The sequence below is a fragment of the Spirosoma horti genome (assembly GCF_054776595.1).
The window spans coordinates 576,714-692,056 of sequence record NZ_BAAHBQ010000004.1 but is presented as its reverse complement, the minus strand read 5'-3'; the positions used below and the strand labels follow the sequence as shown (position 1 = coordinate 692,056).

Here is a 115,343-nt window from a genome sequence, read left to right as displayed (position 1 = left end):
CCCGTAGGGTGCAAGCATTCAGATAAGATTGTTTATTCTGAATATTTTGTGAACAATCCGGATGCGCACGATGAACGCTATAATACCAAATATGGTGTTTATGAGCCTAACTGCGGGCTGCGTAATGTGCATATGTCGTGGGGGCACGATGAATATCTGTACCAGATCATGAAAAATTATATGCCCGAACCGGCCTTATACATGATGCGGTATCACTCGTTTTACTCGCAGCATCGGGAGGGCGCCTATGACCACCTCATGGATGCGCATGATCATGAGATGTTCAAATGGGTCAATAAATTTAACCCATATGACTTGTACTCAAAAAGCCCGAAACCGCCGGTTGTCAGTGAGTTAAAACCTTATTATGAGGATTTGATCGCTAAATATTTACCAGCCACACTGCGGTTGTAACTAGAATTAGTATAATTGCTGCTCAAAAATTTTCCACCATAAGTAACTTAGTATGTATCTGGAAGAACGCATTGAGCAAGTTGAACGACAGAATGCAACGACTACCCGGGCCGTTGCTGATTTAACAGTTGATGTACGTGCTATTCGCCGTGACCAAACGGAAGGATTTAAGCAAGTCAATTCGCGTCTGAGTAGACTGGAAACGGACGTAAGCGGGCTAAAGCAAGATGTCATTGAGCTGAAACAAGACGTGAGCGGGTTAAAGCAAGACGTTACTGAACTCAAGCAAGATGTAAGCGGGCTAAAGCAAGACGTTACTGAACTGAAGCAAGACGTAAGTGAGCTAAAGCAAGATGTGAGTGAATTGAAACAAGACGTAGGTACAATTAAACAAACTCTACAACTCGTTCTTGCCTATTTACATGAGAAGCTACCTTAAGTAGCCATAGCGACCTGAATGAAGGCACAAAATATACAGATACCATTTGTATATTTTGTGCCTTTGTGTGTAACCCTCTGCCCATGCTTCTGCTCCTCATCTCCCTATACTTACTATCAAACGTTGCAGTTGGCGCATGGGCTGCCCGACGTGTAACAACCTCACAGGATTTCGTGCTGGCAGGGCGTCGGTTGCCGCTGATGCTGGCCGCATCGGTGACGTTTGCTACCTGGTTTGGCTCTGAGACAATCATGGGAGCGCCCGCTATGTTCGTTGAGGGTGGTTTCCTGGCCGTTATCGAGGAGCCGTTTGGGTCGTCTCTGTGCCTGTTTCTGGTGGGCGCATTCTTCGCCCGGCCGCTCTATCGGCTTAACATCACGACCTTCTCCGATTATTTTCGGATACGCTTTGGTCGGTCAGCGGAATTGCTATCGGCCCTTATGGTTATCCCATCGTACTTTAGTTGGATAGCTGCCCAACTCGTGGCCATTGGCATTGTATTAAGTGTCGTTACGGATGTTCCCCGGGAATATTGCATTATTGCCAGCGCGGCAGTGGTTATGATTTACACGCTGCTGGGGGGGATGTGGTCTATTTCGGTTACCGATTTTTTCCACAACCTCATTATCATTCTGGCCCTAGCGGTATTGGGTGTAATGCTCTGGCGCGAGGTTGGCGGACTGGAAACCATTCAAAAACGAACGCCCGAGGGCTTTTTTCGATTCGTACCTCAATCAACGACTAAAGACTGGCTGTCTTACATAGCCGCCTGGATAACCATCGGACTCGGTTCCATTCCCCAGCAGGATGTTTTTCAGCGAGTCATGGCTGCCAAAACCGAGAAGACGGCTGTTCGGGCTTCGTTCCTGGCATCGGGTATGTATTTGACCATAGCGATGTTACCCTTGTTTATTGCGCTCAGCGCCAAGATACTTCATCCCGACTTGCCGAAAGACAATCAGTTGATCATTCCAAATATGGTTATGCGGCACGGAAGTCTGCCGTTGCAAGTCTTATTTTTCGGCGCGGTCACCTCAGCCATTTTAAGCGTGTCGAGTGGGGCGATACTGGCACCGGCAACTGTTTTTGGGGAGAATGTGATGAAGTTTTTCCGACCTGACATTAGTGATCAGGGGTTACTGAAAACCATCCGATGGGTGGTCGTAATCATTACCATCATTTGCGTGGGGATGAGCATCACACGCGACGCTAACATTTTTGACCTCGTTGGTGAATCCTCTGCCTTTAGTCTGGTGTCGTTATTTATTCCGTTGACGGCGGGTATTTACTGGAAACGTGCTAACCTGACAGGGTGCCTATGGTCCATGCTGATTGGCTTTGGCGTTTGGCTTATCTGTCTATGGCTGGATACTGCTTATTCGCCAATGCTGTGGGGTTTACTGGCTAGCACGGTAGGCATGATTGGGGGCAGCTTACTAAGCCGTTCTACTCCAATTACACATCCAGCAACCGCCGGTGGTAATTGATCTGGCCAAGGTGATACGTCAAGTGTGTAGTTAAATGGACCAGCAAATAGCCGGTCGAGGTTTTCTCGTCAAAAACCAGCATCGGATATTCCTCGTCAAGCTGGGCGTCAGTCAGCACGTTTAGCGCATCATCGACGACGGCCATTGTATCGTCGATTTTCGTTAGAAGCTCTACTTTGGGAATGCCCTTGAGTGAAAATTCAAGTTCTCGGTTCCGCACGTAGCCGGTTTTGCCAATCTCCGCACCCAGGTACGTATTCAGATTGCCAACCAGATGCAGACAGAGATTTCCTGCTGAGTTGGCAATCCCCCGCTCCGTATGCCAGATCACTTCCTCGTTTTTGTACTGGTCAATCTCTCGTTTTAATTTTTCGAGATCTCGATGGAACAGCATTTTTAGCGTCTCAATAAGCATATCTGATGATGACGGTTTCTACGCCCTGGTTCTGGCTGGTATTAACCAAAATACTGTTGTTCAATTCGGCCAACATAACCCAGGTAAGTCGCGCTGCTAAACCAGGGTTGAAGTTTAGCGCCGATATTTGGATAGAGATTGAGTTTGTCTAAGTCCGTAACGGGTATCCAGACCAAATTGAGAGCGGTTGTCTCGACAGAGTTTAGAGCGGGTTCACCCTGGAGGTTACGAGCCGCAAAAACCACATGCAATACATCGTCGTTGCGTTGCGACAGGAGCATTTCACCGGCCAGAACCATCTCACCAAGCTCAACGGATACGCCCAACTCTTCCCGAATTTCGCGGATAACGGTTTCTGTCAGAATTTCGCCCCGGTCAGGGTTACCACCAGGAAGTGCAAAAACGTCCTGCCCACCGTAGCAGTAACGCATGAGCAATACTTGGGTCTGACCCTCAGATTGACGCCAGATCAGCGCAGACGGACGAACTTTCATAAAAACTGGTTAAGTAGCAAATCTCCGCCAAATTAACAATCGCAGGAGTAATTACCATAACCAGGGTAGCGGGGCGACAATTTACCCGAAACACTAACTACACGGTCGAGGGGGACGAGGTCGCCCGTGGCTAGTTCCAGCACATCGGCACCATCCTGACGGAGAAGCTGCTTAATGGCTACGTCAGCTTTTATAAACTCATTGAGATCGGTCAGGTATTCGAGCCGCACAAATTTGCCGGGAATAATAGCTGATCGGAAGGCGGCTTCGTCAACAATAAGATCGGGGTTATTCAGATTTGTTTCCATATTGGTAGAACAAACCCACTAAATGAAACGTGCCCCGGTTAAAACCGAGGCACGTTTTTGTCCTGCTAACGATAGGAAGCATAGCGAAAGGAAAATCAATAACCCGCTGTTTCCAGCTCCTTTTGTAGTTCGCGCAGGATCGTTTCCTTCATGGCGATCTTCCGTTTCTGGGTGTTGATCTTATTCAGAATCTGTTTGTCTTCATCCTTGTTGGGGTCGAGTCCGTCGGCGTCCTGCAAAGCGAACTGTAGATCGTTCTTTTCGCGCTTAACGAGATACTCCATCTCCCGAATTTTCGTCCGGATCTGCTCCGACTTACTCTTAAGCTCAAATGCCGGGTATTTCCGGGTCAGTACACGACCGAGGTAGCTCAATTCAAAAATCTTATCGCAGGCGGCCCGGAACCGTTCATTGACTACTTTATCCTGAAGCTTGAATGGCACACGAATCTCTTTCCAGCTATTAAGCAATACTTTGGCCCGTTCGGCAGCCGCGAAAATATCCTGCTGTTTCGAGAGCTTTTCCACTTCATCGGCCATTTTCATCTGGGCCTCAATGCGTGGGTCGATTTTTGGAACGATAACAATGCCCTTCGCGTCGTTGTACTTGGCGTAGAACATGGTGGTCGCTTTCTTAAACTGTTTATACAGTTTACCGCTCTTCTTGATCGGTACTTCCCCAACCACTTTCCAGGCATTATTGAGTTTCCGTACTTCCTGAAAGGCCGCATCCAGATCACCCAGGCGATTCGCGCGGAAGGCCAGACGGATAAGCTCATCGTATTTATCGAGCCGCTCCTGAATAACTTTGTTCTGCTCGTTGAAAAACTCGCGTCGGCGGGTAAAGAAGCCGTCCAGAAGCGCCTGGAAGCGCCCTTCAACTTCCGTTTCAGCCGCTTTATCGACTGGTCCCGTTTTGATCCATTTTGTTTTTATTTCCTGCAGCACATCCGCCGTTTCGCGCCACTCGGTGCTATCGACAACGGCTTCGGCTTCGGCAATCAGTGCCCGTTTGATCTCAAGATTTTTCAGCTGATTGACCGTAATCAAATCGGCTAGTAATTTCTCCTGAGCATCCAAACGGTCGAGTAAGGGCGGGAAATCGCCAAGTGCATCGAAGCCAAGCAGCTTCTTGCGAAGTTGTACCAATTTGGTCAGATAGGAGCCTTTGTTCTGGGCTTCTTCGATATCTTTCTCTAACTGGCTTACTTTGTTTTCGGCGATAATGAAGCGGTTTTTGAAATAATCGAGCGCTTCCTGCTCGGTTCGTTTGACTTCGCCGATCTGGCGGTCTTCGTAATTCAGGTAGCCTTTTAAAAATACCTTTCCGTCTTTGACGTAACCGTATTCATCTACCAGTGAAGCGTTTTCCATTACTGTGCTTGGTTAAGGCTGCGCTGTGGGTTAAATTTGAGGGTAATTGCCAACACAAATCTATCAGAAATTAATGAGTCAGGAAACCATAATTTTCTCAATGGCGGGCGTGAGTAAAAATATTCCGCCTAACCGACAAATCCTAAAGAACATATACCTTTCCTTCTTTTACGGCGCTAAAATTGGCGTTTTAGGGTTGAACGGTTCCGGTAAATCTACTTTATTACGCATCATTGCTGGTATCGACAAAAATTACACGGGCGAAGTAGTCTTCTCGCCGGGCTACTCGGTGGGTATGCTTGAGCAGGAGCCGCAGTTCACGCCGGGCCGTACTGTTCGGGAAATTGTTGAGGAAGGAGCCCAGGAAGTTGTCAATCTGCTGAAGGAGTTTGAGGAAATCAATGAAGCCTTCGGCGACCCCGATGCCGACTTCGATAAGCTGATTGCCCGACAGGGAGAAGTTCAGGAAAAGATCGACCATTTCAATGGCTGGGAACTTGACCAAAAGCTCGAACGGGCGATGGATGCCCTGCGTTGCCCACCTTCCGATGCCCTGATCGATACCCTCTCCGGGGGCGAAAAGCGCCGGGTGGCGCTGTGTCGTTTGCTGCTTCAGCAACCCGATGTGCTGCTGCTCGACGAGCCAACCAACCACCTGGATGCCGAATCAGTTTTGTGGCTCGAAGAACATTTACGCCAGTATACGGGCACCGTCATTGCTGTAACCCACGATCGTTACTTCCTGGACAACGTAGCGGGCTGGATTCTCGAACTGGATCGCGGAGAAGGAATTCCCTGGAAAGGAAATTATTCGTCCTGGCTGGAGCAAAAGCAAAACCGTTTAGCGAAAGAAGAAAAAACGGAATCGAAGCGTCAGAAAACCCTTCAGCGTGAACTGGAATGGGTAAAAATGGCTCCTAAAGCCCGTCAGGCTAAATCGAAAGCGCGTTTGGGTGCTTATGAAAAACTCCTGAACGAAGATGCCAAACAGCGGGACGATAAGCTCGAAATATTTATACCCGCCGGGCCGCGTCTGGGCTCAAAAGTGATTGAAGCGGAGGATGTTGCCAAAGCCTTTGGCGATCGGCTACTGTTCGAGCATTTGGGTTTCCGGCTGCCACAGGGCGGTATTGTTGGTATTATCGGGCCAAATGGCGCCGGTAAAACAACCCTGTTTAAACTCATTACGGGACGCGAAAAGCCCGATGCTGGTACGTTTGACGTAGGCGAGACGGTTAAAGTCGCTTATGTTGACCAGGAACACGATGGACTCGATCCGAACAAGACCGTATTTGAAACGATCTCAGGCGGAAGTGAGTGGATCATGATGGGCGGCAAACAGTCGAATGCCCGTGCCTATGTGAGTCGTTTCAACTTTGCCGGAGCCGATCAGGAAAAGAAAATCGGAACATTATCAGGTGGGGAACGCAATCGGGTTCATTTAGCCATGATCCTTAAAGAAGGCGCAAACCTGTTGCTGCTCGATGAGCCCACCAACGATCTTGACGTGAACACATTACGGGCCCTGGAGGAAGGACTGGAAAATTTCGCGGGCTGTGCCGTCGTCATCAGTCACGATCGCTGGTTCCTGGACCGAATTGCCACCCACATTCTGGCCTTTGAAGGCGACTCACAAGCCTATTGGTTTGAAGGTAACTTCTCGGAATATGAAGAAAACAGGCGTAAGCGGTTAGGTACCGACGCCACGCCAACCCGGATTAAGTACAAGAAGCTGGCATAGACAAACAAAAACGGGACAGATGCTACATCTGTCCCGTTTTTGTTAAAACCCATACTAAAACTTGGGGCAGGGTAATTTCTTATCCCGTCGTTTTACGCCTGCTCGTCGGCCTTCGGGTTTCTCGAAAATGTAAGATAACGACAATTCATGTGAGCCACCGCTGTTTCCGAGGGTCGAAACGGTAACGTCGTAACTGTAGCCGATCGAGAATTTCTCCATACGCCAGCCAACCAGTGCCGCAACGGCATCGTGGTTATTCAATGTCTGATTGTATTTTTTGAACGGAATTCCCCGGTAATAAGCGCCAATCGTCAACGGGGAATACGTCAGGTAAGCCCCTATGTCTAACTGGTCATATTTGCCCTGGTGTTTATACATGATCACTGGCGAGAGACTAATTTCACGATCTTCTTCATCGGCCAGGCCGGTGAAGCCCCCCAGTGGAATACGAAGGCCCGCCTGAATACTGGTTTTCATGGGTAGTCGCTCCCGGTTGCCGGCAAAGAATCCCTGATCAGGCCTGTTAATATGGTGCGCTGATGCGCCAACCCAGAACCAGTCAGAGTAGAACAGACCTCCTGTTGAAAAATCTGCGTATTTTACTGCTGGCAAGCCACCTTGCAGGGTAGGGTCGCCGGAAACGCTGCCGGTAATAAAGCCCCGGTCGGTAAACTGATCGCCCGTTGTCAAACCAAAATAGTTAATACTTCGGTTTACGTAAGACCCCTGCAATCCTAATCGTACGAAGGAAGATTCACTTACCTGAAATTGGTATGCATATTGCAACCCTATGTCTGTTGATTGAATCCTTCCCTGACCCTGATTGTCACTCTGGATCATCAGGCCAATACCACTATTGTATTTTTCAATGAAGTGGTCGACCGCTACCATCGTTGTTACATAGTTGGTAATGGCAGGCCACTGGTTCCGGTAGTTGGCCGTAACGCGTGGAGCCAGAGCCGATCCCGCAAAGGCTGGGTTCAGGTACATAGGGGCCGCGTAAAATTGAGTGAACTGAGGGTCCTGAGCGAATGCAGTTCGGCCCAGTGTCAGTGTCAAAATTAGTAGTATGTATTTATTGAGCATAATAGCAAAACAAGGCAAAGACTGGGCCAATATTATTGTTGCAACGCTGGTAGGTCAAACGAAGTATTTAGGAGGACAACAACCTCTAAAATTAGTTGGATTTTAAGGGCTTTTGTGGCTGTAAGACGATAAAATTTTAATTGAACACCATCGTTTATACTAACGTAATGCCCCGGTTGTTGTTATGTTGAGAATCGAATTTGCGTAGGTGGGCTTTATTCAGCGTTTCTTCATGTTAACTTTTAATAAGCATATTCGGGTAGTTGGACTTTTGGCCATGCTGTTCCTGCTGGCCGGGCCAATTACAGCCTGGGCGCAAACAAGCGCGGGCATTAAGATCAGTGGAAAAGCCTGTGTTCCCGACCAGGAATGTAAAGCCGACTCGCTTACATTCACAGACAGCGTAATGACCGGCGTAACGAGCCGCGTCTGGAATTTTGGCGACGGTACTACGGTCACCAAACAACGTGACTCGACAGCCAAGCATGTGTACCAGCAAGCGGGGGCTTATACCGTTACGCTCACTCGAACGATCAATGGCGTATCGTTGACGTCAGAACGGAAAATAAATATTGGTAATCGTCCCCAGTCTTTTTCGAACTGGCGGACAGACACGACCATCTGTAAGGGGGAGAAAATCACGCTTGACCCGTATGCTGGTAATACGCAATCAGGATACAGGTATCTGTGGTATCCTAAGGGAGATACGACACAAAGTATACAGGTCGACAGTTCGGGTTGTTATTCTGTCGAAGCCATTAGTCCAAACGGTTGCTCGTATCAGGATCGCATCAATGTCGATGTGTGTGGTGAAAAGAAAGAGTCGCAGGGGGTAAAATGGTATTTCGGACAAAATGCGGGCCTGGATTTTAGTGGTGGAGGTACACCAAAACCCATTACAGACGGTAAGCTGAATACTATTGAGGGCTCCTCTTCCATTGCGAATACAAAAGGGATTCTGCTCTTTTATTCCGACGGGATTACCATTTACGATAAAGATGGTAAACCCATGAAGTCGCTCGTGCCAGGCGACACCCTGGCGACGCAGAAACCGCTGGAAGGAAGCAAAAACTCAACGCAATCGGCGCTGATCGTGCCGAAACCCACTTGTCGGGGATGCGAATACCTGTATTATGTCTATACGACGTCCGAAATACGTGGGCAGAAGACACTGACGTATAGCGTAGTGGACATGCGCCAGAATGGGGGTAAAGGGGCCGTTGTTGAAAAAAACATTCCATTGTCCGGGCAGGGTACGGAGCAGTCGGCGTCGGTGGCCAATACCCGCGACTCTACGTATTGGGTTATTACCAGAAAATATGGAACGAATGAATTTGAAGTTCGTCACTTAACGCGCAGTGAGAACGTCGATCCTGTTACTTACACAGGTGGTCAGGTAATTGATTCGCTGACAAACGCAGAAGGCTATATTAAAATTGGTCCGGCGGATACTACAGGAGGAAACGAAGGCAATCGTCCAATGGCCGTTGTGATTCCCGGCCCGCCCAAAAATTCGGTCGACCTATATACCTTCAATGACTCGACTGGAGTCCTGAAATTTGATCGAACCCTCGATCTGGGACCAGCGCCCCCCAAAGCATACGGTGTCGAATTTTCGCCCGATGGTAAGAGTTTGTACGTGACGATGCTGGCCGATACTAATGCCGATGGAAGTCAGAAAGGATCATCCTACATTTTAAAGTACGATCTGAATCAACGAGACTCCCTTCTCACACTGTCGAAGACGGTGGTTGACAGTAGTACAACCAGGCAATATGGCTCAATCCAGATTGGGCCCGATGGTCGCCTTTACGTTGCCATCAAAGGTAGCAACTCACTCGGAACCATCGAAAACCCAAATGGTGGCTTACTAGATAGCCTGATCTACAATCCGGCAGGGCAATCGCTTGGCGGACAGACGAGCCAGTTGGGCTTGCCGAACCTGGTCGCCAACTTTAATGATAATTCGAGTGGCCCAGGATTAACGTACGGCGATACCTGCGTGAATGCACCAACGGTATTCCAGATAAGTCCGAATTGTCCTAAGCTAAAAGAAGCCTATACACTGGACTTCGGCGATGGAAGTAGGCCTGCGTCAACCACTGCAACCACGCCTATTACGCACGCTTATAAAACGCCCGGCCAATACTTTGTGAGTCTTCGAATCATTACAAAAACCAGTGCCGGGGGCATTTGTAAAGACACGTTGATCAAAGACACGCTGACGATTGTCGAACTTCCACCCGATATAAAGCTGGGTGCTGATACGGCCATTTGTAATAAGCGGGGCATTACACTCGATATAAAAGTGCAGGCCAAAATGTACGTCTGGCTGGTAAATGGAGCCCTGGTCAGTAGGCAACGAACGTTAACACTGACCAGGCCGGGCTATTACATCGCTGTGGCCTTAGCCGCTAATGGCGAGTGTTTTAAAAGTGACACAATTCAGGTCCAAATCAAGCCCGTGCCATCACTTGACCTGGGGCCTGATACCTTGTTCTGTTACCGATCAAAAGTCGATCTGACGGTGCCTCAACGAACTTGGACGCAATTCCAGTGGAGCAATGGGGAAACGACAAAAACAATTACTGTAGCAACGGCCGGAGTGTATTCCGTAACAGCACAGTCAGCCGTTATTGATGGCACTAGCTGTGTCAATTCAGACACCATTCGGGTAAGCGAACTACCCAAAATTAGCCTACAGGCCGCCCTAACCGGTCCCAAGGCGTGTACGTCGGCTGATGGCTCCATCGTCCTGACGGCCCGCCCTGCCGGTACTTATCAGTACGTATGGACAGGCACTGATGGGACGCCATTGAAGGATAGCTCGAATCAGCAGACGGGCCTTGTCGAAGGAGGGTATAAAGTCGCTGTGACTGATACACTTCATGAATGTAAAGTCGATAGTGCTTTCATTCTGAAATCACCGGCCAACCAACTTCGTTTAACGCCCAACGTGAAGGATGCTTTATGTAGTATACCCAACAGTGGTACCATCACCTTGACTGTTTCGGGAGGAACAGCCGCGACGTATTCATGGCTGGATCAGAACAATAATGTCGTTTCGACAACGGCCGTATTCGGACAGGCTGCACCGGGACTATACACGGTTCAGGTTGTCGATATTAATGGTTGCAAAGCCCTGTCGGATAGTATCAAAGTAGGGCTCGATAGCACTGGATTCGCCCGACTTGGGCCGGATACCCTCAAGTGCAATGGCCTTGCCGTAGCTTTACAACCCTTGGTGGGCAACGTTCCTGGTAATGTATATCAATGGAGTACGGGAGCCAGTACACCCACAATCAACGTGACACAGCCGGGAACATACAGCCTTGTATTACGCAATACGCAATCGGGATGTGTGGGGCGTAGTAGTATCCGGGTCGGCGACCGGCCACCACCAGCTTTCTCCTATACCCAACAGGCCGCCCTTTGCGAAGGAGATCAGGGGACAACGATACTATCGGCCAACGGCGCTACCGGCTTAAAATACCTGTGGGTGAATCGAAACGATACGACCAAAACCATAACGGTTCAGCGCGCTGGCGATTACCCCATTCAGGTGACAGATCCATTGGGCTGCACGGCAACGGGTGTGGCCCGCGTATTGAATCTGTGCGAACCACGGGTCAATGTGCCGGACGCGTTCACGCCCAATGGCGACGGTACTAATGACCTGTTGCAAGTGTTTACGGCTTATATAACCGATTACGAATTCCGGATCTATAATCGCTGGGGAGAGGTCATTTTTGCCAGTAATAATCCCGAGCAGAAATGGGACGGTACCTACAAAGGATCGATCTATCCGGCCATGATCTATCCCTATGTGGTGATCTTCAAAAGCGAGTATTTTCCCGAGCGTGAACGGGTTGTAAAACGCGGATCTGTACTCCTGATTCGGTAGTATTTGTCCTCTTTTTTGCGTAAATTTGAGGTAAACGACTTCGCCGAAATCGCCTGTTTTTCGGGTGTATCTAAAGCGGGTTTGCACCAATCAAAACCATGCGAAACGACTTTTTGAAAGGTTCAGGAGACGGGATGACCACTACCGACAAAGAGATCGAACGGGCGCTCCGGCCGCTTTCGTTCGAGGACTTTACGGGGCAGGCTAAAATTCTCGATAACCTGGAAGTGTTTGTGAAAGCGGCTATGCAACGGGGTGATGCGCTCGACCATGTGCTGCTCCATGGCCCGCCAGGTTTGGGTAAAACGACGCTATCGCACATTATTGCGAACGAACTTAATGCGGGTATCAAAATGACCTCTGGTCCGGTGCTCGACAAGCCTAGTGATCTGGCTGGCCTGCTAACGAATCTACAGCCTAATGATGTTCTCTTCATCGACGAGATCCACCGGCTCAATCCCATTGTGGAAGAGTATCTGTACTCGGCAATGGAGGATTACAAGATCGACATTATGCTCGACTCCGGGCCAAACGCCCGAACCGTCCAGATTAAGCTGAATCCGTTCACGTTGATCGGCGCAACCACTCGGGCTGGTATGCTCACCTCGCCGTTGCGGGCTCGGTTTGGCATCAGTGCCCGGCTGGAGTATTATGATGCTAAACTGTTAACCAGCATTGTGCAGCGTTCGGCGGCTATTTTAGGAACGCCAATCGATGAAACAGGGGCTTATGAAATAGCACGCCGGAGCCGGGGAACACCCCGTATTGCCAATAATCTGCTCCGCCGGACCCGCGACTTTGCGCAGGTGAAGGGCAATGGATACATCAATGTAGAAATAGCTGAAATAGCTCTCAGCGCGCTGGAGGTCGACCAGAACGGGCTCGACGATATGGATATCCGTATTCTGACGACTATCATCGAGAAGTTTAAAGGTGGCCCGGTTGGCCTTTCCACCATTGCTACCGCTTGTGGAGAAGAGTCTGAAACAATTGAAGAAGTGTACGAGCCTTTTTTAATTCAGGAAGGCTTTTTGAAGCGGACCTCGCGTGGCCGCGAAACAACGGAACGAGCTTACATTCATCTCGGCCTGACACCACCTTACAGACCGGGCGAATTATTTACGTAATTGACTGATACAATTCTGTAAAAAGGGTACGAAGTGGCTATTGAGAATAGCTCCTTTAGTACCCTTTTTTTATGGACGTATAAGGCGCAAATTAATTCAGAATCTTGCTCTTATAGATACATTCGATTACTTCAGCCACGGCCGAATCCACCAGAAAATAGTAAATGTTCTTCCCGCTCCGTCGAATATCGAGTATGCCTTTATCGCGCATATTGATCAGGTGATGGGAGATAAGCGACTGCTCTGCGTTCAGGTTTTTGTAAATCGCGGATACATTCAATTCTGTGTTTTCATTCAGCATTTGAATGATCCTGATACGTAAAGGATGCGCTACCGCTTTGAGTACATACGCGGCTTTATCAATCCGCTTTTCATCATCAACTACTTTGTCAGTTGCCATAAGAACGTTGTTTCTTTTAATAGGTATAGTGAATGAAAGGTAAGGTATAATACTCACTAAGACGCTGAACGTGAGGTGTAATTTATTTAGTGGTTGTTTTTTTAATCCTATAGTACAATGATAATGTTTTTATGTGTCCGATTGGTAACTTTTTGGTAAGAAATAGATAAATTGTTTTAAGTGTTTATACTCATTTAATAGACAGCTGTTTAGCGCTTATTTTCCACGCCAGCCAATGAGAAAGACACCCGCTAACACCAGAAATGTGCCGGCTATCTGGGCATAGCTGATTGTCTCGTGGAGAACCGTTGTGGACAGGATAATGGTAAAGATGGGACCAACGCTGGCAATGATTGATGCGTTGCCGGAACCGACTCGTTTAATGCCTTCGGCGATCATGAACGTTGGGATCACGGTCACAAAAATAGCCATCCCAAGTCCCAGAAAATAAACGGGTGCGGGGTAGCCTGTTAATTGTAAGCCATTCTGTAAGGCGCAGTGTAGAACGGTTGGAACCGTGGCCGCCATCATGGCATAACAAGTGTATCGCTGCGAGCCGACCCAACTGATTACCCGGTCGCTGCCAACTAAATAAACAGCATATACCAGCCCACTCAAAACAACCCAGAATGCACCTAAGACAACATTTTTTTGAACAGAGCTTTCAACGTTTCCCCAGAAGGCCAATAAAATGCCGATATAGGTTAGCGCCAGCGCCAGAAGCTGCAAACGCGTTACCCGTCGACCAAAGCCGACGGCATTCATCAACAACACAAACGTTGGGTAAACAAACAGTAGAATTCGCTCCAGGCTGGCGGTGATATACACCAATCCCAAAAAATTGAAAAAACTGGCAAAATAATAGCCCGTTATCCCCAGCATACATAGTGTTACCCATTGCTTAACGGTTAGGTTGACAGGCGGGTACTTACGCGCCAGATAAATGGAAATCGCGATATAAAATGGCAGGGCGAAAAGCATCCGCAACGTCAGTAGCGAAATGGCATCAATGGGATACTGATAGGCGAGCTTGATCAAAATGCCCTTCAAAGCGAAACAGAAAGCCGCTAAAAAGACCAGACCGGCGCCAAGCCAATAGCGGGAGCGGGCAGGTGGCAAGACCATAAAGAATCAGGGATTGGTTGGATATAGAAAAAGGTCAGGAAGTAATTGACGTATGGTTATGCATGCGCCAACTCCCTGACCTTTTCTGTTGACAGAAGCCAACAGGCTGTAGACTCGTCAGAATCTAACCTTACTTCTGCCGGAAAAAGACGGTGATCGGCACACCTGTAAAATCGAAGTGGTCCCGAAGCCTGTTTTCCAGAAACCGCTGGTATGATTCCTGAACGTACTGGGGCAGGTTACAGAAAAATATGAACGTTGGTGAAGGCGTAGGAACCTGTACCATGTACTTGATCTTCACAAACTTGCCTTTCATGCTTGGCGGAGGAAATTTCTCAATTTCGGCCTGCATAGCCTCATTTAATTTTGAGGTAGCAATTTTCTTGGTCTTGTTTTCATACACTTCCATCGCCTTTTCCATGACCTGGAAAATCCGCTGTTTCTCATGAACCGAGGCAAAGATGATGGGCACGTAATCGATTGGCATCATCCGCTGGATCATCTCTTTGCGTAGCACATCGGCCGTGCGGTGATCCTTTTCAACAGCATCCCACTTATTGACCATGATCACCACGCCTTTTTTGGCTTTTACGGCCTGGCCAATGATATTCAGGTCCTGAGCTTCCAGACCCCTTGTAGCATCGAGCATAATGATACAAACGTCCGAGTCTTCCATGGCCTTGATGGAACGCAGAACCGAGTAGAACTCAATGTTGGAGTCAATTCTGGCTTTACGCCGAATACCGGCCGTATCGGTCAGAATGAAGTCTTTTCCGTAAGCTTTGTAGCGGGTATTGATCGCATCGCGGGTGGTTCCGGCAATGTCCGTGACGATACTGCGCTCCTGTCCGGTCAGGACGTTGAGGAAAGACGATTTCCCAACGTTTGGCCGCCCCAGAATCGCAATGCGTGGAATACCAGCATCGGGATCTTCGACCCCGTCGCTTTGAAAGTGTTTAACGACTTCATCCAGCAAGTCGCCCGTGCCGGTTCCGGTTTGCGACGAAATCGCGTAGGGGTCACCCAGGCCCAGGCCGTAAAACTCAGCAGAAGCATGCGCTCGTTCGGCGGTTTCAGCCTTATTGGCTACGACATAGACCGGTTTTTTGGACCGTCGTAACACGTCGGCGAAGTCTTCGTCCAGGCCCGTGATGCCCGTCTGCGTATCTACAACAAACAGCAAAACAGTGGATTCCTGAATCGCCATTTCGACCTGTTCCCGGATAGATTCTTCGAAGACATCTTCTGAGCCAACGACATAGCCACCGGTATCGATGACGGTAAAATACTTGTCATTCCACTCGGCCGTACCATAATGTCGGTCGCGTGTAACGCCACTTTGGTTGTCCATGATGGCCTGTCGCTGTTCCGTCAAGCGGTTAAACAGCGTGGACTTGCCCACGTTTGGGCGGCCAACGATTGCAACGATGTTTGCCATGATTGTTTTTAGTGGTTACTGATTCGTGCCAGACCGCCCTTGCGGTTAGCGGCTGGTGAAGCGTTCGTGCCAACACCAGCTAGTGATTACCAGCCACTATTCGTCATACCCCAGGCGCTTGAGCATACGCTCTTTTTGCCGCCAATCGGGTTCTACCTTAACGAATTGTTCCAGATATACTTTTTTACCAAAGAAGCGTTCGAGTTCTTCGCGAGCCATAATGCCCGTCTTCTTTATCATTCGACCACCTTCGCCAAGCAAAATTGCCCGCTGGGTAGCCCGTTCAACCAGGATTTCGGCCTGAATGACGATAATATCGTCTTTCTCGTTAAATCCTGTGACAACAACTTCACTACTATAGGGTACTTCCTTCTTGTAATTCAGAAAAATTTTCTCCCGAATAATTTCTGAAGCAAAGAACCGCTCAGGTTTGTCGGTCAGTTCGTCTTTGGGGAAATAGGGAGGATGCTGGGGCAGTCGACTCATAACGGCTTCAAAGACGCGGTCGGTATTGAACGCATTGAGGGCCGAAATCGGAATGATTTCCTGAGCATTAAAGTGCTCCTGCCAGTAATCGATCTTCTCATTGACCTGTGCCTGCGTAGCCTGGTCGATTTTATTGATGATCAGCACGACAGGAACTTCTGATTTCTGAAGCCGTTCGATGACATCATTTTCATCGTGCTGCTCAAAAATGTCGGTTACAAACAAAACCACGTCGGCGTCTTCAATAGAACCGCGAACAAAACTCATCATGGATTCATGAAGTTTGTATAACGGTTTAATGATACCGGGGGTGTCCGAATAAACGAGTTGGAATTCCTGGCCGTTGTGGGTTCCGTTGAGGATACCCATGATGCGGTGGCGGGTGGTCTGTGCCTTGGCGGTGATAATCGACAACCGCTCCCCGACAAGTTGATTCATCAGGGTTGATTTGCCTACGTTTGGCTTACCGACTATACTGACGAAGCCAGCCTTATGATCGGCTGGAAAATTGGCAATAATTTCTGTATTCATTCTTAGGTGATCCCGCTGGCTGATTACCAGTGGCTTTAGGAAACAACTCTCTCCGGAAAGAAAACGTTTCGGTTGTGCTAAAAACTTTTTTTACAAAGGTAGTTGGATTTTTAGAGAGTTGTTGTACTTTTGCAGACCAAACACCGCGGGATGGAGCAGTTGGTAGCTCGTTGGGCTCATAACCCAAAGGTCGCTGGTTCGAGTCCAGCTCCCGCTACTAAGCAAACCCTTGATTAACTTTATGAAGTTAATCAAGGGTTTTTGCTTTTTAGAGCACTCAAAACAAGTAAAGTTAGTTCTATGGTTACCTATTTTGTGTATATGTTAACCACAGGTTTATTAATACTCTATTTTGGATTATTTATTTACATAATCAATAAAGGCATAACTGCATACTAATAGGTAGGCCCACTGGATAAGGTAAACGCTCCATTTAACAGAGAAACTAATAAGTGAAGCGTTTTATTGGGTATGTTTACAGTTGCTCCTTTTATGCATTAATAGCAGATACTGTCCTTTTACTTTAGTTTATGCCTGTTCACTCTTCGCCTGTTGTTTGGATTGTAGACGACGATGAAGACGATCAATATCTTTTTGAGATCGCCTTCAAAACCTTAAAGCCACCAGTCAATGTCAGGCGATTGAATGACGGTGAGGAATTGTTGCCTGCCCTTCGTGAAAGTGATATTAAGCCCAGTCTTATTCTACTGGATTTAAATATGCCTTATCTAAATGGATTTGAAGTCCTGCAACAGTTACGAGCCGAGCCAGCCTATAAAAGTCTTCCTGTAGTAGTTTTAACGACGTCAAATCATTCTGAAGATGAAGCAAAGGCAATGGAGTTAGGCGCCAATGCATTTTTAACCAAGCCTGGCTCATCCGGAAAATTATTAATGCTGTTTGGTCAGTTAGTTCAGCAGTGGAAAATCAGCTAATTGAGCTGTTCCGTATTTTTCCAGCAATAAGTTCTGACGCGAAATAGGTAGCCAATCATGGGTTCACTCATGGCGATTTAGGACGACTTTACAAACTACACAAGCAGAGCGCCGAACCCTGTGTAACGTATATTCGTATGTGTTTATAACATATTTCGTATCACTGTAGTTTATTCCATTTGACTTTCACAGTAGTTGTCAAGTGGCCACCATCGATAAAATAATTACGAGACATTGCCAGATAGGTTGTTTGATGATGTTCGCAGCATCGACTGCAATGGCACAGGCAACAAACCCCTGGCCCGCACAACCGAGTATTTACTTTCCACAATCACCGCCGGCCGCCAAATGGCGACGATCTATTGGGGCCGTTTTTACGACCACACCACCCGAATTAACCGAAGAGGTGCGTGTCAGCGTACCCGCTGTTGATTTTAATATTCAGCGAGCCCTGGGCCGACACTTGTACGCCGTGGGCCGAATACAAACGCAACTCGTACAAAGTAATCTGGGCGTAGGCCTGCGCTGGGCTACGCCCATCACCAATCGGCTGTCGGCATCCGTAGGTTACGATATACACGGCTGGTTCGGGGCGCTGCTTATCAAGGATGTATTTAACAGTCAGGCGTATGGTATCGAGACGTTTCCGAACCTCTCAGTGGGTTATCGACTAACCAGAGACCTGCAACTGACGGTTCGATCGGAAGCGATTATCGACCTGTATTACAAATCGCAGGTAGGTTCACTGGCGGTTGAATACAACAAAAGACAAATTAACGGAGTCGCCTTTACGGCCGTTTTAGAACAGCCTTTTTATAACAAAACTCACGTTTCGGTTGGCATACGGGCCGCTTACTCCAATTTTAACTGGCAGTTGTGGTCGCTCTATGACACGTTTGATCGAGACCTGTTCTATCCTCAACTTATTTTTGGCTTTATCCTATGAAACTGCCCCATTTTATTGGCCTGGCCTTAGTCCTCATAGGCTTCAATAGCTGTAGAAAAGATTACGAATCGCCCGTTCCGTATACCTTCAGCAATACACCGGGCTCTGGCCAGTTTGTGCCTTCGGTCAGGCAGGCCATGGAAGGCGTATATACCGTTACGGCCGGATCCACCCAGTTTGGTGATCAGGTTGCGCTGAAGTGGACGTATCTTCTTAATGGCTCTGACACAACCCATTACTTATCCATTTTTACGGGTCTCGATGCCGGATTCTTTAATTTGGAAGCTGGTTCTCAGAAAGATAGCTTAGTGGTAAATGGCTATTGGCGTAAGCTGGTCAATACAGCTACCGGACTGACCAGCCTGACAGTTAAAGCCAGGCACAATGGGCAGTTAAAGCCCTATACGGGCCAGTTAGCTGCGGGCGATACGCTGGTATTGACGGGTGTCTACGGCGAAAAAACAGCTCAGCCTGCCACGCCCCTGACCCTTACCTATAAGCGGCCTCTAAACCAGCGCCCTTTTTCCATTATGGCCCACCGGAGTGGCGGGCGCACGTCAGATCTGCTACCAGCCTCAGAAAATTCAGTTGAGATTATAAAGCTGGCATCGCGTCTGGGAGCAACCGGAATCGAAATTGATGTGCGTTATACGAAAGACGGCGTTCCGATTTTGTATCACGATAATACGCTCAACCTGCGACTTATTCAAAAAAGTGGCTTAACCGGTCCCGTGGAAAACTATACTTACCAGCAGTTGAGCACCCTCGTCCGTCTGGTCAATGGAGAGAAAATCCCAACTCTGGAAGAAGCCTTGGAAACAGTTGTCAGTAATACGTCTTTGAGTTTTGTCTGGCTCGATACCAAATACATTGGGCCCATGGACAAGGTGCAGGTTATTCAACAAAAGTATCGGCAAAAAGCGTTAATGGCCGGTCGAAACCTGCGCATTGTGATTGGGCTGCCAAGCACCGATGCGGTAAAATCCTATGAGGCTCTGGCCGATAAAGAAAATACACCGATCCTGTGCGAATTAGACACGGCCATCACACGCAGTTTGGGGGCTCGAATCTGGGCGCCCCGCTGGACCCTTGGGCCACAAACGGACGAAGTGGCCGCCATGAAAGCCGAAGGGCGAACTGTATTCGTCTGGACACTCGACGAAACCGAGTTTATTCGTGAATTTATCAGCCAGAATAATTTCGATGGCATCCTGTCCAACTACTCGCCAGTCGTTGCTTACTATCACTATGTTGAACAGCAGTAAACCCATGCGAGTTTATCTACCAATCATTACGCTAGTTGTCTATCTGTATGTTGGTTCCCTATCGACCAATGGTCAGCCGGTTTACATGCCCGACTCAATGGCTACCCAACGTGGGCCGTACACCATTGTGGTGACCGCAGGGGGCGGCTTGTCTTATTATGCAACGCACCTGGGTGTTCCCAATACGATCGAGCAGAAGCACTTAAGTCGGTTCGGGGCACCTGGATCATTGCGGGTTATGTGGTATCCGGATCACCGTTTGCGAGTGGGTCTGGAAACGGGCTGGACAACGATGTACAGTTATCGGGGGCACGTGGCCAACGATCCGGTGCATGTTTACGTGTCGGCAGTTCCGGTTTTGCTGGTGTTTTCAATGCCGCTGGCCTGGCTGAAGGGGACAGATCGGACATTAACCCGGCGACTGGCGGTAACGGCTGGAACAGGCGCTTACTTTAACTATTCCCGGCTGGATTATGTCGGTACAGCTACGGCCAACACAACCAGTTTGGGCTGGATGGCGGCCGCTTCATATACATATCCCATTGGTCGTCGTTTTAGAGTAGCCGGTGAATTGAAATGGTTTGACGCCGTAGCCGCCGAAAATGCGGCATTTACGGCCGAAGTTCAGCTCGTTTGGCGTGCGTTTTCGTGGTAAGTTGTAAGTAGAACGTTATGGAACAGGAAGTTAATCAACGAGAGATATTATTTTTAAGCGATACGCAGGCGCCCATGTGGGTGGAACGACTCGTGCTGCGTACGCACCAGAATACCAAAGCAACAACCACCATTTTTAATGAGATTGTGCGTCTGAAACCGGCCGTACTCTATTGGCTGGGCGATATTGTTTCGCTGGGTTACCGGTCGAATAAATGGCGGATTATCGATCAGTTTCTGGCGAACTGCACTGCCGTAGGAACCGCCGTTTATGCCATCATGGGCAATCATGATGTGATGGGTCGACCGCGCAAAGGCGCTAAAAATTTTCAGCTCCGTTTTCCGGAACATAGCCCCACGGGGTATGTAAAAATAACCGACTCGATTGCGGTCGTTATGCTGAATTCTAATTTCAGCATCCTCTCCGTCGCTGATTTAGTTAAACAGCAAACCTGGTATGAGCAAACGCTGAAAGACCTGGATCAAGACCCGTCAGTGAAGGTCGTTATCGTAACCTGCCACCACGCGCCTTATTCAAATAGTAAACTGGTTGGCTCGTCCAAGTTGGTACAGCAACGGTTTGTTCCGGCCTATATAAAGTCGCAGAAAGGGCGGTTGTTCATCACGGGACATTCCCACGCGTTTGAGCGCTATGAGTTTGAGGGGAAAACGTTTCTGGTTATTGGTGGGGGCGGAGGGCTGAAACAACCCCTGGACGTATCACCCAGTCGATTGCCTGATCTGGCGACAGATTATAAACCGCTGTTCCATTACCTGTCTGTTCGGCGAGATGGGGCGGGCTTGTCATTAACCTCGCATTGTTTGAAAAACGATTTTTCTGGCTTTTCAGTAGGGTATCAGTTCGAGATTCCGGCTACGGCACTGGTTACGGAATAACGTTATTGCTCCTCTACTGTACCCGCGCCTAAGTTCGAAAACAGTGTTTGCCAGTACTGGGTTACGGCCGGGTTGTTCTGCTTAACAGATGCATTCGGTTCAAATGGCAGAATCATCGTAATGGTGGGGCTGCCGATCGTGTAGCGTTTCAACTGGCCCGCGTCGGCTTTGGCCCATTCATCAGCTTGGGCGTTGTCCTTAGGAGGTTTCACCTGAAAATCGCGTCGGGTGGGGCCTTTTACGCTTTCGATCATGTCGCTCAGGTAATATACATTTACCGTAGCTCCTGATTCGTTTGCTTTGGCAATAACGGGCAGGCTAGCCCAGATATCGGTTTCCTGATTGGACGCGCCCGCATTCTGCGCGCCTAATTGTTGAAAAACCCGCTGGCGAATCTGGGCTTTTTCGCGACTGAGAGCGAGATCGAATTCCGTTTCGGCTGCTTCGCGATCAGTGGCGCTGGCCGCTGATACGTCCTCCATCTCTGTGCGGGTTGTTAGGGCCAGGGCTCGCGCTTTCGAGGTATTTTCATGAATGAAATAGACCTCGAGTTTGTCGCCCTTCTGCCGGATATTCTGCTCAATGATGTCATTCAGTGCCTGCTGGTATTTTCGGGCAACGAAGGCATTATTGACGTTGACACTGCGAGTTTTATCTAAAAAGATGAGCGTATAAATTGGCTCGGTGGCACTGGTTTTGGCCTTATCTCCATCGCTGGAACAGGCTGATAAAAGGAACAATAGAAAAAGGGCAATGTATTTAGTCATGAGCGTTTCGGGGCCTAACCCGTCGATACGTTAATTATTGATTCCGTATGGTAAAGTGTGGTTAGCGGGGCAAAAGTTCGGCAGTTTCGCTTATCTTACAACTGTTTACCCGAACGATCTTCCTCAATATGGCCAAAATTTATACCCGGCTGCTCCTTTCAGTTAGCGCTGTATTCTTCATCGTTTACACTTCATTCGCCCAGGTCGAAAAGTCACCTGCCCGTCATGAGGGCGACGGCCCGTTCGGAAAGCTCATCATTCGGGACGTCACGCTGGTCAACAGTACGGGTGCTCCGCCCTACGGCCCCGTCGATATTGTGGTGGAGAAAAACCGCATCGTACAGATTAAGCAAGTTGGCTATCCGGGTGTTCCCATCGACCCAAAAGGTCGCCCGCAAGCTGCCCCCGGCGATAAAGAACTGCATTGCGAAGGAATGTACTTGCTGCCCGGCTTTGTGGATATGCACGGCCACATTGGTGGTCAGGCGCAGGGTGCCAATGCCGAATATGTATTTAAGCTCTGGCTCAGTCATGGAATCACCACCATCCGCGACCCATCTTGTGGCAACGGCCTCGATTGGGTACTGGAGCATCGGGCCAAGAGCGACCGCAACGAAATCACGGCCCCACGCATTAAAGCCTATACCGTGTTTGGGCAGGGAGCCAAAGAACCTATTAGTACGCCCGAACAGGCGCGCGCCTGGGTGCAACAGAACGCCAAACGTGGCGCTGACGGAATCAAGTTTTTTGGCGCTGAACCGTCCATATTCAAAGCAGCTCTGGAAGAAAACAAGAAGCTTGGTCTGCGGTCGGCCTGCCACCACGCCCAACTGGAAGTGGCCCGTATGAACGCACTGGCAACGGCTAAAGCGGGCCTGACCTCGCTCGAACACTGGTACGGTCTTCCCGAAGCCCTTTTCGATGATAAAACCGTTCAGAACTACCCCGCCGATTATAATTACAATAATGAACAAAACCGATTCGAGGAAGCGGGAAATCTTTGGCAGCAGGCAGCTAAACCCGGCACCGATCGCTGGAATAAGGTGATGGACGAGCTGATCGCTCTTGATTTCACCCTCGATCCTACCTTTAACATCTACGAAGCGAACCGCGAACTAATGCTGGCCCGGCGCGCCGAATGGCACGAGGAGTATACGATGCCGAGCTTATGGCGTTTTTATGGCCCGAGCCGGATTTCGCACGGGTCGTACTGGCATTCGTGGGGAACGGAGCAGGAAGTGGCCTGGAAGAAGAATTACCAGCTTTGGATGGCCTTCATCAATGAATACAAAAATCGGGGTGGTCGCGTCACGGCGGGGTCTGATTCCGGGTTCATCTATCAGCTTTACGGATTCGCCTATATCCGGGAGCTCGAACTCTTGCGCGAAGCTGGTTTTCACCCACTCGAAGTAATCCGGGCCGCCACGCTGAAAGGGGCCGAGGCCCTGGGTATGTCTGACCAGATTGGATCCGTGGAGGTTGGTAAACTTGCTGATTTCGTCATTGTCGATCAGAATCCACTTGCCAACCTGAAAGTTCTTTATGGAACAGGGGCCATCCACCTGACGGAGAAAAATGAAGTAGAACGCGTTGGTGGCGTTACATATACGGTGAAAGACGGCGTTATCTATGACGCAAAGAAACTACTAGCCGACGTTCGGAAAATGGTGGCCGATGCCAAGCAGAAAGAGAACTTTGAGATTACCCAACCGGGCGTCCCGGCCCGAGCCGGGAAAGTGTCAAGCGGTAAGAATTAACGGCAAATGGCCTATCACGATGACGTGTGTTCTGGTTGGGAGACGGGCTTTCGCTGGTAATCAGCCTGACGAGACTGAACTCCTGGTTGCGCTAACGAGAACATACGTGAATAATCTAATTACCAAAGCCTGCGTATAATTGCCCTATTCATGTAGGGAAATTAGGTATTATGCGAAAGACAACACAGAGCTGTGGTAAATTTGGCATGGTATTAGTAAGTTTGATTAGGTATTGACAAATGCCAGTCCAAGCCCATACTATCGATCTCCGTAATCGACCTCATGTCAAAAAAAAGAAAAGGCTCGTCCTCACTTCCTGCCACCAACCAGGTTGTAAGGCCCACCAATTTGCCGCCTAAAAATGATCAGTACTCATCTATCAGTACACCAAAGCCTGCTGAAATCGAGCCAACCAAAAGGCCGTTTGAACTAATTCGGTTCGACAAGCGAGTAAAATGGTTTCTAGGAATTTGTGTAGGCGTATTGATTTTACTCACCTTAAGTAAGATTCACCCGGTTTCGATCGCTATCTGGAATCAGCTCCTGCCCGATGGAGGTGATCAACGGCGCGGGCTGATCTCGGGTCAGCCGAGGGGTATACGCATGGACGACTATGCGGTGGGTACACCCTGGCTGCTCTCGCAGGCCAATAAAGGCTACCCGGTTGAAAATGAGGTGATCGGCGGGTACAAAAGCCCGGCGCTCATGTTGCCCAGTAAAGACTTCATCGAGATATTTAAACCCTATAACTGGGGGTTCTTCGTGCTGGATGTGGAGCGTGGTTACGCCTGGCAATATGCTTATCGAGACATCATGGCGTTGATAGGCGTTACGCTTATGCTCCTGCTGATTACAAAAAATAATTTCTGGCTTTCGCTGTTTGGCGCTGTCTGGCTGTTTTTATCATCAGGAACGCAATCCTGGGTGTCGCTCCCGGTACTGCTGATCGCTTACTTCAGTTTGCTCTTTGTGGGAACGGTATATATGCTCTTCAGCACGAACTGGAAAACGATTCTGGTGAGTTCAGCCCTTGTTGCCTGGCTGCTGATGGGGTATATTTTACTACTCTACCCGCCCTATCAGGTGCCACTGGGATACCTATTACTGGCCTTGCTGATCGGGTACATTGTCAATAATTTCGACCGAAAGATCCTGTTCGATCAATGGCTGTTTAAGGTTGGCGGAGCCGTTCTGCTGGCCGCGATCCTGGGTGTATCGGTTTATTTCTTTTACAAAGATCTCAAGCCAACACTCGATGCCGTTTTGAACACCGTGTATCCGGGCCGACGGAGTGAGTCGGGGGGGACGGGCTTCATCGCCAACTGGTTTTCGGAATATTTCAGCTGGCAATACACGGACACCAACATTCCTAAAAGCTGGCTCAACCATTGCGAACTCTCGCATTACATCACCTTTGCCCCCCTGATCATTCCGCTGGCACTCATTAGTTTCGCTCTCCAGAAGCGTATCGACTGGGGCGTTTTGCTGCTCATTATCTTTGTTGTCATCGGCTACATATGGATTGAAGTCGGCTTCTCGACACCGCTCGCAAAGGCAACGCTTTGGGACATGAGCCCCACCCGCCGAACCCAGATTCCGTTTGGTATTGGCAATGTGCTCCTTACAATCGTCTACCTGAATTACCTGACCACCTTACCCAGGCAGCAGAATACTCTTTATACGGTTATTGGTGTCGTTGCCGCGCTGGCGTATGTAATTTATGCGGCCAATGTCAACGTAGACGATGCTGGCGGTTTCTTTAGAATGTCGCAGCTCATTGGGCCAATCATTTTCTTTGCTGCCATATCGTCTCTGCTTCTGTTTACATGGTCTCCGCCTTATCGGAACGGTATTTTTGGGTTGGCCATATGCCTGTTTTTACTCCCGAATCTGAAACTGAACCCTGTTTCCAAAGGGTTATCGCCTATCCTTGAGCACCCACTTTACCGAACGGTTCAGGATTTACACCGGCAGGAACCAAATGGGCGTTGGGTTGTATTCGGCAGCCAGTACCTATCCTACCTGGTTACGGCAACGGGTGTTGACCTGATGAGTGGTGTCAAATATGTGCCGGTTCGCAAGATTATGAATGTACTTGATCCCGGTATGAAGCGGGATTCGGCTTACAACCGATATGCCCATACGGTGTATGGCTCATTTATCAACGGCCGCGATTCGGTCGTTATCCAGAACAACTACGAAGACGGCTATCAGGTGTATATGGACCCCTGTTCTCCCCGGTTTAAACAACTAAACGTCAGGTATATCATCTTCGACAAGCAACCGCAGCCAGTAGAAACGAGGTGCATGAAACAGGTCGCCACGCTGGGTACCATTCAAATTTACCGCATCAATGAGTAACCCTCCTCCACGTGTTCTGGTCGTTATTCCCTGCTATAACGAAAAGGAGTCCATCAGAGCGGTGGTTGAGTCGATTAACGGTGTTGCCATACCGGGCAATGCGCCAGTTGATGTGTTGGTAGTAAATGACTGTTCGACCGATAATACACTCACTATTCTTAAAGAGTTAAATTGTCAATACCTCGATCTACCGGTCAATTTGGGTATTGGTGGAGCCATGCAGGCTGGTTATAAGTATGCCTACCAGCACGGGTACACGGTAGCCGTGCAGATGGATGGCGATGGCCAGCACCCGGCGCGTGAACTACACAAAATTCTGGCACCCATTTTTGCGGATGAAGCAGACGTTGTGATTGGCTCCCGGTTTCTGGTGAAGGAGGGCTTTCAGTCGTCGGTCGTCCGCCGGATTGGTATCAAGTACTTTCGTTGGCTGAATCAGTTTCTTATTGGCGTAACAGTTCATGATAGCACATCAGGCTTTCGAGCCTTTAATGCCCGGGCGCTGCAACTGGCTAATGATTATTATCCCGACGAGTACCCGGAACCTGAATCCATTGTGCAGTTTGGGTTATCCAATCTGCGAATTAAGGAAGTGGCCGTCACAATGCAGGAACGGCAGGGTGGCGTGTCGTCAATCGATACAAGCCGTGCCCTTTATTATATGTTAAAAGTAACGCTCGGTATCTTATTTATTTACATCAGACTTAGTAGAAAACGAGCTCATTAACCGGAAATAACCATGGGTAATTTGCCAATTACGATTCAGCTAATCAGTGCCATTGGAGCTGCCTTATTTATGCTGATTATCTTCCGGTTTATTGCGAAAGGAAAATTGCGGGAAGAGTATTCCATCATTTGGATTTTTTGCACAGTCCTGCTAATTATTTTTTCTTTATGGAGAAGCGGACTGGAAAAGATTTCATTGATGCTGGGCGTGTATTATGCGCCTTCGTTAATATTTTTAGCTGCTATTTTTGCCATCACCGTCTTTCTGGTCCATTTATCGTTAGTCAACTCAAAATTGCAGAATCAGATAAAAAGCCTGACGCACGAAGTTGCCTTTCTAAAACATGAGATAGAAGCCCAGAAAAAAGAACGCCAACCGAATGCCTAAAATACACCTGATCAATCAGTATATATGGCCTGACGGGTCGCCAATTTGCCTCATCTGCGAACAGCTGGCGGAGTACCTGACGCAACAAAAAGTCGATATTGTTCTCGTTGGCGGAGGAGGTGAATATCGCCCATCAACCCGACCAAAACCGGCTGTAAATCTGCTGAATCTGCAAACCAAAGGATTCGAACGCAATACATACCTGCAAATAATAGCGGAGTATTTTGTTGTTTTTAAATCAGTCTGGCAGTACGTCAGGAAAAACGTAAACGACGGGGATACATTAGTTATCACCAATTCTCCTTTTCTCAATATTCTGCTGCGGTATGCCGTGGCAAAGCGGAAGGTAAAAACATTTTTTATTCTATTCGATTATTTTCCGGCCTCTATTATCTCGCTCAACATTCCGGGTTTTATCCATAAGCTAATAAAAAAATGGTGGGACAATGAGTTACGAAAGTTCGACCATGTTATAAAGGTATCATCCAACGTAGGTTATTCTGGTCCCAATGCGGTTATTAAACGGTTATGGCCGATGATCGATATCGCGCCGAACCCGGCTATTGTTCCTGATAAAGCGGCACTGTACACCGGTAATTTAGGCATAACGCACGATGTAAATGCATTAGTAAACGAATGTGAGCAGCTGCAAAAATCCGGGTATCAAATTAACTTTCATGCCGACGGGCCCGGTATGGAAAAACTGTCCGATTCCCTGAAAAAGTTTTCGAAAGGTGTCTTTAAAGATACACCGTCATTGATACAGGCCTTGCATAACCACGAGATTCACCTGATTACAGGAACAGTAGGCACGGATGAATCCAGTTTTCCCTCCAAAATCTGGAATAGCCTGGCCTCTGGCCGACGCGTGATTGCCTGTGGTTTCTCGGGAAAAATGAAAGAAGAGTTTGACTATATAATGGCTTCCGATTACAAAACGCACCTGCCTGATTTTGCCGGATTCATACGCGAGAAATCGCAAGAAACGCATGTATAACCGCAACAGCCCTGCCTTACTAAGCCGAATTCATTCTCGCCTAAACTACTGAATCCATGCCTACTGTCACTGATATCATCGACGTTGTCAAGTCCAATCCTATTACAAAAAAATGGGTGTACGATCCTATTTTAAAGGCTATTCCGGCTAGCTTTTTTAAATTCTACGAGCATAGGCTGGTCAACTGGGACAGCCGGGCAGCCATAACGGCGTCGTCCACCGACAATGCCTTTATCAATAAAGTACCCAACGCGGGGACGATTGAAGACGGTCTGCTGGTCATGCACAATGGGCTCAAAGTGCTCACGTCCGGGCTGGGTGGTGGCCTGAAGACCTTAACGAAAAATAAAGGGATACACGAGCCGCAAGAGGAACGGGTGTTTCAGGAAGTGCTGAAACATATGCCGAAAAAAGCGACGATGATCGAACTCGGTTCCAACTGGGCTTTCTACTCCATGTGGTTCTATTCAAAAGTAGCAGAGCCCACCTGCTTCATGATCGAGCCGGAAAAAGAGTTACTGGAACTAGGGAAAAATAATTTCGCGCTGAATAACATGACGGGAGATTTCTCCAACTATTTCATCGGCAGCCAATCTCAGAATGGCCAGCCAACCCCGACAACAAATATTGACGATTTTATCGCCCGGAAATCCATTGAGTTCGTTGATATACTCCATAGCGATATTCAGGGGTTTGAACTGGAGATGCTAAAGGGCGCACAAACGCTCATCAATGCCAGAAAAGTAGGCTATTTCTTTATCTCGACGCACTCAGGGCAATTGCACCGGGACTGTGAAGCGTTTTTGCTGGAACACGATTTTGAGATAATCGCTTCTGCCGATGTGGCGCACAGCTATTCCATTGATGGCATTCTGATTGCAAAATCGATTCACTACCCCGGAATTGGCCCCATCGCCATTTCGCAACGGTAATACTTAAGACGTTTACACAAGCAACAGCAGCGTAAACGTCTTGAGTTGTTGAGTGATTGGATTTTGGTGGTAAAAGGTGGCTATGTCACTTATACCTCGCACCCAATTCACCGAATAGTAATTGTCCCATAAACGCCCAGGTCGACTTGGCAAAGAAATAGTTTGCCGGACTTTTATATACGTCTTCATGAAGCAGGCAGGCATCGTAGATGTTTTCGACGCCATAAACCGACCCGTCCAGTAACAGGAATGGATGCGCGTATCGTTTGAGGTCGTAGCCAATGATGTTAATTTTTCGCTCTTCGCCCTGCTTTATCAGTCTCTCGACGGCTTCCCGATCCAGATTATTTTTCTCTGCTATATACCGGGTGGTGGCAATGATCTCATCATGTTTCGCCCTGAACTTCGAGTTTGCTTCCTTGATCGCCGTTTTTATGAACGGAATGAAGTTAAATGACTTTTGTTTGTCGGCGTTTAACCCCGCATCGAACGATTGTAAGAAGCTCTCGGCTATAATGTAACTGATAGACGCTGTCGACTCTGTTGGTTTGATCTTCTCGTGAAAGGGAATGTTCGACTCGCTGTTAAACTGAGCCATAGGGCCTGCATTGTCGTGGTTGAATAAACCCGAGGTACCGGTACTCTTTGCCGAAATGCCCGCCAGCCGAAGCCGTTTATTCGATTTTACGTATTTGTCCAGCACATGGGTAATTGCAATGCCGGAATACACATCGGGACACTGGGACCGAAAGAATTGATTCGTGATTGCCTTTATTTTATTGATGGCATTTATGCTGACAAATGAACTGTAAATCATTGGCAAACGCAGGTAATCTACGTCACAGTTCAGGGCTTTGCCGATTTCCCGCCTGGTTTCCAGAATTTCATACCCTTTTTCGAAACTTACTTTAAGCATATTGGCCTGCCGCTTGACGGGATGGTTGGGCCAAAAATAAAAATCGTGGTAATAATTCATATTAATGGCCTCCAGCCCGGTCTCGTTCAGTAATTGATTGGAGGTCTCAACGGCACCTGGCAAAAAGCCATCATCATCACCCAGAATAGTCGCGAACCCTTCCTGAACGTTCGACAAGGCAAACTCGTAATGGTGCGCCATACTTAGCCGCTTTCCCGGATTTATGTACCTGATACGCGGGTCCTGAAGCGAATCGACCACCGCCCTGGTATCGTCCTGACTGTAGTTATCCGAAACGAGGATCGACAGCCGGTCGTAGTCCTGCATGGTGCAGGTCCGCAGCGTATGAATCAGGATATCCGCTCGTTCACGGGTCGGGACAATAATGGTGAAAGGCTTTTGTTCCATTTTGTACTAAACAGGTAAGGGATTTTATGCAGGACACCTCTTGCAGGATCATGCGCTTCGGGAAAACTGATGAGGGTTCTCCTGGGCTGATTGACCGATACAAGTAAGCAGTATAATCAGATGATATAAGAAAAGTATCAGAAGTGATTGTTACGGCAGGTTTAGCAATTATCAGACCACAATATTCGCACGTTTTGACGTAAATTTGAGTTTCCATTCAAACGAAAAGGTGGGTGATCCCGGCATGAAACTAAAGCTTCAACAGACAGACCTATTTGAAGACCGACATCACGGTCAAACCGACGCGGCCCTGGCCGAGATACTCCAGACAGTTGGCGTGGAATCAATCGACGAATTGATTAGCCAGACAGTACCCGATGCCATTCGACTGGCAAGGCCACTGAACCTCCCCGCACCCAAGTCGGAAACAGCCTTTCTGACGGATTTTAAAAAGGTGGCCGGGCAGAACAAAATCTTTAAATCATACATCGGTACGGGTTATTACGATACCCTGACGCCAAACGTTATTCTTCGCAATATCCTCGAAAATCCAGCCTGGTACACGGCCTATACGCCTTATCAGGCTGAAATTGCCCAGGGACGGCTCGAAGCACTGCTCAATTTCCAGACGGTGGTATCGGACCTGACGGGTATGGATCTGGCCAATGCCTCTCTGCTCGACGAAGCTACGGCGGCTGCCGAAGCCATGCACATGCTGTTTGCCATGCATCCGGCGCAAAAAAAATCAGCGACGACATTTTTTGTTTCAGACCGCTGCCATCCGCAAACCATCGACGTTTTGCTGACGCGGGCTACGCCCATTGGTGTTACCGTCCTGATTGGCGACCACCGCACGGTCGACCTGACCAGTGGTCAGATCTTCGGTATGCTACTGCAATACCCGGCCTCGGATGGGGAAGTGTTCGACTATACGGATCTGATTGCCTCCGCGCATGAACTGGGCATTACGGTGGCTGTTGCCGCCGACTTGCTGGCGCTGACGTTGCTAACAGCACCCGGTGAAATGGGTGCCGATGTTGTGATTGGCTCGTCGCAGCGGTTTGGTGTGCCCATGGGCTATGGCGGACCGCACGCGGCTTTCTTTGCTACCCGCGATGCGTTCAAACGGCAGATTCCAGGCCGGATTATCGGTGTCTCGCAGGATGCGGAAGGCAAACCAGCATTACGCATGGCCCTTCAGACGCGCGAGCAACACATTCGTCGCGAAAAAGCGACGTCAAATATTTGCACAGCCCAGGTGCTGTTGGCCGTTATGGCCGGAAGTTATGCGGTTTATCATGGCCCGCAACGGCTTCGCGCCATTGCCGAACAGGTGCATACACTCACCAAAATATTCGCCACAGCACTGCGCTGGAATGGGTACGAGGTGAACACCGAAAACTATTTCGACACGGTTACCGTAACCGTATCAGATACCGAATCGCTGAAAAAATCGGCGAAGGCCGCTCAGATCAACCTGCGTTATTTTGACGATGAGGAGCACGTAGGCGTTTCCTTCGATGAAGCGAAATCCTTGCATGACGTAACCGAATTGCTGACCGTTTTCGGTATCAAAGCCGATATGGATGCTATTCTGGAAACGTTGGAAATTACCTGGCCCGACCAACTTATCCGGCAATCGGACTACCTGACGCATCCAGTATTTAATACCCATCATACGGAGCACGAAATGCTGCGTTATCTAAAATCGCTGGAAGAGAAAGACCTCTCGCTGGTTCATTCCATGATTTCGCTTGGTAGCTGCACCATGAAATTGAACGCGACGGCTGAAATGATTCCGGTTACCTGGCCTGAACTGGGTAAACTACACCCGTTTGCGCCAAAAGACCAGACCACGGGCTATCAGCAAATGTTTGCCGACCTGAACGCCTGGCTTTGCGAGATTACAGGTTTTGCTGCCATGTCACTGCAACCGAACTCGGGTGCCCAGGGCGAATATGCCGGGTTGATGGTCATTCGGGCCTACCACGAAAGCCGGGGCGATTTTCACCGGACTATTTCGCTCATCCCACAGTCGGCGCACGGGACCAACCCCGCCAGTGCCGTCATGGCCGGTATGAAAGTCGTTATCGTCAAATGCGATGAGCGCGGCAATATCGACGTAGCCGACCTAAAGGCGAAAGCCGAGCAATACAGCAATGACCTGTCGTGTTTGATGGTAACGTATCCATCGACACACGGTGTATTTGAAGAAAGTATCAAGGAAATTTGCTCCATCATTCACGAACACGGTGGGCAGGTATACATGGATGGTGCGAACATGAACGCACAGGTTGGCCTGACGTCACCAGCTACGATTGGTGCCGATGTTTGCCACCTGAACCTCCATAAAACATTCTGTATTCCGCACGGCGGGGGCGGGCCAGGCATGGGGCCAATCGGTGTCGCTCCGCAGTTAGTGCCGTTCCTGCCCGGTCATGCCATGGTGCATATTGGGAGTGATCAGGCCATTCATGCTGTTTCGGCAGCACCTTATGGCTCGGCCAGTATACTCACCATTTCGTATGCCTACATTGCGATGATGGGGGGCGAAGGTCTAACGAACGCCACAAAACGGGCTATTCTGAACGCCAATTACATTAAAGCTCGTCTGGAAGGTCATTACGATACCTTGTATACAGGCACCAATGGTCGTTGCGCTCACGAAATGATCCTCGACTGCCGTCCGTTCAAAGCGACGTCCGGCGTTGAAGTTGAAGACATCGCCAAGCGATTGATGGATTATGGTTTCCATGCGCCAACGGTCTCGTTCCCGGTAGCGGGTACGCTGATGATCGAGCCAACCGAATCCGAGTCGAAAGCCGAACTGGATCGGTTCTGCGAGGCTATGATCGCCATCCGGAACGAAATTCGTGAAATTGAAGCGGGCGAAGTAGACCGGACCAGCAACGTGCTGAAACACGCGCCACACACAGCTACAGTTGCCCTGAGCGATAACTGGACGCGTCCTTATAGCCGCGAAAAAGCAGTTTATCCATTGCCACAGGTACGGGCGCGTAAGTTCTGGCCAAGTGTGAGCCGAATCGATTCGGCCTATGGTGACCGGAACCTGGTTTGTTCCTGCATTCCAACGGATGCCTACGCAACGGAAGTGGCTGAGGAAGCGGGTGTAGCCCAACAGGCATAAGGAAATTGTTTATATAACGCGGGTGAAAACCCGTGCTTTGTAATCATCGAAACAGATGCATACAAAGCGCGGATTTTCACCCGTTTTTACTATGAAACAATCCTCAATAAAAACCGATTGTAATCGTTAAAAGTAAGACCCGCCCAAATTTGCATTATCTTGGGCGAGAATCAGCGATTTGCTTTTTTAGCCCTATGAAAACCAATACGTTATCTGTACTGCTCGTGGTGTTAGGTCTGGCCAGCGGACTAACGGGCTGCAATTCGGCCATGCAGGCGTATAAAAAAGGTGTGCGTCATTACGATGCTGGCGAATATAATCTGGCACTGAACCAGTTCCAGAAAGCAGCAAAGGGTACTATCGACCCGGCCCGCCTGAATTATTACACCGCCGAATCATACCGCTTATCGAACCGATTTGGGGAGGCTGTTCCCTTTTATCAGAAAGCCATTGAAGCCGGCACCAAAGAGCCCGATGCCCACTTCAATTACGCTTACGCCCTGAAATCGCAGGGGAACTATGCTGGGGCCCTGGAGCAATTACAGCAGTACGTAGCGAATGCGCCTAAAACAACCGCAAAAGCTACGCTCGACAAGGCCAAACGGGAAGTAGAAACGCTGAAGGCAATTGATGCCATTGCCCAGAATAAATCGCTCATTACGCTCCGCAATATGGGTAACCTGAACTCGCCGGGTGCTGAATTCGCGCCAGTCGTTCGGGGTGAGGAGCTTGTGTTTACGGCCTCCCGCAAGGAAACCGTGTATAAGAACAATGGTCAGCCGATGCTGGGTTTGTATAAAACCAAACTGAATCAAAAGCCCGATGAAACCGGAAATCCGGGTGGCGCATCGGGTGCTCCTGAAGTATTCAGCACCAATGTCTTTCAGGGCGATGTGAACGAAGGAACACCGGCTTTCTCGAAAGATGGAAAAACCATGATTCTGGCGCGGGGCAACAACGGCAAACGGAAAGGGGGCCTCGACGTCGACTTATACATCAGCCGCCTGGGCGATAACAATGCCTGGAGCCAGCCACTGCGTTTGCCAATCAGTGATTCGCTGGCCTGGGATGGTTCGCCCGCGTTTTCGGCTGATGGTAAAACACTTTACTTTGCTTCGAACCGGGCCGGTGGTGCCGGTGGCATTGACCTGTATCGCACCAGCATTGATGCATCCGGTCGTTTTAGTCGACCCGTCAACATGGGGCGTGATATCAATACGCCCGGCGATGAGATGTTTCCGTATGTTGGGGCCAACGCCAAATTGTACTTTGCCTCAGACGGCCATCCGGGTTTGGGAAAACTGGATGTGTTTGTGGCAACGCGTTCGGGGGGTGTTACGCGGGTCGAGAACATGGGCCAGCCCATCAACTCCCCTGCCGATGACTTCGGCCTGATTTATACCGAAGCCACCAAAGGGTATATGGCCTCAAACCGGGGTGGGGGAAAAGGGGATGATGACATTTACTTCTTCCAGGAGGGACCGCCAACCGATACCACGACCATTATCGTGCAAACGCCACCACCGGCCAACGCGCCTAAAATCGTGCGCTACTTTATTGCCGGAACGGTATTGGCAAACGAGACTCCCGCTGCCCCCCTCGATTCGGCACGGGTTCGGATTCTGGACGATGCAACGGGCCAGCCCATTGCCGAAGTCGTAACGGGGCAGCCCGGAACGTTTGGGAAGTATCCATTAACAGAAGGGAAAGACTATACGCTTCTGGCCGAGCGGAAAGGCTACCTGACCCGTCGGGAGCCGTTTACGATGCAGGGCAAAAGCATTCCTGCCGTCTTCCTGACTAAGCCACAGACGGATACAACGTTCAACGTCGATCTGCTGCTCGACCGGTCGCTGCTGAACAAGACCTTTGTGCTTGAAAACATTTACTACGATCTGGATAAATACAATATCCGGTCGGATGCTGCGCCGGAACTTGATAAGATCGTTGTGATTTTGAAAGATAACCCGACGCTCAAACTTGAACTTAGCTCTCATACGGACGTTCGGGCGCCTGATGCCTACAACATGAAGTTATCACAGAATCGGGCCAAAGCGGCCGTGGATTACATCGTATCGCAGGGTATTTCGGCCGATAGGCTGGTGGCAAAGGGATATGGCGAAACGCGGTTAGTCGTTAAAAATGCCAAGACCGAAGAGGAGCACCAGCGCAACCGCCGAACAGAAATTAAGATCCTGGAATTGTAAATTATTCCTTTTAATTAAACAGGCCACTCTTTAACAAAAGGAGTGGCCTGTTTAATTAAAAACCAATGGTCTATTTATTTGATAAGCAGTTTAGCCGAATGCTGTTCTCCATTCAGGTTTACTAATACAGAATATAAGCCTGTCGATAAGGCAATTTGTGGTTGAACGGCTACTTCCTTATTATTGACCCGCCACTGCTTTGTCGGCACGTCGAATCCAAGTAAATCAACAAGTCGTATGTCGGCCGATGCGCCTTCCTGAATCGTTAGCCGGAATGGTTCATTGGCTGCCAGCGGGTTAGGGTAAGTAATGAGTTGATTAAGCTGATCACTGGTACCACGACGAACGGAGATGATACGCGATGTTTCGCTTCGTCCATCCAGGTCAACTTGTATTAAACGATAGTAATTATACCCAACTACCGGAGTTTCATCAGTAAAGGTATAGGTTTGTTTTTCAGAGGTATTTCCAAATGATTTCACTTGGCCAAGCTGTTCGAAATTCTTAACATCTGTGCTGCGCTCTATTAAAAAATAACGGGCATCTTTTTCCCAAGCAGTTCTCCACTCGAGTGCAACGGTATTTTGTTCAAGTCGCCCTGCCCAGTATGTTAAGCTAACGGGTAAAGGCGTATTTTCAACAGCAAATGTACAAGCGGCATTTGCGCTCGGATCGGCAATATTCAAAACAACAATTCGGGGCGCGTTTGCTCCGCAGGCTGTATAACTTCCGGGAGCGCCGGTGGTTACGCCAATGCCCATGAAGCCCTCATTGCCAACTGGCGACCGGTCGTCATTATAGCCGGTGTTGCCGCTGGCGTCGACATTTTGAATCAATATAGCTTCCCGATGGCCCCACGATGCGCCGGTGTCCCGATATAGCCAGTTGAAAATAGCCTGTTCGACTGCAAACGTTGCTCCACCACCGCAGGAGTAATAAATATTCTCAGAACGGCCCATTGTGTACTGTCCCAAACCGTTTCGCTGAAGGCAATTAGTTGGGTAGGTCGCTTCAATGCGCTGGGTAGATGTGGTGCCTCCTGCTCCGGTATGAGTGAATAAATTATTGGCTAATAGATAATCTGAATGTACTTGGGCTGTATTGTCTAACGCCGTTTCAACGCCTTCCAGCGGTTTTCCTAACACGGCCCCGGCTCCATAATTTATGCCTGATCTTGCCTGGCGTTCAGCATTTATTAAATATAACGCTCGTTGATTATCCGACGAAGTGGCATAGTTCGCTGGAAGCGTAAGATTTCCCAGCGAATTAACGGGTAATCCTAATTGAATTTCCTCCGTACGCCGACCCTTATTAAAGGCGGCTACTATCTGAGCAGTTGTAGAAAAAAAAGCAGAGGGTGCAAAATCCGTTTCAACTGAGGCCGTCAGGGCTACGTTGGTTGTTAAGTTGGCAGGTGCCTGAGCATGAACGCCAGTTGAACACAAGTGCAGCCACAGCAACAGGCTAGCAAATGATATGAGATGTAAATAATGCTTCATACTTTTTGAATTAGTTATTCCTACAAATAATATTTACTTATAAGTATTGTAAAAATAGATGAATTTATAAATAACTAAGATAATTTATATACAAATATTATATTTTTGCTTACTTATAGATATATCAAAATATATAATTTCTGTTCACGAGCGCTTAACTAGTCTTATCTTTACCCATTCTCGTTTAAGTCGAATACAGAGATTCACTTGTTTACGAAAACTAGCCTTCTCTATCGTTAGCGAAGGTATAAGGGTTGGTAGCTGAGTAGAAACATTCATGCTAACCCATTGGTTAATAGCAGTATCAATCACCGTATTTTGATTCTTTATGCAATCTGATAGATTACGTCAATTTCTTGTCATGTTCAGTATCATCACGTTAATTGTGATGAACTACCTCTCCAACACTGGAGCCTTTGGGGGGCAAACAAATAGGGTGATTTCCGATAAGTACCATACGCTGATAACCCCGGCGGGCTATGCCTTTTCAATCTGGGGAGTCATTTTTCTGGGCCTGCTGGCCTTTGCCATCTACCAGGGTCTGAATTCCCAGCGGGAAAACCCACGGTTTCGGGCCATTGGGTGGTGGGTAGTCATTAACGCATTTGGCAATGCTGCCTGGAGTCCGCTTTTTAATAACGAACGCATTGGCGTTGCTTTACTGGTTATTCTGGTGATGCTGTTCTCGCTGGTGATCATTGAGCAGCAGTTGCTCGTTCGTCGGGGCGTACGCGGAGTAACGACGCCCCTAATCGATGCGGACCCGGATGCGACATTACCCGAATCGCCAGCTTCACTAGCGGAAACGTGGCTGGCCCGCATTCCCTTTTCGATTTATTTCGGCTGGCTTACTGTAGCGACCATCCTCAACGTAACGGTCTATTTAAAATCGACCGATTTCAGTCTGATGGGCCTTAGCGAACAAGCGTGGGCAATGGCACTGCTCATTGTTGGGCTGGTTGTGGGAGCAATTGTTTTCAATCGATATCGGAGTGTAGCATACATTCTGGTTTTCACCTGGGCTTATGTGGCCATTGCGGCCGAGCAGAAAGGCTATAGCCAGATTCAGCTAATTGCCGGAGCCGGAGCAATTGCTGCAGTTGGTCTGGCCATTTCGGGACTTATTTCAAAGAAGACGCCCGCTTATAGTTGAAACGAACAGGCCTTAAAGTGGCAAAGCCGATATGAATAGTTCTATTCATATCGGCTTTGCCACTTTAAGGCTGTCTACTTACTGAGTATCCTACTCTTCCAGTACCGTGATGCTGTTGATTTTATCGCCCTGCTGAATTTGGTCGATAATGTCCAAACCGTCGACTACTTTACCAAAAACCGTATGATTTCGGTCGAGGTGGGCGGTATTCTGGCGATTATGGCAGATGAAAAATTGTGAACCGCCGGTATTCCGTCCCCGGTGAGCCATGGATAGAACGCCCCGGTCGTGGTACTGGTTTTCGCCAGTAAGTTCACAATCAATGGTATAACCTGGTCCGCCTGCGCCAGTACCCGTTGGGTCGCCCCCCTGAATCATGAAATTGGGAATAACACGGTGGAATTTAACCCCGTCATAGAAACCCTTCTTGGCTAACGTAATAAAGTTATCGACCGCTTTAGGAGCATCTTTCTCGAAAAACTCAATGAGCATTGTGCCCTTGTCGGTATTCATCTGTGCCTTTGGCATAACTGACATCAATTTTGTTTAACACAAAATTACGACGATTTATGCTTCAACCTTACTATTAAATGCTGCCACTGTACACGTACCGCAAGCTTTTTAACCTAAATGAGTAGTAGGTTTTTGAGTATGTATAAATGAATACTATAATTTGCCGAATAATTAATTATGTAAATACTTTGTTATGGAAAAGGTAAAATATATTAAATTGTTGACTGATTACACTGCACTAAAAAGTTAGGGTTATACGAATGCTTCCTCTATTTACAATTTATACTATTTTTCCCAGCGTCTGTATTCATACAGATACACGAGTTTAACCTCAAGCAAATCTATATAGGGTAAGCGAGCCAGTCTATCACGTTCAGACGGCTATACAATCATAAATATCAGCTTAAGAAGAATTATTCATTAAACTATGCTGGCTCACCCGCCAGGTACCTTGATCATGAATCAACGCAATGGGAGTATAGATGTTTTTCGGTTTCTGGGAGCTTGTTTAGTTTTTTTATGTCACAGTATTTACCTGGATTGTACCCCGATACTAGACTTGTTGGGCTTATCGGGGCGATGGGTCGTTCCCTTCTTCTTCGTTGTTGCTGGCTATTATTTTCAGAAAAGCTATGCTGCACGACCGGCCCAGGCTTTTCCCAAAACGGTTAAAAATCTGTTGTTTGTCACCTTCTTCGTTAACGTAATTTATCTTCTATTTACGCTGCTTACCGAAGGCACGATTAAGCCGTTGCTTACCTACTTTACCTTACTAACGGGAGTTTATTTTCATCTTTGGTTTCTAACCTCCATGGTGCTGGGGTATCTTGTGCTTTGGTTCCTGCTACAGTTTAAGTTAGATAAGTTACTGCCGCTGGTGGTCGTCGTTAGTTTACTAATAATTTTGATTTTCATCCCCTACAATTATTTGCTGGGCCTGCGACCTCATCCAATATATGCCCGTTCTTTCTTGTCAGTTCCTTTCTTGTCCCTTGGTTTTTTAATTTCAAAGCATGCGCTGGACAAACGTGTGTCCAAACTGACTGCCTACCTGTTGATTATCATTGGCATTGGCGCTCAGCTGGTGGAGGTGTGGTTCTTCTCAAGCCTTATGACCGACGCCGTCAGGGTGAATTTTTTGGCAGGAACCTTACCGCTTGCGGTCGGTATTTTTCTGTTATCTCTACGGTTGTCTATCTCTCCTGATTCACTGCTTAGCTACTATGGAAGACGATATTCCCTGCCGCTTTATCTGTATCATCCTGTTGTCAACCTTATTTTTTACCGGATCTTCGCCAACGCAATGGTAACGGGTGGATTCATTTATTGGGTTAGTCCATTTGTTGGCTTAGGCATTTGCCTGATGATCCTGATAAGCCTCGATAAGTTTGCTCCGGCCGTATTTCGGGGTTTATGTGGTGATTTTAGTCGACCTAAGTATAAAGTCGATGAAAAAGCCGCTAGCGTATCGGCATCACAATAAAGTAAAAAGCAAAATCGCTTGAATAAGGCGCGATCAGGTCAGACTGAAACACCAAAGTTGTATCGATCCCAGCACGACGGCAGTCTGCTGCCGAAGACGATTCCCCATACTTCTTTACTGCATCCCGTATTCCTGCGGAGAAGAGTAATTTATTCTTTGAATAAGTCAATTTATTCAATTCGATTTCTGGAATAATACAACTAAATTGCCTGTCGTTAAACGGGTTGTGGTAGCGCACGAAGAGTGTCTCCCCATTTTTCTGTAACCAGCGTCGAGAGAATTGCCGTTTTAGAAAGTAGTACGCTCGACTGGTGTTGCCGCAATAAATGCCTTTGTCTAGCCTATCTCTTTTGCCAGCGTGGAAACTCAATCGATACCCTACTACGACAACTTGCCGGATTTTTTGAAGGCCGTAAAGTCTATTGACTCCACGAACCGCTGTTTTGGGATCTTTCCGTTCGAACAGTTTGGCGGGCCGGGCGAAATAATCCCGCCTTTTCGCAGCAGCACCTACGTAGCCGCTCTGGTAACGGAAGGCAGCGGGACAATTCATCTCGATGGGGTGCCTTACCGCGTTCAGCCAGGTACGCTGTATTTCCTTCGGCCCTGGACGGTTCGGTCAATTCACAAAGAAGATCAATGGCATGGCTCCGTGCTGATGTTTACGGCTGAATTCGTGACCAAACGGTCCATGCTCTCCGACCCTATGCAGGAGTACCCTTTTTACAGAAAAGGAGCTCAACCCCTAATTTACATCAAGTCAGATGAGGCCAGTGAACTGGCGCATCAATTTGAACTCATTACGGCTGAATCTAGCCACCCGACGCGTTCTAAACCGGATCGGCTGGATTTGATTTACCATTTACTTCAGGCGTCGCTGATTAAAAGTCGCCAGATCTACCGCCAAACGCTCTCGGCCATTGACTATTCGCAGCCCGTATCCCTGGTCGAACGGTTTCAGAGCCTGTTGCAAATGTATTACTTGCCCGATCCTAATCAGGAGTCTACCGTCTTGCTGACTGTTCATGAAGCGGCTAACCGGCTGCACATACATCCGCACTACCTCAGCGATATATTGAAAAAATATACGGGCAAAACGGCGCTTCAACATATTCGGGAGCGGACAGCGTTTGAGGCTCAAAACCTAATTCGGAATACAAACCTCACCGTAGCCGAAATAGGCTATCAGCTTCACTTCGATGACCCGTCGAATTTTACCAAATTCTTCAAGAGTATAACGGGTATAACCCCTCGTGCCTACCGCGAAAAGCAGTATACGTTAGCCGCATAGATCAAGGATAGCTGGTAATTTTTATATCCCAGGTTTTCCTATCTGCAGTTTTTACCAGTGAATCTACAAAACGTACCTGTTGCGCTGCATGGCGTATTCCTAATTTTGACCCGTTGCGTCGGTAGCCTTGATGCTTAACGCTGTAGCTACTAATTACTTACCTGATTCATCATGTGGATTGTTCGCCTGGCACTTGAAAAGAAATATACCATTGCCGTAATGGCGCTGCTCATTATGATTATGGGCGGTCTGGCGGTCACGCAAATGCCAACCGATATCTTTCCCCGAATCAACATTCCGGTAGTTTCGGTGATTTGGGGATACAGCGGTCTGTCTACCAATGAAATGGAGAAAATGATCACCAATTTCTCTGAAACCTCCCTGATTAACAACGTTAGCGATATTCAACGGCTCGAATCGCAAACGTATAATGGCACGGCTGTCCTAAAGATTTTTTTTCAGCCATCGGTTAAAATAGAGGAAGCACTGGCGCAGGTAACGGCTATCTCGCAAACGATTCTCCTTCGAATGCCGCCCGGCACCCAGCCACCGCTCATTGTGCGGTATAATGCCACAGATGTGCCTGTGCTTCAACTCGGCCTTTCATCCGATAGCCTAACCGAAGCCCAGATCACCGACTACGCGCAGACGAGGGTACGCCCGCAGATTTCAACCGTGCCGGGAAGCCGTCTGTCGCAGGCTTTTGGCGGGAAAACCCGGCAGATTGCAGTCGACCTGGAGCCCGAACAACTGCTGGCTTACAATGTTACCCCCGAAGAAGTAACGAATGCCGTAGCGGCTCAGAACCTGACGTTGCCGGGCGGTTCATTACGACTGGCCGAACGCGAATATAACGTCCGGTTGAATTCCAAGCCGGATGTGATTACGACGCTCAACGATATTCCAATCAAAACAATCGGCGGTACAACCGTACACATGCGCGATGTCGCCAATGTACATGATGGAGCCGCCGTACAGGCTAACATCGTTAAGCAGGATGGGAGCAAGGGCGTGCTGATGCGGATCGTGAAAACGGGGAATGCATCGACCACCGAAATCGTCGACAAAATAAAGAACCAGATTTTACCAACCGTACGCGCGGCTGCTCCGTCCAATCTTCGTATCGAAGCGTTGTTTGACCAGTCTGTTTTTGTGCGGGCGTCCATCAAAGGTGTATTAGTGGAAGGAATGATTGCGGCTTTGCTGACGGCGGGATTGATTCTGCTATTTCTGGGAAGCTGGCGCAGCACGCTGATTGTCGCTATTTCTATTCCGCTGTCGATTCTGGCCTCGCTGATTGTGCTGTATCTGCTGGGAGAGACACTCAACATTCAGACATTGGGCGGGCTGGCCCTCGCCATTGGTATTCTGGTCGATGATGCCACGGTAACCATCGAGAACATTCACCGGAACGAAGAGTTGGGCATGCCCTTGCGGCAGGCGATTCTGGAAGGTGCGCAGCAAATTGCGACGCCAACGCTGGTATCGACGCTGACAATCTGTATCGTCTTTACATCGGTGCTGTTTTTGGAAGGCCCCGCACGATTCCTGTTTGGCCCGCTCGCCGAAGCGGTGGTGTTCGCCATGCTGGCGTCCTACATTCTCTCGCGGACATTGGTTCCGGCACTGGCTGATCTGATGTTGAAAGGCGAGTCGCAACATGGACATGAGGTAACGACTAAGCGACCAAACGCTTTTGCCCGATTCTATAACCGGTTCAATGCGGGTTTCGAACGGTTTCAACTACGCTACATGCGGGCGCTGGAATGGGTGCTGAACAACCGTCGGATTGTGTTGGGGACGTTTCTGGTAGTGATTGTTTTTACGGGTGTATTATTGCCCTTTGTCGGTCGCGATTTCTTTCCGCAGGTCGATGGGGGACAGATCAGGTTGCACCTGCGGGCACCCGCCGGAACAAGGCTCGAATCGTCGGAGCTGATAGCCGCCCAAACCACCGAGATTGTGCGTGAGGTGATTCCGGAGGCCGAAATAAGCTCGGTTATCAGCAACATTGGCCTGACGTCGGAACGCTACAACTTTTTCTTTTCCGATAACTCATCCGCCAGTTCTGCCGATGCTGAGTTGTTGATTTCACTCGCAGAAGAGCGGTCGCATCCAACCATCGATTACGTACGGGAATTGCGGGCCCGCTTACGCGAAGAAATGCCCGATGTTACATACTTCTTTCTGCCCGCCGACATTGTAAGCCAAATCCTGAACTTTGGTCTGACGGCCGCCATCGACGTGCAGGTGTCCGGGTTTGACCGGGCGAATAACTTGAACGTTGCCCGTGAGATGGAAGCCAGAATTGCGCAGGTACCAGGCGCTGTCGATGTCCATTTACACCAGGTACTGAATGCGCCCGAATTGTTTCTGAATGTCGACCGGGAGCGCGCCGGGCAGTTTGGCCTGACAGAACAGCGGGTGGCCACTAACCTGAACATTTCGCTGAGTGGAACCGGCCAAACCCGACCCAATTTCTGGCCTGATCCGGTTAGTGGCTTTCCGTATATCATTGCGGTGCAAACACCCCCTTATAAACTGGATTCCTACGATAAACTGCTGCAGACGCCCATCGCTGCGGGACAAACCGAACGAGCTACTCCGCAGCTACTCAGCAATGTGATGACCATGAAGCGCACCACAGCGCCAGTGATCATCAACCGGGTCAATACCCAACCGACATACGATGTCTATGCATCGGTCGAGAAAACGGACCTAGGCTCCGTTGCTAAGGCCCTGGAAGAGATTACGGCTGAATATAAAACACAACTAAAACCAGGCAATGTCGTCTCGATTCGGGGACAGGTCGAAAGCATGGAAAGCGCCTTTAGCCGACTGGGGCTGGGTATTGTTTTTGCGGCTTTGCTGGTCTATTTGCTGATGGTTGTAAATTTTCAATCGTTCCGGTACCCATTTATTATCATCACCGCTTTGCCGGGAGCCTTGTGCGGCATGGTCTGGATGCTGTTTCTAACGGGAACAACTTTTAGCATTCCCTCGCTGATGGGTGCGATTATGAGCGTCGGTGTCGCCACTGCAAATAGTATTTTGCTGGTCAGCTTTGCCAAAGATCATCTGCCCGAAGTAGGTGGCAATGCCTACGAAGCGGCACTTGAAGCGGGCCGGACGCGGCTGCGGCCAATTCTGATGACCGCCATTGCCATGATCATCGGCATGTTGCCCATGTCGCTGGGTTTGGGCGAAGGGGGAGAACAAAATGCTCCATTGGGCCGCGCCGTTATTGGTGGTTTGCTGCTGGCTACGTTTACCACACTTTTGTTTGTTCCTGTCGTCTTTAGCTACCTGGCCCGGAAGCCCAAAGAAGATAATCAAGTGTCAACTGTTGTCTAATGAGTCTCATTTATCATATCGTTTCAGCCACCGACTGGGCGACGCAGGAAAGCCAGCCCAGTTACGAAGCCGCCAGCTTGCAGACCGAAGGGTTTATCCATCTGTCGACAAAAGAGCAGGTAGCTGGAACATTAAACCGTTATTATCAACACGTGCCGGACTTATTGCTTCTGCATGTCGATACCGATAAGCTGACCAGTGATCTGCGTTATGAACGAGCTACCAACCAGGAATTATTTCCCCATTTGTACGGGCCGCTTAACAAAGAGGCCATCGTACAGATAGAAACTTTAGACGGTCAATAACACCTATGAAAGCACTCCGTATACTCATTCCTGTACTACTGCTCGTGGCAGTATTTGTCTTTTTCGGTGTAATGCCGCGCATTCGCAATACGCAGGAACTGAAAGCCGCTGTCTGGGAAGAAAAGAATCGCGATCCTATCGTGAACGCCGTTCCGCTAAAGCACTCGTCGGATACGACCGGATTGACGTTACCGGGCCAGATTCAACCCTTTCGACAAACTCCGCTTTATGCCCGAACGCAGGGTTTCCTGCGTCGCTGGTATGTCGATATTGGCGGAAAAGTAAAGCAGGGACAACTGCTGGCTACGATCGATGCACCCGAACTCGATCAGGACATTGCCCGCGCCAAAGCCGATCAGCAACTGGCACAGGTCAATCTGGACCGGTTGCAGAGCGTTCAACTGCCCGGTGCCATTGCGCGGCAGGACATTGATACCCGTAAGTCGGCCGTGACCGTGGCACAGGCCAATCTGGGTCGGCTGGAAGCGCTGAAAAATTTACAACAGATTCGGGCACCCTTCAGTGGGATCATTACCAGCCGGACCGCTGAAAACGGCACCATCGTTTCGCCGGGCACCGGGCAGCCACTGTTTACCTTGTCGGAAGTAGGTTCACTGCGTGTCTTTGTCGATGTACCGCAAACGTATTATCAGTACATGAAAATTGGTATGCCCGCTACGGTCGTTATTCCTGAATTGAAAAATCAGACTTTTAAGGGGACGGTTATGCATACATCGGGAGCGTTGCGGAACGATTCCCGAACATTATTGGCCGAAGTAGTTATTCCTAACCCAAAGCAAGGGTTACCTTCGGGGCTGTATAGCCTGGTTAAATTTGATATGATTGGTACCCAGGCCCCCGTTCTGATTCCGGCCAACGCCTTACAGATAACTGCCGAAGGGCCGCGGGTTGTCGTTGTCGATGCGGGGCAACGTGTCCACTTTGTTCCAATTACGCTGGGCCGCGATTATGGCACAACGCTGGAAGCCGTGAGCGGTTTGACAGGCCAGGAACTTGTCGTTACAAACCCCAACGACCGGTTGCGCGATGGGCAAAAAGTAAGATTTCGTAAGGCCGTAGCCGGCAAAACAATAGCTCAGCGATGATCAAATGTCTTAGTAGTGTTTTAATTTTTAGTCTGTTCGTTGTGCAGGTCAATGCACAAACTACTCCCCTGAATGCTCCCGGTGGTTCCGTTACGGTTCAACCCGGTGCCGGTCCTGCCAATGCACCGGGTACGGTGCAGCCACAGGGACCCGGTCCGGCCGGTAATGCTGTACCAGGAGCAATGGTAACGGCCATCGACATCAGCCCAACGTTAACCGTTAGTGGTTTTCGGCGGTTCAGTGACCCTATGCTTGAATCGTTGATTCAGTTGGGACTGGATAATAGTCCTAACATTCGGGCTGCCCTGAGTCGGCTGGAAGAATCCAGGATTCGACTGCGGGTGGCGCAATCGTTTTTGTCACCCTCCCTGCGAAGCTCGGCGCTGGTTACGACCCAGAGTTTGTCGGAACGTCGGCCGCTCTCTGTTGCTAATCAGTCGGATTTACTGCCGCGTTTCCAGCTGAACACGTTTCAACTATTGCCAATCGATGCCAGTTATGAACTGGATTTGTTCAAACGGATTCGGGGTGGCATAACAGTCGCCACTTTACAGGCCCAGGCCAGCGATGCCGATTACCTTTCGTTCCGGCTTTCGCTGGCGTCTGATATTGCCCGGACGTACATGCTCATTCGGGGAAATGATGCCGAGCAGGCGGTTTTTCGGCGGAATATTCAATCGCGGGATACCACGCTATCCATTCTTCGGGAGCGTTTCCGGGTCGGATTGATTAATCAGATCGACGTGCAACGGGCCGAAACCGATTATGCCGGTTTGCAGGTGACGCTCAAAGGTCTGGAACGGGCTCGTGTCGAACTTGTGAATGGGTTAGCGCAACTGTGCGGACAGGACCCTACGGCGTTTTCAATTCCATCGGGAGCGTTGCCGACTGCCTTGCCGACTTATCCCTACGCCAGCGTTACCGCCGATCAACTCCAGCGCCGACCCGATCTGGTTCAATACATCCGGCAGAATCAGGTGGCTGCGGCCCAGGTAATTCTTCAGCAAGCCAGCACGCAGCCACGGGTTACGCTCATTGGCTCTGGCGGTATTTTGTCGGGTAAAATTGGGAACTGGATTACGCCCAGTGCGGGTACCTACATTGTGGGCGTCAATGCGTCGGTGCCGATTTATGAAGGGCATCGGGCCCGGCAGAATATCGCGCTGGCCAAGCAGCAGACGCAAACAAATCAGCAAATTTATCTACAGGCTCTTCAACTGGCTCAGCGCGATGCTGAAACGGCACTCGATAATTTGACTTTGCTGCGGCAGCAGCTTGATTTACAGGCGCAAACGCTGGCTCTGGCGCGCCGGACGGAGCAATATAACCGCGAATTATATGTCCGGGGACTGGCTACTTATCTGGAAGTACTCGATGCGCAACGGACTGTTTTAACCACAGAACAGCAACTGGTACAGCTCCGTAGCCAGGAAGTTCAGTATGCGGTAGCCCTCCTTCGAACAATTGGGGGCGACTATTAGGTTTTATAAGGTGTAATCGATGTGTTGGTTTTTTTTGTATACTATAAAATATAATTATAAACTTTATAGATACTTTTAATTCTATAATAAAACTGGCACTTCTTAAATCAACTTTATAGTGGCATTTTTGCCATAAATTAGTCTAGCATCCATGAATCATACCTATGTAATAATCATGGCAGGGGGCGTCGGAACGCGATTCTGGCCTTTCAGCCGCACGAGTTACCCGAAGCAATTCCATGATGTGCTCGGCACAGGCCGAACCCTGCTGCAACAAACCGCCGATCGCTTTGATGGCGTTTGCCCGCCCGAAAATATTTATATCGTTACCAGTTCGCTTTACAAAGATCTTTGTCAGAAGCAGCTTCCGCAGCTTTCGGATGATCAGGTGTTATGCGAACCTATTGCCCGCAACACAGCCCCCTGTATTGCATACGCTTGTTACAAAATTGCCCAGCGCGATCCGGAAGCAAACATTGTTGTTGCTCCCGCCGATCATATCATTCTGAAGGAAGAAGAATTCAAGCGAACCATTCAGTCGGCTCTTGATGCGACCAAAGATCAGGATATTTTAGTAACGCTGGGTATTCAACCGAGCCGTCCCGACACGGGATATGGGTATATTCAATACATTACAGAATCGGGAAATACGGCCCAAAGTCCGGCTCCCCGGCGGGTAAAAACCTTTACCGAAAAGCCACACCTTGAACTGGCACAACAGTTTGTGGAAAGTGGTGAATTTGTCTGGAACGCCGGTATCTTCGTCTGGAATGTACAATCGATAATCAAGTCGTTTGAAAAATACCTCCCCGAAGTTGCCGAGATTTTTGCGGAGGGAAATGATGTTTATTATACCGAACGGGAAAAAGCTTTTGTCGATAAGGCCTACTCGCTCACAGGAAGCATTTCCATCGATAACGGGGTGATGGAAAAAGCCGACAACGTTTATGTTGTGTTGAGTGATTTTGGCTGGTCGGATCTTGGCACCTGGAAATCACTTTATGAAGTCTCCGATAAGAACGACGACCTCAATGTGATTGACGGGCACATCATGTTGTACGACACCAAAAACTGCATCATCAAAACGCCAAAAGATCGGTTGGTGGTGGTAAATGGTCTGGATGGCTATATCGTGGCCGAGTATGATAATGTACTGATGATCTGCCGCAAAGAAGAAGAGCAGAAAGTAAAGAGCTTTGTGGCCGATGCCAAAGAAAGAGGCATGGAGTTTGTATAGATCTCATGGGTCAGTTTAACTATATGGCTCCGGCCATGTAATCCGATCATCGGGTTGCGTGGCCGGAGTCACTATGAAAGGCCAGCTCAATCAACTGAACAGAGTTAAGTAAAGCAATGGCGAAAGCCCTCCGTTCGTTAGCTTTATGAACGTCTATCTACCTCGTGAAAAAAACAGTCTACCTTAGTCTGGCTCTGCTGCTGGCAAGCCTTCTTATCGAGTGTAAGGATACCACGGCCAGTTTCTCTCCCGGACCGGGCGATTCCCGCATTACGGGCACCTGGCGGCTGGTAGAGCGTTACTTTTCCAAAGATTCGGCCAATTCGATCCTTACCGAAGTTCTCGTTAGCCGGCACGATACCGTTCAGGTTACGGTGGGCGGTCAGGTTATTAAGAAGGACTCACTCATAACGGAGAAAGATACTGTCTTTGTCAAGCGTGATACATCGTTTTATACCACGAAACAGTACACGCCCACACCGGCTCAAACCCTAACCTTCGGTGCCGATGGTCAGCTAGCGCATAATGGCAGTGAGATGACCTATTATGCGCCAATCAAGTATTATCGGGTCGATGCAACATACCCCGATAGTCTTTTTATTAGCTTCTTCATCAATACCAACCGGGCTACAACACCATTTCAGCAGCGGTTGGTGGTGCAGCAGGATATGCTGATGTTACTGACCAATTGCAATCAGGCGCAACCTTGTTATTCGAAATTTGTACGGGTTAAGTGAGGAAACCTGCGAATTTGACTGCATTTTTGATCCTACGATCATCAAACGTCTCTTTTGTAAGTATGGGTTTCGCGCGAAGTAAAGCTGGCTTTCTCCTTGTAGTTTTATTCTGTTTATCGGCTGGCTGGCTATCGGCCTCGGCGCAGTCCCGATTGACAATCCCTCAATTACGTGAACAGGTAGCGCGTGAATTGAGTAAGCAGCCCGGCATTTTCGCGGTCGCTTTCAAGGATTTAGCGACGGGGAAAGAGCTACTGATTCGGGAGCGGGAGGTGTTTCATGCGGCCAGTACGATGAAAACGCCCGTTATGATTGAAGTCTACAAGCAGGCTGCTCAGCACAAACTGGCGCTGTCGGATTCGATAACGATCAAGACCGAATTTAAAAGCATTGTCGACGGTAGTACGTACAGTTTGCACGCCACAGAAGACAGCGACACGAACATTTACAAAGAAGCTGGGACGAAACGTACACTGGAGGCCCTGGTGTATGACATGATCATCGTGAGCAGCAATCTGGCGACCAACCTAGTGATCGAGCGCGTGGGGGCACAGAATGTCACGCAAACCATGCGCGAGCTGGGAGCCAAAGACATTCAGGTCCGGCGGGGAGTCGAAGATAACAAAGCGTTTGCGCAAGGGCTCAATAATACGCTAACAGCTTATGATCTGATGGTGATTTTTGAGAAAATTGCCACTGGAAAAGCGGTGAACGCACAAGCCTCGAACGCCATGATTAAGACGTTGCTCGATCAGAAATTCAATGATGCTATTCCAGGCAAGCTACCCAAAGAAGTGAAAGTAGCCCATAAAACGGGCGCTATTGCTGGTATTCGGCACGATTCCGGTATTGTTTTCCTGCCTGATGGCCGAAAATATGTTCTGGTACTTTTGTCGAAAGACATCAAAGATGATAAGGCCACGATAGCCACGATGGCAACCGTGTCGGAAATGATTTATACGTACGTTAAGCAGGGATAATGTATGTACCCACGGGCTTCAGCCCGTGTTTAACGTAAGAAGAACTACGGGATGAAGCCCGTAGGTACATTTCTCTTCAATACACTTTCGCCAGGGCCCGCACGGGAAACGTGCCAACTCCTTTGAACTTGGGGGGCGTTGCACTAAAGGTAAAGCCTGTCGTGGGCAGTGAGGCCAGATTGCACAGGTGTTCAACAATAAGTATTTCGGCTCCTAATAAGGTGGTATGCACCGGGCGACTTTTGCCCGTTGTGTCATCGATGTTGTGCGAATCGATACCAACCAGTTTAGCCCCGCAGTTCCGCAGATACAAGGCGGCATCGGCAGTCAGAAAGGGGTGATGTTCATAATAAGTTTCTGTATTCCAGAAGTCAGACCAGCCCGTATAGATCAGGACGGCCCGGTTCCTGATTTCGTACTGTTGCAGATGATCTGCCGTAATGGCCAGCGTATTGGTGTATGGCACGTGAATAACGGTTCCTTCCAGATCGGTAAAGGCATCAAGGCCAATTTCCGACAAATCCTTTCCGTGCTCGTACCGATGAAAGGGGCAATCCAGATAGGTGCCGGTATTGGTCACCATCTCAATTTTGCCAATCTGGAACTCGGTTCCCGCTTCATAAAACTGGCGGGAGTTTTCGCGGCTCAGGTAATCGCAGACAATGGGAGCGGGCAACCCTTTGTAGGTAACGAGGCCCTCTTCGATGGTATGGCTCAAATCGATCAGCTGGTTTCGTTGGCCGGGTGAGGCCACCGGCCTTCGTTTGTGCGCTTCGGCGATGATCTCCTTATTGAAAATACGAGTTTGGCCAACCATCAGCAGCCGCAAATCGGCGATGACATAGTTGGCCAATGCCTGATCGGAAATGTCTTCGCCGTCAATGTCGAGCCGGAAATCCTGGCCAGTCAAACTGCCGCCATTTGTAAAATGAATTTCAAAATCGAATCGTACCCGTTTTTGCATCTTTAATTAAGCCAGACCGGAGTCTGATCAGGGGGACAGGAAAAAATAGCCGGACTGTGGCTTGGTCTTGCCAAGTAAGTCAATCCGCAACTGTATTCCAACCCTGGGCTCGGATCGGCGTCTGCTGCCCGGCCTTGGTCGCGAGCACGATCTGCGATGGGTTATCGGTTAGATAGCCAATGGCGGTAATGCGGGCATTTGTTGCCAGTTTTTCGAATTCCTGCGGACGAACGGTAAACAGCAGTTCGTAATCTTCACCTCCGTTCAAAGCCGCCGTGATGGGGCTGATCTTGAACTCGTCGGCAGCTAAATGCGTCTGATCGTCGATGGGTATATTTTCGTCAAAAATGACGGCTCCTGTACCGGATTGGTAGCAAATATGGAGTAGTTCTGAAGCCAGCCCGTCCGAAATGTCGATCATTGCCGTCGGGCGTATGCCGAGGTCACGAAGCTCGTGAACCATGTCGGTACGGGCATCGGGGCGGAGTTGCCGCTGAACCAGATAAGCCCGTTCTTCAGACAGGTTAGGTTGCATATTAGGATCGGCCAGGTAAACCTGTTTCTCGCGTTCCAGCAGTTGCAGACCAAGATAAGCCGCGCCCAAATCGCCGGTAACACACACAACATCGTTTGCTTGAGCGGTGTTGCGATAGGTGATCAACTCTTTGGCAACCTTGCCAACTACGGATACCGAAATAATCAGACCTGACCGGGATGCGGTCGTATCGCCACCAACCAAATCGACATTATACGCTTCGCAGGCCGCCCGAATGCCGTCGTATAATTCATCGATGGCTTCGACCGGAAACCGACTGCTCAGGGCAATGCTGACCGTTAGTTGAATGGGCAACCCGTTCATGGCGGCAATATCCGACACACCATACGTGACAGCTTTGTAGCCCAGATGTTTCAAGGGAACATAGGTCAGATCAAAATGGATACCTTCAACCAGCATATCGGTCGAGAGCAAACCATAGTCCGGCCCCCAGTCGAACACAGCGGCATCGTCGCCAATACCCCGTATCGTTTCTGTATGCGTTGGCACCGATGTCGCCTGCCGAATACGCTCGATCAGGCCAATTTCGCCGATTTTATTAAGGTCAGTCATGTTTATTTAAATTGATGTACCAAACAGCTTCTAATTGTTTGTGTATGGCTGGTTAATAAACTATTCTCAAACAGCTTGAAGTTGTTTGGTACGAAAGTTCAGGACTGCTAAACACCAAAAAGCCGCTCCGATTGACATACGGAACGGCTTTTTGGCTGAATTGGTTTGCAGAAGCCCTATGGATTCGTCAACGTGTAATCGTTTAGCGTGCCGCCGGTTTTCTGGCTTGGCGATGTCCGCGATAAACTCAGGTTGTTGTCGTCGATTGAGTTAATGGTAAACTCAATGGTACCGGTAGTAACACCAGACGGCGCGGGGTTTAGTTCAGTGAACACAAGGCGATTATCAGTTGGGAGCGAATATTTCCCAACAAATGTATTGCCGTCATAATCTGTGAATTTTACGGTTGGGGCCTGACTCAGATCAAGCTTAAATGCTGTGTAGTTGCGTACATTGGAGGCTCCACCTTTGGTGTAGACCGTTATTTTGTTTTCGTCTACTTTACTGGCCGTCCAGATTTTGGCGATACGTTCAGAAACGGGGGCGGGCTTATTGCCACTACAGCCCATCAGGGCACCCAATAAAATTAAAAGTGAAAGAAAAGGGACGTAATGAGTCTTTCTCATGGTTAAACAAATGCAGTAGGAACAGAAGTGGCTAAGTTACGCTAATTTTGTCGTTACTAACAAACGTGATACTTAATAATTATCCTTGTTTGACTGATCAGATACGATGCCCGTACATAACCCATTACTGCCTGTATACACCCGCTCACAATTAGCTTTGCGTAATGGCCAGGATCGTGACGAAATCTGGTGCGCTTATGACGGCGTCATTTATGACCTGTCGGCTTCCCGGCTCTGGCGGAATGGCAAACATTATGAGCATTGGGCCGGCCAGGACCTCACCGACGAACTCCGTGACGCTCCTCATACCAATAGCGTTTTTACCCGGTTTTCTGCCGTTGGCAACTTAGTTTAGCGCTACCGAAAACCCCGTTACCATGGTGAAGGGACTATCCAGAATCGTAATCTGTACAATATTCCATGCTTTTAATTGCTGATAGTGGATCGACAAAAACCGACTGGCGGCTTGTCGATACGAACACGGGTCATTCCCTTGCTATTCAAACGGATGGCTTCAATCCATATTATCAAAACGCGCAACAAATAGCCGCTACGTTGCAGGCGCAATTGCTGCCAGATTTGAAGCAGGCCATCATAACAAAGGTGTTTTACTACGGAACCGGCTGCACGGGTCCGTCAGTCAATTACATTATCGCCGATGCCCTGCACCTGGTGTTGCCGGACCTGCAATTTGTCGACGTCAACAGCGACATGCTGGGGGCCGCCAGAGCCGCCATGGGCCACCAGCCGGGAATCGTTTGCATTCTTGGAACCGGGGCCAATGCCTGCTGTTACGATGGGACTAAAATTACTCGCGGGATTCAGTCACTGGGCTTCTGGCTCGGTGACGAAGGGAGCGGAGGGTATTTGGGTAAAACACTGGTTCGGGATTTTTTTCAGGAACGACTTCCGGCTGAACTGCAGGACGCCTTTCAGAACCAGTATGCCCTCGACCGCCAAACGTTGCTGGAAAACGCTTATCAGAAGCCGTTCCCCAACCGCTATTTTGCTTCATTTACGCCCTTTCTGTTCACCCATTCGGATCACCCGCACGTTGCTCGGTTAGTCACCGACGCGTTCGCCTTATTTCTAACGACATACGTCAGGCGCTTTCCTGAGGCAGACCAGTGGCCGGTTCACTTTGTCGGGTCTGTTGCCTACTATTTTTCTAATTTGCTGCAACAGGCGGTGAAACAAACCGGTTTAACAATGGGTCGTATCCTTAAAGCCCCTGCTGATGAGTTAGTTGATTTTCATAAAAATGGGTAAGTTCCCAGTGTTCACTTGTACCTTTGTAGAAAAGAATCCAATAATACAACACGGGAAACAACGAAAACGGAGCCGCCGAAGCGGACATAATCTGCCCATAGCGTATTGCTGCTTAATCAGTTCGCCCGGTAGTGAAAGACAACCTGAATAGTAATGGCAAATCGGTATTTTTTGAAAGTAAAAGACGTTGATCGGGAAACGAGCGACGCAGTAACCATAAGTTTCTGGCACCCAATCAGCGAGGAAATTCGCTACCAACCGGGACAATTTCTGACATTTCTGCTCAACATAAACGGTCAAAAGGTTCGTCGGTCCTATTCCATGGCCTCGTCGCCCCATGTCGATGTGTCCTTATCGGTATCCGTCAAGCGGGTGCCGGGTGGGCTGGCGTCCAATTACCTCTTCGACCGTATAAAGCCGGGCGATATGCTTGAAACGCTGGAACCGATGGGCACATTTGTCCCAAAACTCGATCCCCAAAGTCGCCGGACCATTGTGTTGATTGGGGCAGGTAGTGGCATTACGCCCCTGTTTTCGATGGCGAAGTCGGCCCTGCACGTTGAGCCAAACAGTCGGGTGTGGCTCATTTACGGAAACCGTAATGAAGAGTCGATCATTTACAAAGCGCATCTGGATGCCATGGAACAGGCCTATGGCAAGTCGCGCTTTCAGGTGACGCACGTGCTGAGTCAGCCATCGGCTGGCTGGACAGGCGTCGAAGGGCGGTTGAATCAACATACGCTTACCCGCTTATTCGACCAGCTGCCCAAAGCAGAACTGCAAAATGTGAGCGTATACCTGTGCGGCCCCGATGGTATGATGGCCGAAGCCCGTTCGGCCTTGTCGCTGGTGGGTGTGCCGACCGAGCGTGTTCATAAGGAAAGCTACGCGACGGCACCCGTGGCGGTTGGCGAAGTAGTGGAGGAGCCTGTAACGGCTGCCGATAGCGGTTCGCCTGAGGTAACGGTACTGTATGAGGGCAGTGAATATAAATTTGCCGTAGCACCCCATCAAACCATTCTGGAAGCTGCCCTGGATCTGGATATTGATCTGCCCTACTCGTGTCAGGCAGGTATGTGTACAGCCTGTCTGGGTAAATGTATTTCGGGGAAAGTCAAACTGGATGAAGAAGACGGCCTTTCGGAATCAGAACTGAAAGCCGGATACGTACTCACCTGCGTAGCCCATCCCGTTGGCCGCGATGTGGTGATTGAAATTGAGTAATGTTTACGGTTACAAGCCTATTCTAAAACGAACAATGCGGCAGGGAACGAATAGTCTCCTGCCGCATTGTTTTTATGTAAGGTAGTTAGAACCGCTCCTGAACTGGAACAAGAGCGGGTTTGGGCAATCGTTCGCCCAGGCTACTCCCGTATACGAGTTGCGGGAGTAGAAGCAGCAGGAACCGATGGGATGGCGGGAGCAGGGGCTGGCTTTGGAAAAACGATCTTGCGTACTTTTACGCCAGGGGGAATTGGCGCAGCCGGGGCAGCAATTCCTCGTAGCGTTCTGGTGAGAGGTGGTGTTGGTGCCAAAGTGGGAGTCGTTGGCTTTGGCGCAGGCAATGCGCGAACGGTTATTGCAGGGGGCATGGGGGCCGCCGGTGCGATGATGCCACGCAACGTTCTGGTAGTTGCTCGTGGCGTACGCATGCGGTTAGATCGAAAGGCTCGAGCATCACCATTAACGTTTACCGTAATGTCACCCGGCGTTATTCGATCTAAACCAGCACTGTGCTCGTCAAGCTGGCTCGAGAGCTTATCAAGCTGTTCTTCCAGTTGTTCCGATTGACGTTCCAGTTTTTCCAAAGGCAGTTTTACCTCTTCTTCTTTAGCGCTGACCGCTTCAAATTCATGGCTTAGCGCTTCCATGTTGCTTTCCAGTTTTTTAATTTCCGGCTCAAGGGCTGCTATCTGCTTTTCAATGTCAAGCTGACTGAGCTTTTGCTTGCCGTCATTGTAGAGCAGGCGTTGATGCTTTTCAATGAGCGCAGTCCGCTGTTCCATCAATTTGTCCTTCCGCCAATTCAGCACTTCCTGATTTCGCTCAATCTCCTCGATTGGGAATCGGAGCTTTTCCATTTGTAGCTGTATTGCCTGCATTTGCTTTGTCCGCTGGGCAATAAGCTGATTCAAACTATCCACCTGACGCTGGTTGTACATGCTTCGTTTATCAAGCGTGTCAGAAAGAGAGGCTATAGCCGGGGCAGATAATGACGCTAAGGCATTCTCCATAATGGCATTATAATTCACCTTCGCTAATCCTTCCACAGTTCCATCCGGACTAAGGGGGACGTTTTTCAAAGCTGATGCGACAATGTTGCTGTAGTCAATGTGGCTTAAGCCTTCCGCTAGGTCTTCCATTCCCTCCTGATGGCCCTGATTGGTTTCAAGTATCGTGAGCAGAATATCCCGGTCGGGTTGCTTTACGGCATCGAGCGAGAGTTGTCCCGACATGACCTGGTCGAATTGTTTTTGTAGTCGGGCAATGCGGTTGGCTGGTAGTTTCTGGCCTTTCCAGATAATGTAATCGACTTTTTTATTGTCAATTATGGTAAACTCACTTCCATTTCCGGCCTTGTGCCGACGAGTTGATGGCGACGGACTTTTTGCGGGCTTGGGCTGATTCTGTTTTTGCACCGCATAGACCGAAACACTCATCAGCAGAATTGTTACCAGAGTCAAACCCGCTAAACTGCCATTGGAGACAAGCGGACGCGTGGGAACGCCCAGCATTCGCTGAACTCGGTGTAGTAACTGTTGCCGGTTAGTGGTTAGTGCCATGGCCAGCCTCGGCGTTGACTCTACGGGCGTTAGTCGGAGTTCTTCTACATGTGCCAGGGCTCTTGCTAGAATGCGACCGTCGCCACCGCAAGCCTGCACCGCCAGGTCGTCGCAGCAATGTTCGCGTTCTTCCCGCACCCGCGCCGATAGCCACCACAAAGCCGGATGGAAGAAATAAAGTACCTCTACCACCGATTGAAGCAGGTTAACGGCGTAATCATGGCGCTTGACGTGGGCTAATTCATGCGCAAGAACAGCTTCTATTTCGCGCGTTGTGAGGTTGGTGACAAGGCCGATTGGCAGCAATAGAACAGGTTTGAGAACACCAACGACCATGGGAACGGCAATGCGCGCTGATTCTCGTACCTGAACAATGGTTTTGATGGCCAGCGTCGACCGGATATGATTTGCGAGTTGCTGGCATAGGGCTGCGGCTGGTTGTGTCGCGGTTCGGGTGAGTCGTTGCAGGTATAACCAGCCACCAGCCAGCCGCAGCCCGAAGAGGGCCACGCCAACCAGGTACATGAGTACGAACTGACCCAGGTGATTCGCCAGAAATAGTTGCATCTGCTGAGGCCAGGGCAATGTCTGAGCAACGGTCTGCCAGCGAACGGGCAACGCCTGAGCGGTCACCATCATAGACGTCGACGCATGACTTGGCATGACTGGTGAATAGCACCAGACAAACGTAGCGGCCGAAATCAGCAACTGGCCAAGCAGCGTAAGCGTACCGATTCGGTAGCGCAAATCGCTCGACCGGTTTCGTAGCAGATGCAACGCCACCGCTGCGGGTAGAACCAGCGCAAACCCTTGCCAGATCGCGTGGAGCAGTGTCCAGCCAAGCGCATCGGCAACCGGACTTGATAGAAAATTGAACGAGTTCATAAACGAGTTATCTGTTGGTTTAGAAAATCGACCTGTGGTTTCTTAAGGGATCGATCGCGGCTTCCTATGAATCCCGATCAAGATCATTCAATAGTCTTTTTATCTCGTCCAGCTCCTGGCGCGATGCCTTGTGCTGACCCAAAACTTGCATGACGAGTTTCGAGGCTGATCCCCGAAAGGCCGTTTCGACGAAGCGATCAACCAGGCCGCGCTGCGTATCTTCTTCGCTGACAAGGGCGGTATAAGTGTGGGAGCGGGCGTCTTCTTCGCGCGACAGTAGCCCTTTTTCATGCATAATCTGCATGAGCTTCAAGGCCGTTGTGTACCCGATATCGCGGCTTTGGCTCAGTTTTTCATGTACTTGCCGCACGGTGCTGGGGCCGTTGGCCCAGAGTACATGCAGTATTTCCAGTTCAGAATCGGTTGGCTTCATGTCTATCTACGAATAATTTCGTAGTAAACATATACGAACATTTTCGTAGTTGCAAGTTTATGAACAAAAAAGTTTCATAATGACTTACTGTAGTGTAGCTTTTGACCACATAAACACGATAAATCGTACCGTAAACCAGCCTCTGGCTCCGTGGCCTTTCAACCACGCTACGTAACAACACGTATGACAGCAAACCAAACCCTGAATCTTCCGGCTCGGCCAACGCGCTCATTTATTGGTGAATTGATCGAACTAACTAGCTGGGACGATGTAAAACCTCTTTACGAAGAATTACTGGATCGCTCGATCGACAATGCCGAAGAACTTAAACAGTGGCTGATTGATCGGAGTGAACTGGAATCGTACTTATCCGAAAATTTTGCGTGGCGATACATTCGAATGACTTGCGATACCGCCAATGAGGAGTTAGTTAATAAACTTAATTTCTTCATTTCAGAAATTCAGCCTCCCATGACGACTTATGGAAACGAACTGGACCTGAAAGCCGTGAACAGTCCATTCCTGAGCCAGTTAACCGATGATGGCTACGATGTGATGGTGCGGGGAATGAAGAAAGCCATTGAAATTTACCGGGACGAAAATGTTCCGCTCCAAACCGAACTGCAAACGGAAGAGCGTAAATACGGGGCAATCGTTGGGGCAATGACCGTGCAAATCGACGGCCAAGAAATGACCCTGCCCGAAGCCAGTGACCGGCTTCAGTCGACCGACCGGTCCGTACGTGAAGAAGCCTGGCGCAAAGTCTGGGAACGGCGTTATCAGGATCACGAAACGCTTGACCAGCTTTTTGACCGGCTACGCGACTTACGAAACCAAATGGCTATTAACGCCGGTTTTGCCAATTTTCGTGATTATGCGTTTGCCGCCCTGGGGCGATTCGATTATGGTCCACAAGACTGTTTTGATTTTCATGATTCGGTAGCACAGGCCGTTGTGCCCCTGGTGAACAAACTTGCCGAAGAACGCAAACAAAAGTTGCAGGAGTCTGACCCTTCAGTTGACCCGCTTCGGCCGTGGGATGCCAAGGTCGATGTGGAAGGTCGTGCCCCGTTGAAACCGTTCTCGACCGGAAGCGAACTCCTCGAAAAAACAATCGAGTGCTTCGACCGGCTCGATCGTGAACTGGGCGACGATCTGCGTATCATGCGTGCCATGGGGCATCTTGACCTGGAGTCACGGAAGGGCAAAGCGCCGGGCGGCTACAACTACCCGCTCGAAGAAATTGGCGTACCGTTCATTTTCATGAATGCCACGTCAAGCCTGCGCGATCTGGTTACCATGGTGCACGAAGGCGGCCATGCCGTTCACTCATTTCTGACGCGTGATCTGTCGCTGAAAGCCTTTCGTAATCCGCCTATGGAAGTGGCTGAACTGGCGTCGATGAGTATGGAATTACTCTCAATGGATCACTGGGACGTGTTTTTTGACAATCCCGATGAATTACGTCGCGCCAAACTTCAGCACCTTGAATCCATTATTGAAACACTTCCTTGGGTAGCAACGATTGACAAGTTTCAGCACTGGATTTACGAGAACCCGACGCATACGGACGCTGAACGACGGGAAAACTGGGTTCGGATCTATAATCAGTTTGCCGATACGGTTACCAGTTGGGACGGCTTTGCATTTTACCAGGAATACATCTGGCAGCGGCAGTTGCACTTGTATGAAGTACCATTTTACTACATCGAGTATGGTATTGCCCAACTGGGTGCCATTGGGGTATGGCGAAACTATCGGCGTGACCCAAAGGCGGGGTTAGCCGGTTACAAAAATGCATTGAGTCTCGGCTACAAAGCGCCCATCCGGGAGATATACGCAGCTGCCGATGTGCCATTCGACTTTTCGTACGAGCATATTCAGGAGTTAATGGGCTTTGTCTGGGCCGAAATTGAACGTCTGAAGAACCCAACCCGTTGAGTGATCGTATCTGATTTTCGACCAGACTGGTGCGGTGGCCGTTCGTCAGGCCTTGTTAATCTGGTCGAAAAATAAAGGTATACCAGCTCAGCTCAGTAAGAACTGGGTATTCTCGTTTGGAAACCTAAGAGGTCTAACCTATTTTTGCCGAATCAATTCGTAATCAAGTGGCTATGAAACGCGTACTAAGCATAGGTTTGTTGGCTGTAGCGGCATTATCGCTGACATCCTGCGACTATCAAAAATATAACTCAATCCGCCAGAAGGATTTCCGGGCCGACGACTACCGGGCTGGCTATCGGGCGGGTGACCCAGAAGTATATGGTGCTGGCAGAGACTCAGCGGCTGTACAGACAAAATACAAATACACACCTAATCCAGATTTGGATGCCCGGACGCAGAAAATCCGTCAAAAATTATTTGGAGCTGGTACAATAGGTCAGGGTGCTTAATTTTTCCTGATCACTCGATTGACAAAACGACAGCGATGGATTGGCGAATAGACGCTGATTCATCGCTGTCGTTTTTTCCCGCTTGCTAAATTGCATCTCCTGTTTGCCTTAATAGGACAATAAAAAGAATGTAAGTCTGGATTTTTGCGTTACTTTGTTCAGTCAAATCCTTTGAAAATAGAATTATTCGAATAGGAAAGTTTCATTACGACCTGAAAACGATATGAAAATTGCATTAGTTACGGGATCTGCCGGCTTAATCGGTAGCGAAGCGGTGGCCTTCTTCGCGGATAAATTTGATCTGGTTGTTGGTATTGACAACAATATGCGGCAGTACTTCTTTGGCGCCGATGGTTCAACGGAATGGAACCGCAACCGCCTGGCCGAAGCGTATGCCAATTACCAGCACCGGCCCGCCGATATTCGGGAAGTAGCCCAGCTGGAAACGATTTTCCAGGAATTCGGCACCGACATCAAACTGGTCTTGCATACGGCCGCTCAACCAAGCCACGACTGGGCCGCCCGTGAGCCATTTACGGATTTTGGTGTCAATGCCGTTGGAACGCTCAATATGTTAGAAATGACCCGCCTGCATTGCCCTGAGGCCGTGTTTATTTTTACTTCGACCAATAAGGTGTACGGCGATAACCCCAACTTTCTACCGCTTATCGAAACCGAGACGCGCTGGGAAATTGACCATAACCACCCGTACTTCGAAAGCGGTATCGACGAGCACATGAGCATCGATCATACCAAGCACTCGGTTTTCGGCGCATCGAAAGTAGCCGCTGACATCATGGTGCAGGAATACGGACGGTATTTTGGGATGAATACCGGCGTTTTCCGGGGTGGCTGTTTGACCGGCCCGAACCACTCGGGCGCTCAACTGCATGGATTCCTGTCGTACCTGATGAAATGCGCCATTACCGGAAATCAATACACCATTTTTGGCTATAAAGGCAAACAGGTCCGGGATAACATCCACAGCTGGGATCTGGTGAATATGTTCTGGCATTTTTACCAGAACCCGCGTCCAGGCGAAGTTTATAACGCAGGTGGTGGCCGGTATGCAAACTGTTCCATGCTCGAAGCCATTGCCCTCTGTGAGCAGATTTCGGGCAACAAGATGAACTACCAATACTCGGAAACCAATCGCAGCGGTGACCATATCTGGTACATCTCCGACCTAACCAAATTCAAGCAGCATTACCCTGGTTGGGACTGGACATTTGATTTGAAAGAAACCATGTCTCAGATCCACAGCAGCATGGTTTCCCGCTTATCACCAACGATTTAATCGATGTACCCAGAGGCTCAGTTCATGTCAGTATTAAACATGGGCTGAGCTTCTGGGCTCTTAACTTTATAGAAGATCCGATTTGAATGACCTGGCAAAAACAAGGACTAGTTTATAAACCCGACGGTTCAAAACCGTTTAGCCGCACGCATGCGCAGGTTCCATTTGGTTATCCTATGCAGGATAAACTGCGGGTATATTTTTCAACCCGCGATGAAGACAGCTCCTCGGCCGTTTCGTTTGTTGAGCTGAACCCCGATAACCTGTCGGAAGTAACATATATTCACGACAAAGCATGCTTATCAAAAGGTGCTGTTGGCATGTTTGACGAAACAGGAACCATGCCTTCCTGGTTCTTACCTGTGGGCGACGAAATCTGGTTGTATTATACTGGCTGGAACAAAAGCGAAACGGCCAGTTATCGGTTAGCTATTGGTCTGGCCATCAGCCGTGACGGAGGCATAACGTTCGAACGGAAATATACGGGACCGATTCTGGATCGGTCGATCTATGACCAGGTCTGGATTGCTCAACCCTGCGTTATGCGGGAGGAACAGGCTGATGGCTCCATCCGGTGGCGGATGTGGTACCTGTCGTGTACAAAGATCGAGGTGATCAATGGTCATCCCGAGCCTTTTTATGACGTGAAGTACGCTGAATCGACCGATGGAATCAGTTGGGAACGTACCGGCCATGTTTGTGTCGGCTACGATCAGTTTACGGATGCCATTGGCCGACCAACGGTATATAAGGACAAGGATGCGAATGGGGACGATTTGTATAAAATGTATTTTTCGTACCGTAACGCAACCAACTACCGGACCGATGTTCAGCGGAGTTACCGGATTGGTTATGCCGAGTCCAAAGATGGTGTCACCTGGGAGCGCAAAGATAAATTGGCGGGAATCGAACGGTCGGCAGATGGCTGGGATTCAATGATGATGGACTATTGTCACATTTTCAAACAGCAAGACCAGTGGGTGATGTTGTACAATGGAAATGGATTCGGTGCATCGGGATTTGGCTACGCAACTCAGCCCGCAGGCTGATGAAAATCAGTATCGGGAAGGTTGTATTTTCTCCAGATACCGCCCTACTTTGTGACACAATTTAAAACAAGTAAGAACAGCCGCGGGCAGCCGTGCATTTACACGTTTTTTGTTATGAAAGAAGTTGCAAAATACCTGATAAAAATTGATGCGGAGTTGAAGGACGGCAGAATCGTTCCTGAGGTTCCCTACGAAGAAGTAATGCGGTTGGTGAACGAGCCAAACATCGTTATCATTAAGACGGGTATTCCCGAAGAGACGCTGCGGAACGTTATCAAGGCAACCCACGAATGGGCATCCAAAACGCCATTGGCTGAAGCGCCTGATCCGTTTGACAACAATCAGCACAAGCAGCGTCTGCATATTGCCAAGATTCAGCAGGCACCACAGTTGTTTCATGACCACACCTTCGATGCCATTCTGGATCTTGAAGAGCCAACGCAGCAACAGCTGATGAAGGTTTTTACACCAATGCGTCGATTCTGGAATGACCTGACCGGCAATGACGAAGAATATGGTATTCGCAAAGGACAACCTTATTTTCACCCGCAGGTAACGCATTATCCATTGGGAGGAAGCTTCTTTGGTCGGCACTGGCACCCGCTCAATCCGCAGAAAGTAGGCACGATTCTGGCCTTGAATCAATACGGAAAAGATTACACATCGGGTGGAACTGGCTACGTTATCAACGACCATATCGTTGAAACAGAAGGCTTTCAGGACATTGGCGATTTAATTCTGTTTCGGTACGATTTACCGCACTGGGTTAGCCCGTCAAGTTTTGCCGATCGCTTTAGCTGGGATGATCCCGCCGGACGTTGGGTGGCCATTCTGCCATTTTATGATCCCTGGGCAAAGCCAGCCGATAAAGATGAACCACAGGGTTGGAAAGCCCAGATTCAGACGCCTAAAAACGCCACGTCAGAGGCCGTTATTTAGTTTATAGCTTACGGTTTATGGACAAAAAAGCAGCTATCGCTGTTGCCTATAAACCGATCACTCGATTGTTATGCCAAAAGTTAGTGTCCTGATTATTACCTACAATCAGAAAAATTTTATTCGTCAGGCCATTGACAGCGTTCTGGCCCAAAAGACTACGTTTCCAATCGAAATATTAGTCGGCGATGATTTTTCGAGCGATGGTACGCGGGAGATTATTCAGGAATATGAGCGCCAGCATCCCAGCTTAGTGAAAGGGGTGCTTCACCCCCGTAACATGGGTAAAAATGGCGGCATCAACTTCCTGGAAACGCTAAAACGGGCAACGGGCGAGTATTATGCTTTGATCGACGGCGACGATTATCTGACTGATCCCCTTAAATTACAGAAACAGGTCGATCTGCTGGACGCTCACCCCGATTATTCGATGGCTTTTCATAATGCCCTGATCACGTATGAGGATGGAAGTCCGTCGCACGTGCTCAATGGGCCTGATATGAAGCCCTTCTACACGATAGAAGATCTGATTGGGGAAGATGAAATCTGGTTTATGGCGACGTCCAGTACCCTCTACCGGAACTCCATAAAAGAGTATCCCGCCTGGTTTAGCGAATCGGTCAGTGGCGATATCCCCCGGTTGATTCTGAAAGCGAAGATGGGTAAAATCGGGTATCTACCGGATGTCATGTCGGTCTACCGGAAAAACAGCAATGGCACCAGCTTTACAGACAAGTATGATGACGCTGTTTTTCTGCAAAACCGGATTGATATGTACAGTAATATTAACCGCGAACTGAACTATCAATATGATCGGCTGCTGAAGAAAAACATAGCCCGTTATTATCGGATGATGTTGAAGAGCAGGCAGTTTCGTGGCTCCTATCTGGGCAAGGTTAAACTGGTTAGCCAGTACTATTCGCTGGCGAAACCAAACTGGACCGATTTGAAAACGATTGTTTATGACCATTTAACCCCGCCTGTTCTACAGCGTGCTTACGGCGTAGTGGCTATCGGCCTCCACCGTATTCTAAATAATTGAGTAACTCGGTTACCCTTGTTTGGGCAATTGTTACACTTTCCCTATTTTGTGAACTAAATAACGAAACTAAAGAGGCTATGAATTTTTTTCAGCAAGTTGCCTATACAACGCCGGAAGAAACGATTCAGAACGTAAAAGAAGCCGTTCAGAATAATAAACTGGTTTTCCTGTCCGATTTCCGTGAAGATCTGCCCGTACACGATTTCTACAGCAAGCTCTCCGAAACAGTTGGCCGTATTCATGCTGCCGATGAAGACTTAGCTACGGGCAAGATGACTGGCAATCGCTGGATTGACATTACCTACGATCCTCAAATTCCTGACCGTTATCGGTCAAGCAACACGCGTCAGCCATTGCACACGGATGATTCGTATGTTGAACTGGGTGGCGAAGAGGCCGTCAATTTCTTCTATTGTGCATCCAATGCAAAAGTCGGTGGGGCGACCACTTTTTTTGATTTGCCGAACCTGGTGGAGTGCATGAAGCTTGATGGCGAAGACGCTTTACTCGAAGAATTGATGAGCACCGACGTGGTTCACTCCAAAGGGGGCGCCCGCAAAGTGCGGAAGATCATTGATAAGGATGGCGAAGGCTACCTGGCCAACTGGAATTACTTTTGTTTGTCGCGCGAAGAAAACACGCCGAAAGTACTGGATATGTGCGAGCGTTTTCATCAGTTTCTGGAAAGCCGGATCATGAATGCGGGTGTTATCTTACCCGTTCAGCTGAAGAAAGGAGAAGCTGTATTCTTTCACGATGACCGTGTTATGCATGGACGTAACGCCTTCTTTGCCGAATTCCCGGGTCAACGGAGCCTGATTAAAGGAAAAATTATCATCACCCCGGCTGCCGACGCCGTTTATTAATTACATAGGAAGATTCGTCCGGAGTACCTCTGCGGTGTTGGGCGTGTTTTTACTTATGCAGTCTGGTATTGGTTGAATGAAGCGACTCTGTTGACGGATTCAACCAGTGCCAGACTGTTCGTTTACTATGAGCATATCCATAAAAGAACAGCTAACATCCCGATTGGGCTTTGGTACCTGGCAGTTTGGCGGGCCAAATGTTGTAAACGGAAATCCAACCGGTTGGGGAGAAGTCAATAAAACCGATGCCATACGGGCGGTGCACAGCGCTTTAGAGCAGGGGATAAGCTTCTTCGATACGGCCGATAGTTACGGCCGTGGCCAATCTGAATTGATTTTGCAGGAAGCCTTCTCGCAGAAACCTGACTCAGCGAAAATCATTTGCACAAAATTCGGGAATCGCCAGTCACCGGACGGCCAGCCGATTCAGGATTATAGTGCCGAGTATTTGATTGAAGCCGTTGAGGGAAGTCTGAGTCGACTGGGCGTCGATACGCTCGACCTTCTTTTGCTGCATAGTCCCCCTGATGCGTTCGACTGGGCCAACTATGACCCTACGCCATTTGAGGACTTAAAGAAAGCCGGGAAAATCCGGGCTTACGGCGTTAGCTCCCGTTCCGTATACGGCGCCAAGCGCGTTCTGGAGGCTGGTTTCGGTAGCGCACTGGAAGTGATTTATAACGCCTTGGATCGTCGGGCCGAAGAGTTGTTATTTACAGCTCCCAACGCTGGCAGCTACCTGTTCATAGGGCGAGTGCCCCTGGCATCGGGTTTCTTAAATCCGGCTTACCTTACACAGGACCCAATTTTTCCGCAGGACCAATACCGGCATTATTTACCCGAGCGAGACCGTGACTGGCTTTTAACATCGGCCCGTAGGCTAGCTTTTCTGGATGAACAGCCCGGTGGTCTTGCCACGTCTGCCCTACGATTCAGTTTGTCTAATGATGCTGTAGGGGTCGTTATTCCCGGTATGCGCAACGAAAAACAGGTTCTAGCGAACCGTGAGGCCGAAAAGCTGGGTCCTTTACCCGCCGATCTACTTCTTCGTATTCGGCAGGCTGTTCCCGACGTCGCCGATCACTGGAAACCAAAAAGCTGATTTTGACCTAGTTCTTTTTTATTTTTGTCTATGAAACTAAGCGTCGTCATACCTGCATACAATGAGGAAGAGTCGTTACCGCCAACGCTCCGTATCCTTTACCAGACATTGGCCAAACACGGGATTCCGCACGAAATCTGTGTGACGAATGACAACTCGAAAGATGGCACGCTGGCCGTCTTGGAACGCCTGGCTGCTACGGAGATACCAACGCTCGTGTACTATACCAATCCTGGGCCTAATGGCTTTGGCTATGCGGTGCGTTACGGCTTGGAGCGGTTTTCCGGCGATTGCGTTGCCGTGTTTATGGCCGACCTTTCTGATGATCCTGAGGATTTGGTGTTATTTTATAATAAAATGCTGGATTCCGACGTAGACGCCGTATTTGGCTCCCGTTGGGAGAAAGGCGGTAAAGTGGTTGATTATCCAGCCTTGAAAAAATTCATCAACCGGATTGCAAATTTCATCGTCCGGATAGTGATGGGCATCAAATACAACGATACCACCAATGCTTTCAAACTCTACAAACGGGAAACGATTGAGGGGGTAAAGCCTTTTCTGGCCCCTCACTTCAATCTGACAGTCGAACTGCCGTTAAAAGCTATCGTTCGTGGCTATTCGTATGCGGTTGTGCCTAATAGCTGGACAAATCGAAAGTATGGAGAGTCGAAGCTGAAAATCAAAGAAATGGGCAGCCGCTACTTTTTCATTTTAATGTACTGCCTGATCGAGAAATACTTTTCACAGGGCGATTTTCGCAAAAAAACGGCTTCAGTTCCACAGACTGTGAGCCGGTAAGCATGCTTAGCCAATGATTCCCTTTAATCCAGGGATCAGATAAAAAAACAGTGTCTGAACAATTGCCCAGGGGACAGCACTAATAAACATTGACAAGAGCACCTTTCCTCGGTTAACCCCAAACGACAGGGCCAGAATTGTGCCACCAATGGGCGTTAAAATCAGGGGCGTTAAGAACGCGATACCTGTCATACCGAAGCGTTTCCAGATTAGGATAGCCATACGTGTTCGTTTGGTAAACCGCTTGGGCGGGGCCGACCTGAACCGCCTGACCAGAGCTTGTATGGCTGCTCCTGCGTAAGTAACGACCACGACACTGATCATCATACCCAGCATAGTGCAGATGGCAGTCTCGATCCAGGTTAGACCGAGCGCTGCGCCAGACAAGGGTCCACCGGCAAATTTGATTGTGCTGGTAATGATGACAGAAAGATATTTTGCGAACTGCATTGCGTTGATATGTTCTGGAACAACGCCATAAAAGTATCCGTTGTTTACCAATATGCCGCTTATTCCGTCTACTTATCCTGGCCCACCCACCTACCAGTATAACGGTCACTTGCAAACGATCATGCCGAGTCTGATGCGAAAGGTACAGGGCGTTGTCTACCAGCGTGAACGGTTGATACTGCAAGATGGGGACTTTGTTGATTTGGACTGGCTGGAAAACGGAAAAAATCGACTGGTGGTTCTAACGCATGGCCTGGAGGGCGACAGCAGTCGGCAATATATCCGGGGTACGGCCAAATTGTTCGCCGAAAATAACTACGATGTACTGGCCTGGAATTGCCGTTCGTGCAGTGGCGAGATGAACCAGGCGTTCCGATTATATAACCATGGCGAAATTGGTGATTTAGGCGAAGTAATTACTCATGCGCTTCGACTGAAGCGATATGACGAGGTTGTACTGGTAGGGTATAGCATGGGCGGTAACATCACATTGAAATACCTTGGTGTCCATGGGTGCCAGCTTCCTGATACCATCAAAGGCGGAGTGGCTATTTCGGCCCCTACCGATCTGGGTGCCAGTGCTGGTTTGCTCGATCGCCCGTCGAACCGGTTCTATCGAAATCGATTCATGCGGAAGCTGGTTGTCAAAATTAGCCAGAAAGCAGCTTTATTTCCGGGTCGGCTGGATATGAATCGGTTGAAGGAAGTGAAGCAGTGGCGGGATTTCGATGAGTTCTTTTCGGCGCCTGTCAATAATTATCGCGATGCCAACGACTTCTATACCCAAGCATCAGCTGTTAATTTTATGTCCGGTATTTGCCTGCCAACACTGCTGTTAAACGCACAGAACGATCCGTTGCTGTCGCCAGAGTGCTCGCCAGCCTGGCTTGCCGAAGCGCATCCCCATATTTTTCTGGAAACACCCCAAACCGGTGGCCACGTTGGTTTTCAGGTAATCCGTGACGCCTATACCTATGCCGAACGGCGGGCACTCTCGTTTGCCCGGGCGTTAACGTAGATTGTGGCTTAAGCCTTCCTGACGTAAAACATCAGTTACTCGAAATGTGCATCAATTCATTGATTTGATTGATGATGGCTGTGTTATCAGGCGTATCGATATCCTGACCAACCACCTGATAGCCCGTCAGCAATATTTGCGAGTTTGGAAAAGCCTTCGCCATTCGATTCACAAAAGGTTGCACCTCATGATTGGCCGGTACAGATGTCAGTACCGTAAAAATGTAATCGGGTTGGTGGACTTGATGGGCAAAGGCTAATTCGTTCAACGGTAGGTTCTGTCCTAAATAAATTACTTTATTGGACCGGGAGCGAATTATATAATGGGCAAATAGAAGGCTAATTTCATGAAATTCGCCCTCTGGTAAAAACAGCATGTACTTTTTGCCAGATTTCTCCGGTGTTCCTGTCAACCCATTAATGGCCACAATGATTTTTTGCCGGATCAGGTTGGTGATAAAGTGTTCCTGCGCTGGCCCGATGGAACCCGTTACCCAAAGTGTGCCAATGCGGCTCAGAAATGGGTAAATGATGTTAACCATGGTGTTCTCAAATCCGGACTGGGCAATGTTGGCACTGATGATTTTTTCAAAACGCTCTTCGCTCAAATCCAGCATCGAGATGGTTAGTGCATGAATTTGGTCCGGGTAATTTAGCTGTCTTTCCGAAATCTTGACAACTTCACGGTTCAAGTCCTCAGAAGACAGTTTCGCAATTTCAGAGATCTTGTACCCATGGTCTTTGAGCAATGAAATATTGAGGACCCGCTTAAGGTCATCGTCGCCGTAGGTACGAATGTTCGTATCGGTCCGATCAGGCGAGAGAATAGCGTAGCGCTGCTCCCAAATGCGTAATGTATGCGCTTTGATGCCTGATAGTTGTTCTAAATCTCTAATCGAGTATGTACTCATGAATTGAAAAATTCAAGGACGTTCGCTCAGATCCGCTTACTGGTTCCAACTTAATTTTCGGCTCTAAGTGAAGGTGATAAGGTGCCACAGATTACAACTACTAAACTACGAAAAATTCTTTTTTGTTTAATGATAATCTAAAATCTTTAAACAAAATATACGAGTACAGAGAACATATAGATTTAGTCTAAAATAAATAAATTTATAATAGGTGAGCTAATAACTTGAATTGGGATAAAAACAGTAAGTGTCTGACAGTGAGCCTATAAAAAATAGGCAACAAAAAAGGCCTTGATAGTTCAAGGCCTTTTTACTGAAGGGTGAAAGACGGGGCTCGAACCCGCGACCTCCGGAACCACAATCCGGCGCTCTAACCAACTGAGCTACAATCACCGTTTTAGGAGTGCAAAAGTAACAATGATTTGTGAATTATGAGTCATAAATGACGGTTTTTTTACAGCCTTAGCAACAAAAAACATCATTTATGACTCATCACTCATTCTATATTAAGCTTGCTTGCCTTGCTGATACCGTTTTTCGGCAGCGTTCCAATCGATTACGTTAAAATAAGCGGCAATATAATCGGGCCGACGGTTCTGATACTTCAGGTAATAGGCGTGTTCCCACACATCGAGGCCAATAATTGGGAAGCCTTTCACTTCGGCAATGTCCATCAGCGGATTATCTTGGTTGGGAGACGAGGTAATAGCCAGTTCTCCTTGTGGAGTAACGATCAACCAGGCCCAGCCTGAACCGAAACGCGTTGTAGCAGCCTTTGCGAATTCTTCTTTGAAGGCATCAAACGAACCGAATTTCTGCGTGATAGCCTCGGCGAGCGTACCCGTTGGCTGGCCACCGCCACTGCCCGAAATCGTGTTCCAGAATAGTGTGTGATTATAATGACCACCACCGTTGTTGCGGACAGCGACAGGTGCGCTGCTTACGCTGGCCAATAAGTCCTCGATGGATTTACTCTCCATGTCGGTGCCGGCGATGGCGTTATTCAAATTCGTCACGTAGGCATTGTGGTGCTTGTCGTGGTGAATTTCCATTGTCTGCTTATCGATATTCGGTTCGAGCGAATCGCTTGGGTAAGGAAGTGGGTCTAGTACAAAAGCCATTTTACTAATCAGTTAGATGGAAGATTATTCGGTTGAGTTAACAACCCTATTGTGAATTATGTTCTTAAGCGATTAAAAAACTTCGCCAGCAACGCCTGACTTTCTTCAGCGAGAATGCCCGTTTCGAGTCGGGTTTTAGGGTGCAATAGCGCAGACCCAAACCGACTGTAGCCGCGCTTTGGGTCGCTGGCGCCGATAACCAGACGACCAAGCTGCGCCCAGAAAAGAGCCCCCGCACACATGACGCAGGGCTCCAGGGTTACATACATGGTGCAGTCGGGTAGGTATTTGCTACCCAGATAATGCGTAGCGGCCGTGATCGCCATCAACTCGGCATGGGCTGTTACATCAAGTAATTGTTCCGTCTGGTTCCGGGATTTGGCAATGATTCGATTACGGCAAATGACTACAGCACCAACCGGAATTTCTCCATTGTCGGCAGCCTCTTCGGCCAGTGCCAGGGCTATCTCCATAAAATACTCGTCGGGCATGTGCGTTTGCAATCGGCCAGGATTTACTGCTTCACTATCTTTCGAACCGTTTGCCTATCCCCGACCTGTATGCGCATGAGGTATATACCGCTCGGCTGCGAAACAAGATTTAATTCATTCCGCTGGCTCCGCGTCGTCTGCTGTAAAATGGGCTTCCCGCTTAAATCGGTCAGCGTTACTATCGCCGGGTCATGCGTTAAAGGTAGATTCAATTCAATAATCAGAACGGTTTCTGTCGGAACCGGATAGGCTTTTACCAGCGGAGCAAGCGAATTATCATCAACGCCTAGCAATGGCAACACCGAAACGACTGCTGTACCGGAAAGAACACCATTTCCACAACTGTTGCTCACGCTGGTTAGCCGGTAGATCGTTGTGCGGGCAGGCCGCGCTTCAACAACATAAGGGCTGGTGGTTACGGTGAGCGGATAGCTGCGCAAGCTGTCGGCATAGATTACATTCCAGGGGCCGTCACCACCAAACATAAGCGTCAGATTCGCCGGGACACCTTCATAAATGTTTTGTGTACCGCTGAGAGTAGCCGTTGGCAGTGAGCGAATGGTTAGAAGGGTAGGACTGTTACTCCCCGTAATGCCTATTTCCGGATTGTCTGCTTTTACGCGGACATAATACTGCCCTCCCGGCAAGGTCGATGGCAATGAGCTGGCAACCGGCGAATTGTTGGCACTGGTCGAAGCCGCATATTTTTTGGTCGTATCGGCTACACTGACCAGTTCAATTCTGAAGGCATTGCCCGGATTAAATTCGCCAGTCGTAGTAAAAGGAACCGAAAGTGACGTGCCTGCACACAGCGTTGTTGTGTTCAGGTTGCTGGTCGATACGGTTGGTACACGAACTGCAATGGTAGCCGGGTTTCCGGGTAGCCCGGTTCCACAGCCATTGACAACAGATGTTACCTGATACGATGTATTGCCACGCGGCAATACAGAAATAGTTGTGTCACTACGGGCGGTACCGGCATAACCGCCCGTAAGGCTGTAGCTATAGGGGCCTGATCCGGTAAACTTGAGTTGTAAAGGAGTTCTCAGGCCCAGATTGACGGTAGTTGTTGGGGCAAACAAGGAGAGTGTCGGCGTCGTATTGACAACCACCCGAATCGTAGACCGGGCGCTGTAACAACCGTAAGAGGCAATCTGATAGACATAGAATGGATCGCCCTGAAGCTGCACGTTCGTGTTCAACGTCGATGGAGTAGGGGCGTTGGGTGTTACATTGCCATAGGGATCAACCCATCGCAGCTGGCTTCCCGTCTCACCCGTAGCTTCCAGCGGTACCGCTTTGTCATTGATACAATAGGTAACCAATGGCTTTGGCGTAACGGGAGCCGATGGCGTAAGAATCGTTATCTGAATTTCAGCTTTATCGCCTTCGCATTCATTGATGGTCTGACTAACCAGGTATTTTTGTGTACCGGCTTGTGTAACACTTGGAATAGGTGCACTGGAAAGGAACGAGCCGGACGACGTATACCACTTAAAGCCTAGCCCCGTGACGTTGGCTGCCAATGACGTAATGTTCTGTTGTGGCTGGTCTTGTTGAGCCTGGCAATAGGTTGGGTTTGATACGCCGGGCTTGTCGGGGAGGGGTTTGATTGTAACGGTAACCGTTGCCTTGGGGCCTTCACAACTTTCGATTGTTTGCGACACCTTGAATTCTTGGCTTCCTACAGCGTCTGAACTGGGTGTTGGGGCTCCTCCGTTCAGTAAGTTATCCGACGAATCATACCATTTCAAATCCGAACCCGCAGCGCTCAGCGGTTGTGTCTGGCTTTTATTACAGAAGCTGATCGGATTTGTTCCTGGTGCACCGGGCGTAGCCTTCACCCGAACGCTGAGCGTAGCACGAGGCCCTTCACAACCGGCTAGTGTTTGGCTGACGTAATAAATAGTGGTACCAACATTGTTATTAGTGGGTACGGGCGCGGTAGGCGATGCCAGACCGCCAGATGGATTTGTTCCGTACCAGTTGGCGGTCGCGTTAGCTACCAGCGAAGCCGATAAGGTAGGTGAACCTGTTCCCTGACAAAAATCAATGGCCGATGTGCCGGGGGCCGTTGGAGTATCTTTCACCTGCACCGGTATGGCTGTTCGTTCGCTTTCGCAGCCGTTTACAGTTTGCGTTACATAATATGACGTGCTACCAATAGCGGTTGCTGCTGTACTAGGCACAGTGGCACTACCAGACCACGAACCGCCCGTTGCATTGGTGCCATACCATTTCAGGTTTTGACCACTAGCCGATAATGGCTGTGCCGTTACACCTTCGCAATAAGCAGCCGGGGACGTAGCTGTAGGGGATACCGGTATGGCATTCACCGTAACGGTTAATGCGGCACGAGCACTTTCACACCCATCAACCGACTGACTGACATAATAAGTAGTCGATCCTAAGGCTGTAGTTGTTAGAGCGACCGGGGTAGATGTAGCTGTTCCGCCGGTTGCCGAAGTACCATACCAGTTTAGCGAACCACCAGCAGATGGTGTTGCCGTAAGGGCATATCCTGATTTATTTTGGCAGGCGATAAGGGGGCTGGTAACACCTGGTGCGCTGGGCGTTGCTTTAACCGTTACGGTAATGGCGGCTCGGGGGCTTTCGCAACCAGCAAGGGTTTGGCTGACGTAATAATCAACACTTCCAGCCTTGCTTGTATTAGGTATAGTTGCTGTTGTGGAGGCTACACCGCCTGAGGAATTTGTGCCATACCAATTTAAGGTTGCACCGGTAGATGGCGTAGCGCTCAAGGCCGAAGCAGGTTGATTTTGGCAGTAGCCAGGAGTAGGTGTGATAGCTGGAGCATTAGGACTATCTTTCACTTGCACCGGAATACCAGTCCGTGGGCTTTCGCAACCATTTACAGTCTGAGTTACATAATATGTGGCTGATGCGTCTGTTCTCGGAACGATAGCACTATTAGAGCCTGATCCCCCGGTTGCATTCGTACCGTACCATTTAAGGTTTTGCCCGTTTGCCGACAATGGCTGCGCCGTTACACCCTCGCAATACGGTGCCGGGGCAGTAGCTGTCGGTGCGGCTGGAATGGCGTTGACAATAACTGTTATTTCTGCTCGTGGGCTTTCACAACCATTTAGCGTCTGGCTAACGTAGTAAATTGTAGGGCCAACTGAAGATGGTGTTGTTAAAGGAACAGGTGCTTTAGAGGAGGCTGTTCCGCCGGTTGCCGACGTACCATACCAATTGAGCGAGCCACCAGTAGAGGTATTTGCTGTCAATGGATCTGCTGATTGACCAACACAGTAAGGCACAGGTGTTGTTACTCCGGGAGTAACCGGTGTGGTTATTGAAAGTGCTTGTGCACTGGTTGAACCGGTTCTGGCCGAGTTGCTGGAAACAACACGAATCCGATACCCAGATCCATTGGCAGCTGTTATCGGAATGGTTGCACTAATTGTTCCCGCAATGGCACCTGACCGTGTACCAATGACAGAGGGGCTGGATGAAAAGGCTCCATTTGCATCTGATAATTGGGCTGAAAACGTATTTGACGCGGCAAATGTCCCGCTTGTTGTGAAGGTAACCGTGATGTTCCCTCCAGGACAAATGGATATGGGAGAAATTGTACCGGTTATGATTGTTGGTGTCTGGGAAAAAGTATGCGTGCTGGACCCAACCCAAAAAAGCCAGAAAAACAAACAGGAGTAGATAATACGTCCCTTCATAAAATAGGAGAATAAAGCAGTTGAAGGCCTAAAGTTAGCGCATTTATAAACGATATGCAGACGTCGGTGGCAGGTCTTGTATTCAGAGAAATTTAGCGTAAAATGGCTTGTTTTGTGTACTATCATTAAAATGAGTAAACAATAACGTAGCAATTTGCTCTATTGGTCTGTCTAATTAACCGTACATAGCAATAAAAATGCCACTTCTACTCAGAAGTGGCAAGGATCAATAGGATAGTTACTCGTTCAGCAGTCGTAAAATTTCCAGTCTGACAATGATTACTGAACGGCCGAATAAATTACTTCGTGAATGCGCCGACGGAGCTTTGTCGTGTTGATGGAATTATTGCCAGCCGTAGGGTAGATACGGTTAGAGAGAAAAATAAAAATTAGCTCCTGATCGGGGTCAACCCAGACAACGTTACCGGTAAAACCCGTGTGCCCGAATGAACGGGGTGATACCTGTTGAGCCATATAAACGCTACTGGTACTTTCCGGATTGGGTTTGTCCCAGCCGAGCGCACGATGGCTACGGTTACTCAGCGTTTGCGTAAAATAAGGCACTGTCATTGGCTGGAGAATCCGTTCATCGCCATATAGACCTTTCTGAAGATTCATTTGCAGAAGCGTGGCAATGTCATGTGCATTCCCAAAAAGGCCTGCATGACCGGAGACCCCTCCCTGCACGGCCCCCATCTGATCATGAACGGTGCCAACCAGAAGCTGATTCCGATAGTATGTATCCTGTTCGGTTGGTGCGCATTTTGGGTTGGTAAGCCGTTGCAACGGCGTGAAGCCAAGCTGGTGAAGACCAAGCGGTTTGTACACGTTGTCGGTAACGAACTTATCCAGTGGTTGCTTGCTTACCCGTTCAACAACTTTTTGTAAGGTCAGGAAATTAAGGTCGCTGTAGACGAAAGCGGGTCGGCCAGCTTCATCATTTTTCTTCGACATTGGCGATTGAACCACCCATTTCCAGACCGAGTCCCGTAAGGCCGGAACGCCCCAAAGTGTTGGGGCAATCTGAAGCGTATGCAGACTGTCATGTACAGAGGAATAGTACTCAGCTTTCAGGCCTCCACCCGGTAGCCGGGTACGATCCCAGGTGGTTGGGTAAAACGAAACCATGCCCGATTGATGCCAGAGCAAATCCTGAAGGGTAATGTTCTGCTTGTTTGTGTTCCTTAATTCGGGAAGGTAAAACGACGCTTTCTGAGTGAGGTCAATCAGTTTCCGGTCATACAATACCATAACGGATTGCAGGGTCGCCAACACTTTTGTCAGCGAAGCCAGATCATACAGCGTTTCGTCAGTTACTTTTTCGGCGTTTGGGGCGTAGGTCAGGGCGCCAAAGTTTTTGCTGTACACAATCTTGCCTTTCCGTGCGACCAGAATTTCACAGCCGGGCACGACATGATTTTTGACGGCACCCTGTGCAATGGCATCAATCTGGTTCAACACCGTCGACTTCATGCCCACGCTTTCTGGTGAGCCTACCGAGAGACGTCCTTCGGGGCTCAGTGTCAGGCCCATGCCTACTTTCATGTCCCCTATTGAAACAGGCAACATACCTTGTGAGCCTAACCCGCCAAAGAGTATTTGGGGTACTACACGCTGCATATCCTCCAACTCCTGATAAGCACAAACGAGCGCATCGGCCCCGGTAAATTGTTGAAGACTATAAGGCGAACCAAAGGCCGTTACGATCACCTTGGCTCCACGTTGCTTCAACCGGGTAATCAAGTCAAGCGAAGGTTTTGTGATGCCGTACTTCCTGAGTGCCGACTCGCTCATTCGATGATAGCTAACAACAACCGTGTTGGCATCACCAACCTGCGCCAGAATATTGGTTAGATCAGCTTCCGAAACAGGTTTTTCGGGATAAGCAAGCGTCTGAAACGGAGCATACTGATTCAATGTTTTCTGAAAAACGTTGCCTGGCTCAGCGCCAATGGCAACCGATGCCAAACGAAGCGTATCCAGATGCTTGAGCGGTAACAGGCTATTCTTATTGTCAGCTACTGTTACCGATTGCTCGCAAAGTTCCTGTTTCAATAACTTGGCTTCGGGCGAATTAAGGTCTGTTGATAAACCCGCCAGGTTAATGGGTTTGTACTGCGCCAGCCCAGCCCAATACTTGGCCCGAAGAATCTTTTTGACTTTCTCGTCGATCAGTTCCTGCGAAATAACGCCCTGCTGAACGGCATTCAGAATGTTTATCGTTGCCTCTCGGACATTTTCAGGATACAGGAGAATATCATTTCCGGCCATTAAGGCGCGTAAATTAACGTCCATTGCCTTAGGAGACCGACTGATTCCGCCCATGTTCAACGCATCGGTAAAAACCAATCCACGGAATCCCAGTTCTTTTTTGAGAAGTTCGGTAACTATTTTCTCCGACAAAGTTGCTGCCAATGCGGGGGTATTATCCATCACCGGTACGTGGAGGTGACCCGTAACGACGCCCATTAAACTGTCGGCAATAAGTTTCCTGAAAGGATACAGGTCAATTTCCCGCATCTGCTCTGATGAACGACTCACGGTTGGCAATGTGTGGTGCGAGTCAGCATTTGTATCACCATGACCCGGAAAGTGCTTGGCTGTAGCAATGACATGTGTACCCTGTAGACCACGCATATAAGCCGAAGCCTTCAGGGCTACGTTTTCTTTCGATTCACCGAAAGAACGCACCCCAATAACTGGATTGGCTGGGTTGCTGTTGATATCTGATACAGGTGCAAAGTTGATATGGATACCCAGGCGCTGGCACTGGCGGCCAATTTCAGCTCCCATACGGTAGATGACTTCATTATCCCGAATGGCGCCGAGCGACATTTGTTTTGGAAAGTCCATCGTGCTGTCTAAGCGCATGCCAAGTCCCCATTCGCCATCGATGCCAATCAGCAATGGTACTTTCGATTCTGCCTGGTATCGATTCGTCAGAATAGCCTGCCGGTAGGGTCCCCCCTGAAAGAAAATCAACCCGCCAATGTGATTTGTCTGGATAAGGTGATCGATGTATTGATAGTGATTATCATGGCGGTTGGAAAACGTGGCCACCATAAAAAACTGTCCGATTTTCTGTTCGGGCGTCAACGTATGAAAGACGCTATCGACCCAATGTTCCCCGCTATCAGACATGGCGAACACCTCCACTGGCCTGGCGGCCGGGCCAAATTTGTAAGAAGCAATGGCTATTCGATTGGCATTGGCGGCCGCTGTCCGTTTGGCCGCTGCCTTGATCGCTGTTGTGCGCGCAAGTTTCGCCCAGAAGTTACGACCGGGCTTTGTTAGGCCAAAAGCGGTTAACAAGCTGGCGAGCAAGAGGCCAACGAGTAAAATAGGTCGTACAACAATATTCCGCATGGGCACTCAATAAAGAAAAAATACTACTCCGTTAACGGCGGTATTTGGACAGACCATAAAAATAGCCAAAGCCTGTCGTAAACCACAACAAATCATTGAATTGTCTAAGTTTTTAACGAAATAATTTATAGAAATCGTTCTGGCTAGTGGATTAATACAAAATTAAATTGAACGTAAGGGCAGCCTTCATTCAGATAATCAATAAGTTAAACAGCTTAGTACAGCTCAAAAACCTACAAAAATAAGGCCATTCATTCTATGTGCATGCGCATTTTGTGGCAGAAATATCCCGTAAATGGTTGTTAACGCAATGCCCTAGACTAGTAATAAGCTAACCTGTGGGGACGTAATACTACACCTGGGCGTGTTTTTTAGATTGAGCTAAAACGAAAAAAGCCCGTAAACGGGCAAATAGGAAACCAGCGCAGCGGATTCTGACCACTGGTGAAGCAGAAAGAAAACGCACTATTTAGTAAGGCCGTGCGGGGCGAACGTTCATAAAAGCTGCCAGAAGACGCTCGCCAATCACGGCTTTCGTTTCCTGAACAGTTTGCTGCCAGCATGCTGAAGCGGTTGCTTTTGTTTTGGCTACTGAAGTTGCTGTTTTCGACCGCAGTTGTTTCCGGGCAGCAAACATGTTATGGGGATGCCCCATGCTAAATGCCTGTCCACTGATGCCTAAAAGTAAAATGCCGACAACCAAAAGAGTTTTCATGACCATTTATGTCTAATAACAATACAAAGATATGGGTTTAGTTTGGTATCTTGCAATACATAGTACTAAATTTTAAAAAATATTTTTCAAGTTGTACAGGCAGTTCCTGATCAGGACAAACAATTGGCTAATCAGGAACTGTTTTTTAGGCATTAATCAATCACAATCCGTTTTACGGCACCATCTTCATTTTGGGTGACGGTAATGAAGTAAGCACCTTGTGCTTTTTTGCCCAGATCTATTTGCCCGACGAATTCACCTGAGAAGTCTTTGATCTCCCGTTTGGCCACCTCTTTGCCCTTAGGGTTTGTAACGATAATTGTGACATCACCTTTAGCGGGTGCCGTAAAACGAACGTTCAACTGATCATGATCCGGGTTGTTTGGGAATGCATCCAAACCACGAATCGTCGATGCTTTACCATTGGCATTGCGTGCCCAGTCTTCAAACGGCCGAACAAGCTGACGGTCAAAATCCCTTGGTATCTGGAATTTGAACCGATTAAGTTGATCGGTCAAAGAGTCGGTTCCCCGCCGAAATTCATAGCGCCAGTTCTGGTTGTTCCAGAAATCCTGATCGAAATTACCCCTTTGTAGTTTACCGCGTTGGGCGTAGGCATCGGCTGGAGCACGTCGTTTACCCGGCATAACCCGTTCTCGGGTCACTGTTCGATCCCCATCGACATCATCAATGATAATAGTCATCTGGCGTTTACCGCCATCCTTGCGGGATGCTTTTAGCGAATCTACCAGCTTCATGACCATTTTGTCACGCTGCGGATCCGTCATGCCATCCATGTGGTAGGTACGTTCAATTTCACGGACTTCATCGCCATTGCGCTCAATGATCCGTACGTTTACATCGCCCTTCCCGGTTTTTGCCGAAGGGCTGGTTTGTTTCTGAGCCAGAGCGACTCCGCTAAACGTGACAGCCACCAATAGAGCCGTCACGAACTGGTATCGGGTAAAAACTGTTTTTTTCATAGTGCTGAATTAGTTGCAAACGAAGGAACGATAAGGGGCTAAAGCAATTGATACAGGGGTTGTTAAAGTTTGTTAACGAGCCAATTACTAGCTAACTCGGTTCGTACTTTTACTAACCCTGGCAACTGGTTTTTTATAGACGGGAAAGTTGATCCAAGGTTGCATGAGCGAGTAAAAAAATGTCAAAACAACGCATACGCTGGATTGTGGCCCTAATGGCTATTGGACTGTTGGGGCTGGTAGGGCTACAAGTCTATTGGATCAGTAGCGCCCTGCAGTTACAGCGGGAACAGTTTGCTTACAAAGTAACCGATGCCCTGCAGGAGGTTGTGCGGGCGTTGGAACGGCAGGAAATTTTTTACCTGACCAACCAGCGTGTTCAGGCCCGTGAACATCAGAATCGGTTGATGGCCATTGCAAAAAAGGAGGGCCGGTCGGTTAAGAAAGCCGATGCAGAGCAACCGCTTGTTGCTGCTAAACCAACCCGCATCAAGGAGAAGAAGCAGATACACCTGCCACCGTTTGATCAACTGGCCGCCCGGCAGACCATTCCCTCCGGAATGACATCTGTGGGCAACATCGTTGTGCAGTCAGATGTATTGCACCCGATTGTCCGTCCGCTCTCACCAGAGCAAATGGCGGTTGTCGAAGAGTTTGTTCGGCAGCAGGATGAGTTGATGGCGGTTGGCGACTGGCAGACGCAATTGGCACAGCAACAGCAATTTAACCAGTGGGCCGAAAATCTGATGTATGCTGAACTGAATAAAATTAATAATCAGGTCAGGCAGGATTCGGCCATTCGGGCCATTAAAAATAAGCTCCGGCGAACAACGCAACGTCGAAAGAGCCAGGTCGATAATGCGTTGGCCTCGACTAAACCCGGCTCATCGACAAATGCCGCCAACGTCAACCAGCATATGGGTATAGCGAATTCAGGTCGGACGGAGGAGCAGTCGCACATGATTAAGGATGTGCTCAAAGGCTTGTTGTTGTCTGACCGGCCAATTGAAGACCGTGTTAATCGGTTAGCGCTCGACACCTTGCTTCGGCAATCGTTGGTAGAACGGGGCATCAGTATTCCCTTTGCTTATGCCGTTCGAACCAGCCAGAAGCCTCGATTTCTGTTCACGTCAAAGGGCATTGAAGCGCAGCAGTTCGATGTAAATGGCTACAAAGCCGCCCTGTTTCCCAATAATCTAATGGAGACAGGAAACTACGTATATGTTTATTTCCCGACCCAGCAGGAATTTATCCTGAGCCGTTTAGGCTTCACACTGGGAGCTTCCGTCGTGTTGATTCTGGTCATTCTGGCTTGTTTCTATATTGCCATCAGTACGATTGTTCGGCAGAAGAAACTAGCCGACATCAAGAACGATTTTATCAATAATATGACCCATGAGTTCAAAACGCCTATTTCAACCATATCATTGGCTGTTGAAATGGCGCAGGAACAGCTGCGGTCAGATAGGGTAGCTCCTCGTTCGACGGCCTTATCGAACGTCGGGACTGATGGAGTTAGCGCTCGATCTGGTTTTTCTGCCGATGGACCGCCAGATGAGGAAGTGCCCGAATCGAGTATGCCGGATTCTCGACTGACGCGCTATATGAGTATCATTCGGGATGAAACCCGTCGATTGGGTTCGCACGTGGAAAAAGTCTTACAAATGGCTTTGTTGGATAAGGGCGAAATCAAACTTAACATAAGCCCTGTCAACATACATGATGTTATTGAGAAAGTGCTGAATAACCTGAGTCTGCAAATTGAGCAGCGTGGGGGCGAAGTTGATCTTCACTTCGATGCCGACCGGGAAGTTGTTGAAGCCGACGAGCTTCACTTGACCAATATTGTGTATAACCTGCTGGATAACGCACTGAAATATTCGCCCGAAAGCCCGCATATTACCATCAGTACGCGTAGTCTTCCCGACGGGAACGCGACAAGTGGATCGTCTGTACCCGGTGTTAGTATTACCGTAACCGATCAGGGACTGGGCATGAACAAGGAGCAGACCAGCCGCATTTTTGAAAAATTTTACCGGGTACCCACCGGCAATCGCCATGATGTTAAAGGCTTTGGCCTTGGGCTCAGCTATGTAAAGAAAATGGTTGAGGAACACCACGGTCAAATTCTGGTTGAGAGCCAGCCCGGGAAAGGCAGCTCATTCGAGGTCATTATTCCCTATAAACAAATGAGTGAATGAGCGAAAGAATCAATAGTTAAGGCTGACGTATTTAGCAAAACATTCACTCATTCACTCAACCACTCATTCACTCATTAAAGTATGCCAACCATTTTACTCGTTGAAGACGACCCAAACCTGGGTCTTTTGGTGCAGGAGTACCTGACCATGAAAGGATACCAGACCGACCGGGCTATCGATGGAAATCAGGGCCTGCAACTGTTCATGGCAGGCCACTACGACATATGTATCTTCGACGTGATGATGCCTAAGAAAGACGGATTTACGCTGGCTAAAGAGGTTCGAATGGACCACCGGGATGTGCCTATCATTTTTCTGACAGCCAAATCCATGCAGGAGGATACGATTCAGGGATTTAAGGTAGGAGCCGACGATTACATGACGAAGCCATTCAGTATGGAAGAGCTGCTACTCAGAATTCAGGCTATTCTTCGTCGGTATCAACGCACCACAGAGTCGGTCGAAGCGACTACGTATAAAATTGGTTCATTCTCTTTCGATTATCCACACCAACTTCTTTCACGAACAGTTGACGGGCCATCGGCTAGTGCTACGGCCATACAGCCGCAAAAGCTGACCAGTAAAGAGTCTGAATTATTAAAATTGTTGGCCCAGAACCTGAATCAGCCCGTTAGCCGTAGTTTTGCCCTGAAAATGGTTTGGGGTGATGATTCATATTTCAACGCCCGAAGCATGGACGTGTACGTAACAAAATTGCGTAAATACCTGAAAGAGGATCCAATGGTTCAGCTTGTTAATGTACACGGCGAAGGATTTAAATTGATTGTTTAATGGTTTTCAGTTTGCAGAATACCGTTTATGGCAGTGCCATCAAGTGGAAAGGCACATGTAGTAACCGCCAAAAACTGTAAATCAACTACCACAAATTAGAACGAATGAACCTAATACGCCGTCCACGCCGGAACCGCCAATCAGCTGTTATCCGCGACATGGTACAGGAAACCCGCCTGTCGGTCACTGATTTTATTCTACCGGTCTTTATAACGGAAGGTCAGAATGTTCGGTCGGAGGTATCATCCATGCCCGGTATCTATCGGTACTCACTGGATCTGTTGCTCAACGAAATTGAAGAATGTGTTGATCTGGGTGTTAAAACATTCGATCTGTTTCCCAATATCGCCGAGTCGAAAAAAGATAAGTACGCTACCGAAAGCTATAATCCCGATGGTTTGTATATGCAGGCAATTCGGGCGATTAAAGACCGTTTTCCTGACGTAATGATCATGACCGATGTGGCCATGGACCCTTACAGTTCGGATGGACACGACGGTATTGTAGAAAATGGAAAGATACTTAATGATCCTACACTGGACGTACTGGGTAAAATGGCTCTTGCCCAGGCTCAGGCTGGTGCCAATATTGTTGGCCCTTCTGACATGATGGATGGCCGCGTTGGCTACCTCCGACAGGTGCTGGATGAAGGTGGTTTCCATGAAGTAGCCATTATGTCCTATGCCGCCAAATATGCGAGTGCCTTTTACGGTCCTTTCCGCGACGCGCTCGAGTCGGCGCCCAAGTTTGGCGACAAGAAAACCTATCAGATGAACCCTGCCAACAGCCGTGAAGCGTTGATTGAAGCTCAGCTTGACTACGACGAAGGGGCCGATTTTCTGATGGTAAAGCCTGCGCTGGCGTATCTGGATATTATTAAATTACTGAATGATAACTTCCATCTGCCTATTGCAGCCTACAACGTCAGTGGGGAATACGCCATGATCAAAGCGGCAGCGCAAAACGGCTGGCTCGACGGCGAACGCGCCATGATGGAGTCACTGATGGCCATAAAGCGGGCCGGAGCGAATGTTATTCTAACGTATTTTGCGAAGGAGGCCGCCCGGGTATTAAATAATTATTAAATTAAAGTAAATGTTTTGGGTATTTATACTCAACTAATTGCATAATTGATTAAGTTTATAGGTAAAAAGCGTATTTACTTATCAATTATGCAAAAAAGTTTACTTGCTGTTTTATTTATTGCATTCCTGTCAAATTGTACGAATCCTAAAGTAGAACCCAACGACCCAACAACAGCGTCTGTTCAAGCACAAGGGGCTAGAAAGCCATATACTCGAACGATCGTCATTCTTGGATCTTCCACTGCAGAAGGTCTGGGTGCGTCAGATTATAAGCATTCGTGGGCGGGGTTGTTAACAAACCGTTCTTCGTTGGGCCGTGTCATTAATCTTGCCAAAAGAGGTTATACAAGTTATAACATCCTACCCACAGAGGCTCCAGGTCCATCCTTTAGGCCTAAAGTAGATACCCTTCGAAATTTAACAGCCGCTCTCAAACAAAAGCCAACCATGCTTATAATAAGCATGACAACGAATGATGTAGCCAATGGGTTTGGGGTGAATGAACTTATAGCAAACCTTAATTTAATTAGAAGTAAAGCGTTGGCTGCTGGTGTACAACAAGTGATCATTACAACCTCCCATCCACGCAAGATAAATGCAACGACTACAAAAAATTACATGCTTCAACGCGACCAGGTTTTGAAAGCATATGGTTTAGCCGCTGTTAACTTTTTTGATCCTGTTGCAGACGCTGAAAATTTGTTTAAAGCGGAGCTACTCTCTGAAGATGGTATTCACCCCAATGACAAAGGGCATAAAGTGCTTTATGAAGAGATGAAAAAAATAATTATTTTGAATCTGCTACATTGATCAATTACCTAAAATCCAGCGTAATCGGGTTTGGTTCAATACTTTTACAAATAGAAGCGTGCTGACGTAAACCAGCAGAAAGCGAAGAGCGGAAGCCCAGGCAAGCTCCCAGCCTGTATAGTGTTCCTGATAATTAAGGAATGATAAAGCAGGGGTTAGAGTTATCAACTTGGTGATAAAGCTAACGAAGAATAAGTGGTACAGGTAGATACCAAATGATTCTGTCCGTGGATTGAGAATAGGAAGCTTACTCAACAGGTTGACACGAAGGAGACATAAGAATATGACAAGCGAAAAGATTTGATTCGATAGTCGCAATGTGTTTTTTGGATCGATGGAATTGAGTTTCCAGAGAAGGATGCTTTCTGCTGATGCTATTAGGAAGATAGCCATTAAAAAGAAACCTAACCAGCCAATTGAGAAGCTTTGTACCCGTTTAATATGGTGATCGTTTCGAGAAAGCCAGACGCCTAGGCATATGTAGAAGATGAAAGCGGGAAAGGCAAACGTATGACGTGGCTCTATCCAGTTCATGTATACATTAGCTGCGTAAAATAAAGTGGCAAAAAAAGATAGGATAGCTGTTACGCGCAGACCAAGATAGCGCCAGCCGAGCAACATAAGGGCTAAAGACAATAAGAAAATAAAAATAAACCAGTACGAAGTAGCAAATAAGATATGCCATAATTGGTCAACTAATTTTGGCTGAGACAATATAGATAGACTAAAACGCCCCACCATAATACCAAATATGCCAATAGATTTTATGTAGAATAATAGAAAAGCAAGAAGAAAAGGAATACCAACAACAGCTAACCTTTTCTTATAATAAGCAAAGGCTTGTTGAGTTGATTTTAGCTGTTTTCCAAGTAGAAAACCTGATATAGTAAAAAAGCATATGGTGCCAAATTTCAACGGTTGAGATATCCACAAAAACGCTTCCTGTTGCAGCTGAGTCATGGCTGTGAACGAGTTGAAGTGTACCATATCCGGTTTTCCCTCCGGTGCAACTAAACTATGCTCATAAACGATCGAGAACATGGCAACGAATCGAATCCAATCAACGAATGGATAGTGTGGTTTATTTACAGACGGGTTCGATAACGTATGAGTAGTAATGTTTTCAACTTTTTGCATACTAATCCTGGAAATGAAACTACCTTTTGTCGCTATGTTTGTAAGGATAAACGGTAGTAAACTCAGTTGAGCAATGTAAGAAACAACGTTTATTGTTGAATTTTATTATAGATAAATCCAATTTATTATTGGATAGGCACTTAGAGCATGAGTAAAATAGTAATACAGAATGCTAGGCTAGTAAACGAAAACCGCATTATTGAAACAGATATTTGTATAGATCTAGGTATAATTACCAGGATCGATTCACATATTCCAGACGATGGTTCGAGTACGGTTATCGACGCTAAAGGAAATTATCTACTGCCTGGTGTTATTGATGATCAGGTGCATTTTCGGGAGCCCGGGCTGACGCATAAGGCCACGATTGGGTCCGAAGCGCGGGCGGCTGTGGCGGGGGGCGTTACCAGTTTTATGGAAATGCCCAATACCGTTCCTAACGCGCTGACCCAGGACTTACTGGCTCAAAAATACGCTATAGCAGCCAACACGTCACTGGCCAATTACTCATTTTTTATGGGTGCCTCGAACGACAATCTTGATGAAGTCCTGCGGACAAATATAAACGACGTTTGTGGGATCAAGGTGTTTATGGGTTCCTCAACCGGCAACATGCTGGTCGATAATGAGAAGGTGCTGGATCAATTGTTTCGAGAAAGCCCCATGTTGATTGCCACACACTGCGAGGATGAAGCCACAATTCGGGCAAACACCGAGCATTACAAAGCTGAATATGGCGAGCACGCTACCGCAGGCCTTCATCCCCTGATTCGGAACGAAGAAGCTTGCCTGCGTTCTTCGTATATGGCCGTTGAACTCGCCAAACGGCACAATACCCGCCTGCACATTCTGCATATTTCTACGGCTGATGAACTAGCGCTGTTTGACAACACAATACCGCTTACGCAAAAGCGCATAACGGCTGAAGTGTGTGTGCATCATCTGTGGTTCGATAGTGAAGACTATGCGACATTGGGCAACCTGATCAAGTGCAATCCGGCCATCAAGGCGCCTTACCATAAAGAAGCTCTGCTAGCTGGCCTTCTGGACGACCGGCTGGACATTATTGCTACTGACCACGCGCCCCATACCTGGGCTGAAAAGCAACAGCATTACTGGCAGGCTCCATCTGGTTTGCCGCTGGTACAGCACCCACTTTTGCTCATGCTCGATTTTGTAAAACAGGGTAAATTAACATTAGAAACACTGGTCCGAAAAATGTGTCATGCACCCGCCGACTGTTTTCAAATAGATCGGCGTGGGTACGTTCGGGAAGGCTATTGGGCAGATCTGGTGTTGGTCGATCCATCTAAACCGATGACGGTTTCTGCAGAAAACATTCTGTATCAGTGCGGTTGGTCGCCATTGGATGGCCATACGTTTGGGGCCAGCGTGACCCATACGATTGTTTCAGGAAAGCTGGTATACGAAAACGGTCGCTTTGTTACTGATCAACCAGGTGAGCGGTTATCATTTATCCGTTAGAATCGAAAAAAAATAGGGGAAACCTTGTACAATCGAGTTGTAGACCCTTATCTTTGCAATCCCAACACGGGGAAACGCACTGCCGAAGTGGTGAAATTGGTAGACACGCACGTTTCAGGGGCGTGTGTCTTTACGGACATGCGAGTTCGAGTCTCGCCTTCGGCACAAGTATAAATCGCAATCAACTGGAAGAAGTTGATTGCGATTTTTTTTATCCATACAAACGCGGGCCGTGTATCAATAAGGCTCTAGCTTACTACCTGAACATAAATAGAGAAACAATCAATTGTCATTAATAAGGTTGCTCGAAAACTTTTATTAGGGTACAACCATACTATTTTTTATCGTGTAACAGGTGATGGCTGGCGTAAAAAGCCAACCTTCTATTCAATAATAAGAGCCAATCGATCTTGTGAGTGATATGACAAAAAGATCTGGCATTTTTGGTAATTCTCAGGACAGTTAACAACTTTGTGTATTGATGAGCATTTTATCGGTATTTATTCTATTTATTCTATAGGATATGTTAATATGTGGTAACTAAACATTCATTGTCTATTCCTGCATGGATCACTTTATTGTGTTAGTAGACAGCTGGTGAATTACCCGTAAAAATCAATAGACAAGTATAGGGCACCATTCTGGAATTGGAATTTCGTAAAACTGAATACCACGATGATTTCTAAGAAAGCGAAATATGCCTTTAAGGCTCTAAAAGTTCTCACCGAGGAGTATGGGAGAGGACCAATTCTGATTGCTCATATCTCGGCTAAGGAAAACATTCCCCAGAAATTTTTGGAAGCTATTCTGTTGGATCTCCGTAATCATGGCTTGTTGCAAAGCCAGAAAGGGAAGGGGGGCGGCTACATGCTACGACTAGACCCACAGCAGGTGAACCTGGCGCAGGTGTTACGGATCATTGACGGTCCAATTGCGCCAACACCTTGCGTCTCGAAGCATTTTTATGTGCGTTGCGATGATTGTTCTGATGAAGAAACATGCGTTATACGACCCCTAATGGTTCAGGTACGGGATGCTAACCTAGCGGTTTATGAACAGGTTACGCTGCAGCAGTTTGCACTGGCAAATGGGCAACTAACCCCATAACGAGTAGGTTGGTTGCCATCAGCCCATCTGAACGCTGCTCCAGGCCGTTTTTTTGTACTGCTGAAATAAAATCCAGAACAGGGCTATGGAAAATGGTAAGGCTATCCAGGTTCCGTAGGGTAAAATTGTCAGGCCATAATGTGAGAGCCCGACAAGCCCGAGAATAAGGCTGGTAAGCAGTCCTCGGGCTGTATTATTCTGCTTCAGGGTATCGGGTGCTACCGAAAATGGCATGAAGCGTATCGATAATAACGCTGTACATAAAAGCATAACCAGCGAGTTACTAAATGCCAGTAACACATCGCTGATTTTGTCGAGACCATAACGGTATAAAATGTAACTCGACAGTAGTGCATAAAACGGCACGAGAAGTTTGATGATCAGCGCCTTCAATGCTCCCGAAAGGATGTCACCTGGGGTTCTGATAGGGGCGCTCCCGTATACCCAGGCCGCCCGATAATTGTCGGAAATACCCAATTGATACTGGGCAACCATAACATACAGTCCCGAAAAATAGAGTGCAAACAGGTAAAAAAAGCCGTTCGACCCAAGGCTACCTCGTTGAAAGGACATAGCCACCACGTAGGCAAAGCCAAATCCCAGTTGAGGATAGGTTTTGAGCTTGAATTTACGGTCCCGGCCAGTTATTCGCCAGGTAAAAGCGAAAGCGGCTCGTTCGAGTGGATTCGTCGTGAACCAGCCGGAAAGTCTGCCCAGCCAGTTGAACTTAGCCGCTTGTGTTTTTTTGCCTGTAGCGATTGAGGTTTCTACCCCGCTTTCGTTATCGATTCGACTTAATTTCTGGGTAAAGCCGGTCGTTAGAAACCGGTTCATAAACCATAAGCTGCCAAATGGCATCAATAGTGCTAATGCTCCATAGATCAGGTGAGTAGTGTCCAGTATGGGTTGAACAAGCATATCAACTGTGCCTGCCATCCACATGGATGGAATTAGGTAATGCCACCACTGATGGTCGATGGTTTGAGACAAAACATCCTGTGAGCCGATAAGGCGGGGCAACAACTGGTAACCGCCGTAGAACAGCACAGCCATCACAATCTGAAAATAGTTGATAACCTCCCGCAGCTTTTCTTCACTGATGAACCGCATCAGTACCAGGTAAAATACATTGGTCAGAAAGACCATCAGGACGGCCGACAACAAGCCCATGACCAGAAACGCCAGCCCCACGATTGGGCTGAATCGATACGCCAGAAACAAGATGCCCCCTACCGACAAGGATAAGGCAATGGCGAACAAATAGCTGGTTATATGGACAATCCGGGCTAACCACAGGGTTCGGTTATCAACGGGACGGGGCAGAATGATCTGGTTGTCGGAAGAGTCCATAATGACCGATGAGAAATCGGTAATGAGCGTCATGGCGCATAGGGCCATGATATAGGAAAATTGTAGCGTAAGCGGAAAGAAGAGCTTGTCGCGATCGGGTATACCCAGTATACCCAGACTAATCAGGCTGCCAAAGATGGTGTAAATGATGAGTATACGGGTAAAGTTGCTATTGCTCTCCGCTGATGGCTTGCCATATCGGCCCAAGCTAACGAAGCTCCGGCGGTTATCCATTATCAGTTTTACCTGTACAATAGCCCGCAATTGACCATAATCAGCTCCCAGCAACCGAAACACGGGTTTTATCCGGTCAAGTAACCAGAGAATAAGGCTTGTCATTCCGATTAATTTTTGAGTGCGTGAACAAACTCTTCAGCAACACCCGTTTGTCCGTCGCTGCCTGTCAACTGGGCAAACAATTGCTCGAGCGACTCAGGGCGCTGGTGTTGTAGCTCGGCAAAGGTGCCATCGGCAATAATCTGGCCCTGGTTAATGATAATGATTCGATCCGAAATCTTCTCGACCACATCCATAATATGGGAGCTGTAGAAAATGGTTTTGCCATCGTTCACCAACTGCCTCATAATTTCCTTGGTCAGCACAACGGCGTTGGCATCCAGCCCGGAGAGCGGCTCATCCAGAAAAATCACATCCGGGTTATGCAGAAGACCCGAAATGAGCAGAACTTTCTGGCGCATTCCTTTCGAGAAAGTAGTCATGCGGGCGTTGGCGTGGTCGCTGAGTTGAAAAAGCCGAAGTAGTTCCAACGCTTTTCGCTCGATGTGAATTGGGTCCAGTGCATACAATTGACCAATAAACTGAAGGTATTCCAGCGGGGTCAGCGTATCATACAGAGCCGCATTTTCGGGAACATAGCCAATCCGGCGTTTAATCTCGAGCGATTGTGTCTTTACATCCATGCCCAGCACGGTGGCTTCTCCGGTAAAATCGGGGAGCATACCAATCAGAATTTTGATGGTTGTCGACTTTCCCGCGCCATTGGGGCCAATGTAGCCCACAATCTGCCCCGCCGATACGTTCAGGTCAATGCCTTTTAAAACGGGCGTCGACTCATACGATTTATAGATGTTCTGGAGTTGGATAACGGACATTTCAGGTATAGGAAATAAATTTTCATTGAGAAGATCTAAATTAAATCTACGCAAAAAGTCCCATTCAACAATCAGCTGAACGGGACTTTCGGTAAGAAAACAGGATGACTGGTTACACCGCTACGGCTTCACTTTCAACCAGGTTATGCTTCATTAAATATTCGGCAATCTGTACGGCGTTGGTAGCGGCTCCTTTCCGGAGATTATCAGCCACAATCCACATATTCAGTGTTTTAGGCTGGCTTTCGTCACGACGAATACGACCGACAAACACCTCATCTTTCCCATGAGCCGTCAGCGGCATTGGGTAAATTTTGTTGGCGGGATCATCCTGTACAATAATACCTTCGGCGTTGGTTAGTATCTCAACGACTTCGTTTAAGTCAAACTCGTTCTCAAACTCAATGTTGACGGCCTCTGAGTGACCGCCAATGGTTGGAATGCGAACTGTAGTCGCCGTAACCTGAATCGAGTCATCGCCCATAATCTTCTTGGTCTCATTGACCATTTTCATTTCCTCTTTCGTATATCCATTGTCGAGGAAGACGTCGATATGGGGCAGTACGTTCAGATCGATGGGGTGCGGGTATACTTTATCAACGCCTTGCTGGCCTGTTCGTTCGGCAAAAAGTTGGTCGACGGCGGCTTTCCCCGTTCCCGTTACCGACTGATAAGTGGATACCACCACCCGCTTAACGGTGAAGCGATCGTGAAGCGGTTTCAGGGCGACAACCATCTGGATGGTTGAACAGTTTGGGTTAGCAATAATCTTGTCTTCGGTTGTCAGCGTATTGGCGTTTATTTCGGGAACAACCAGTTTCTTGCTTGGGTCCATCCGCCAGGCCGACGAGTTGTCGATAACCGTAATACCGGCTTCGGCAAACTTGGGCGCCAGCGAAAGCGACGTGCCACCACCCGCCGAAAAAATCGCAATGGCGGGTTTGGCAGCAATGGCATCCTCGAAGCTAACGACCGTGTATGATTTACCCTTGAACTCAACCTGTTTACCAACCGACCGCTCGGAAGCGACGGGAATAAGTTCTGACACGGGGAAGTTGCGCTCAGCGAGCACCTTCAGGATTTCGCTACCGACTAAGCCAGTAGCCCCAACGACTGCGATTTTCATTGTTTTGATGCGGATGCCACGAGGCCGCCCGTACGGGTTCTTACCGTGGAAGCCGCTTTATTTGGTTAATAAAAACGGGTCTGTTTGCACTAGCCAACGCCCGCATGATAATTGGCCTGCAAAAATAGGGTAAAACTTTGACGGACAGGAATTATCGTTTAAAAAAGTTAGAAGCGCCCAACCAGACCAACGCCCGAATTGGAAAGAGACGAGTAGGGCGTTAGTTGCCAGGATACACCACGTTGCCTCAACGCCCGGTTATAATACTGCACCGAACGACGCAAGTGCTGACCGGGACGTAGCATAATGCCGCCAATAGCGGCCACAAGTAGACCCGAAGCGCAAGTGGTCACGCCTGCTTTTACGGCACTCTCATTTGTACGGTCTGGAACCGGATTGCAATAGCCATAACATATTGTTCCGTTACTGACAACGCCCGTTGCAGAATAAGGACCCTTATTGGCCTCGCCCGAGTGGTCATTAGAAATTCCAACGATTAGTCCTATTGCTGATGTTATAATTCCGCCCGCAATAAGCCAGCCACCCGCTTTGCGGCTACCGATGTAGGCATTAAACTCGTGAATAGCATCAGGATTGCCCGATGCCAGAATATACTGCCCCAGTTCTTTGGCATGCCGAACGTCGAGACCATCATACATGTACTGGGTTTTTACCTGCTGTCCATATCGTCCATTGTACGAAGGGACTAGATCGCTTTCAATTAGCTTGAGCGTCTCTCCCTGAACCGGGGTTGGAATCCTGTCTTGCTGTGCCCACAATGACAACGGGCAGAGGAGAAGTAGAAGCAGAAGTTTTTTCATGGTCGCTGTGCTTTCTAGAAAGTTAACAACAACCAGTAATTGCTTATATTAAAAAGTAAATAAAGTATGATTAAATAGTCTTAATTGTAGCTATATAGTTGTTTAGGTGTTATAAAACAGTTCAGTGGAACATCTGTCAACGTGATGTCGTCAATCACTTGAATGGGCTCGAAAAGCGAAAGGCCAATTTTGAGGCAATCGGGGCGGCAACTCGCCAGAAAACGGTCATAATAACCACCGCCATAGCCGACGCGATGGCCCTGTTTGTCGAAGGTGAGCAAAGGTACCAAGACGATGCTTATTTGAGCGAGGTCCGTTTCATATCGGCTACCAACGGCAGGTTCCGGAATGCCTAGTCTGTTCTCTACCAGCGCCGTAGATGGAAACAGCTTATAATTGATCAGTTGATGCGTATACTCGTCCGTGACCGGTACACTTATCTGGAAATGGGGGAAATTTGTCCAGATTTGATGGATGATAGGCCAGGTATCTATTTCATTTCGCCGTTTGATGGGCAGAAATGTATGCATGGTAGCCTGAGTACCGTCAAGGTTATGCTGCTCAAGATAGGTGAAGAAATTACGGGCTATGCGTTGGCTATCCCGGGTAATTTCTTCACCTGTAAGGGCTTTGCGTTTTGCCAAAAACTCCTGACGCAATTCAGCTTTGGTCATAAAATCATGTAGTGCTACCTGACCAGCTAATTACTCCAGGCAAAGCTGCATTTGATAATTGAACGGGTCGAAGACCGACAGCATTTTTTGCAGAAATTGACGATCATTCAGGTAAAACGTCAGGAAGTTTTCGCTGCGTTCCTGGAGCCCTCCATTTGGGAAAAGGTCATTCTTAACGGCCAGCAACTGCCGGATGCCGGTTTCCTGATTGCGTTCTTCGGCCCGACGCATTTTCTTTTCGAGTCGGGTGACGGCGTCGGCAAATCGTTTGGTTTCGGCTAAAACTGCCTTTTCGAGCGTTGGATCGACCATTTGCGCTTTGTGCAGAATAGCATCAAGCGCTTTATTGATGGTTTTATTCTCGTTGTCGAACTTAAGTATGTGTCGGGTGTGGGTTTCGATAAATTCCCGTTTAAGGGCGAGTGTATCCTGGAATAGTTGTTCGGGAGTGAGACCGAGCTTGCAGATGCGTTTCGAACTTACGGCCGAAACATACATGGCAAAATTTCGCGGCATTAAAATCGGGAAGGTTGTTTTGTAGTGCTCAAACACACTTTTTAACTGCAACCAATAGGGGACCTCCGATGGTCCACCAATATAGGCCAGGTTGGGCAGAATAGTTTCCTGGTACAAGGGTCGCAACACCACGTTTGGGCTAAACTTTTCGGGATGTTCATCTAACAAGTTAAGTATCTCGCTTTCCGAAAAGCTTACTTTCGTATGAAGGACCCGATACGTTCCGTCTTCCTTGCGCTCAATGCGTTCCCGAATCTGGTCGTCCAGGTAAAATAAGTTGATATCGCGGGGCGCTATCACTGTCTTGTACCCTAGTTCCTCAAGCTCTCTGGTTCTTGCCTGTACCAGTTCACCTGATTTCTGCTGGGTAAGTTCATCCCGCATAACGGGAGCAAAAACCCGTTTCAGGGCTGCATCGTCGGCATCTAAACAAATCAGTCCTTCGGCTCCAAACAATTCGTTTACATAATGTCGAGCGGCATCGGCCAGGGTATCATGTTGTAGGTAAGCCGTTTCAAATAGAGATAGTTTCTCGGGGATTTGGGCAAAAAGGGCCTTTAACTCCTTCGGATTCATGCGGCCAACGGCTCCACGCTGCTCCGTTTGCCAGGCGTAATTCTTGCCCATTAACGAGAAATGGTTGATCTCTGCGAAGTCGTGATCTTCGGTAGCCATCCAGTAAACCGGCACGAAATTATAGCTGGGGTAAGCGGCTTTAAGCTTTCTGGCCAGATTTATTGTCGTAATGAGCTTGTAAATAATGTAGAGCGGTCCAGTAAAAATGTTGAGCTGGTGCCCGGTGGTGACGGTAAACGTGTTAGGCTGGAGCAGTATCGAAAAATCCGGTTTTTTGTCAAATGACTGGTATTGTTGCTCAAGAGCATTAACCAAAACCCGGCGGTTGGCCTCATCAAACGTTTTCTCGTCAATTTGGCCCTTGAAGGCCCCTATGTCAGGAAAGCGGCCATAAAAAGGTTTTAAGCTGTCTTTATTCGAAATGTAATCAAGGAATAGGGAGGAAAAAAGGCCGGTTGAGGCAAGCGGCAGGTACTGACAGTCCATGCGGTAGGCGGAAGTTGCGTTTACCGGATTTTAACAACGAAAAATCCGGCAAGGTTCGGTGGGAGTTTGCTGTATTTAATCCTTGTTTTTTTGTTGTACCAATTCTAAACACAAAGGCGCAAAGACCGCAAAAGTATACAACATGTGTATTGCGGTCTTTGCGCCTGCCCTTTGCGTCTTTGCAGTTAAACTTTAGATGTAATTAAACAACTTCACCATATAAGTCAAACTCTTCAGCGCGATCAATACGTACGTTGGCAAAGTCACCCAGCCTTACATATTGCGTAGCGGAAACCAATACCTCATTATCAACTTCGGGCGAATCGGCTTCGGTACGACCAATGAAATAGCCGCCTTCTTTCCGGTCGAATAGTACTTTGTATGTATTTCCGATTTTCTGCTGGTTCAGTTCCTGAGAAATACCCTGCTGAATTTCCATGAGTTCCTCCACCCGTTCCTGCTTGATATCGGCCGGAATATCGTCGGGCATGGAAAATGAATGCGTGTCGTCTTCGTGCGAATAGGCAAATACACCCAACCGATCAAAGCGCATCCGTTCAACAAAGTCGTATGTTTCCTGGAACATAGCCTCTGTTTCGCCGGGGTGACCCGCAATCAGGGTTGTACGAAGAGTAATGCCGGGAACACGTTCGCGAATCGTATGGATCAAACTTTCAGTTTTCTCCCGGGTAATTCCCCGACGCATAATCTTAAGCAACTCCGTAGAGCCGGTTTGCAGCGGCATGTCCAGGTAATTGCACACGTTTGACCGCTCGCGCATAACGTCCAGTACTTCCAGCGGAAAACCTGACGGATAAGCGTACTGTAACCTAATCCAGTCAATGCCTTCAACGTCGGCCAGTTTATCGACCAGCTCGGCAAGATTACGTTTTTTATACAGATCGAGTCCGTAATAGGTCAAATCCTGGGCAATCAAGATCAATTCTTTCGTGCCGCGTCGAGCAAGCGACTTGGCTTCGGTCAACAACTCTTCAAACGGGCGGGACACATGACCACCCCGCATGAGCGGAATGGCACAGAATGAACAGGGCCGGTCGCAGCCTTCGGCAATTTTTAGATAAGCAAAGTGCGCCGGGGTTGTGAGTAACCGTTCGCCAACGAGTTCGTGCTTGTAGTCGGCACGAAGCGTTTTCAGCATTCTGGGTAACTCGTTGGTGCCAAACCAGGCATCTACAGTTGGCATCTCTATTTCGAGTTCGTCTTTATAACGGTGTGAAAGACAACCCGTAACGTAAACCTTGTCAACAATACCGGCGTCCTTCGCATCCACGTAGCGCAATATGGTATTGATGGATTCTTCTTTGGCATTATCAATAAAGCCACACGTATTGATGACAACGATATTGGCGTCGTCCTTTTTTGATTCGTGCGTCACGTTCATCCCGTTGCCCTTGAGTTGCGTAAAAAGCACCTCCGAGTCCACCAGGTTCTTCGAACAACCGAGCGTGACGATATTGATTTTATTGGTACGTATCCCTTTTGTTTTCATTTCGTAACGCGGACATCCTGTCCGCCCTTATTTGCATAATACTGCGGACAGGATGTCCGCGTTACTCAAAATACAGCCTGGTGAGTAATGGCCACCGTTACTGTGACTGACTTGTTTTTCTGGACGTTGACCGGAAAAATATTGTTTTTACTATCTGACAGATTCGCGTATAATCCCTTTTCTTCCCGGACCATCACGGTGTAATGCCCCACCGGGAGGCTCACGCAAAACGTTCCGTCTTTCCCCGACTTGACGGTTTTTACGGGTTTCGCGTCCCCCACGGAATTGATAAATCCATTTTCACCTGCTTCAACCTGACTCCTGTTCAACATGGGAAAAATCAGCACGTCGCGTTCAACCGGCGTGCCTTCGGGGTTTTGGCGGGGCGAATCGGGACTAGGCATGTAATTGCCACGTTTTTCCCGAACCACGCCACAAATTCCCTGTTTTGTCACGGCTTTAGCTGCTTTGCGCTGGGGGGCTTTCTGGGCTGAAACGGACAGTGAAAGGGATAATACTAATAGACTGACCAGAAGCAAGATTGATCTGTTGCCTACAAATCGCAGGATAGGATTACTCATAATTCGAGCTCCCGTTTTACTTCGTCGAGCGAGTGCCATGAAGTGGTTTCACACCTAGCTTTCAGCGCATGAGCATAGTCAAGAAAGTCTTCAAGACTATCGAATGAAGCCAGACTTTTTTGCAGAGCTTCATACGCTTCGTAAGCAATCACCGCGAATTTCTGTTTGCCTTCAGATTGACTAATTTGCGCGTTCAGTGTCATTTGTAGCTATCATTTCTTGAAGAACGAATCCACGAACTCCATCTTGTTGAAGGTCTGCAAATCGTCGATCTTCTCGCCAACGCCGATGTATTTGACCGGAATCTTGAACTGATCCGAAATGCCAATCACAACACCCCCTTTTGCCGTACCATCCAGTTTAGTAATGGCCAAAGCGGTTACCTCCGTTGCTTTCGTGAATTCGGTTGCCTGAATAAACGCGTTTTGCCCGGTAGATCCGTCCAGAACCAACAGCACCTCGTGTGGTGCTTCGGACGTGAACTTTTGCATCACCCGCTTAATTTTGGTCAACTCGTTCATCAGGTTAATTTTGGTGTGCAATCGTCCGGCGGTGTCGATGATCACGACATCGGCGCCAATTTCGGTGGCTTTCTTTACGGCGTCGAAGGCAACAGCGGATGGATCGGTGTTCATGCCGTGTGAAATAACCGGAACGCCCACCCGATCACCCCAGAGTTTGAGCTGATCGACGGCAGCAGCCCGGAACGTGTCGCCCGCGCCCAGCACGACTTTCTTGCCGCGCTTATGAAACTGAGCGGCCAGTTTACCAATGGTTGTTGTTTTACCGACTCCATTAACGCCCACAACCATAATAACGTAGGGTTTTATGCCAGCGGGTAGCGAAAAATCATCCGCTATATCAATCGTATTATTATCTGATAGTAACCCGGCTATTTCTTCACGAAGAATGCGGTCGAGTTCTTCAGTTCCCACGTATTTATCGCGGGCGACGCGTTCTTCAATTCTTCGGATAATTTTAACGGTTGTTTCAACACCTACATCCGACGAAATAAGTACGTTTTCGACTTCATCCAGAACCTCTTCGTCGACAGTGGATTTTCCAACAACGGCCCGGCCGAGTTTAGAAAAAAAGCTGTCTTTTGTTTTCTCTAAGCCTTTGTCGAGCGTTTCTTTCTTTTCCTTTGAAAATAAACCAAATAGGGCCATAAGGTAGAGTCAGTGAATTGGTCAATTAATAGTCAGATAGAATAGCGTATTTCTGATAACTCATAGGTGGCTATGCCGCTACCTGACCTAACTATTTTTTAATAAAAAAAAGTCCCACAGAACCGGTTACGGCTGTGGGACAAATGTCTTCGTGCGGGAAGCTGACTTTTCAATGCCTAGCTTTTCAGCGCAGACTGTACTTCGTCAACCGGGACCATTTCTTCTTTGAAGGTGTAAGCGCCAGTTTTAGGCGATTTAACGGCTTTGATAATTTTGGCGAATGCCTTGCCGTTATCCTTCGTTTTCAGGGTTGCAACTACCTTTTTTGCCATTGTCTTTTTAGTTTACGGTTTACGGCTCTCCGTTTTCGGATTCGGCAGCAGATGGACTCTACCTACCGTAAACAGAAAACGATAAACCTAAAACCTATTTAATTTCTTTGTGCAGCGTTACTTTCTTAAGGAACGGATTGTACTTCTTCCGCTCGATACGAGCCGGCGTGTTTTTCCGGTTTTTCGTAGTAATGTACCGGGACATGCCGGGAACACCGCTGTCTTTCTGCTCGGTGCATTCCAGAATAACCTGGATTCTATTGGCGCCTTTCTTTGCCATTGCTAAAGTTCGTTTTCTCGATAAGGAGCGCAAAGGTACGCAATGTCTTTCACTTGACAAAGAGCTTGTTAGAAAAAATGCTGTGTTTTTCTGTGAGCACCTTGAGAAAAGTCAATCTGTGGTTGACTTTCGGACACCTGCTTTCGACCTTTGACCTACCTTTGTACCAGACAGCCGCTGGCTGTTTGATTTATTTACACAAACAGCCAGCGGCTGTCTGGTGCCACCCATGAACACACAAACGATCCAATACGAATACGCGCCAGGGCATTTTAACGCATCGGAACCCACGGTCTATAAACCTGAAATGCTCAGCGAGGGTGAAATGATTCTGAACATGGGACCACAGCACCCGTCGACTCACGGTGTGTTGCGCTTTGAAGTCGTTACCGATGGCGAAATCATTGTTGATGTGGTGCCGCATCTGGGTTATCTGCACCGTTGTTTTGAAAAACACGCTCAGTCGCTCCCCTTCAATCAGACAATCCCATTCGTTGACCGGCTCGATTACCTGGCTGCCATGAATTCCGAGCACGCTTTTGTAATGGGTGTGGAAAAAATGCTTGGTATCCAGAACGACATTCCAAAACGAACCGAATACATACGGGTACTCGTGGCGGAATTGAATCGGATTGCTGCTCATTTTGTCGGTATTGGTACTTACGCGCTCGACATTGGTGCCTATACCCCTTTTCTGTGGCTCATGCGCGACCGGGAACACATTCAGCGACTGCTCGAATGGGTCAGTGGTGCACGGATGCTTTACAACTATATCTGGGTGGGGGGGCTATTTTACGACCTGCCTGTTGGTTTTGAGGAACGCTGCCGGGAGTTTATTTCTTATCTCAAGCCTAAACTGGTCGAGTTGCAGCAACTGGTTATCGAAAATGAAATTTTCGTGAAACGCACGGCCAATGTCGGCGTATTACCCCTGGCGGTGGCGATCGATTATGGCTGTACGGGTCCTATGCTGCGCGGGTCGGGTTTGCGCTACGACCTCCGCCGAGTAGATGCCTATTCCGTTTATCCCGAACTCGACTTTGACATTCCCATCGGCGAAGGAAAAATGGGCACTGTCGGCGATTGCTGGGACCGGAACAATGTTCGCGTGCTGGAGTGTCACGAGTCTATCCGAATTGTGGAACAATGCCTCGATCAACTGCTGGGCGATTACAAGCGTACCCGAGACTACGATCCGCAGGCTGTAGTTCCCAAGAAAATCAGGCCGAAGGCGATGGATTTTTATGCCCGTGCCGAAAGCTCGAAAGGCGAACTTGGCTTCTTTTTTCGAACCGATGGCAAATCAGATATACCCGTGCGTTGTAAAGCCCGGTCGTGCTGTTTTCACAACTTGTCGGTCATCAGCGAAATCAGTAAAGGAGCCATGCTGGCCGATTTGGTGGCTATTATTGGGTCGATTGACGTGGTGATGGGGGAAGTGGACCGGTAAGGGGTAGTAAGAATGAGGATTTATCCGGGTAAACCAGAGCGCTGAATCGCGCTCGTGTCAGCAAGTCCTTATTCCTCGCCCCCCGCTACCAACTCCTCAAAAAGAACAAATATGTCCTGTGTATTCCGGCCCAGTCCATCATAGTCCAGACCATAGCCCAGCACAAAACGGTTTTCGATCTCAAAACCGACATATCGTAAGTCGAGGGCTTCTTTGAGTGCGGTTGGCTTATACAAGAGCGTGGCGATGGAGACGGAGGCCGGGGCTTTCTCCCGAAGCTGGGCACACACTTGATGTAGGGTTAGACCCGTATCCACAATGTCTTCAACAACGATCAGATCACGGCCTTCGATGGACTCACTCAATCCCAAAATCTCCTTCACTTGACCGCTGGACTCGGTAGCCTGGTAAGAAGCCACCCGAATGAATGTAATTTCGCAGGGAATAATGAGGTGTTTGACCAGATCGGCTGCGAAAAGAAAAGCACCGTTCAGAACGACCACAATGAGCGGTTGCTTATCGGCATATTCCTGGTTGATTTGCTTGGCTAATTCCTGAATGCGGTCCTGAATGGCATCGGCGGGAATAAACGGGACAAATGTTTTGTCTTTGATCGTTATCATATCGGCGTCTTGGGGTATCAAAGATACGCCGATGCCAGGAAAGCGGACAAAAATTTACTGAAAAATAAGCGCAGGCAAACGGACTTACGGCAGATTACGTTCATATACTACTAACGCTAAATTTAACGGATGAATAAGATATTGTTGACGGTGTGGCTATTCGGTATGGCCTCTTTGGCGCATGCTCAGCTCTACGACCCGTCGGCGTTTGATAAAAAATACGATGGGTTGCTGAAACATCCCGGCGTTCAGATTGAGTCGGCGGAGGCCATCAACCTGATGTACAATTATAAATTTTACGAAGCGGATAAAGAGTTTCGGTGGTTGCGGGTGCGTTATCCCAAACATCCGATGCCGTACTTTCTGATGGGCCTGGCCGAGTGGTGGAAAATCGTGCCGAACACGGACGTAACGGATTACGACAGCCAGTGTATCGCTTATATGGATACAACCATTGCACTGGCCGAGAAACTCTACGACAACAGCGAAAATAAGCTGGAACCTTCCTTCTTCCTGGCTGCGGCTTACGCCTTCAAAGGACGTCTGTACTCCGAACGTAAAAAGTGGACGAAGGCGACGTTTGCCGGTAAGAATGCGCTGAAGTATTTCGAGAAGTGCAAAGGCAACGCTGATTTTAGTCCCGAGTTGCTATTTGGCGACGGCATGTACAACTACTACGCCCAATGGATTCCGGAAAATTATCCGCTCCTGAAGCCGATCCTGATGTTTTTTCCTAAGGGCAATAAGGTAAATGGGATTAAAGAGCTGGAAAAAACGGCCAATACGGCCTTTTATACGCGCGTAGAAGCCCGGTATTTTCTGGTTCAGATTTATAGCATGGAGAATCAGTACGATAAGGCTTATGAGATGTCGAAGTACATGTTTGAGCAATATCCTGACAATCCATTCTTTGAGCGGTACTTTGCCCGATCGGCCTTTGTCACGGGGCGTCTGGCCGAAGCTGAACGGATCTCTAAAGATATTCTGGCAAAAGTTGATCGGACCCAGGCGGGTTATGAAGGAGTAAGTGGGCGCACGGCCGCTTATATTCTGGCTTACATCAACCAGTTGTTTTACAAGAATATACCGGAGGCAAAGATAAATTATCAGAAGGCGGTTGAATACGCAAAACAAACGAATGCCACCAATGCTGGCTATTACTTGTCGTCGCTGATAGGATTGGCCAAGATTGCAAACGAGGAGAAAAACTACGACCTGGCGCAGACGTATTTCAAGGAAGTGCTGGATAAAGCCGAGCGAAAGTCAAGCCAGTATAAAGAGGCCAAAAAGGCCCTGGACGATGCCAAGAAATCAAGACGGGAAGAGCGGAGGAAACGTAAGGACTAATGATGAATGATGAATGATGAACGATACTTTGGGACTAATTCATCATTCATCATTCATCATTCATCATTCATCATTAGTCAAGGAATTGGCAACACTTTGCTTTCCTTGAACGTAGACATGATCACCATCGTTTGAGTGCTGGCTACCTCATCAATTTCGTTGATCACATCGAGCATCAGTCCCTGATAAGACGAAATATCTTTTGCGATCACTTTAAGCAGAAAGTCGCCTGAGCCGGTAATGTGGTGACACTCTATGATTTCGGCGATTTCGTTAACTTTCTCGACAAACGACATGGTGGTCTCTTTCTTATGGCCAACCAGCGTAACCATAACGAATGTCGTGACGCCAAGACCTATTTTCTCGCGGTTTAATTGAGCATGGTAGCTCTGAATAATTCCCGATGTTTCGAGTTTCTTAACGCGTTCGAGAGTTGGTGCGGGCGAAAGGCCTATTTCTTTAGAAAGCTGAGCGTTGGTGATTTTAGCGTTAGCCTGGAGAATTTCTAATACGTTTCGATCTATCTGATCTAATTTCTGGCTCGACATAAATGATGCAGTCTATTAATACTGTGTTACAGGATGGCACAAAGCTACCACCTTTTGAAATAGAAAATTCTTAAAACTTATTGGATTGATTCAAATCACAGAACAAATAGTGCCAATAATGTTTTAAACCGGCACAAAAGTAAGTATATTAAGCCAGACACCAAATTAGGAAAATTACCGTTTACTAACCTTGTTCAGCGAAATGACGCGTTGTTGAGCCGATTTAAACCGGGCATCTGGAACGGCCGACAAGGTAGCGTGTTTGGTTGAACGCCCCTGCACACGCGCCCGCCATCTATGCCAGGATGCCTGTTTCAACTCCCGACGCATCAGGTCAATAACGTCTTGTTCGGTCAGACCAAACTGCGCCTGAATAGCCTCAAAGGGCGTACGATCTTCCCAGGCCATTTCCACAATACGGTCAATATCGGCGGCTGCAAGGGATATACTTGTTGTTGTTGATTTCATAATTGTAGAACTATAAATAGATCGAAACGACTGGTTTTGCACCAACTAGTGATCTAGTAAGTTAGTGTGCAGCATTAATCGTTTTAAAGCGTAAACCACTGTTTCCTATTGTCAATCTTATCATTAGTATCCGCACATAAGAAGGAAAATACTGAGGAAAGTAACATTTAAGGTGGTTCTGAGATGGGTATTAGCATTGAGAACGTGCAGAAGCAAGAAAACTTGTTTCGGAAGATAAATGTTAGTCTTTTATGAAAATGCGTAAAAAGTCGGATTTGCCAACGAAAATATGTCCTGTATGCAATCGACCTTTTAGCTGGCGTAAAAAATGGGAGCGTGTCTGGGATAACGTTATCTATTGTAGCGATGCATGTCGGGTAAATGGGAAAAAGGCAGAATTGCCTGTGAAATAGGCTAAGGTATGCCCGACTATCGTTAATTTTGGCAGTTAACCTACACTGCCCAATGCGTCTGATTGCTTATAGTAGTCTCTTGTTTTTCTTCCTTTTCGTCAATGGTTGTCGGCATGCCAAGCCTGTTGTAGTGGCAAAGAAGCCTGCTCCTAAGCCCACACGCCCGGTTGTAGTTGTTCCGGCTCCTGAAAAACCAGTTGCTATCAAACCACCCGCGCCCAAGCCTGTTGTTCCTAAAGTCGTTGTTGCACCCGCTGATACGCTTCCTTTCGATGAAGTAACTAATCTGACGCCCGCGCCCCCCAAACGCGAATTTCGGGCGGTTTGGATTGCCACGGTCAATAATATCGACTGGCCAAGCAAAAAAGGATTGCCCGTTGCTGATCAACAGCGTGAAATAGTATCCATGTTCGATCAGCATCAGCAAATGGGTCTCAACGCCGTTGTCGTGCAGGTTCGATCAGCCGCTGATGCGTTTTATGCCCGTAGTTCAGAGCCTTGGTCGGAGTGGCTGACGGGACAACAGGGGTTACCTCCCGAGCCCTTCTATGATCCTCTGGAATTCATGATCGAGCAGGCACACCAGCGCGGGCTCGAATTTCATGCCTGGTTTAATCTCGACCGGGCCACGTTCGGTAAAACGGCCAGCGTCGCGCCAACGAATATCGTTTACCGTAAACCGGAGTGGATGCTGAATTATGGTGGTAAAAAGCTTTTTAACCTTGGCCTGCCAGCCGTTCGTTCCTACATTGCGGGCATCGTGGCGAATGTGGTTCGGGAATATGACGTAGACGGCATTCACTTCGATGATTACTTTTACCCGTACGCCGAACCGGGCCAGGTGTTGCGTGATGACAGTACGTATAAGGCGAACTTTAACGGCATGACTAAAGCCGACTGGCGACGCGATAATGTGACAAAGCTCGTCAAAGAACTGCGGGATTCCATTCGGGCCAATAAACCCTGGGTTAAGTTTGGCATTAGCCCGTTTGGGATATGGAAAAACCAAAGCAGTGACCCGGATGGGTCTGCCACCAACGGTGGACAATCGTATTACGAAATTTATGCCGATACCCGGAAATGGGTGCGCGAAGGCCTGATCGACTACATTGTGCCTCAGGTTTATTTTAGTTCGGAGTTCAATAGAGCCCCCTATAAAACACTGGTAGAATGGTGGACACGAAATTGCCCCGGCAACTGTCATCTCTACATCGGCCATGGTGCCTATCGGGTCGGGCGGGGCTCTGAGCGAGACCCTGGCTGGTGGCGACCCACGGAGTTTCCCGATCAGATGCGCTATAACCGGCAACAGCAGGTCGTGAAGGGGAGTATATTCTTCAGTGCTAAAAATTTACAGACCAACCCGCTTGCCATCCGGGATTCATTGCAAACAAATTTCTACCGGCATCCGGCGCTCGTGCCAACCATGAATTGGCTGGATAGCATCCCTCCCTTGCCGCCCCGTGATTTGAAAGCGGCCGTAACAGCCGATGGCGTTGAATTATATTGGGAACAATCGGCCGAAGCCAGCGATGGCGACGAGGCTAGTGCGTACCTTATTTACCGGTTTGAAGGACGTCGGCCGCGCTTGCTCACCAACGACCCCCGCTATATACTGGCACGATGTACGGGCGAATCGTCTACTCGCTTTCTGGATAAAACGGCGGACCCTAAAAAGAAATACACCTACGTGATCACCGCTCTCGACCGGCTCCAGAATGAAAGCCGGGAGGTAGCGATTAAAGTGCAGTGAACTCGCCAACAACGTCTTCCACTGCTCGTGCATTGGGAAAAAAACTAACTAGTTTGAGCAGGATGCCTTCGACAACGGCGTCGGGGCAGGAGGCTCCACAGGTCAGCAACACCGTAACCGGGTTAGAGAATAGGCTATCCGGTCGAGGACCATCCGGTCGGGGAATGAAGTTTTCGGTTACGACTTCCTGCTTGCTATGGCCGTTAAAGTGACAGATCAAGGTATCTGATAGAATTTTCTGCTCCGATTCGATAAAGTAGGTCGGAAGTTTCTCTTCGCAGAGTTCGACGATGTGCGATGTGTTGGACGAATTATACCCGCCCGCCACAATGGCGAAGTCAGCCGGATAGTCCAGCAGGGCGTAAGTGGCATCCTGGTTATCGTTGGTGGCGTAACAAAGCGTATCGCGGGTGTTGGCAAAATGGGCATCAACGGTGTCGGCCGTTAACGAATATTTTTGCGTCATTACCTGCTTCAGGTAATCAGCAATACTCTGGGTATCAGAGGCCAGCATGGTCGTCTGGTTCACCACGCCAATGCGTTGCAAGTCGCGGGATGGATCGAAACCAACCGAGAACTGGCCCTCGAATTCACCGTAGAACTGCTCAATTGACAACTCACCTGTAATGTATTTTGCCAGCCGCTGGGTTTGGGCCATGTCTTTAACCACAACCGTGGGGGCCGCTTCTTTGCTGTGCGAAAACGTAGCTCGTGTTTCTTCGTGACTCGGCTTGCCGTGGACAACAACGGTGTAATTTTTCTGACCAATCTGACTTGCCTTGTTCCACACTTTTTCAACAAAAGGACAGGTCGTATCGTATTTCTCAATATTGAGCCCTAAGGCCGATAGCTGGCTTTGTGTTTCCAGCGTCGTACCGAAAGCAGGAATAATCACGACATCCTCCGGGACCAGCTCCGACCACGGAATGAGTTGCCGCCCGCTTGTGTCCATAATGAATCGAACCCCTCTATCCTGCAAATCAGCGTTGACGTCGGGATTATGAATCATCTCGCTGAGCAGAAAAATACGCTTGCCTGGATTTTCAGCAATGGCTTTATACGCAATCTCGACTGCGTTTTCGACGCCGTAGCAAAAGCCGAAATGACGGGCGATCAGCAATCTGATCGGGCCGAAATCGAGTAGGGTAGGGGTAAAATCCCGCTTCAGCTTATCGCGTTTCCGCCGAAATTCTTTCAGAGGAGTAATAATGCTGCTGCGGTAATAATCGGGTATGTCGAACGATTTCATTGACGCAAAGGGCGAGTGAAAAGCAAATGGGGCCTGTCAACTCAGTAAGAATCATTTATAGTGAGAACAACAGAGCAAATGCCTTCGTTCGATGCAAAGGTAACGACGAACCGCATTGACCGCTAGTTGAGTCACAACGGGCTTTTAGTATATTTGACAAGCACGACACACTCATTCTCAACCCCATTTCGAGCATCAATGATAAATTCGTCTACCCAATTGGTTGACGCCTGGACCGGATGGCGTAAAATCCTCTTTCGCTTTAGCTGTATTTATAGTCTCCTATACATATCACCCCTGGGTTGGCTGGGCGATATTCCTGGCCTGAATCTGCTCGGTGACTACTACAGCAGAGCGGAGGGTTGGCTGGTTAATTTAAGTAACACACACCTTTTTCATGTTAAGGATGTGCTGGTGCCGCTCAACGGCAGTGGCGATACATCCTATGGCTATGCTCAATTGTGCTTCTTCCTGCTGACGGCATTTTTGGGCACCATCATCTGGACAATTGTTGATAAGCGAACAAACTACGATACGGCGTATTACTGGTTGCTGGTGTTGGTTCGCTATTACGTTGCGATGGTCGCCTTACGTTACGGGGTTATCAAACTGTTTGGTTTTCAGATGATTTTTCCGTCATTAAGTGCGTTGGCCACCCCCTTGGGCGATTATCTGCCTATGCGATTTGCCTGGTATTTTATTGGGTATTCAACGCCCTATCAGTTTTTTTCGGGAGCGGTCGAAGTAGTCGCCGGCCTGCTGCTGATAGTCCGTCGCACGAGCACATTAGGGGCCTTCGTTGCGGCCAGTGTGTTTCTGAACGTGATGATGATGAATCTTTGCTACGATATACCCGTCAAGATATTCTCCATTCATCTATTTCTATTCAGCAATTTTCTGCTGATTGGCGATGCCCGGCGCCTGTTGAATTTCTTCGTTTTCAACAAACCGACGCAAGCCGCTACTCGGTTTGTATTGTCCAAAGAATGGATGAAAAGAAGCCAGTTAGCGCTAAAAGTTGCGTTTATTCTGCTGTTTTTTGTAGTGCCACTCAGTCAATTTTTTTCTTCTTCCGACCAGGAGCCTGCTCCTAAAAAACTGGCTACCGGATTCTTCACCGTCGAGCAGTTTCAGGGCACTCCCGTCGATAGTCTACGCTGGAAGGACGTTGTTTTCGAAGCAAATAATTCGGGAAGTATTCTAACGGCAGACACATTATTTCGACAGCGCTATCGCCGGGGTTATTTCAGTTATAAGCTCGATTCGGCAGCACACACGATAGCGTTCAAAAAATTCGCTTCAGACACAACGGCCCTGTTCACCATGGCCTACACCATGCCTGATACCAATCAGATTTTGCTGAGGGGCAAAATTCGAACGGATTCAGTCGTTATCGGGCTAAAACGGCAAAACCGTCATTTTCAACTGGCAGAGCGGCAATTTCATTGGTTGTCTGAAGCAAACCGGTAGCGCCTAGAATAGGTTACAACGTTGCGCTGCCCTGAAAATGTCCCCATATGCCCCGACGATTATTAAAATACAAAGACTACGATGTTCACAGTGTAACGACCGTAGCCAATGGGAAACGGAACGCCAATATTGTTACCTGGCTCATGCAAACAGACATGGGCGGTAAGGTATTGGCCGTTGCGCTGTACAAGGTCGATTATACAATTGAGCTAGTGCGGGAAAGCGGTATCCTGAACGTAAACTTGCTGGCCGTTGATCAGCCGGGGCTGATTCGTAAACTTGGCCAGCAATCGGGGCGTGATAAAGACAAATTCAAAAATCTGCCTCATGCCCTCGATGAACGGGGTTGTCCATATCTGACGGAAGCCGTCGGCTACGTGCAGTGCTGCGTTAGCCACAGCACCGATGCCGGTGATCATGAATTATTTGTCTGCGAGGTCATCAAACAAGTCGTGCTGAATCCGGACAAGGAAGTGATGAACAATTCGTTTTTAAAAGCCAGAAAGCTAATACGAGGATGAGCTAGCGTAAACAGGACTGCATGAGAACCGTTCATCATTCATAATTCATCATCTCTTTCAGGATATCGTCCAGATATTCGCGGGAATTGGCCAGCCGGGGCACTTTATGCTGACCGCCAACTTTGCCGCGATGCTTCATCCAGGCATAGAACGTACCCGCTGGTACGACATGAATACGGGGTCGTTTGAGCACCATGTCATTGTACCGCTTGGCGTCGTAGTCGGAATTGATTTGCCTGAGGGTTTCGTCCAGAACCTGGTTGAACCGTTGCTGGTTGTCGGGCTCCTGTGTAAACTCGATTACCCATTCATGGCAGCCATTGGCACCGTTGCTCATATAGTTTGGCCCAGCGGTGTAGTCGGCTATAACGGCTCCTGTGGCTTCGCAGGCCTGCGTAATGGCCGTTTCGGCGTTTTCAACGATAACTTCTTCGCCAAAGGCATTGATAAAATGCTTGGTACGACCGCTTACTTTCAGGCGATGTGGGTAGAGCGATGTAAACCGGACGGTGTCGCCGACTTTATAACGCCACAAGCCGCCATTGGTCGATACGATCAGGGCATAATTTTTATCCAGCTCGACTTCGTCGATTGTGAGCGCCTTCGGATATGGCTGATCGGCTTCGTGGATCGGTACAAACTCGTAAAAAATCCCATAATCGAGCATCAGGAGCATTTCCCCCACGCGGGTCAAGTCGTCCTGAATAGCGAAAAAACCTTCCGACGCATTATAAACTTCCTGGTAGCGAACGGCTTTCGATGGGAAAACATGGTGCTGGAATAACTCCCGGTAAGGCTGGAAATTAACCGCTCCATGCATCATCACTTCGAAGTTTGGCCATACTTCCAGGATATTGGACTTGCCCGTCAAGGCAAGAATTTTGTCGATCAGGACCATTCCCCAGGTGGGTGTACCGAGCAAACTGGTCACGTTTTCCTGCGAGGTGATCTCGGCCATCCGTTCCAGTTTGGATTCCCACTCGTCCATTAAGGCAACCTGAATAGAAGGGGTGCGAATATACTGGGCCCAACTGGGCAGATTTGCCATCACCACTGCCGATACGTCGCCAACCGCACTGTTCGTACCGAGCGTGTTTGGATGAAGGCTGCCACCAATGGACAATCCTTTTCCCTCGAAGGCCCGGCTATCGGGGTTGTTGGCCACATACAGGGCCATCATGTCTTTGCCGCCTTTGAAATGGCTTTCATCCAGCGACTCGGTCGTAACGGGAATAAACTTGCTTCGGGCATTGGTCGTGCCCGATGATTTGGCAAACCAGCGAACCGGCGAAGGCCACAGTATTTTGTTTTCGCCCTTCATGACCCGTTCGATATAAGGGAACAGGTCTTCGTAGCTCGAAACAGGAACTTGCTGCTGGAAATCGCGGATGCTCTGAATGGATTTATACGCGTGCTTTTGCCCCCATTCTGTTCGGCGGCCCGCCCGAATAAGTTGCGTAAAGACTTTCTGTTGCACCGCACCGGGTTGTTTCATCATGGCTTCAATGCGCGGCAGTCGCCGTTGTAGGAGCCATTTGAGCGTGGTATTTAGAACAGTCATGGGGCTAAAATAACATAAACTAACCAGATTGAGGAGGTTAGTGATGAAAACGTAAATCTGACCGATAGGGTTTATAATCCGTTTGCCCGGTCCGGGTAATCAGTAATAAAGCCATCGACCCCCCACCGTTTGAGTCGTTCCATGTCGTCGCGCTGGTTGACTGTCCAGGGAATTACCTTGATCCCCTGCTGGTGCAACCGCGCAATTTTATCCTGGCTGATCAAACGAAAATGGGGACTGTAGATGTCAGGTTTGAAGCTGAGATTATTCAGATTTTTTTCCGGACTCCGCAAATTTTCAACCAAAGCCGACAGTCGAACGGTAGGGTACTTCCCATCCTGCATTCCTTTTTTCCATTGGTTTAGTATGGCAAAGTCGAAGCTTTGGATAACGATACGATCCAAATTGACGTTTTCTGCCAACAGTTGTTTTTTTAAGACGGCCTGCACCAGGTCGCAGAAGGCCACAGGTTCCGGCTGGCTCTCGTTATACTCTGACGGCTCACTTTTGATTTCGATGTTGTACGAAAATGAGGGAAGAGCCTTCGCCTTTCGGTAAGCTTCGGCCTGTTCGATGACCTCGCTTAACAAGGGTTTATAGGCCTTGATTTTTTGCTGCTCCGGGTAAGCGGGATTACCGTTTGAGCCGACATCGTATTGCTTGATGTCGGCGTAATTCATCTGATAAAGAGTCAGATTTTTTTGCTCTTTCTTATCAACTGGCACACCGTTGGGGGCGATGCTGAAGGCTGCGTTGAAGTAAGGTTCGTGCGAAACAACTACCTGTTGATCTTTGCTGATGACGACATCCATCTCCAGGGTTGTCACGCCCAGATCAAGGGCTTTCAAAAAAGCAGGTATGGTATTTTCCGGCATCAATCCCCGGCACCCGCGGTGTCCCTCCAGGTCGAATGGGGGCGAATCTGACGGAATAAGAGCAAGAGAAGCCATGAAAAACAGGAGTACAAGCGAGCGCATAGACTGAACGGAAAGGCTACCAAAAGTACAGTTTCTTTAGTAAGCCCTGTCATTTTTCTAAATTCCCTGACGGAATGACCCGCGAAGACTGGGATAGATAGCCACTTCCGTAACTGAATTCTACCTTCCTTTTCTTGCCAGGCCCCACCGACTCAGAAAGCGAAAACGTTCCTGATCCTACGCGTTTGTAAACAACCTGGTTGCTTGCTTCCCGGAATACACGCAGCGGGCCGTTGTTCTGCGCAGCTACGTAATACACTTGTCCGTTGCTTAACATAAGGCAGGCCAGTGATTTGGCGTCCCTATCGACAACAAAGCCAGAATTAGCGGGCCTAAGCGCCTTAAAGTTTCCTCGTCCGTCGCCCAGCAAACACAAGCCCAGGCCAGCATCCTGTAAGCCAGTTAGCACCTCGGTTGCATAATCGTTGCCCACGAGCAGAACGTCCAGATTACCGTCATGGTTGATGTCCGTCGCCAGGCTGCCAAAAACAGGCGAAAATTGAGCCTCAACGGGCAACTTATGCAACACTAGCAGACCCGCCCGGTTCTCGATATAGCAGGATTTTAAATAGGTAGCCCGCTTAATGAGAGCCTGCTTCTGGTCATCAGCCGACAGTAAAGTGGTCAGGGTTGTTTTGCCGTAGGCGGCATAAGATGTCATTTTCTTCTTGAAAGACGGAATCTGATCGGTGAGCACATCGCGAGGGTGAAAGGGATATTCGACACCACCGTTGAAAAAACTCAAAATGGGGTCTATTGTGCCGTTTTTGTCGTAATCGGCCGCGTACACCGAAATGGGCTTACTGCTGGATGCCTGTAACCGGCTATTCAGGCCAAAGTTTCCGGCGATGTAATCCATGTCGCCGTCGTTGTCAAAATCACCGCTGGTCAAACTGTTCCAGAAGCCCGTAGCTTTGGCCAGTTCAGGCATTGACTTTGGCACAAACCCACGACCAGCTTGGTTTTTGAAGACGCTAATGGGCATAAACTCGCCAGCCAGCATGAGATCTTGCCAGCCATCGTTGTCCACGTCCGTCCAGAGGGCAGCGCATACAAGCCCAGCCCGGCCTAATCCGGAGGCAAGTTGGTCGGTTACGTCGGTGAAGTGAACGTCCATGCCTTTTACGCCATCATTTCGCAACAGATAACTGCGGGCTGCTTCGGGATAACGCTGCGGGACGATCCGGCCACCGATAAACACGTCTAAATCGCCATCGTGATCAAAGTCGGTAGCAACGACGCACGAGCCGCTGGACATCGTGTTGGGGAGTGCCTTCGGCGATGCCCGAAAATTTCCTTTTCCATCGTTCAGGTAAAGGCTATCCTGGCAACTCGCTTCATCCCGACCAAATTCTGTACTGCCATGAACCGTGTACAGATCTAAATCGCCGTCGGTATCGGCATCGAACAGCAGAACGCCGGTTTCTTCGGGCTTTTTGGCTGGTCGATCTTTTCGTCGAAATGTCGCTTTGCCGGTTACTGCATCCGTTTGCTGTAATAAAAACGTGCCGCCTTTGTAAGCACTTCCCGCAATGTATATGTCATCCAGGCCATTTCCATCCATATCGCCGATGGCCAGCCCCGGCCCAATCTGCGAATGCTTGTGGGCAAGGAGAGTTTGTTGGGCTTTGTAATCAACGAAATCGTCTTCCTGATGCTGGAAGTCAAGGCCATTCGACGTTGATACTTCCGTTAGTAAAGGCTTGACGGGTACGTGCATTTGCATAAACGAAGACGCCTGACGAACGGCCTTTCGCTCCTCCAGAACCAGCGTCTGGTTCGTTGCGAGGTGACGGATCATCTGCCCCTTGCCGGTTGGCCATAATATTTTGAGTGAATCAATCCGGTTGGCCGCGCCCATGCCCAGGTGGATACCCGAAGTCATAGTCGATTGATAACCCCGCTGCCGGGTGTATTCACTGTAATATAGCTGCCCTCCGGCCCAGACTGCCACTTTGGCGCCCAGTCCTTCTAGATTACCAGGCATTCCCAGTAAGTTTATTTTTAGAAAATGATTTGCCGATGAATCATCAGTGTTATCGATGGTTTTGTTTCGGTAAATGAACGCGGGGTCATTGATGTTGTTCATGACCAGATCCAGATCACCGTCGTTATCGAAATCAGCGTAAGCGGTGCCGTTCGTGAAGGATGACTCCGTGAGGCCCCAGTCATGGGCAATATCTGTAAAGTGCAGATCGCCCATGTTATGAAAAAGGAAATTTGGCTTGTAAACAGGCTCTAAATCGCTGATCCGTTTCAAGAGCTGCGTACGGCGGTCAACGTCATTCCCAAACGTACC

General features: G+C 48.5%; 100 protein-coding genes and 3 tRNA genes (2 of these 103 cut by a window edge). 56 read left to right on the top strand and 47 right to left on the bottom strand.

Going from position 1 to position 115,343, the window contains the following annotated elements; genetic code table 11:
• The 3 genes from ACYVAM_RS14580 to ACYVAM_RS14570 form a co-directional block, all read left to right on the top strand.
• Positions 1-414, top strand: the final stretch of a protein-coding gene (locus tag ACYVAM_RS14580) for an inositol oxygenase family protein (protein WP_046578220.1). It extends 441 nt beyond the left edge of the window; only the last 414 of its 855 coding nucleotides appear in the window; its start codon lies beyond the left edge, outside the window; the stop codon is at positions 412-414.
• A gap of 52 nt (positions 415-466) precedes the next feature.
• Positions 467-853, top strand: coding sequence for a phage neck protein fibritin (locus tag ACYVAM_RS14575; protein WP_461068149.1), 387 nt, complete (start codon positions 467-469; stop codon positions 851-853).
• A gap of 83 nt (positions 854-936) precedes the next feature.
• Positions 937-2,340, top strand: coding sequence for a high affinity choline transporter 1 (locus tag ACYVAM_RS14570; RefSeq protein WP_461068147.1), 1,404 nt, complete (start codon positions 937-939; stop codon positions 2,338-2,340).
• Here the strand turns inward: ACYVAM_RS14570 and ACYVAM_RS14565 are convergent.
• The 4 genes from ACYVAM_RS14565 to ACYVAM_RS14550 form a co-directional block, all read right to left on the bottom strand.
• Positions 2,309-2,755: a DinB family protein gene (locus tag ACYVAM_RS14565; RefSeq protein WP_461068145.1), complete on the bottom strand. Its 447-nt coding sequence runs from the start codon at positions 2,753-2,755 to the stop codon at positions 2,309-2,311. The two genes, ACYVAM_RS14570 and ACYVAM_RS14565, sit on opposite strands and share 32 nt — an antisense overlap.
• Before the next feature lie 41 nt (positions 2,756-2,796).
• Positions 2,797-3,249 (bottom strand): NUDIX domain-containing protein, encoded by a 453-nt coding sequence (locus ACYVAM_RS14560; RefSeq protein WP_461068143.1) that lies wholly within the window; start codon positions 3,247-3,249, stop codon positions 2,797-2,799.
• 32 nt (positions 3,250-3,281) lie between these two features.
• Positions 3,282-3,557 (bottom strand): hypothetical protein, encoded by a 276-nt coding sequence (locus tag ACYVAM_RS14555; RefSeq protein ID WP_461068141.1) that lies wholly within the window; start codon positions 3,555-3,557, stop codon positions 3,282-3,284.
• A 95-nt stretch (positions 3,558-3,652) separates the two neighbouring features.
• On the bottom strand, positions 3,653-4,930 hold the full coding sequence (locus tag ACYVAM_RS14550) for a DUF349 domain-containing protein (protein WP_461068139.1): 1,278 nt from the start codon (positions 4,928-4,930) through the stop codon (positions 3,653-3,655).
• 73 nt (positions 4,931-5,003) lie between these two features.
• On the opposite strand from ACYVAM_RS14550, the gene ettA reads away from it, so the two are divergent.
• Positions 5,004-6,671, top strand: a complete 1,668-nt coding sequence (gene ettA, locus ACYVAM_RS14545) for an energy-dependent translational throttle protein EttA (protein ID WP_461068137.1) — start codon at positions 5,004-5,006, stop codon at positions 6,669-6,671.
• A gap of 54 nt (positions 6,672-6,725) precedes the next feature.
• Here the strand turns inward: ettA and ACYVAM_RS14540 are convergent, their stop codons facing one another.
• Positions 6,726-7,757 carry a PorP/SprF family type IX secretion system membrane protein gene (locus ACYVAM_RS14540; protein ID WP_461068135.1) on the bottom strand — a complete coding sequence of 344 codons (1,032 nt, stop codon included), beginning with the start codon at positions 7,755-7,757 and terminating at the stop codon, positions 6,726-6,728.
• A gap of 232 nt (positions 7,758-7,989) precedes the next feature.
• On the opposite strand from ACYVAM_RS14540, the gene ACYVAM_RS14535 reads away from it, so the two are divergent.
• Complete coding sequence (locus tag ACYVAM_RS14535) at positions 7,990-11,661, top strand: PKD domain-containing protein (RefSeq protein WP_461068133.1); 3,672 nt, start codon at positions 7,990-7,992, stop codon at positions 11,659-11,661.
• Positions 11,662-11,759: 98 nt separating this feature from the next.
• Positions 11,760-12,788 (top strand): Holliday junction branch migration DNA helicase RuvB, encoded by a 1,029-nt coding sequence (gene ruvB, locus ACYVAM_RS14530; protein ID WP_461068131.1) that lies wholly within the window; start codon positions 11,760-11,762, stop codon positions 12,786-12,788.
• Positions 12,789-12,879: 91 nt separating this feature from the next.
• On the opposite strand, the gene ACYVAM_RS14525 is transcribed toward ruvB, so the two are convergent.
• From ACYVAM_RS14525 to era, 4 genes are all read right to left on the bottom strand, one after another.
• Positions 12,880-13,188, bottom strand: coding sequence for an ArsR/SmtB family transcription factor (locus ACYVAM_RS14525; RefSeq protein ID WP_461068129.1), 309 nt, complete (start codon positions 13,186-13,188; stop codon positions 12,880-12,882).
• 216 nt (positions 13,189-13,404) lie between these two features.
• Positions 13,405-14,313, bottom strand: coding sequence for a DMT family transporter (locus tag ACYVAM_RS14520; RefSeq protein ID WP_461068127.1), 909 nt, complete (start codon positions 14,311-14,313; stop codon positions 13,405-13,407).
• Positions 14,314-14,443: 130 nt separating this feature from the next.
• Positions 14,444-15,751, bottom strand: a complete 1,308-nt coding sequence (der, locus tag ACYVAM_RS14515) for a ribosome biogenesis GTPase Der (protein ID WP_461068125.1) — start codon at positions 15,749-15,751, stop codon at positions 14,444-14,446.
• Between the two features lie 96 nt (positions 15,752-15,847).
• Positions 15,848-16,768 carry a GTPase Era gene (gene era / locus ACYVAM_RS14510; protein WP_046578195.1) on the bottom strand — a complete coding sequence of 307 codons (921 nt, stop codon included), beginning with the start codon at positions 16,766-16,768 and terminating at the stop codon, positions 15,848-15,850.
• A gap of 144 nt (positions 16,769-16,912) precedes the next feature.
• On the opposite strand from era, the gene ACYVAM_RS14505 reads away from it, so the two are divergent.
• The 6 genes from ACYVAM_RS14505 (at position 16,913) to ACYVAM_RS14480 (ending at position 21,465) form a co-directional block, all read left to right on the top strand.
• Positions 16,913-16,985 (top strand) — tRNA-Met (locus tag ACYVAM_RS14505).
• A 313-nt stretch (positions 16,986-17,298) separates the two neighbouring features.
• Complete coding sequence (locus ACYVAM_RS14500) at positions 17,299-17,703, top strand: response regulator (RefSeq protein ID WP_461068123.1); 405 nt, start codon at positions 17,299-17,301, stop codon at positions 17,701-17,703.
• A gap of 277 nt (positions 17,704-17,980) precedes the next feature.
• Positions 17,981-18,649, top strand: coding sequence for a hypothetical protein (locus ACYVAM_RS14495; RefSeq protein ID WP_461068121.1), 669 nt, complete (start codon positions 17,981-17,983; stop codon positions 18,647-18,649).
• Complete coding sequence (locus ACYVAM_RS14490; RefSeq protein ID WP_461068119.1) at positions 18,646-19,914, top strand: glycerophosphodiester phosphodiesterase; 1,269 nt, start codon at positions 18,646-18,648, stop codon at positions 19,912-19,914. The genes ACYVAM_RS14495 and ACYVAM_RS14490 overlap by 4 nt, the downstream gene beginning before the upstream one ends.
• Before the next feature lie 4 nt (positions 19,915-19,918).
• A complete protein-coding gene (locus tag ACYVAM_RS14485; RefSeq protein ID WP_461068117.1) occupies positions 19,919-20,569 on the top strand; it encodes a hypothetical protein in 651 nt (216 codons plus the stop codon).
• A gap of 17 nt (positions 20,570-20,586) precedes the next feature.
• Entirely contained in the window at positions 20,587-21,465 is an 879-nt protein-coding gene (locus tag ACYVAM_RS14480; RefSeq protein WP_461068115.1) for a metallophosphoesterase family protein, read from the top strand.
• 2 nt (positions 21,466-21,467) lie between these two features.
• Here ACYVAM_RS14480 and ACYVAM_RS14475 read toward each other — a convergent pair whose 3' ends face one another.
• Positions 21,468-22,232, bottom strand: coding sequence for a hypothetical protein (locus tag ACYVAM_RS14475; RefSeq protein ID WP_461068113.1), 765 nt, complete (start codon positions 22,230-22,232; stop codon positions 21,468-21,470).
• Positions 22,233-22,360: 128 nt separating this feature from the next.
• On the opposite strand from ACYVAM_RS14475, the gene ACYVAM_RS14470 reads away from it, so the two are divergent.
• The 6 genes from ACYVAM_RS14470 (at position 22,361) to ACYVAM_RS14445 (ending at position 29,393) form a co-directional block, all read left to right on the top strand.
• Positions 22,361-23,989, top strand: coding sequence for an amidohydrolase family protein (locus ACYVAM_RS14470; protein WP_461068111.1), 1,629 nt, complete (start codon positions 22,361-22,363; stop codon positions 23,987-23,989).
• A 282-nt stretch (positions 23,990-24,271) separates the two neighbouring features.
• On the top strand, positions 24,272-26,350 hold the full coding sequence (locus ACYVAM_RS14465; protein ID WP_461068109.1) for a DUF7657 domain-containing protein: 2,079 nt from the start codon (positions 24,272-24,274) through the stop codon (positions 26,348-26,350).
• Entirely contained in the window at positions 26,343-27,077 is a 735-nt protein-coding gene (locus ACYVAM_RS14460) for a glycosyltransferase family 2 protein (protein WP_461068107.1), read from the top strand. Before ACYVAM_RS14465 ends, ACYVAM_RS14460 begins: the two co-directional genes overlap by 8 nt.
• A gap of 12 nt (positions 27,078-27,089) precedes the next feature.
• Positions 27,090-27,464: a DUF2304 domain-containing protein gene (locus ACYVAM_RS14455; RefSeq protein ID WP_461068105.1), complete on the top strand. Its 375-nt coding sequence runs from the start codon at positions 27,090-27,092 to the stop codon at positions 27,462-27,464.
• Positions 27,457-28,461 (top strand): glycosyltransferase family protein, encoded by a 1,005-nt coding sequence (locus tag ACYVAM_RS14450; RefSeq protein ID WP_461068103.1) that lies wholly within the window; start codon positions 27,457-27,459, stop codon positions 28,459-28,461. Before ACYVAM_RS14455 ends, ACYVAM_RS14450 begins: the two co-directional genes overlap by 8 nt.
• 56 nt (positions 28,462-28,517) lie before the next feature.
• Entirely contained in the window at positions 28,518-29,393 is an 876-nt protein-coding gene (locus ACYVAM_RS14445; protein ID WP_461068101.1) for an FkbM family methyltransferase, read from the top strand.
• Between the two features lie 85 nt (positions 29,394-29,478).
• Here ACYVAM_RS14445 and ACYVAM_RS14440 read toward each other — a convergent pair whose 3' ends face one another.
• Positions 29,479-30,717, bottom strand: coding sequence for a glycosyltransferase family 2 protein (locus ACYVAM_RS14440; protein ID WP_461068099.1), 1,239 nt, complete (start codon positions 30,715-30,717; stop codon positions 29,479-29,481).
• Positions 30,718-30,961: 244 nt separating this feature from the next.
• On the opposite strand from ACYVAM_RS14440, the gene gcvP reads away from it, so the two are divergent.
• Together gcvP and ACYVAM_RS14430 are read left to right on the top strand one after the other, a co-directional pair.
• Positions 30,962-33,865, top strand: coding sequence for an aminomethyl-transferring glycine dehydrogenase (gene gcvP / locus ACYVAM_RS14435; RefSeq protein WP_461068097.1), 2,904 nt, complete (start codon positions 30,962-30,964; stop codon positions 33,863-33,865).
• Between the two features lie 194 nt (positions 33,866-34,059).
• On the top strand, positions 34,060-36,072 hold the full coding sequence (locus ACYVAM_RS14430) for an OmpA family protein (RefSeq protein ID WP_461068095.1): 2,013 nt from the start codon (positions 34,060-34,062) through the stop codon (positions 36,070-36,072).
• Positions 36,073-36,146: 74 nt separating this feature from the next.
• Here the strand turns inward: ACYVAM_RS14430 and ACYVAM_RS14425 are convergent, their stop codons facing one another.
• A complete protein-coding gene (locus ACYVAM_RS14425) occupies positions 36,147-37,571 on the bottom strand; it encodes a hypothetical protein (protein WP_461068093.1) in 1,425 nt (474 codons plus the stop codon).
• A gap of 328 nt (positions 37,572-37,899) precedes the next feature.
• On the opposite strand from ACYVAM_RS14425, the gene ACYVAM_RS14420 reads away from it, so the two are divergent.
• Positions 37,900-38,724 carry a tryptophan-rich sensory protein gene (locus ACYVAM_RS14420; RefSeq protein WP_461068091.1) on the top strand — a complete coding sequence of 275 codons (825 nt, stop codon included), beginning with the start codon at positions 37,900-37,902 and terminating at the stop codon, positions 38,722-38,724.
• A gap of 90 nt (positions 38,725-38,814) precedes the next feature.
• Here the strand turns inward: ACYVAM_RS14420 and ACYVAM_RS14415 are convergent, their stop codons facing one another.
• Positions 38,815-39,252, bottom strand: coding sequence for a peptidylprolyl isomerase (locus tag ACYVAM_RS14415; protein WP_461068089.1), 438 nt, complete (start codon positions 39,250-39,252; stop codon positions 38,815-38,817).
• A gap of 442 nt (positions 39,253-39,694) precedes the next feature.
• Here ACYVAM_RS14415 and ACYVAM_RS14410 point away from each other — a divergent pair, with 442 nt between their 5' ends.
• From ACYVAM_RS14410 to ACYVAM_RS14370, 9 genes are all read left to right on the top strand, one after another.
• Positions 39,695-40,720: an acyltransferase family protein gene (locus ACYVAM_RS14410; RefSeq protein ID WP_461068087.1), complete on the top strand. Its 1,026-nt coding sequence runs from the start codon at positions 39,695-39,697 to the stop codon at positions 40,718-40,720.
• 358 nt (positions 40,721-41,078) lie between these two features.
• The gene (locus ACYVAM_RS14405; RefSeq protein WP_461068085.1) at positions 41,079-42,011 is read left to right on the top strand and encodes a helix-turn-helix domain-containing protein; all 933 of its coding nucleotides are present in this window, start codon (positions 41,079-41,081) and stop codon (positions 42,009-42,011) included.
• A 171-nt stretch (positions 42,012-42,182) separates the two neighbouring features.
• Positions 42,183-45,365, top strand: coding sequence for an efflux RND transporter permease subunit (locus ACYVAM_RS14400; protein WP_461068083.1), 3,183 nt, complete (start codon positions 42,183-42,185; stop codon positions 45,363-45,365).
• Positions 45,365-45,670, top strand: coding sequence for a DUF952 domain-containing protein (locus tag ACYVAM_RS14395; RefSeq protein WP_461068081.1), 306 nt, complete (start codon positions 45,365-45,367; stop codon positions 45,668-45,670). The genes ACYVAM_RS14400 and ACYVAM_RS14395 overlap by 1 nt, the downstream gene beginning before the upstream one ends.
• Positions 45,671-45,675: 5 nt before the next feature.
• Complete coding sequence (locus tag ACYVAM_RS14390; protein ID WP_461068079.1) at positions 45,676-46,776, top strand: efflux RND transporter periplasmic adaptor subunit; 1,101 nt, start codon at positions 45,676-45,678, stop codon at positions 46,774-46,776.
• Complete coding sequence (locus tag ACYVAM_RS14385; RefSeq protein WP_461068077.1) at positions 46,773-48,257, top strand: efflux transporter outer membrane subunit; 1,485 nt, start codon at positions 46,773-46,775, stop codon at positions 48,255-48,257. The genes ACYVAM_RS14390 and ACYVAM_RS14385 overlap by 4 nt, the downstream gene beginning before the upstream one ends.
• Positions 48,258-48,408: 151 nt before the next feature.
• Positions 48,409-49,494, top strand: coding sequence for a mannose-1-phosphate guanylyltransferase (locus ACYVAM_RS14380; RefSeq protein WP_461068075.1), 1,086 nt, complete (start codon positions 48,409-48,411; stop codon positions 49,492-49,494).
• Positions 49,495-49,658: 164 nt separating this feature from the next.
• The gene (locus tag ACYVAM_RS14375; RefSeq protein WP_461068073.1) at positions 49,659-50,231 is read left to right on the top strand and encodes a hypothetical protein; all 573 of its coding nucleotides are present in this window, start codon (positions 49,659-49,661) and stop codon (positions 50,229-50,231) included.
• Positions 50,232-50,293: 62 nt separating this feature from the next.
• Positions 50,294-51,211, top strand: coding sequence for a serine hydrolase (locus tag ACYVAM_RS14370; protein ID WP_461068071.1), 918 nt, complete (start codon positions 50,294-50,296; stop codon positions 51,209-51,211).
• Positions 51,212-51,287: 76 nt separating this feature from the next.
• On the opposite strand, the gene ACYVAM_RS14365 is transcribed toward ACYVAM_RS14370, so the two are convergent.
• The 3 genes from ACYVAM_RS14365 to ACYVAM_RS14355 all read right to left on the bottom strand — a co-directional run bounded on the left by ACYVAM_RS14365 (position 51,288) and on the right by ACYVAM_RS14355 (position 53,909).
• On the bottom strand, positions 51,288-52,175 hold the full coding sequence (locus ACYVAM_RS14365) for a cyclase family protein (protein WP_461068069.1): 888 nt from the start codon (positions 52,173-52,175) through the stop codon (positions 51,288-51,290).
• Between the two features lie 79 nt (positions 52,176-52,254).
• Entirely contained in the window at positions 52,255-53,283 is a 1,029-nt protein-coding gene (gene thiL, locus ACYVAM_RS14360) for a thiamine-phosphate kinase (protein WP_461068067.1), read from the bottom strand.
• Between the two features lie 176 nt (positions 53,284-53,459).
• Positions 53,460-53,909 (bottom strand): hypothetical protein, encoded by a 450-nt coding sequence (locus tag ACYVAM_RS14355; RefSeq protein ID WP_461068065.1) that lies wholly within the window; start codon positions 53,907-53,909, stop codon positions 53,460-53,462.
• 106 nt (positions 53,910-54,015) lie between these two features.
• Between ACYVAM_RS14355 and ACYVAM_RS14350 the strand changes: the two genes are divergently transcribed.
• The 3 genes from ACYVAM_RS14350 (at position 54,016) to ACYVAM_RS14340 (ending at position 56,402) form a co-directional block, all read left to right on the top strand.
• Positions 54,016-54,264 carry a cytochrome b5 domain-containing protein gene (locus ACYVAM_RS14350; RefSeq protein ID WP_461068063.1) on the top strand — a complete coding sequence of 83 codons (249 nt, stop codon included), beginning with the start codon at positions 54,016-54,018 and terminating at the stop codon, positions 54,262-54,264.
• Between the two features lie 65 nt (positions 54,265-54,329).
• Positions 54,330-55,178 (top strand): N-acetylglucosamine kinase, encoded by an 849-nt coding sequence (locus ACYVAM_RS14345; protein ID WP_461068061.1) that lies wholly within the window; start codon positions 54,330-54,332, stop codon positions 55,176-55,178.
• 153 nt (positions 55,179-55,331) lie between these two features.
• On the top strand, positions 55,332-56,402 hold the full coding sequence (locus ACYVAM_RS14340; RefSeq protein WP_461068059.1) for a 2Fe-2S iron-sulfur cluster-binding protein: 1,071 nt from the start codon (positions 55,332-55,334) through the stop codon (positions 56,400-56,402).
• Between the two features lie 140 nt (positions 56,403-56,542).
• Here the strand turns inward: ACYVAM_RS14340 and ACYVAM_RS14335 are convergent, their stop codons facing one another.
• Together ACYVAM_RS14335 and ACYVAM_RS14330 are read right to left on the bottom strand one after the other, a co-directional pair.
• Complete coding sequence (locus ACYVAM_RS14335; protein ID WP_461068057.1) at positions 56,543-58,846, bottom strand: M56 family metallopeptidase; 2,304 nt, start codon at positions 58,844-58,846, stop codon at positions 56,543-56,545.
• A 64-nt stretch (positions 58,847-58,910) separates the two neighbouring features.
• Positions 58,911-59,279, bottom strand: coding sequence for a BlaI/MecI/CopY family transcriptional regulator (locus ACYVAM_RS14330; RefSeq protein WP_461068055.1), 369 nt, complete (start codon positions 59,277-59,279; stop codon positions 58,911-58,913).
• A gap of 183 nt (positions 59,280-59,462) precedes the next feature.
• On the opposite strand from ACYVAM_RS14330, the gene ACYVAM_RS14325 reads away from it, so the two are divergent.
• The 9 genes from ACYVAM_RS14325 (at position 59,463) to ACYVAM_RS14285 (ending at position 68,762) form a co-directional block, all read left to right on the top strand.
• Positions 59,463-61,220, top strand: a complete 1,758-nt coding sequence (locus ACYVAM_RS14325; protein ID WP_461068053.1) for a M3 family oligoendopeptidase — start codon at positions 59,463-59,465, stop codon at positions 61,218-61,220.
• A 173-nt stretch (positions 61,221-61,393) separates the two neighbouring features.
• Entirely contained in the window at positions 61,394-61,672 is a 279-nt protein-coding gene (locus ACYVAM_RS14320) for a hypothetical protein (RefSeq protein WP_046578075.1), read from the top strand.
• A gap of 223 nt (positions 61,673-61,895) precedes the next feature.
• Positions 61,896-62,969, top strand: coding sequence for an NAD-dependent epimerase/dehydratase family protein (locus ACYVAM_RS14315; protein WP_461068051.1), 1,074 nt, complete (start codon positions 61,896-61,898; stop codon positions 62,967-62,969).
• 86 nt (positions 62,970-63,055) lie between these two features.
• On the top strand, positions 63,056-64,018 hold the full coding sequence (locus ACYVAM_RS14310; RefSeq protein ID WP_461068049.1) for a glycoside hydrolase family protein: 963 nt from the start codon (positions 63,056-63,058) through the stop codon (positions 64,016-64,018).
• Positions 64,019-64,132: 114 nt separating this feature from the next.
• Entirely contained in the window at positions 64,133-64,957 is an 825-nt protein-coding gene (locus ACYVAM_RS14305; protein ID WP_461068047.1) for a hypothetical protein, read from the top strand.
• A gap of 70 nt (positions 64,958-65,027) precedes the next feature.
• On the top strand, positions 65,028-65,996 hold the full coding sequence (locus ACYVAM_RS14300; protein WP_461068045.1) for a glycosyltransferase family 2 protein: 969 nt from the start codon (positions 65,028-65,030) through the stop codon (positions 65,994-65,996).
• Between the two features lie 77 nt (positions 65,997-66,073).
• Positions 66,074-66,862: a TauD/TfdA family dioxygenase gene (locus ACYVAM_RS14295; RefSeq protein WP_461068043.1), complete on the top strand. Its 789-nt coding sequence runs from the start codon at positions 66,074-66,076 to the stop codon at positions 66,860-66,862.
• Between the two features lie 127 nt (positions 66,863-66,989).
• On the top strand, positions 66,990-67,964 hold the full coding sequence (locus ACYVAM_RS14290) for an aldo/keto reductase (RefSeq protein ID WP_461068041.1): 975 nt from the start codon (positions 66,990-66,992) through the stop codon (positions 67,962-67,964).
• 30 nt (positions 67,965-67,994) lie between these two features.
• Entirely contained in the window at positions 67,995-68,762 is a 768-nt protein-coding gene (locus ACYVAM_RS14285) for a glycosyltransferase family 2 protein (protein WP_461068039.1), read from the top strand.
• A gap of 6 nt (positions 68,763-68,768) precedes the next feature.
• On the opposite strand, the gene ACYVAM_RS14280 is transcribed toward ACYVAM_RS14285, so the two are convergent.
• Positions 68,769-69,212: a hypothetical protein gene (locus ACYVAM_RS14280; RefSeq protein ID WP_461068037.1), complete on the bottom strand. Its 444-nt coding sequence runs from the start codon at positions 69,210-69,212 to the stop codon at positions 68,769-68,771.
• Between the two features lie 52 nt (positions 69,213-69,264).
• Between ACYVAM_RS14280 and ACYVAM_RS14275 the strand changes: the two genes are divergently transcribed.
• Positions 69,265-70,230 (top strand): YheT family hydrolase, encoded by a 966-nt coding sequence (locus ACYVAM_RS14275; RefSeq protein ID WP_461068035.1) that lies wholly within the window; start codon positions 69,265-69,267, stop codon positions 70,228-70,230.
• A 31-nt stretch (positions 70,231-70,261) separates the two neighbouring features.
• Here the strand turns inward: ACYVAM_RS14275 and ACYVAM_RS14270 are convergent, their stop codons facing one another.
• From ACYVAM_RS14270 to ACYVAM_RS14235, 8 genes are all read right to left on the bottom strand, one after another.
• Positions 70,262-71,140 (bottom strand): MerR family transcriptional regulator, encoded by an 879-nt coding sequence (locus tag ACYVAM_RS14270; protein ID WP_461068033.1) that lies wholly within the window; start codon positions 71,138-71,140, stop codon positions 70,262-70,264.
• Positions 71,141-71,458: 318 nt separating this feature from the next.
• Positions 71,459-71,534, bottom strand: a tRNA-His gene (locus ACYVAM_RS14265).
• Positions 71,535-71,646: 112 nt separating this feature from the next.
• Positions 71,647-72,261, bottom strand: a complete 615-nt coding sequence (locus tag ACYVAM_RS14260) for a superoxide dismutase (RefSeq protein ID WP_461068031.1) — start codon at positions 72,259-72,261, stop codon at positions 71,647-71,649.
• A gap of 56 nt (positions 72,262-72,317) precedes the next feature.
• A complete protein-coding gene (locus ACYVAM_RS14255; protein WP_461068029.1) occupies positions 72,318-72,752 on the bottom strand; it encodes a nucleoside deaminase in 435 nt (144 codons plus the stop codon).
• Between the two features lie 23 nt (positions 72,753-72,775).
• The gene (locus ACYVAM_RS14250; protein WP_461068027.1) at positions 72,776-76,450 is read right to left on the bottom strand and encodes an Ig-like domain-containing protein; all 3,675 of its coding nucleotides are present in this window, start codon (positions 76,448-76,450) and stop codon (positions 72,776-72,778) included.
• A 279-nt stretch (positions 76,451-76,729) separates the two neighbouring features.
• Positions 76,730-79,816: a glycoside hydrolase family 3 N-terminal domain-containing protein gene (locus ACYVAM_RS14245; protein WP_461068025.1), complete on the bottom strand. Its 3,087-nt coding sequence runs from the start codon at positions 79,814-79,816 to the stop codon at positions 76,730-76,732.
• 469 nt (positions 79,817-80,285) lie between these two features.
• Positions 80,286-80,531: a hypothetical protein gene (locus ACYVAM_RS14240; RefSeq protein WP_461068023.1), complete on the bottom strand. Its 246-nt coding sequence runs from the start codon at positions 80,529-80,531 to the stop codon at positions 80,286-80,288.
• 152 nt (positions 80,532-80,683) lie between these two features.
• Entirely contained in the window at positions 80,684-81,514 is an 831-nt protein-coding gene (locus tag ACYVAM_RS14235; protein WP_461068021.1) for a T9SS type A sorting domain-containing protein, read from the bottom strand.
• A gap of 179 nt (positions 81,515-81,693) precedes the next feature.
• Here ACYVAM_RS14235 and ACYVAM_RS14230 point away from each other — a divergent pair, with 179 nt between their 5' ends.
• The 4 genes from ACYVAM_RS14230 to ACYVAM_RS14215 all read left to right on the top strand — a co-directional run bounded on the left by ACYVAM_RS14230 (position 81,694) and on the right by ACYVAM_RS14215 (position 86,402).
• Positions 81,694-83,715 carry a sensor histidine kinase gene (locus ACYVAM_RS14230; RefSeq protein ID WP_461068019.1) on the top strand — a complete coding sequence of 674 codons (2,022 nt, stop codon included), beginning with the start codon at positions 81,694-81,696 and terminating at the stop codon, positions 83,713-83,715.
• Between the two features lie 81 nt (positions 83,716-83,796).
• Positions 83,797-84,507 carry a response regulator transcription factor gene (locus ACYVAM_RS14225; protein WP_461068017.1) on the top strand — a complete coding sequence of 237 codons (711 nt, stop codon included), beginning with the start codon at positions 83,797-83,799 and terminating at the stop codon, positions 84,505-84,507.
• A 104-nt stretch (positions 84,508-84,611) separates the two neighbouring features.
• Complete coding sequence (gene hemB / locus ACYVAM_RS14220; protein WP_461068015.1) at positions 84,612-85,592, top strand: porphobilinogen synthase; 981 nt, start codon at positions 84,612-84,614, stop codon at positions 85,590-85,592.
• A 45-nt stretch (positions 85,593-85,637) separates the two neighbouring features.
• The gene (locus tag ACYVAM_RS14215) at positions 85,638-86,402 is read left to right on the top strand and encodes an SGNH/GDSL hydrolase family protein (RefSeq protein WP_461068013.1); all 765 of its coding nucleotides are present in this window, start codon (positions 85,638-85,640) and stop codon (positions 86,400-86,402) included.
• Here ACYVAM_RS14215 and ACYVAM_RS14210 read toward each other — a convergent pair whose 3' ends face one another.
• Positions 86,403-87,539, bottom strand: coding sequence for an acyltransferase family protein (locus ACYVAM_RS14210; RefSeq protein ID WP_461068011.1), 1,137 nt, complete (start codon positions 87,537-87,539; stop codon positions 86,403-86,405).
• A gap of 147 nt (positions 87,540-87,686) precedes the next feature.
• Between ACYVAM_RS14210 and ACYVAM_RS14205 the strand changes: the two genes are divergently transcribed.
• From ACYVAM_RS14205 to ACYVAM_RS14195, 3 genes are all read left to right on the top strand, one after another.
• Entirely contained in the window at positions 87,687-89,024 is a 1,338-nt protein-coding gene (locus tag ACYVAM_RS14205; protein WP_461068009.1) for a dihydroorotase, read from the top strand.
• Positions 89,025-89,105: 81 nt separating this feature from the next.
• Positions 89,106-89,189, top strand: a tRNA-Leu gene (locus ACYVAM_RS14200).
• Positions 89,190-89,699: 510 nt separating this feature from the next.
• Entirely contained in the window at positions 89,700-90,131 is a 432-nt protein-coding gene (locus ACYVAM_RS14195) for an RrF2 family transcriptional regulator (RefSeq protein ID WP_461068007.1), read from the top strand.
• Positions 90,132-90,149: 18 nt separating this feature from the next.
• Here the strand turns inward: ACYVAM_RS14195 and ACYVAM_RS14190 are convergent, their stop codons facing one another.
• The 12 genes from ACYVAM_RS14190 to rpmG form a co-directional block, all read right to left on the bottom strand.
• Entirely contained in the window at positions 90,150-91,820 is a 1,671-nt protein-coding gene (locus ACYVAM_RS14190) for a hypothetical protein (RefSeq protein WP_461068005.1), read from the bottom strand.
• 5 nt (positions 91,821-91,825) lie between these two features.
• A complete protein-coding gene (locus tag ACYVAM_RS14185; protein WP_461068003.1) occupies positions 91,826-92,593 on the bottom strand; it encodes an ABC transporter ATP-binding protein in 768 nt (255 codons plus the stop codon).
• A 112-nt stretch (positions 92,594-92,705) separates the two neighbouring features.
• Positions 92,706-93,719, bottom strand: a complete 1,014-nt coding sequence (locus ACYVAM_RS14180) for an aspartate-semialdehyde dehydrogenase (RefSeq protein ID WP_461068001.1) — start codon at positions 93,717-93,719, stop codon at positions 92,706-92,708.
• 167 nt (positions 93,720-93,886) lie between these two features.
• Complete coding sequence (locus ACYVAM_RS14175; RefSeq protein ID WP_461067999.1) at positions 93,887-94,540, bottom strand: hypothetical protein; 654 nt, start codon at positions 94,538-94,540, stop codon at positions 93,887-93,889.
• A gap of 80 nt (positions 94,541-94,620) precedes the next feature.
• Positions 94,621-95,214 carry a 5-formyltetrahydrofolate cyclo-ligase gene (locus ACYVAM_RS14170; protein ID WP_461067997.1) on the bottom strand — a complete coding sequence of 198 codons (594 nt, stop codon included), beginning with the start codon at positions 95,212-95,214 and terminating at the stop codon, positions 94,621-94,623.
• A 30-nt stretch (positions 95,215-95,244) separates the two neighbouring features.
• Positions 95,245-96,792, bottom strand: coding sequence for a bacillithiol biosynthesis cysteine-adding enzyme BshC (gene bshC / locus ACYVAM_RS14165; protein WP_461067995.1), 1,548 nt, complete (start codon positions 96,790-96,792; stop codon positions 95,245-95,247).
• Between the two features lie 202 nt (positions 96,793-96,994).
• Positions 96,995-98,302 (bottom strand): 30S ribosomal protein S12 methylthiotransferase RimO, encoded by a 1,308-nt coding sequence (gene rimO, locus ACYVAM_RS14160; protein ID WP_461067993.1) that lies wholly within the window; start codon positions 98,300-98,302, stop codon positions 96,995-96,997.
• A 65-nt stretch (positions 98,303-98,367) separates the two neighbouring features.
• Positions 98,368-98,883 carry a hypothetical protein gene (locus ACYVAM_RS14155; protein ID WP_461067991.1) on the bottom strand — a complete coding sequence of 172 codons (516 nt, stop codon included), beginning with the start codon at positions 98,881-98,883 and terminating at the stop codon, positions 98,368-98,370.
• Entirely contained in the window at positions 98,880-99,086 is a 207-nt protein-coding gene (locus ACYVAM_RS14150) for a prevent-host-death family protein (protein ID WP_461067989.1), read from the bottom strand. Before ACYVAM_RS14150 ends, ACYVAM_RS14155 begins: the two co-directional genes overlap by 4 nt.
• A gap of 9 nt (positions 99,087-99,095) precedes the next feature.
• Positions 99,096-100,052 carry a signal recognition particle-docking protein FtsY gene (gene ftsY, locus ACYVAM_RS14145; RefSeq protein WP_461067987.1) on the bottom strand — a complete coding sequence of 319 codons (957 nt, stop codon included), beginning with the start codon at positions 100,050-100,052 and terminating at the stop codon, positions 99,096-99,098.
• Positions 100,053-100,228: 176 nt separating this feature from the next.
• Entirely contained in the window at positions 100,229-100,384 is a 156-nt protein-coding gene (locus ACYVAM_RS14140; protein ID WP_080238052.1) for a DUF4295 domain-containing protein, read from the bottom strand.
• Between the two features lie 94 nt (positions 100,385-100,478).
• Positions 100,479-100,664, bottom strand: a complete 186-nt coding sequence (gene rpmG, locus ACYVAM_RS14135) for a 50S ribosomal protein L33 (RefSeq protein WP_012929817.1) — start codon at positions 100,662-100,664, stop codon at positions 100,479-100,481.
• Positions 100,665-100,893: 229 nt separating this feature from the next.
• Here rpmG and ACYVAM_RS14130 point away from each other — a divergent pair, with 229 nt between their 5' ends.
• Entirely contained in the window at positions 100,894-102,114 is a 1,221-nt protein-coding gene (locus tag ACYVAM_RS14130) for an NADH-quinone oxidoreductase subunit D (protein ID WP_461067985.1), read from the top strand.
• Between the two features lie 68 nt (positions 102,115-102,182).
• Here the strand turns inward: ACYVAM_RS14130 and hpt are convergent, their stop codons facing one another.
• The gene (hpt, locus tag ACYVAM_RS14125) at positions 102,183-102,737 is read right to left on the bottom strand and encodes a hypoxanthine phosphoribosyltransferase (protein WP_461067983.1); all 555 of its coding nucleotides are present in this window, start codon (positions 102,735-102,737) and stop codon (positions 102,183-102,185) included.
• A 129-nt stretch (positions 102,738-102,866) separates the two neighbouring features.
• Between hpt and ACYVAM_RS14120 the strand changes: the two genes are divergently transcribed.
• Positions 102,867-104,084 (top strand): tetratricopeptide repeat protein, encoded by a 1,218-nt coding sequence (locus ACYVAM_RS14120; RefSeq protein WP_461067981.1) that lies wholly within the window; start codon positions 102,867-102,869, stop codon positions 104,082-104,084.
• Positions 104,085-104,161: 77 nt separating this feature from the next.
• Here the strand turns inward: ACYVAM_RS14120 and ACYVAM_RS14115 are convergent, their stop codons facing one another.
• Positions 104,162-104,632 (bottom strand): Lrp/AsnC family transcriptional regulator, encoded by a 471-nt coding sequence (locus ACYVAM_RS14115; RefSeq protein ID WP_046578019.1) that lies wholly within the window; start codon positions 104,630-104,632, stop codon positions 104,162-104,164.
• 174 nt (positions 104,633-104,806) lie between these two features.
• Complete coding sequence (locus ACYVAM_RS14110) at positions 104,807-105,100, bottom strand: TIGR03643 family protein (RefSeq protein WP_461067979.1); 294 nt, start codon at positions 105,098-105,100, stop codon at positions 104,807-104,809.
• Between the two features lie 251 nt (positions 105,101-105,351).
• Here ACYVAM_RS14110 and ACYVAM_RS14105 point away from each other — a divergent pair, with 251 nt between their 5' ends.
• Positions 105,352-105,513 (top strand): DUF2256 domain-containing protein, encoded by a 162-nt coding sequence (locus tag ACYVAM_RS14105; RefSeq protein WP_461067977.1) that lies wholly within the window; start codon positions 105,352-105,354, stop codon positions 105,511-105,513.
• A gap of 52 nt (positions 105,514-105,565) precedes the next feature.
• A complete protein-coding gene (locus ACYVAM_RS14100) occupies positions 105,566-107,266 on the top strand; it encodes a glycoside hydrolase family 10 protein (protein ID WP_461067975.1) in 1,701 nt (566 codons plus the stop codon).
• On the opposite strand, the gene ACYVAM_RS14095 is transcribed toward ACYVAM_RS14100, so the two are convergent.
• Positions 107,253-108,515: a 4-hydroxy-3-methylbut-2-enyl diphosphate reductase gene (locus tag ACYVAM_RS14095; RefSeq protein WP_461067973.1), complete on the bottom strand. Its 1,263-nt coding sequence runs from the start codon at positions 108,513-108,515 to the stop codon at positions 107,253-107,255. The genes ACYVAM_RS14100 and ACYVAM_RS14095 overlap by 14 nt on opposite strands.
• 198 nt (positions 108,516-108,713) lie before the next feature.
• Between ACYVAM_RS14095 and ACYVAM_RS14090 the strand changes: the two genes are divergently transcribed.
• Together ACYVAM_RS14090 and ACYVAM_RS14085 are read left to right on the top strand one after the other, a co-directional pair.
• Positions 108,714-109,985 carry a hypothetical protein gene (locus tag ACYVAM_RS14090; protein WP_461067971.1) on the top strand — a complete coding sequence of 424 codons (1,272 nt, stop codon included), beginning with the start codon at positions 108,714-108,716 and terminating at the stop codon, positions 109,983-109,985.
• A gap of 47 nt (positions 109,986-110,032) precedes the next feature.
• Complete coding sequence (locus ACYVAM_RS14085; protein WP_461067969.1) at positions 110,033-110,506, top strand: flavin reductase family protein; 474 nt, start codon at positions 110,033-110,035, stop codon at positions 110,504-110,506.
• A gap of 34 nt (positions 110,507-110,540) precedes the next feature.
• Here the strand turns inward: ACYVAM_RS14085 and ACYVAM_RS14080 are convergent, their stop codons facing one another.
• The 3 genes from ACYVAM_RS14080 to ACYVAM_RS14070 all read right to left on the bottom strand — a co-directional run.
• A complete protein-coding gene (locus tag ACYVAM_RS14080) occupies positions 110,541-112,067 on the bottom strand; it encodes a GH3 auxin-responsive promoter family protein (RefSeq protein ID WP_461067967.1) in 1,527 nt (508 codons plus the stop codon).
• A gap of 71 nt (positions 112,068-112,138) precedes the next feature.
• Positions 112,139-113,044 (bottom strand): glycerophosphodiester phosphodiesterase family protein, encoded by a 906-nt coding sequence (locus ACYVAM_RS14075; protein WP_461067965.1) that lies wholly within the window; start codon positions 113,042-113,044, stop codon positions 112,139-112,141.
• 49 nt (positions 113,045-113,093) lie between these two features.
• Positions 113,094-115,343, bottom strand: the 3' portion of a protein-coding gene (locus tag ACYVAM_RS14070; protein WP_461067963.1) for a VCBS repeat-containing protein. It continues 1,347 nt past the right edge of the window; the window shows 2,250 of its 3,597 coding nt (coding positions 1,348-3,597); its start codon lies off the right edge, out of view; it ends in the stop codon at positions 113,094-113,096.

What these genes read in the sequence shown, in the direction of transcription:
- ACYVAM_RS14575 (WP_461068149.1), top strand. Translation starts at nt 467, where the DNA reads ATGTATCTGGAAGAACGCATTGAGCAAGTTGAACGACAGAATGCAACG.
- ACYVAM_RS14570 (WP_461068147.1), top strand. Translation starts at nt 937, where the DNA reads ATGCTTCTGCTCCTCATCTCCCTATACTTACTATCAAACGTTGCAGTT.
- ACYVAM_RS14565 (WP_461068145.1), bottom strand. Translation starts at nt 2,755, where the DNA reads ATGCTTATTGAGACGCTAAAAATGCTGTTCCATCGAGATCTCGAAAAA.
- ACYVAM_RS14560 (WP_461068143.1), bottom strand. Translation starts at nt 3,249, where the DNA reads ATGAAAGTTCGTCCGTCTGCGCTGATCTGGCGTCAATCTGAGGGTCAG.
- ACYVAM_RS14555 (WP_461068141.1), bottom strand. Translation starts at nt 3,557, where the DNA reads ATGGAAACAAATCTGAATAACCCCGATCTTATTGTTGACGAAGCCGCC.
- ACYVAM_RS14550 (WP_461068139.1), bottom strand. Translation starts at nt 4,930, where the DNA reads ATGGAAAACGCTTCACTGGTAGATGAATACGGTTACGTCAAAGACGGA.
- ettA (WP_461068137.1), top strand. Translation starts at nt 5,004, where the DNA reads ATGAGTCAGGAAACCATAATTTTCTCAATGGCGGGCGTGAGTAAAAAT.
- ACYVAM_RS14540 (WP_461068135.1), bottom strand. Translation starts at nt 7,757, where the DNA reads ATGCTCAATAAATACATACTACTAATTTTGACACTGACACTGGGCCGA.
- ACYVAM_RS14535 (WP_461068133.1), top strand. Translation starts at nt 7,990, where the DNA reads ATGTTAACTTTTAATAAGCATATTCGGGTAGTTGGACTTTTGGCCATG.
- ruvB (WP_461068131.1), top strand. Translation starts at nt 11,760, where the DNA reads ATGCGAAACGACTTTTTGAAAGGTTCAGGAGACGGGATGACCACTACC.
- ACYVAM_RS14525 (WP_461068129.1), bottom strand. Translation starts at nt 13,188, where the DNA reads ATGGCAACTGACAAAGTAGTTGATGATGAAAAGCGGATTGATAAAGCC.
- ACYVAM_RS14520 (WP_461068127.1), bottom strand. Translation starts at nt 14,313, where the DNA reads ATGGTCTTGCCACCTGCCCGCTCCCGCTATTGGCTTGGCGCCGGTCTG.
- der (WP_461068125.1), bottom strand. Translation starts at nt 15,751, where the DNA reads ATGGCAAACATCGTTGCAATCGTTGGCCGCCCAAACGTGGGCAAGTCC.
- era (WP_046578195.1), bottom strand. Translation starts at nt 16,768, where the DNA reads ATGAATACAGAAATTATTGCCAATTTTCCAGCCGATCATAAGGCTGGC.
- ACYVAM_RS14500 (WP_461068123.1), top strand. Translation starts at nt 17,299, where the DNA reads ATGCCTGTTCACTCTTCGCCTGTTGTTTGGATTGTAGACGACGATGAA.
- ACYVAM_RS14495 (WP_461068121.1), top strand. Translation starts at nt 17,981, where the DNA reads ATGGCACAGGCAACAAACCCCTGGCCCGCACAACCGAGTATTTACTTT.
- ACYVAM_RS14490 (WP_461068119.1), top strand. Translation starts at nt 18,646, where the DNA reads ATGAAACTGCCCCATTTTATTGGCCTGGCCTTAGTCCTCATAGGCTTC.
- ACYVAM_RS14485 (WP_461068117.1), top strand. Translation starts at nt 19,919, where the DNA reads ATGCGAGTTTATCTACCAATCATTACGCTAGTTGTCTATCTGTATGTT.
- ACYVAM_RS14480 (WP_461068115.1), top strand. Translation starts at nt 20,587, where the DNA reads ATGGAACAGGAAGTTAATCAACGAGAGATATTATTTTTAAGCGATACG.
- ACYVAM_RS14475 (WP_461068113.1), bottom strand. Translation starts at nt 22,232, where the DNA reads ATGACTAAATACATTGCCCTTTTTCTATTGTTCCTTTTATCAGCCTGT.
- ACYVAM_RS14470 (WP_461068111.1), top strand. Translation starts at nt 22,361, where the DNA reads ATGGCCAAAATTTATACCCGGCTGCTCCTTTCAGTTAGCGCTGTATTC.
- ACYVAM_RS14465 (WP_461068109.1), top strand. Translation starts at nt 24,272, where the DNA reads ATGTCAAAAAAAAGAAAAGGCTCGTCCTCACTTCCTGCCACCAACCAG.
- ACYVAM_RS14460 (WP_461068107.1), top strand. Translation starts at nt 26,343, where the DNA reads ATGAGTAACCCTCCTCCACGTGTTCTGGTCGTTATTCCCTGCTATAAC.
- ACYVAM_RS14455 (WP_461068105.1), top strand. Translation starts at nt 27,090, where the DNA reads ATGGGTAATTTGCCAATTACGATTCAGCTAATCAGTGCCATTGGAGCT.
- ACYVAM_RS14450 (WP_461068103.1), top strand. Translation starts at nt 27,457, where the DNA reads ATGCCTAAAATACACCTGATCAATCAGTATATATGGCCTGACGGGTCG.
- ACYVAM_RS14445 (WP_461068101.1), top strand. Translation starts at nt 28,518, where the DNA reads ATGCCTACTGTCACTGATATCATCGACGTTGTCAAGTCCAATCCTATT.
- ACYVAM_RS14440 (WP_461068099.1), bottom strand. Translation starts at nt 30,717, where the DNA reads ATGGAACAAAAGCCTTTCACCATTATTGTCCCGACCCGTGAACGAGCG.
- gcvP (WP_461068097.1), top strand. Translation starts at nt 30,962, where the DNA reads ATGAAACTAAAGCTTCAACAGACAGACCTATTTGAAGACCGACATCAC.
- ACYVAM_RS14430 (WP_461068095.1), top strand. Translation starts at nt 34,060, where the DNA reads ATGAAAACCAATACGTTATCTGTACTGCTCGTGGTGTTAGGTCTGGCC.
- ACYVAM_RS14425 (WP_461068093.1), bottom strand. Translation starts at nt 37,571, where the DNA reads ATGAAGCATTATTTACATCTCATATCATTTGCTAGCCTGTTGCTGTGG.
- ACYVAM_RS14420 (WP_461068091.1), top strand. Translation starts at nt 37,900, where the DNA reads ATGCAATCTGATAGATTACGTCAATTTCTTGTCATGTTCAGTATCATC.
- ACYVAM_RS14415 (WP_461068089.1), bottom strand. Translation starts at nt 39,252, where the DNA reads ATGCCAAAGGCACAGATGAATACCGACAAGGGCACAATGCTCATTGAG.
- ACYVAM_RS14410 (WP_461068087.1), top strand. Translation starts at nt 39,695, where the DNA reads ATGAATCAACGCAATGGGAGTATAGATGTTTTTCGGTTTCTGGGAGCT.
- ACYVAM_RS14400 (WP_461068083.1), top strand. Translation starts at nt 42,183, where the DNA reads ATGTGGATTGTTCGCCTGGCACTTGAAAAGAAATATACCATTGCCGTA.
- ACYVAM_RS14395 (WP_461068081.1), top strand. Translation starts at nt 45,365, where the DNA reads ATGAGTCTCATTTATCATATCGTTTCAGCCACCGACTGGGCGACGCAG.
- ACYVAM_RS14390 (WP_461068079.1), top strand. Translation starts at nt 45,676, where the DNA reads ATGAAAGCACTCCGTATACTCATTCCTGTACTACTGCTCGTGGCAGTA.
- ACYVAM_RS14385 (WP_461068077.1), top strand. Translation starts at nt 46,773, where the DNA reads ATGATCAAATGTCTTAGTAGTGTTTTAATTTTTAGTCTGTTCGTTGTG.
- ACYVAM_RS14380 (WP_461068075.1), top strand. Translation starts at nt 48,409, where the DNA reads ATGAATCATACCTATGTAATAATCATGGCAGGGGGCGTCGGAACGCGA.
- ACYVAM_RS14370 (WP_461068071.1), top strand. Translation starts at nt 50,294, where the DNA reads ATGGGTTTCGCGCGAAGTAAAGCTGGCTTTCTCCTTGTAGTTTTATTC.
- ACYVAM_RS14365 (WP_461068069.1), bottom strand. Translation starts at nt 52,175, where the DNA reads ATGCAAAAACGGGTACGATTCGATTTTGAAATTCATTTTACAAATGGC.
- thiL (WP_461068067.1), bottom strand. Translation starts at nt 53,283, where the DNA reads ATGACTGACCTTAATAAAATCGGCGAAATTGGCCTGATCGAGCGTATT.
- ACYVAM_RS14355 (WP_461068065.1), bottom strand. Translation starts at nt 53,909, where the DNA reads ATGAGAAAGACTCATTACGTCCCTTTTCTTTCACTTTTAATTTTATTG.
- ACYVAM_RS14350 (WP_461068063.1), top strand. Translation starts at nt 54,016, where the DNA reads ATGCCCGTACATAACCCATTACTGCCTGTATACACCCGCTCACAATTA.
- ACYVAM_RS14345 (WP_461068061.1), top strand. Translation starts at nt 54,330, where the DNA reads ATGCTTTTAATTGCTGATAGTGGATCGACAAAAACCGACTGGCGGCTT.
- ACYVAM_RS14340 (WP_461068059.1), top strand. Translation starts at nt 55,332, where the DNA reads ATGGCAAATCGGTATTTTTTGAAAGTAAAAGACGTTGATCGGGAAACG.
- ACYVAM_RS14335 (WP_461068057.1), bottom strand. Translation starts at nt 58,846, where the DNA reads ATGAACTCGTTCAATTTTCTATCAAGTCCGGTTGCCGATGCGCTTGGC.
- ACYVAM_RS14330 (WP_461068055.1), bottom strand. Translation starts at nt 59,279, where the DNA reads ATGAAGCCAACCGATTCTGAACTGGAAATACTGCATGTACTCTGGGCC.
- ACYVAM_RS14325 (WP_461068053.1), top strand. Translation starts at nt 59,463, where the DNA reads ATGACAGCAAACCAAACCCTGAATCTTCCGGCTCGGCCAACGCGCTCA.
- ACYVAM_RS14320 (WP_046578075.1), top strand. Translation starts at nt 61,394, where the DNA reads ATGAAACGCGTACTAAGCATAGGTTTGTTGGCTGTAGCGGCATTATCG.
- ACYVAM_RS14315 (WP_461068051.1), top strand. Translation starts at nt 61,896, where the DNA reads ATGAAAATTGCATTAGTTACGGGATCTGCCGGCTTAATCGGTAGCGAA.
- ACYVAM_RS14310 (WP_461068049.1), top strand. Translation starts at nt 63,056, where the DNA reads ATGACCTGGCAAAAACAAGGACTAGTTTATAAACCCGACGGTTCAAAA.
- ACYVAM_RS14305 (WP_461068047.1), top strand. Translation starts at nt 64,133, where the DNA reads ATGAAAGAAGTTGCAAAATACCTGATAAAAATTGATGCGGAGTTGAAG.
- ACYVAM_RS14300 (WP_461068045.1), top strand. Translation starts at nt 65,028, where the DNA reads ATGCCAAAAGTTAGTGTCCTGATTATTACCTACAATCAGAAAAATTTT.
- ACYVAM_RS14295 (WP_461068043.1), top strand. Translation starts at nt 66,074, where the DNA reads ATGAATTTTTTTCAGCAAGTTGCCTATACAACGCCGGAAGAAACGATT.
- ACYVAM_RS14290 (WP_461068041.1), top strand. Translation starts at nt 66,990, where the DNA reads ATGAGCATATCCATAAAAGAACAGCTAACATCCCGATTGGGCTTTGGT.
- ACYVAM_RS14285 (WP_461068039.1), top strand. Translation starts at nt 67,995, where the DNA reads ATGAAACTAAGCGTCGTCATACCTGCATACAATGAGGAAGAGTCGTTA.
- ACYVAM_RS14280 (WP_461068037.1), bottom strand. Translation starts at nt 69,212, where the DNA reads ATGCAGTTCGCAAAATATCTTTCTGTCATCATTACCAGCACAATCAAA.
- ACYVAM_RS14275 (WP_461068035.1), top strand. Translation starts at nt 69,265, where the DNA reads ATGCCGCTTATTCCGTCTACTTATCCTGGCCCACCCACCTACCAGTAT.
- ACYVAM_RS14270 (WP_461068033.1), bottom strand. Translation starts at nt 71,140, where the DNA reads ATGAGTACATACTCGATTAGAGATTTAGAACAACTATCAGGCATCAAA.
- ACYVAM_RS14260 (WP_461068031.1), bottom strand. Translation starts at nt 72,261, where the DNA reads ATGGCTTTTGTACTAGACCCACTTCCTTACCCAAGCGATTCGCTCGAA.
- ACYVAM_RS14255 (WP_461068029.1), bottom strand. Translation starts at nt 72,752, where the DNA reads ATGCCCGACGAGTATTTTATGGAGATAGCCCTGGCACTGGCCGAAGAG.
- ACYVAM_RS14250 (WP_461068027.1), bottom strand. Translation starts at nt 76,450, where the DNA reads ATGAAGGGACGTATTATCTACTCCTGTTTGTTTTTCTGGCTTTTTTGG.
- ACYVAM_RS14245 (WP_461068025.1), bottom strand. Translation starts at nt 79,816, where the DNA reads ATGCGGAATATTGTTGTACGACCTATTTTACTCGTTGGCCTCTTGCTC.
- ACYVAM_RS14240 (WP_461068023.1), bottom strand. Translation starts at nt 80,531, where the DNA reads ATGAAAACTCTTTTGGTTGTCGGCATTTTACTTTTAGGCATCAGTGGA.
- ACYVAM_RS14235 (WP_461068021.1), bottom strand. Translation starts at nt 81,514, where the DNA reads ATGAAAAAAACAGTTTTTACCCGATACCAGTTCGTGACGGCTCTATTG.
- ACYVAM_RS14230 (WP_461068019.1), top strand. Translation starts at nt 81,694, where the DNA reads ATGTCAAAACAACGCATACGCTGGATTGTGGCCCTAATGGCTATTGGA.
- ACYVAM_RS14225 (WP_461068017.1), top strand. Translation starts at nt 83,797, where the DNA reads ATGCCAACCATTTTACTCGTTGAAGACGACCCAAACCTGGGTCTTTTG.
- hemB (WP_461068015.1), top strand. Translation starts at nt 84,612, where the DNA reads ATGAACCTAATACGCCGTCCACGCCGGAACCGCCAATCAGCTGTTATC.
- ACYVAM_RS14210 (WP_461068011.1), bottom strand. Translation starts at nt 87,539, where the DNA reads ATGCAAAAAGTTGAAAACATTACTACTCATACGTTATCGAACCCGTCT.
- ACYVAM_RS14205 (WP_461068009.1), top strand. Translation starts at nt 87,687, where the DNA reads ATGAGTAAAATAGTAATACAGAATGCTAGGCTAGTAAACGAAAACCGC.
- ACYVAM_RS14195 (WP_461068007.1), top strand. Translation starts at nt 89,700, where the DNA reads ATGATTTCTAAGAAAGCGAAATATGCCTTTAAGGCTCTAAAAGTTCTC.
- ACYVAM_RS14190 (WP_461068005.1), bottom strand. Translation starts at nt 91,820, where the DNA reads ATGACAAGCCTTATTCTCTGGTTACTTGACCGGATAAAACCCGTGTTT.
- ACYVAM_RS14185 (WP_461068003.1), bottom strand. Translation starts at nt 92,593, where the DNA reads ATGTCCGTTATCCAACTCCAGAACATCTATAAATCGTATGAGTCGACG.
- ACYVAM_RS14180 (WP_461068001.1), bottom strand. Translation starts at nt 93,719, where the DNA reads ATGAAAATCGCAGTCGTTGGGGCTACTGGCTTAGTCGGTAGCGAAATC.
- ACYVAM_RS14175 (WP_461067999.1), bottom strand. Translation starts at nt 94,540, where the DNA reads ATGAAAAAACTTCTGCTTCTACTTCTCCTCTGCCCGTTGTCATTGTGG.
- ACYVAM_RS14170 (WP_461067997.1), bottom strand. Translation starts at nt 95,214, where the DNA reads ATGACCAAAGCTGAATTGCGTCAGGAGTTTTTGGCAAAACGCAAAGCC.
- bshC (WP_461067995.1), bottom strand. Translation starts at nt 96,792, where the DNA reads ATGGACTGTCAGTACCTGCCGCTTGCCTCAACCGGCCTTTTTTCCTCC.
- rimO (WP_461067993.1), bottom strand. Translation starts at nt 98,302, where the DNA reads ATGAAAACAAAAGGGATACGTACCAATAAAATCAATATCGTCACGCTC.
- ACYVAM_RS14155 (WP_461067991.1), bottom strand. Translation starts at nt 98,883, where the DNA reads ATGAGTAATCCTATCCTGCGATTTGTAGGCAACAGATCAATCTTGCTT.
- ACYVAM_RS14150 (WP_461067989.1), bottom strand. Translation starts at nt 99,086, where the DNA reads ATGACACTGAACGCGCAAATTAGTCAATCTGAAGGCAAACAGAAATTC.
- ftsY (WP_461067987.1), bottom strand. Translation starts at nt 100,052, where the DNA reads ATGGCCCTATTTGGTTTATTTTCAAAGGAAAAGAAAGAAACGCTCGAC.
- ACYVAM_RS14140 (WP_080238052.1), bottom strand. Translation starts at nt 100,384, where the DNA reads ATGGCAAAAAAGGTAGTTGCAACCCTGAAAACGAAGGATAACGGCAAG.
- rpmG (WP_012929817.1), bottom strand. Translation starts at nt 100,664, where the DNA reads ATGGCAAAGAAAGGCGCCAATAGAATCCAGGTTATTCTGGAATGCACC.
- ACYVAM_RS14130 (WP_461067985.1), top strand. Translation starts at nt 100,894, where the DNA reads ATGAACACACAAACGATCCAATACGAATACGCGCCAGGGCATTTTAAC.
- hpt (WP_461067983.1), bottom strand. Translation starts at nt 102,737, where the DNA reads ATGATAACGATCAAAGACAAAACATTTGTCCCGTTTATTCCCGCCGAT.
- ACYVAM_RS14120 (WP_461067981.1), top strand. Translation starts at nt 102,867, where the DNA reads ATGAATAAGATATTGTTGACGGTGTGGCTATTCGGTATGGCCTCTTTG.
- ACYVAM_RS14115 (WP_046578019.1), bottom strand. Translation starts at nt 104,632, where the DNA reads ATGTCGAGCCAGAAATTAGATCAGATAGATCGAAACGTATTAGAAATT.
- ACYVAM_RS14110 (WP_461067979.1), bottom strand. Translation starts at nt 105,100, where the DNA reads ATGAAATCAACAACAACAAGTATATCCCTTGCAGCCGCCGATATTGAC.
- ACYVAM_RS14105 (WP_461067977.1), top strand. Translation starts at nt 105,352, where the DNA reads ATGAAAATGCGTAAAAAGTCGGATTTGCCAACGAAAATATGTCCTGTA.
- ACYVAM_RS14100 (WP_461067975.1), top strand. Translation starts at nt 105,566, where the DNA reads ATGCGTCTGATTGCTTATAGTAGTCTCTTGTTTTTCTTCCTTTTCGTC.
- ACYVAM_RS14095 (WP_461067973.1), bottom strand. Translation starts at nt 108,515, where the DNA reads ATGAAATCGTTCGACATACCCGATTATTACCGCAGCAGCATTATTACT.
- ACYVAM_RS14090 (WP_461067971.1), top strand. Translation starts at nt 108,714, where the DNA reads ATGATAAATTCGTCTACCCAATTGGTTGACGCCTGGACCGGATGGCGT.
- ACYVAM_RS14085 (WP_461067969.1), top strand. Translation starts at nt 110,033, where the DNA reads ATGCCCCGACGATTATTAAAATACAAAGACTACGATGTTCACAGTGTA.
- ACYVAM_RS14080 (WP_461067967.1), bottom strand. Translation starts at nt 112,067, where the DNA reads ATGACTGTTCTAAATACCACGCTCAAATGGCTCCTACAACGGCGACTG.
- ACYVAM_RS14075 (WP_461067965.1), bottom strand. Translation starts at nt 113,044, where the DNA reads ATGCGCTCGCTTGTACTCCTGTTTTTCATGGCTTCTCTTGCTCTTATT.